Here is a 109,524-nt window from a genome sequence, read left to right on the forward strand (position 1 = left end):
AGGGCGCCTTGAAGCAGCGCAGTCCGTTGTCGCAATAGACATAGCTGCTCTGGGCCGCGGCGAGTGCCGGCAAGGCGCAGATGGACGAGGCAATCAGAAATGCGAGGCGAAGACCGGACATGGCTCGCAACGTCGCGGAGAATTGGGGCGAAACCGCGATGCGCTATATGTCGAGAGGAAACCGCCTGCGGTAGTGATCGACCACTTCGGGGTTGCGTAGGTTGACCGGCAGTTTGCCCGCCAGCACCAGCAACGCTTCGCTTGCCGCGCCGACGCCCATGCGCATCATCGATTCCTCGGTAATGCCTGCCATATGCGGGGTGATGATGACGTTGTCGAAGCTGAAATAGGGATGATTTGACGGCAGCGGTTGCGTCGAGAAAACGTCTAGTGCTGCACCGCCGATGCGGCGTTTCTGCAAGGCCTCGATCAGCGCATCGTCATCGACGACCGGCCCGCGCGACACGTTGATCAGCAGCGCGTTGGGCTTCATGCGGGCGATGCGCTCGCGGCTGATCAGGCCGCGCGTCTCCGGCGTCAGCGGGCAGCAGAGCACGATGATGTCGCTCTGCTCGACCAGCGCGTCGATCGACAGAAAGCCGACTTTTTCGGGCGCCGGCTGCATGCTGCGCGTCGTGGCCACCACTTTGAGGTCGAAACCATGCGCCGCGATATGGCCGACGGCCTGGCCGACGGCGCCAAGGCCGACGATGCCGATGGTCTTGCCGGCAAGTTCGATGTTGGAATTGGCGTGCTCGCGTCCGGCGAGCCAGCCTTTGGCGCGCAGGTCGCGGTCGACCCTGCGGAATTGCCGCAGCAGCGCAAGTGCGGTGAACATCACATGTTCGGCGACCGAGCGGGCATTGACCGCCGGCACGTTGGCCACCAGCACGCCGGCCGCAGCGGCTGCTTCCATCGGAATCATGTCGAGCCCGGCGCCGTGGCGGATCGCTGCCCGCAGCTTCCAAGCCCCTTCGAACAGTGCAGGCGGCAGTGGCGCGCGCACGATGACGATGTCGGCGTCTTTGGCCTCTCTGGTCAAGGTGGCAGGATCGAGCGCCGATGCGATGACGAGTTGACCAGCGCCGGCCAGCTTGGCTGAAGCGCGCGGGTGCAGCGGATGGGTCGACAGAATCTTCGGCACGGTCTGGGCCACGGTCAGGCCTTTTCGAGCGCGGGGCTTGGCGGCGCAACCGCCTTGCCGCCTTCGATCAGGCCCTTCCAGTAGCTCTCCGCCCCTTGCAGATGGGCGCTCATCAGCGCCTGGGCGAGATTGCCGTCGCGGCGCAGCAGCGCCTCGTAGATCTGCACGTGCTCGGCATGCGAGCGCACGCTGCGTTCGGGATCGTTGAAGTAGATCGGCAGGCGCTGTTCGCCCATCAGATAGTAGACGCTGCAGATGTTATGGAAGACGCTGTTCTTGGTGGCGCGCACGATCTCGAGATGAAACTCGCGGTCTTCCTTGGCGAGGCCTTCGCCGGCGGCGATGCGCTCCTCGGATGCCTTGAGGATCTCGCGCAGCCGTTCGAAATTCTCCTCGGTGGCGCGCGAGCAGGCAAGCTCGGCGGCCTTGATCTCATGGATCTTGCGCAGCTCGACCGTTTCATAGATCTGCAAGGGATCAAGCGGCAGGCCGGCGCGCGCGAACAATGCCAGCGCTTCGACACTGGCCTGCTTGGTGTCGATATAGATGCCGGACTTGGCCCGGCGCTCGACGATGCGCATGGCTTCGAGGATGGCCAACGCCTCGCGGATCTGGCCGCGGCTGACGCCGAAATGCTCCGCCAGCTCACGTTCCGACGGCGTGCGGCCGGTCTCGCTGTCCGAGTGGGAGAACAGATAGGCGGCGAGTTCCGCGAGGAGGTTCTTTTCTTTCATCGTCAACTGCGTTGCGCGTGCGCCTCCAGGAATCGCTCAGAAATGGTGAATCCCAATCCGGGCTTTTCCGGGATCGCTATCATACCGTCCTTTGCTTCGACAGTCTCTTCGATCAGATCGTGGATCATCGGGTTGGCGCCGAGCGAATATTCGACGGTAAAACTAGACGGCGAGGCGGCACAGACATGCAAGCCGGCGAAGAAGCAGGGTGCGCCGGCCCACAGATGCGGCGCAAAGCGCAAATTGAAGGCGCTGGCGATGGTGCCGATCTTCATCGCCTCGCTGATGCCACCGCAGAAGGCGGGATCGGGCTGGAAGATGTCAGCCGCTTTCAGCACAGCAAGGTCGCGGAAGGCATAGCGTGTCGCCTCGCTTTCGCCGGTGGCGATCGGAACGGAGCCTGATGCCCGCACTTCAGCCATGCCCGGCTTGTCGTCGGCGATGATAGGCTCCTCGAACCAGGCGAGATCCAGATCGTTGACTAGGTGGATGAAGCGCTTGGCTTCGGCCACCGTATAGGTGCCGTGCGCATCGACCATCAACTCGACATCGGGGCCGAGCGCCTGCCGTGCGGCGCGGACGCGCGTGGCGGACACATGTGCTGCGCCGTCCATGGCGCCAACCCGCATCTTCAGGGCCTTGAAGCCGCCCTTGGCGATGTAGGACTTCAACTGCTCGCCGATGGCGTCGGCGGCCGCCCAGCCGCCCGAGGCATAGGCCGGCATGCGATCGAGCTTGCGGCCACCGAGCAGCCGCCAGACCGGAACGCCAAGCGATTTGCCGAGGATGTCCCACAACGCGATGTCGACGGCGCTGATGGCGGCGATGCTCATGCCGCGCCGCGCCAGCTGCGGCATGGCGTGGCCGGCGCGGGCGGCGCTGTCGTGGCGCACGCCATTGTAGAGCATTTCCCAGATGACGCCGATGTCGGCCGGATCGCGGCCGATCAGCTGCGGCCCGACCTCATGGTTCAGCATGTGGACAAGCGCACCGTAGCTGCCGGCGCTGCCGGCGGCGTTCTTGCCTTCGCCCCAGCCGACCAGCCCGTCATCGGTTTCGATGCGCAGGATGGCGGCGTCGAAGGTCGTCACCTGACCGAAGTCGCTGCGGTGTTGCCGAGCGGCTTCGATCGGGATGCGGACCCACCAGGCTTGGACGGTCTTGATGCGCATATTCTTCCCCAGCCCTGCCGCCGCCTGGCGGAAGGGCAAATTCCCCAACAGCAGTCGGCTACTTGATCAGCGGCAGCAACGTTTCAGCGTTGATGCGCATCTGGTCGGTGTAGAACTTTTCCGTGAGCACGCTGGAGCCGTGGTCCTGGATGAACTTCAGCTGTTCTGGCGAGATGTCGACCGGATTGCGCTCGACCATGTCGGGATAAGGTGCAGCCGGTGTCCGGTCGACGGGCGCGACGAACTCGTTGGTCAGCGCGCCATCGTAGCCGATCTCCCGCAAGGTGGCGACGATCCTCGGCCAGTCGATCTGGCCAAGGCCGGCGGCGAAACGGTTGTTGTCGGCGACGTGGAAATCGAACAGCCGCTTTCCGGCCTGCCGGATCGCGTCATAGACGTTAAATTCTTCCATGTGGATGTGGTAGGCATCGAGGCAGACGCCGCATTCAGGGCTGACCGCGTCAGCCAGCGCCAGGGCCTGGGCGCCGCGATTGAACAGATAGGTCTCGAAGCGGTTGAGCGGCTCGACCGCGATCTTGACGCCGACCTTCTTGGCATGGGTGAAGCATTCCCGGGTCGCATCGACAACCCACTTCCATTCCTCTTCCTCGGTGCCGTCGGGCACGACCTTGCCGACCGTCGCCGGAACCAGCGTGATGATCTCGCCGTCGAGTTCGCTGACCATGGTCAGCACGTCCTTGACATACTGAACGGAGCGCTCGCGCTGGCCCTGGTTTTTGGCCGCGAGGTTGCGCTCGCCCAGCATCAAGGTCACCGCGCCCCAGCAGCGGATGCCATGCTCCTTCAGCAGCGCGCGCGTCTCCTTGGTCTTGTATTGCTCGGGCTCGCCGGAAATCTCGATCGACTCATAGCCGAATTTCTTGATGCGCTTGAGCGTCGTCTCCAAGGGTTCCGCGCGCATCCAGTTGTGCGTCGAAAGATGCATGGTCTGTCCTTCCCAATTCGTCTCTATGGTTCGCCTGCGACATGCATCGCCAAAAGGCGAAGCAAGGGTTCCTCCCCAAGGCATCCCCAGCCTTTTCTCGCAAACTGGTTCGACCAATTGGGCCTGAAAGGAGATCTACAGCAAATTCTGCGGGACGGCAAGAAGCGTGGGAAGGCAACTTCCAATGCAGATTACTTCATTGATTATATTGATCTATATGCCTGGATTTCGCATGCCCAAAGAGGTTCGACGGTCCATTGCGAGGCTTGACCAAATTCCCATATTTGGTAATACCAGAATGGCGCGTACACAATGCGCTCGATCTGAAAAGACCAAAGTGGCTGGCCCTGCTTCCAATCGGCGCTATGCTCGGTCGCGAGAACAATGAGGGAGGATGCCGATGCCGACGACAATGAAGGGCCCTGGACTGTTTCTGGCGCAGTTCGCGGGCGATGCCGCGCCGTTCAACTCGCTGGCGTCGATCACCAAATGGGCGGCTGGTCTCGGTTACAAGGGCGTGCAGATCCCGACTTGGGACGCGCGGCTGTTCGATCTCAAGAGAGCGGCCTCTTCCAAGGCCTATTGCGACGAGGTGAAGGGTATCTGCGCCGACGCCGGCGTCGAGATCACCGAACTGTCGACGCATCTGCAGGGGCAATTGGTGGCGGTGCATCCGGCCTATGACGCGCAATTCGACGGCTTTGCGCCGGCTTCGGTGCACAACAATCCAAAGGCGCGGCAGAAATGGGCGGTCGAGCAGATGAAGTTCGGCGCCAAGGCCTCGAAGAACCTTGGCCTGAAGGCCTCGGTGAGCTTTTCCGGAGCCTTAGCCTTCCCTTACCTCTACCCGTGGCCACAGCGGCCGGCCGGATTGATCGAGGAAGCCTTTACCGAACTCGGCAAGCGCTGGAAGCCGATCCTCGACGTCTATGAGGACAATGGCGTCGATGTCGGCTACGAGATCCATCCCGGCGAGGACGTGTTCGATGGCGCGACCTTCGAGATGTTCCTCGACGCGGTCGGCGGCCACAAGCGCTGCAACATCAACTACGATCCGTCGCACTTCCTGTTGCAGCAGCTCGACTATCTGGAATTCATCGACATCTATCACGAGCGCATCAAGGCGTTCCACGTCAAGGACGCCGAGTTCAACCCGACCGGCCGGCAAGGCGTCTATTCCGGCTATCAGAGCTGGACCAACCGCGCCGGCCGCTTCCGTTCGCTAGGTGACGGGCAGGTGGATTTCGGCGGCATCTTTTCCAAGCTGACACAGTACAATTATGATTCCTGGGCGGTGCTGGAATGGGAGTGCTGCCTGAAGCATCCGGAAGATGGCGCGGCCGAGGGCGCGCCTTTCATCCAGCATCACATCATCCGGGTGACGGAGAAGGCATTCGACGATTTCGCCGGCGGCGCTACGGACAAGAAAGTGCTGCGCGCCATGATGGGTATCTGACGCGGTGTTACCCTCCCCCTTGAGGGGAGGGGTCGATCCGCGTAGCGGATCGGGGTGGGGTCGCCGGGGGCGTAGAGCTCGGCATGAACCGACCCCACCCGGCCCTTCGGGCCACCCTCCCCTCAAGGGGGAGGTGAGCAACAGCAAGGAGAAAAACATGGTCGGCGCATCGAAGTCGGAAGCGGGAGGCGGCCCGATCCGCTATGGTATGGTCGGCGGCGGGCAAGGCGCCTTCATCGGCGCAGTGCACCGGATCGCGGCGCGCCTGGACAATGACTTCGTGCTGGTTGCTGGTGCTTTGTCATCCGACCCAGCTCGCGCAAAGGCCTCGGCCGCTGAGCTCGGGCTCGACCCCGATCGCAGCTATGCGTCCTATGCCGAGATGGCCAAGGCCGAGGCCAAGCGGCCCGACGGCATCGAGGCGGTAGCTATCGTCACGCCCAACAATGTCCATGTACCGGCGGCAAAGGCTTTCCTGGAAGCTGGCATCCACGTCATCTGCGACAAGCCGCTGGCGACGACGCTCGCCGAAGCAAAAAAGCTGGCGGCCGTGGTCGAGAAGACCGGTAAGGTGTTCGTGCTGACGCACAACTACACCGCCTATCCGATGGTGCGGCAGGCGCGCGAGATGGTCGCCAAGGGCGTGCTCGGCGACATCCGCATCGTGCAGTCCGAATATCCGCAGGACTGGCTGACCGAGGACTTGGCCGCCACCGGCCAGAAACAGGCGGCGTGGCGCGGCGATCCGAAACAGGCAGGCGCCGGCGGCGCGCTGGGCGATATCGGTACGCATGCCTATAATCTCGCCCGCTTCGTCTCCGGGCTGGAGCTGGATTCCCTGTCGGCCGATCTCGACGCCTTCGTGCCGGGACGGCTGCTCGATGACAATGTCAACGTCATGCTGCGCTTCAAGTCTGCGGGCAAGACGCATCCGGCAAAAGGCATGATCTGGGCAAGCCAGGTGGCGCCGGGCCACGAGAACGGGCTGAAGCTGCGCATCTATGGCTCGAAGGGTGGGCTGGAATGGGTGCAGGCCGACCCGAACTATCTCTGGTACACGCCGTTCGGCCAGCCCAAGCAATTGATCACCCGCAACGGCGCCGGCGCGCTGCCGGTAGCAGGGCGTGTCAGCCGCGTGCCGTCGGGCCATCCCGAGGGCTATCTCGAAGGCTTCGCCAACATCTACCAGGAGGCCGCGAGGGCCATCCGCGCGGCGCGTCGCAAGGGCGGCAAGCCGGCAAAGGATGTCGTCTTTCCGACCATTCACGACGGCGTCGAAGGCATGGCCTTCATCGAGGCCTGCGTGAAGTCGTCGAAGAAGAATGGGGCCTGGACGAAGCTCTGACCAAGGGTGCAGATATTCAGGTGATGCCGGCCTGCAAATGGCAGCTTCCTGCGCTTCCGGTGCTCACGTACCAAAAGTACGCTCCGCTCCGGTTCTCGGAACCAGCCATTTTCGACTCGGCCTGACCTGAATCTCAACACCTTGGGGCATCAACAGGGAACTGGGAGGGGCGTCGATGAAAATCGGCATGTGCATGTTCTTGTGGACGACGGCCGTGTCGAAGAAACACGAGCCGTTGCTGCGCGATATCAAGGCGACCGGCTTCGATGGCGTCGAGATACCAATCTTCGCCGGCACGCCGGACGACTACAAAAAGCTCGGCGAGCTGCTCGACCGCATCGGGCTGGAGCGGACCGCGGTTTCGGCCATGGGCGATCCGGCGATGAACCTGATCGCGGCCGATGCGGCAATGCGCAAGGCCGGTGTCGACTACATGAAATGGGCTATCGACTGCGCCAATGCGCTCGGCGCCAGCAGGCTGAGCGGCCCGCTGCATTCGACGCTCGGCGCCTTTTCCGGCGCTGGGCCGACGGCCGTCGAGAAAAAGCGCTCGGTCGCCTCGCAACGCGCCATCGGCGATCATGCCGGAAAGAGGAACGTCACCATCGGGCTTGAGGCGCTCAACCGCTTCGAATGCTATCTCCTCAACACGATGGCGGATCTGTCGGAGCATATTGACGCCATCGACCGGCCGCACATCAAGGCGATGTACGATACCTTCCACGCCAATATCGAGGAGGCCGACCCGATCGGCGCCTACACAAAACACCGCCGGAATGTCGTGCATATCCACATCTCCGAGAATGATCGCGGCGTGCCCGGGCGCGGCAACATTCCATGGAAGGAGACATTCTCGGCCATCCGCAAGAGCGGCTATGACGACTGGCTGACGATCGAGGCGTTCGGGCGTTCGCTCAAGGATTTAGCGGCGGCGACCAAGGTGTGGCGCGATTTTTCGGAGAGCCCGGAAGCGGTTTATCGCGAGGGGTATGAGCATATCAGGAACGGGTGGAAACGAGCGGCTTAAGCGCTCACTTCGTCATCACGGGCGAAGCGGACGCGGAGACCCGTGGATGACGAAGTGAGCGGTGGGCTGCCGGCAATCATGGCGCCGAGGCGCCTACCCCTGCTCGGCCTGGATCCTGTTGTAATCGTGGATGGTCCGGCTCAGCCGGCGGCGCAGGAAATTGGAAATGTTGTCGAAAATGAAGACGACGAGCAGGATCAGCAGCACCATGTAGAAGACGTTGGCCCAGTTGGAATTGGTGCGCATCGCCTCCCACAACTTGAGGCCGATGCCGCCGGCGCCGACGGCGCCGATGATGGTGGCGCCGCGGGTGTTGGATTCCCACTGGTAGAGCGTCTGGCTGATGAATATGGGGATGACTTCCGGCATCACGCCGTAGCGCTGCACCAGCAAGCCGTTGGCACCGGTCGACTTGATGCCCTCGCGTGGCTTGTCGTCGATGTTTTCGAGGCCTTCCGAATAGACTTTGCCGAGCGTGCCGATCTCGGTGAAGAAGATGGCTGCACTGCCCGCGAGCGGGCCGGGCCCGAAGGCGCGGGTGAAGAACAGCGCCCAGATCAGCATGTCGATGGAACGCATGAAGTCGAAGAAGCGCTTGAGCACCTGGTTGACCAGCCGGCTGGGCGTGATGTTGCGGGCGGCGAAGAAGGCGAGCGGGAAGGCGACGATGCCGCCCAGCATGGTACCGAGAAAGGCCATGACGATGGTCTGCAGGAGTTTCGTCCAGACATCGCCGTGCTGCCACTGGGCATTGTTCCAGATGTTGTCGCCGGCCAGCGCCAGATTGGACGTGCCCGGTTTCAGTTCGGGTCCGGAGACGATCAGCGAGGCCACTTCGCTTGCCGATTTGCCGAAGAAAGGCGAGCGCGTGTCGAAGACGAAGTTTGCCCAGCCGAGAAAACGCTTGCGGAGCCTGACGCGGTCAACGGCGACGCGGGCCTCGCCGGCAAAGCCCATGTCGGCGACGACCTCGTCCTCATGCGCGGTGATCCAGCCGGGAACCGGTCCGGAGATCAGCGGTTTGCCTGTGCCAAGTGCGACCGCAACGGTTTCACCGTTGGCAATGATCGTCGCTTGCGTCTTGTTGAAGGTGATCGACTTGGCGGTGCCGTCGATCAGGATCGTCACCGAACCATCGGCATTGGTCTTGACCCAGTCCGGATTGGGATCCGGGCCGAGCACCGAGAAGCGCGGGTACTTGGCGGTAATCTGCGGCTCGTCGAGGCGGAAGATCGGCTGCACATCGTAGCTGATCCACTGGGTTAGAAACAGCGGCAGGCGCTCCCAGTGCGATTCCCGCATGACCTGCGGCAGGTTGAAGAACCACAGCGCGTAGAGCAGGTAGAGAAAGATGCCGCCAAGCAGCAGCAGCGGCCCGAAGCGCTTGTGGAACGGACGCTGGAACACCTGCGGGAAGCGCTCCTCGATCGACTGGATTTGATCGGCGGTCATGGTGGCCATGGTTAGGCGCTCATCATAAAGGCCTGCTCGCCGACCAGCTTGCGGCGTAGCCAGGCGGAGAACTGGTCGACGATGAAGATCGTCGTGAACAGGAGCAGCACGAGAGCTATCGTCTTGGCGCCGAAGCCGCGCGAGATGGACAGCTTCAGCTCCTCGCCGATGCCACCGCCGCCGACCGCGCCCATGATGGTGGAGACGCGCACGTTGATCTCGATCCGCAGCAGCGTGTAGGACATGAAGTTGGGCAGCACCTGCGGCAGACCGGCAAAGCGTACCCGTTCGAACCAGTTGGCGCCGACCGCCCTCAGGCCTTCCTCGGCGCGCATGTCGATGTTTTCGTTGATCTCGTAGAACAACTTGCCCAGCGCGCCGATCGAATGCAGGCCGATGGCGATGATGGCGGCGATCGGACCGATCGAGACGATGGCCGCGAACAGGCCGGCAATGACGATCTCGGGAAAGGCGCGCAGCAGTTCCATGAAGCGCTTGACGATCAGCCGCAGCACCGGATGCGGCGTCAGGTTGCGCGCCGCGATGAAGGAGAACGGCACGGCGAAGACGAAGCCGATGAAGGTCGAAACCAGCGCCACGTTGAGCGTGGTCAGCATCAATTCGAAATATTCAGGGACGTAGAAGCTGCCCCAGACATAGGCGCGGCCAAGCGGAAAGTTGAATTCCTGGGTACCGGTGTCATGCGGGGAAGCGATGTCGAACATCGCCCGCCAGACATCGTTCCAGTCCTTGGGGACGAGCCAGCTCAGGAAATCCAGCAAATGCGGCAGGCGGTCGAAGAAATGCCCGGCATTGGCCTCGTCGGCGAACCACATGGTGCTGCCGAGCGCGACAATGAGCAGGCCGACGCCGATGGCGGTGTAGAGCCGGCGCAAGGACGTCTGGCGACGCCAGGCGTCGGCCATCTGGTGAGTGGCGTCGGAAGGGGCTGTCACGGAAAGGGTCATGATCGGAGATGCAAAAAGGGCGGTGTCTTGAACACCGCCCTTCCTGATTTCGCCGTTAGCCGCCGATGGCTGCCTTACGGGCTTCAACGATGACGTTGTAGAAGTCCGGCTTCACCGGAACGTAGCCGGTAAAATCGCCGCCTTCGACGCCTTCGAAGCAGGCCTTGTCCTTCTTCGGCAGCTGCGTGAAGAAGTTGGCGAGCTTGGCGGTCATCTCGTCGCCGAGCGCGGTGCGCACGACCAGCGGGCCGTTCGGGATCAGGCCCGAGCGCCAGACTTCGACGAAGTCGTTGGGGTCGACGGCGCCCTTGGCGACTTCCTTGTGGAAAGTGCCGGAGGAGTAGCCGTCCTTGAAGTCGCCGATGCCGGAGGAATCGTCCACCGCCACGTCGACCTTGCCGTCACGCACGGCCAGAACGTTGTTCTCGTGGCCGCCGTTGAACTGGGTCGAGGCGAAGAACTTTTCGTTCGAAGCGCCGGTGTCCTTCGGGATCTGGGTCAGCGGGATCAGGTAGCCGGAGGTCGAATCCGGATCGGCGTAGCCGAGCTTCTTGCCCTTGGCCGACTTGATGTCGGTGATGCCGGAGGATTTCAGCGCCAGGCCGATCGAATAGTAGCCGGTGGCGCCGTCGGTCTGCTGGGTGGTGAGGATCGGGGTGACTGCCTTCGGGTCCTTGAGAACGACGCTGGCGTAGCCGGAAGCGCCGAGTTCGGCGAAGTCGAGCGTGCCGCCAAGCAGGCCCTGGATGACGCCGTCATAGTCGGCGGCGGGGAACAGCGAGACCTTTTCGAAGCCGAATTCGGTCTTCAAATGGTCGGCGAGGCACTGGTAGTTGCGCAACCGGTCGGTTTCGTTTTCGCCGCCGAGAATGCCGACGCGAAATTCCTTCATATCGGCAGCGTGGGCCATGCTGGTCGCCATGGCGAGCACCGAAACGGCGCTGAAAACCATCTTCCTGAACATCTGTTATCTCTCCTGTAGGTTCCGGCCCCGCGCCGGCAGCGTTATTGATTTTGACAGGTGCCCTTGACGCGGGCTGGCGATCCAGGCCGCTCTCAGTATCCCGGAAATGCGGGCTCGAGCGGTCCGGCGGATGCGGCGATCTTTCGGCTAAAGGCAACGCTGGTCGAGGTGATGGCCTCGGAGATTTCCTGGCCATTGCTATCGGCGCCATAGACGAGACGCACGGCCTCGCGATTGAGCTCTTCAGGCGGGCCATCGAAGACGACCTTGCCGGCGGCCATGCCGATGATGCGGTTGCAATAGGTGCGGGCGGTATCCAGCGTGTGCAGATTGGTGACGACGGTGATGCCTTCACGCAAATTGATGTCCTGCAGCGAATCCATCACCACCTTGGCGTTGAGCGGGTCGAGCGACGCGATCGGCTCGTCGGCGAGGATCACTCTGGGCTGCTGCATCATGGCGCGGGCAATGGCGACGCGCTGCTGCTGGCCGCCCGACAAGGTGCCTGCGGGCTGCAGCGCGGTGCGGGCGATGTCGAGCCGCTCAAGCGCCGCGACCGCCTCGGCGCATTCGGCGCGAGAGAACATGCCGAACAGGTTGGTGATGGTCGAACGGTGGTTCAGCTTGCCGAGCAGCACATTGGTCAGCACGTCGAGGCGTGGCACCAGGTTGAACTGCTGGAAGATCATGGCGCAGTCACGCTGCCAGCGCCGCAGCGGCGAGCCGCGCAACTGGGAGACCTCGGCGCCGTCAAAAAAAATCGACCCCTGGCTGGGATCGATGAGACGGTTGATCATGCGAAGAAGGGTTGATTTGCCGGCGCCGGAACGGCCGATAATGCCGACCATCTGACCCTGCGGGATCGCGATGTTAATGTCGTTGACGGCAGTGTTCTTGCCAAATCGTCGGGTGACACCGCGAATTTCGAGCGTGGCAGAGGTTGCTGGCATGGGGGCAGGTTCCAGTCCGGACCATTGATCGTCAGGCTCTCGCCTAACGCAGCCACATGAACCTGCCGTGTCGCGATGATGTCAGTTTTGTTACGCTCCACAGGTGGAGTTACGGCCGGCCCAGGACCAGCAGTTCCTCGAAGTGCTCCATGTCCCTGAAGCTGCAGAAGGCGGGCGCCTTGATTTCGATCACCGGGGCCTGCTGCTCGAAAAGTGCCAGGCAATCGTCGAACAGGTCCTGCCATGCGGCGGCCCGATCGTCCGCAAGACGCTGGATCTGATAGGCGAAGGTGATGTGGAAGACGTAAGCGTCGTGATCGGGATGCCGGTAACCGAACGGCACGGCCAGTGCGTCGCGCCATTGACGCATGATGCGCGAATCGTCGTCCGTCGCGCCGGCAACGGTGAGGCCGGTCGGCAGAACTTCGACCACCTTGATGTTGAACGGGCCGAAGCCCTGGAAACCCCTCAGGCGCTCCAGATAGAGGCGGGTCATGGCGTCGATGCTGGTGTCGAGCGGCACGTCCTGCGGCCAGTAAGGAAGCCGGCGGCGATATTCGATGATGCCCTGGAACAGCGTCATGTGCAGGCTGGAGACGGGCGTGAAGGCGAGCCGGTCGGCGTCTTGCATCGCCAGCATGCGGTCGCGCACCGCAAGCACCACAGCCTCTGACGGTGAACCGCTGACGAGATGACTGACGACCGTGTTGCCGGGCTCGATCAGGAAATTGCCTGACGTGTCGTAGCGCGTGCCAAGATGAACCGGCGGCTTCGGATTTGAGCCGGCAAAGAATGCGGCGAGCGAGGGTCTGACGGAAACGGACATTGCGATCTCCAGCGAAAGGCCGCGTCCTGCCCGGGCGATGTGTCAGGGATATGAAACAGGCTCGCCCATGACGATGATGTGATCACCTTTTCCTGGCATTGCTCTATCCGCCGTATTTCTCCAGGAAAGCCTCGGCCGACAGTTCTCGGAAATCATCGAGCGAGGCGCGCAGCCTTGCATGGTCCCAGTCCCACCAGGCAAGCGCCTGATAGCGCTCGGCCGTGCGGCGATCGAAGCGCTCGCGGATCGGTTTTGCCGGCACGCCGCCGACGATGGTGTAGGGGGCGACATCCTTCGACACGACAGCACCGGCGCCGACCGCGGCGCCATCGCCGACGGTGACGCCGGGCAGGATGGTCGAGCCGTGACCGAGCCACGTGTCATGGCCGACGGTGACCCGCCTGGCGCGGCGCTGGGCGAAGAACTCGCTCTCGTGCTCTGCGTCGTCCCAATAATCCGAGGCGCGATAGGTGAAATGGTGCAGCGTCGGCCGCCAGGTCGGATGATTGGTGGCGTTGATGCGCACGCTTGCTGCAATGTTGGAAAACTTGCCGATCGTGGCGCACCAGACGGCGCAATCCTGCATCATGTAGGAATAGTCGCCGAGCTCGCTTTCCGACACCCGGCTGCGGTCGGCGATCTCGGTCCAGCGACCGAGCGTCGAATTCTGCACGTCCGCCGTCGGATGGACCAGCGGCGTCTCAGACAATTTCCTCGTCATGCGGCGATTTTTCCGGGAGCGAAAGCGGTGACGTCGATGACGCGGTCGGCAACCGCCTTGCGCACGTCGTGGTCATGGAAGATGCCGAGCAGGGCGACATCAGCCGCCTTCTTGGCGGCGATGAGTTCGATCACGACATCGCGGTTCCTGGCGTCGAGCGAGGCGGTCGGTTCGTCAAGCAGCAGGATCGGGTGCTCGGTGATGAAGCCGCGTGCGATGTTGACGCGCTGCTGCTCGCCGCCGGAGAAGGTCGCAGGCGGCAATGCCCAGAGTTTCTCCGGCAGGTTGAGCTGCGCCAGCAAGGCGCGCGCCTTGCCTCTAGCTATTTCGCGGTCCTCGCCGCGCTCGACCAGCGGTTCGGCGACGACATCCAGCGCCGAAACGCGCGGCACGGTGCGCAGGAACTGGCTGACATAGCCGATCGTTTGCCGGCGTATGGCCAGCACGGTGCGCGGGCTGGCGGTGGCGAGGTCGATCAGCCCGTCATCGTGCATGACGATGATCTGGCCTTCGTCGACGGCGTAGTTGCCGTAGAGCATCTTCAGAATCGAGCTCTTGCCGGCACCGGAGGGGCCGCCGAGCACGGTGCATTCGCCGGCCTTGATCGAGAACGAGACACCAGCGATAACAGGCAGTTTGATGCCGTCGCGCAGATGCATGGTGAAGCTCTTGGCGACGTCGGAGACAACGAGTGGGGTTGGCATCACAAGGTTCTCCAATAGTCATTCGTTTGCGGGCTATGCGCCGGAGCAATCATCGTCAAACCTGCAGAATCGAGGAAACAAGCAATTGCGTGTAAGGCGCGCGCGGGTCGTCAAGCACGCGGTCGGTGAGACCGCTTTCGACGACGCGACCGTCCTTCATCACCATCATGCGCTGCGACAGAAGCCGCGCCACGGCAAGGTCGTGGGTGACGACGATGGCCGCGAGACCAAGATCGGTGACCAGACCGCGCAGCAGGTCGAGCAGGCGCGCCTGGACCGAGACGTCTAGGCCGCCTGTCGGCTCATCCATGAACACCAGCCGTGGGCCGGTGACGAGATTGCGGGCGATTTGCAGGCGCTGGCGCATGCCGCCGGAAAAGGCGCGCGGCTCGTCATCGATGCGGTCCTCGTCGATCTCGACGCGTGACAGCCAGTCGACGGCGGTGGCGCGGATCCTGCCGTAGTGACGGTCGCCGACCGCCATCAGCCGCTCGCCGACATTGGCGCCGGCCGAAACCGTCATGCGCAGGCCGTCGGCCGGATTCTGATGGACGAAGCCCCAGTCGGTGCGCATCAGGAAGCGGCGCTCGGCCTCGCTCATGCGGTAGAGCTCGCGGAACTGGCCGTCGCGCATGCGGTAGCCGGCGGTGCCGGAACTGGGCAGCAGCCGGGTCGACAGGCAGTTGAGCAGCGTCGTCTTGCCGGAACCGGACTCGCCGACGACAGCCAGGACTTCGCCCGGCCACAGCTCGAAGGAGACGTTGTCGCAGCCGACGCGCGAGCCGTAGAATTTGGAGAGCGCCGAGACGCGCAGCAGCGGTTCGTCGGTCATTGCGCCGGCTCCATTTTTTCCGAAGCAAGATGGGTCTCTGGTGCAAGGTGGCCGCGGTGCCCGTCCGCCCGCCGCTTCTCGCAGTGATCTGTGTCGGAGCAGACGAACATGTGGCCGCCATGGTCGTCGAGGATGACCTCGTCGAGATAGACGTTCTCGGCCGCGCACAGCGCGCAGGGCTGGTCGAAGGTCTGCACCTCGAACGGATGATCCTCGAAGTCGAGGCTGACCACTTCGGTGAAGGGCGGCACTGCATAGATGCGCTTTTCGCGGCCGGCGCCGAACAGCTGCAGCGCCGGTGAGCGGTGCATTTTTGGATTGTCGAATTTTGGCGTTGGCGACGGGTCCATCACATAGCGGCCCTCGACCTTGACCGGATAGGCGTAGGTGGTGGCGATGCGGCCGTGCTTGGCGATGTCCTCGTACAGCTTCACATGCATGAGGCCGTATTCCTCCAGCGCGTGCATCTTGCGCGTTTCGGTCTCGCGCGGTTCGAGGAAGCGCAGCGGCTCGGGGATCGGCACCTGGTAGACCAGCACCTGGCCCGCCGTCAGCGGATGCTCGGGGATGCGGTGGCGGGTCTGGATGATGGTGGCGCTGGCGGTATCGGTGGTAACAGCAACATTGGCGACCTTCTTGAAGAAGGCGCGGATCGAGACCGCATTGGTGGTGTCGTCGGCGCCTTGGTCGATGACCTTGAGCACGTCGTTCGGGCCGATGATCGAAGCTGTGACCTGGACGCCGCCGGTGCCCCAGCCATAAGGCATCGGCATTTCGCGCGAGGCAAAAGGCACTTGGTAGCCGGGAATGGCGATGCCCTTGAGGATCGCCCGGCGGATCATCCGCTTGGTCTGCTCGTCGAGATAGGCGAAATTGTAGGTGGCGATGTCGGTCATGGCGATCACATCCACATTGTGCTATTGAATTGGCGTCCAGGAAGCCGAAACAGGGGCGAATTCAGATGACCTCGACCGGATGGATGCATCTCGGAATTCTGTTGGTGGTGTTCGCCGGCGTCATTCTCTTTTTCCTTCGGCGCATGATTCTGCCCGCGCCAAAAGAAAGTGCGAGCAGTGAGACCATTGCCGGCAGCAAAGGGTTCAACGAGGCGCATAATGGCCACTACAGCGCTGGTCATGGTGGCGGCTTGGTTGATGGCGGCGGCCATTAGCATCACTCCGCAGCCTCCCGCTTCTCTTCGACCTTCGGGTTTTCACGCGCGTCGTATTCGGCGCGCATGCGGCGCACGAGGTCGAGTTCGGCCTGGAAGTCGACATAGTGCGGCAGCTTCAGATGCTCGACAAAACCCGTCGCCTGGACATTGTCGGAATGCGAGATGACGAACTCCTCGTCCTGGGCGGCGGCAACGACATCCTCGCCGAGTTCGGTTGCGCGAAGAGCACGGTCGCAGAGCGCCATCGCCATCGCCTTGCGTTCGCTCTGGCCGAAGACCAGGCCGTAGCCGCGGGTGAACTGCGGCGGTGCCTTGGCTGACCCTTTGAACTGGTTGACCATCTGGCATTCGGTGACGCGGACAGTGCCGAGCGGAACCGCGAAGGGCAGTTCCGGCACGTCAAGTTCCAGTTCGACCTCGCCGATGCGGATCTCGCCGACGAAGGGATGGTTGCGGGCATAGCCGCGCTGGGTGGAATAGCCGAGCGCCAGTAGGAAACCCTCGTCGCCGCGCGACAGCGCCTGCAGGCGGATGTCGCGCGCCATCGGGAATTCCAGCGGCTCGCGGGTGATGTCGCCTGGGACATGGTCTTGCGGCATGTCGCCGTCCGGCTCGATCAGGCCTTCGCGGGCAAGGATCGCCGAGACGCGCGGCATGGCTTGCGCCTCGGTCTCGCGCTGCAGCGGCTCGGCGACATCGCCGCCGGCAGCAAGCTCAGGATCGAGCAGCCGGTGGGTGTAGTCGAAGGTGGGCCCAAGCAACTGGCCGCCGGGCAGGTCCTTATAGGTCGCCGACACGCGCCGCTCGACCAGCATGTTGGCGGTGTCGATCGCCTTGGAGTAGCCGAAGCGCGGCAGCGTGGTGCGATAGGCGCGCACCAGGAAGATTGCCTCGATCATGTCGCCGCGTGCCTGGACGATGGCGAGTGCGGCCAGTTCACGGTCGTAGAGCGAGCCCTCGCTCATCACCCGATCGACGCCGAGCGCCAGCTGCTCGACGATCTGGTCGAGGCGAAGCGCCGGCACCGAACGGTCGCCGCGCCGGCGGTCGGCAAGCAGGCTGTGGGCATTGGCAATGGCCGCTTCGCCACCTTTTACCGCAACATACATCTTACGCCTCCATCGCCTTGATGCGCGTCGTGCGCGGCAAGCAAGCAATGCCATCAGCGGTGGCGAGGATGATGTCGACGCCGCGCGGAAAACGCTTGATATTCTGCTTCCACTGCTCGACGAAATGGCGTGGCATCTGCGCCGGCGCGATCGTGGCGCTGGTTTCGATGCCGGGACCTTCGAGCAACAGCGGCGTGCCGGAGACGAGATCGCTGATTTGCAGGATCAGCGTGGTCGAGCGGTCGGGATAGTCCTGCGTGCCCTGCGAAAAGCCGTCCAGCGACATCATCTCGGCTGGCGTGGCGATCAACGCGAAATGCGCATCGGCCGGCGTGTTGGCCAATGGCGCGCCGGTGTGGAAACCAAGCCAGGATTTGATGGCGGAGGAGGCCTGCAAAGTCGGGTCGAGCCACAGCGGCGTGTCGTTGTCGCAAAGCGCCAGCGCTATGGCGCCGGCGCTTGCCGAGAGTGGCGCCGGCGGGCGAGCGAAGGCCGGCAGCGGCTGTACACTGCCCGGCCGTGCCATCGCGTCCATGACCGCTCGGAACACGGTCTGGGCATTGAAGACCGGATCGGCGAAACCGCCTTCGATCGATTGCGCTGCAATGTCCATCAGTCTTCTCCGCGAACCATGGTGAAGAAATCCACCTTCGTTGCCGCCGTCTCGGCGCGGCGGCGTTCATGCGCTGTGGTCAGAGCCGACCGCAGAGGCGCTATCAGATTGGTCTCGACCTCATTGCGGCGGGCAGGGTCCTGCCACAGCGCGTCGGCGATGGCCGCCAGCCTTGCCTTTTGCTTGTCGCGGCCAAGCGCATAGCAATGGCCGACCTGTCCGGACGGCAGCCGGACCGTGGCGCGGGTGACGGTCGCCTCACCGACATTGAAGGGCGCGCCGCCGCCGCCGATGCGGCCGCGCAGGGTGACCAGGCCGGTCTCGGGGCCGCGCAGCAGTTCAGCGTCCGAAGGCAGTCCGGCCTCGTTCCAGAGCCGCACGATGTCATCGCCGCTGGATTGCGCCAGCGTTGCCATGGCGGCCTTGCGCTCGGCCTGGTCGCGGGCTTCCTGTCCTCGCATCAGCAACATTCCTCTTTCCTAAATTTGTCTATTGATATAGACAACTATACAAATTATACCTATTATCTAGCGCGAGTCCATGACGGGTGGATGACAGGGCTAAAAGGCTGGGGGCAATCAATGGTCGGGCGGCTGGCAGCGGACAGTATCGAGCGGCGCAGCGGCGTTTCGCTTTGGCGGCAGATCGCCGACAAGATCCTGCAGGCGATCGCCATCGGCGATTTCACGGAAAATGCCGCTCTGCCGCCGGAGGTGGCACTGGCCGAGCGCTATGGCGTCAACCGCCACACGGTGCGCAGCGCCATAGCAGCACTTGTGCAGGAAGGCGTGCTGCGGGCCGAGCAGGGACGCGGCACCTTTGTGCTGTCGCGCAAGCGGCTGTCCTATCCGATCGGCGCGCGCACGCGGTTTTCGACGGGCTTGCAGGGGCAAACGTCGGAACGGCATATCGTCCTGCTCGCCTCGTCGATCGAGCCGGCCAGCCAGCGCGTCGCCGAGGGCCTTGGCCTTGCCAGGGGAGCTGAGGTGATCCGTCTGGAAACGCGCGGCGAAGCCGATGGACGGCCGGTGTCGCGCGCTGCCGGCTGGTTCGATGCCAGGCGCTTTGCCGGCATCGATGCCGCGATGGCGGAGACCGGCTCGATCACCGCGTCGCTGGCGCGGTTCGGCATCGACGATTATCTCAGGCAATCGACCGTGCTGTCGGCGCGCCATGCCGATGCGGCGGACCTTGCCGATCTCGACCTGCAGCCGGGCGCCATCGTGCTGGTCACGGTCGCCGTCAACGTCACGCCGGACGGCCAGCCGATCCAGTTTTCCGAGTCGCGCTTCCCGGCCGAGCGGGTCGAGCTCAAGCTGTCTGCGCTCTGAGCCGGCGCCGGTAGCCTATCCGACCTCGATCACAGCCTTGATCAGGCCGGATTTTTCGTGTGCCCAGCGAGCGAGATCGGACGGCGTTTCGGCAAGCGATGTTCGGTGGGTGACGAGCTTGGCCAGCGGCACGGCGCCGTTGCGGATCGAGGCGGCGACGTGGTCGAAGTCGGCGCGCAAGGCGTTGCGGCTGCCGATCAGCGTCATCTCGCGTTTGTGGAATTCCGGATCGGAAAAGCTGATGTCGTCCTTGACGACGGAGACCAGCACCAGCGTTCCGCCATGCGCGACATGGGCAAAGGCCGACTGTACCGACTGGGTGTTGCCGGTGGCGTCGAAGACCACATCGAAGCCCTCGCCTGATGTCGCCTCCCTGATCAGATCGGGCGCCGCGCCGCGCGAGCCGTCGAGGGTCTGGAAACCAAGCTCGTTCGCGGCGAAGGCAAGCCTTTCACTACTCATGTCGAGCAGCGTCACGTCGAGCCTGGCGATGCGGGCGAAGATGGCGGTGCCGAGTCCGATCGGGCCGGCGCCGATGACCAGCGTGCGGGCGCCGGGCTCGGCACATGAGCGCCGCACGGCATGCGCACCAATCGCCAGGAACTCGACGGCGGCGGCGTCGGCCAGAGACAGGCCGTTTGCCGGATAGAGATTTTGCGCCGGCACCAGGATGCGTTCGCACATGGCGCCGTCGCGATGCACGCCAAGCACCTCGATCCTGACGCAGCAATTCGGCTTGCCGTGCCGGCAGGCGATGCATTTTCCGCAGGAAAGATAGGGGTTGATGACGACCGGCTCGCCAACGGCCAGTTCGACACCTTCGCCGGTCTCCACCACGGTACCCGATACTTCATGGCCCATGATGCGGGGATAGGCGAGGAACGGGTGCTTGCCCTCGAAGATGTGGTAGTCGGTGCCGCAGATCCCGACATGGCTGACCGCCACCAGTGCCCAGCTGGCAGGCGGTGCAGCGGGCGCGGGGTGGTCTTCCAGGACAAGGTCGCCGGGCGAGCGGCAGACGACGGCTTTCATGCGCGATTCCAGTGTTCAAAAAGGGCGCCGGCCTGTTGTTTGAGCGGACCGGCGCATCGGTTCAGGGACGATTCACTTGCCGCGGCGGCGCAGCCCGTCGAAGTAGACGATGATGATGATCAGCGCGCCGGTGATGATGCGCTGCCAGAACGAGTTGACGTTGAGCAGATTGGCGCCGTTATTGATGGTGGCCAGGATGAAGGCGCCAAGCAACGGTCCGTGCACCGAGCCGACGGCGCCGAACAGCGAGGTGCCGCCGATGACCGACGAGGCGATCGCCTGCAACTCCCAGCCCTCGGCCTGGGTCGGATTGCCGATGCCGATGCGAGCGGCCAGCAACACGCCGACGAAGGCCGCGCACAGGCCCGACAGCGTGTAGGCCATGTAGATGGTGCGCTGGACGTTGACGCCGGACAGGCGCGACGCCTCGGCGTTGGAGCCGACCGAAAACAGATACCGGCCCCAGCGGCTGTGATGCAGGAAGACATAGGCCGGAATGCCGACCAGGATCACCATCCAGAACAAATTGGGGATGCCGATAAAGGAATTGCGCGAGAACGCGGTGAAGGTGTCGCTGTTGATGTTGATCGAATTGCCGTTGGTCATCAAAAGGCCGATACCGCGCAGCGAGGTCAGCGTCGCCAGCGTGATGATGAAGGGCGGCAGGCCCATCTTGACGATGCCGAAGCCGTGGAACATGCCGATGGCAACACCGACCAGCAGCGTCACCAGAATGGCAAGCCAGATGGGGAAACCGGCATTGATCATCATGGCGACAACGACGGTGGCGAAGCCGACCACGGCGCCGACCGAGAGATCGATGCCGCCAGTGATGATGACGAAGGTCTGGCCGACCGCCATGATGGCGATCATGGAGCCCTGGCGCAAAAGATTGGCTATGTTGTTGGCCGAGGCGAAGCTTGTTGTCGCCACGGAGAGGAGGATCCAGAGCAGAACCAGCAGCGCCAAAAGCGTCAGCCCAAACAGGACGTTGTAGTTGCGCTTCGGTTTTTCGACAGCAATCGCCTCGGTGCTCATATCTGTCCTCCCAGCTTTTCTTGTTTCTCGGCGAGCGCCTGCGTGAGAATGTCCTCGTGGCTGGCGGCGCGGAAACCGTGCGTCGCCACCAGTTTGCCGCGCCGGAACACATGCAGCGTGTCGGCGAGTTCATAGACTTCCGGCAGATAGGACGAGATCAGGATGATGCCGGCGCCTTTTGACAACAGCGCGCCGAACAGACGGTAGATCTCGGCCTTGGTGCCGACATCGACACCGACCGTCGGCTCGTCGAAGATGAACAGCTTGGCACCATGCGCCAGCCATTTGCCGATGACGATCTTCTGCTGGTTGCCGCCAGACAGGCTGGACGCCAGCGCGCCGCGCGTCGGCGTCTTGATGCGCAGATCGGCAATCTGGCGATCGGCCTGCGTCTTCTCCTGCGCGCTCGAAATCAGCAGATTTTTCGAAATCCGCTTGTAGATCGGCAGGTTGAGGTTGAGGCCGACCGGCAGGTTGAGGCAAAGGCCCTGGTCGCGGCGGCTTTCCGGCGCCAGCGCCATGCCGAGCTTGATCGCGTCATGCTCTGAATTGACCTGGACATCCTTGCCTTCCCAGAGGATCTGGCCGGCGGACTTGCGGTGGCGGCCGTAAAGCGTGGTGACGAACTCACTGCGCCCGGCGCCGATCAGGCCATAGAGGCCGACGATCTCGCCGGCGCGAACCGTCATCGAGACATTTTCGAAGCCCTTGCCAGACAGGTTTCTTGCCTCGATGATCGCGGCACCCGGCGTGAAATGCTCCTTGTGGTAGACCTGCTCGATCGAGCGGTTGATCATCATCTTGACCAGCTCGGCATCGTTGGTCTCGGCGATGTTGCGGGTGCCGACCAGCGTGCCGTCGCGCAGCACGGAAACACGGTCGGCCAGTTCGAACACCTCCTCCATGCGGTGACTGATGTAGATGATCGTCACGCCTTCGCCCTTCAGCCGGCGGATCAGGGTGAAGAGCTGGTCGGCCTCCTTGCGGGTGAGGTAGGCGGTCGGCTCGTCGAAGATCAGGAACTTGGTGCCGCGCACGGTGGCGCGGGCCGCTGCAATCAACTGCTGCTGGCCGATGGTGAGGTCGCCCAGCGTGACATGCGCCGGCAGGTCGAAGCCGAGATCGTCGATGATCTTCTGGGCTTCCTTGACCATGGCGCGCTGCTGCAGGATGCCGAAGCGCGAATTCTCCTCGCCGAGGAACATGTTGGCGGCGACCGTCAGGTGACGGCACAGCACGACCTCCTGGTGCACGGCGTTGATGCCGAGCGCCATCGCCTCATGCGGCGTCGCGAGCGCTGCCGGCTGGCCTTCCCAGATGACCTCTCCGGAGGTGCGCGGCATGACGCCGGTCAAAAGCTTGATGAGGGTGGATTTGCCGGCGCCGTTCTCGCCGACGATGGCGTGGATTTCGCCGGATTTGAAAGCAAGATTGACCGGCTTCAGCGCGTGGGTGCCGGGATAGCGCTTCTCCAGCCCGCGCAATTCGAGGATGGTCCGCCCCGGTTCCAGCACGGGTGCCGGATGCAGGTCCTGCGCTGTCGACGTCATGACAATCCTCCCAGATTGGTCTCACGGTTGGCAGGCGGCGGGGCTGTGACACACCTCATTTGCAGCCTAGCCCAAGGCAGCGGATTGCCAAGCCGTTTGTGCCGAAGCTGATGTTTCCGGGGCGCGAGGCCCCGGAAACAGTTTTCGTGCCGATGCTTACTTGAGCTTCGGGTTGAGCAGCGCGTCGATCTTGGGGTCTTTCATGTTGGCCTTAGTCACCAGATTGGCGCCGGTGTCGACATTGGCCTCGACCTTCTCGCCCTTCGAGGCGGCGAGCGCCGTCTTGATGCCGTCATAGCCCATCCGGTACGGATCCTGGACAACGAGGGCGGAAATGACGCCGTCATTGAGGAACTTGATCAGCTTCTCGTCGCTGTCGAAACCGACCAGCGCCAGCTTGCCGCCAAGGTTGTTTTCGGCGACAGCCTGACCGACGCCCTGCGCCATGATCAGGTTGGAGGCGAAGATGCCCTTGAGGTTCGGGTTGGCGGTGATCAGGTCGGTGGCGATGTTGAGGCCGGTGGTGGCCTGGCCGTCGGCATATTTGTCGGCGACCAGCTTGAGGCCCGGATATTTGGCCTTGAGCTGTTCGGTGAAGCCCTGCTTGCGCTGTTCGAGCGAGCCGGCGCCCGGTGCGTTGGTGATCAGGGCGACGTCGCCCTCGATCTTGCCGCCGTTGGCGGCGCCGATGGCGGCTGCGAGGCCGTCGGCGGCGACGCGGCCGCCCTGCACATTGTCGGTGGTCAGGAACGAGGTGAAGGCCTTGGAGTCGGCGCCGGAGTCGATGCCGATAACCTTGACCTTGGCAGCGGCTTCATCGATCGGCTTGCCAAGCGCCTTGAACTCGGTGGGCGCAATGACGATCGCCGCCGGGTTGCTGGCAACGGCGTTCTCGAGGATCGAGACCTGGCCGTTGACGTCGGTCTCGGCCTGGGCACCGAGTTCCGGCACGTTGACGCCGAGATCCTTGCCGGCCTTGCGGGCACCGGCCAGAACGATCTGCCAGTAGAAGGATGTGGTGTCCTTGACGATGATCGGAATGGTCACGTCCGCCGCCGAAACCGGTGCTGAGTGCATGACGCCGGCGAGCATTGAAGCTGCTGCCAGCGCCATGACGGCGCGGCGGTTGAGAATGCTGGTCACGAATTTCATGAGGTTCCTCCCTAAGTCGCCCGGTGAACGTTACGGAAGCTCCGTCCGGATAGGCGTGGCCCAAACAGAACTTTATCAATAAAAAACAGTTGCCATGTTTTGATAGTGCATCGATCCAGCCGATGCAAGCGATGTTTGACCAGTCCTCGCGAGGCCTGGCAGAGGCAGATCCACCGCGCTGCTCCTCCCTTGCCGCTGTCAAACACTCCCGTTTCCGTTTCGCGAATATATGGAATATTAATTCCACATATTCGTCAATATGGAATGTTCATTCTTTTATGGGATCGCAAGAATGTGAAGCCCGGGTCACCGTTCACTGCGGGTGGATACGCGTTTCACGCCAGCTCCTGCACCAGCGTATAGGGGCGATATTTGGCGTATTCCGTCTCCGGCACGTCGATGTCGAGCAGTTCGAGGTTGCGCGTCAGGTTTGCCAGCTTGGCGGTGCCGGTCAGCACGGTGGCGACCGCGGGTTCATGCAAGGGGAACTGGAACGCAGCCGCGGCCAGCGGATAGCCGCCCTCGGCGGCGATCCGTTCCATCGCACCGACGCGGTCGAGCACGTCATGGCTGGCAGGGCGGTAATCGAAATGCGCGCCTTGCACGGGCCCGGTCGCCAGGATGCCGGAGTTGAAGACGCCGCCGATGACCAAGGACGTCTGTTGCGCCCGGCAGAGCGGCAGCAACTCCGCTTCGGCGCTGCGGTCGAGCAGGGAATAGCGGCTGGCGAGCAGAATGCAGTCGAGCGGCGCCTGGCGCATCACGTCGAGACAGATCTGCACCTCGTTGACGCCGAGCCCATAAGCGGAAATGACGCCGGACCGTTTCAACTCTTCGAGCGCCTTGAGGCCGCCATCCATCAGCTCGCGAAAGTGCAGCTTGGTCTTCTCGACACCATGTGTGTAGACGCCAATGTCGTGGACAAACAGGATGTCGATCTTGTTTAGACCAAGCCGCGCATAGCTGAACTCGACCGATCGCATGATGCCGTCATAGGAGTAGTCGTAGTCGAGCGCGAAGGGCAGCGGATCGACATAGGAGTGATCGGGAACCTGATCTTCCGGCACCGGGCGGAACAGGCGGCCGACCTTGGTGGACAGCACGTAGGAATCGCGCGGTTTGTAGCGCAGGAAGTCGCCGAAGCGGCGCTCCGACAGACCGAAACCGTAGAAGGGTGCGGTGTCGAAATAGCGCAGGCCGGCTTCCCAGGCGCCCTGCAGCGCCTCCATCGCCGCTTCACGCGAACAAGCGCGGTAGAGACCGCCGATCGCGGCACCGCCGAAGCTGACCTCGGTGACCTCGAGCGCCGTCCTGCCAATGCGGCGTTTTTCCATGCAAAGCCTCCCCGTTGCCGTCCGCTGTTCGGCTCGGCAGTCTACTCGATATCAGTACAATCTTCAGTATGATCTAGAGCGTTGCGCCAAGATGCCAGGGCACGAACTCGTTGTCGCCGTAGCCGAAATCCTCGCTCTTGGTCTTGCGGCCGGAAGCCGTCTCGACGATCAGTTCGAAAATCTCGCGGCCCATGCCGGCGATGGTCTTTTCACCGGAGGCGATGACGCCGCAGTTGACGTCCATGTCCTCTTCCATCTGGTAATACATGGTCGAATTGGTGGCGACCTTGATCGACGGCGTCGGACGGCAGCCGAAGCAGGAGCCGCGGCCGGTGGTGAAGACGATGACGTTGGCGCCGCCCGCCACCTGGCCGGTGGCCGAGACCGGGTCGTAGCCGGGTGTGTCCATGAACACCAGGCCGCTGCCGGTGACCTTTTCGGCGTAGCCGAAGACACCGTTGAGCGGCGTCTGCCCGCCCTTGGCGACCGCGCCGAGCGACTTCTCCAGGATGGTGGTGAGGCCGCCGCGCTTGTTGCCGGGCGAGGGGTTGTTGTCGATCGAAGCGCCATGCTTGGCGACGTGATCCTCCCACCACTTCACGAAGCCGTCGAGCTTCTGTGCGATCTCCGGCGTTGCCGCGCGGTAGGCAAGCAGATGTTCGGCACCATAGATTTCCGTCGTCTCGGAGAGGATGCCGATGCCGCCGACGCCGGCCAGGATATCGACGGCCGCGCCCAGCGCCGGATTGGCCGTAATGCCCGACATGCCGTCGGAGCCGCCGCATTGCAGGCCGACGACAATCTCGCTGACCGGGATCGGCTCACGCTTCAGCTGACCGACTTCCTCGGCAATCTCGGCCAGCACGCCCATTGCCTTTTCCACCGATTTGCGCGAACCGCCGGCGTCCTGGATGTTGAAATGACGTTTGCCTGCAGCGACGCCCTTCTGGCCGTAGAGGGTTAGCTGGTTGACCTCGCAGCCAAGCCCGACCATCAGCACGCCGCCGAAATTCGGGTGGCGGGCGTAGCCGGCAAGCGTGCGGTGCAGCACCATCATGCCGTCGCCGGTGCCGCTCATGCCGCAGCCCTGGCCGTGGACGATCGGCACGAAGCCGTCGATGCCGGGATATTTCGGCAGCAGCGTCCGGTTGGCGGTGTCGGCGATGGAATGGCAGACGGTGGCCGAGCAATTGACGCTGGCGACGATGCCGATGAAATTACGCGTGCCGGCGCGGCCGTCGGCGCGGCGATAGCCCATGAAGGTGCGGGCGCGGTCGGCCTCCGTCGCGTGCTCGGCCTCGCTCGGCGGCACGACCGGCAAGCGGCCGGATTCGAAAACCAGATTGTGCGAATGAACGTGCTCGCCCGCTGCAATATCCTGTGTGGCGCGACCGATCGCCTGGGCGTATTTCACCACGGCCTCGCCGGCGGCGATCGGCTTGATCGCCACCTTGTGACCGGGCTCGATCAACACACTGGCGACGGCACCGTTCGGCAACGCGGTGCCGATCTCGATGCGGCCGTTGGCGACTGCCACATTGTCGGCGGGGGACAGAAGAATGCAGTTGGAGGCGTTCACGGGCGGTTTCCTGGGTGATCCTGGGATGCGCGGGCGGATTGACACGCGCCTGTTTAAAGATAATGTCTTTTATCGTGAAAAAACAGTTTTGCGTCAATTGTTTTTTCGCTGGGGAGTTCCGCATGTCCTTGGTGTTCCGGAAAGCGATTTCGCTTTTCAGGGTCATGGGAACGTCATATTGCGCTTCAAACCGGCCGCCGCAAGCGACGGCGTGCAACGGGTCAGGAATGTCGAAGAGCAACAACGTCTACAAGGATGCCTATAACCGCTGCCTGCGGCTGCTCGACGAAACGCGCAGCCTACCTTCGGAGCCGGAACTGGGCACCTTGCTTGGCGTCAGCCGCACCACGGTGCGCACCATTCTTGCGCGCATGGAAGAGACAGGGCTGATTGCCTGGAACAAGCGCGCCAAGACGGTGCTGCGCGAACCGCGTCCGGATGATTTCTTCCCCGAGGAGGAAACAGACACGCTGGCCGAGATCATCGAGCGGTCGTTCATGCGCAGGCTGCTTGCCGGCGGCGCCGAAGCCGGCATGCAGATCAACGAGCTCGAACTGGCGCGCGAGATCGGTGTCGGCACCACCAGCGTGCGCGAGTTCCTGATCCGCTTCTCCCGCTTCGGCCTGATCGAGAAGCGCCGCAACAGCCATTGGGTGCTGAAGGGCTTTACGCGCGCCTTCGCGCTGGAGCTGACCGAAATCCGCGAAATGTTCGAACTGCGCTCGGCAGCCGCCTTTGCCGCACTGCCGCAGGACAGCGCGGTCTGGGCCGATCTCGACCGTCTGGAAGACGAGCATCGCCAGCTGGCAAGCGAGATCGCCAAGCGCTTCAACGAATTCTCCGAGCTGGACGAGCGCCTCCACCGGCTCATCCACCGGGCATCGCACAACCGCTTCATCGTCGATTTCTACGACGTGATCGCCATGATCTTCCACTACCACTACCAGTGGAACAAGGCGCAGGAACGCGAGCGCAACGAAGTCGCGATAGGTGAGCATCTGGTTTATATCGAGGCGCTGAAATCGCGCGACCTCGGCAAGGTCGACGCTGCCTGCCGCAAGCACCTGAAGTCGGCGCGCCAGACCTTGCTGACCTCGATCCCGGAGAGCCGGTCGCCACAAAAATCCTGAGCCACGTCGCGGCTCAGAGTCTTGTTTCATGCATGTCGTTGTCCCAAAACCGCTGCACACTTTTGGGCGACATGCATTGATATGCCGCGTTGCCGCAGCATCGAATTGGCGATTTTCCAGCTGCTGGCCGCGTGCTAGGTATGCTGGGTTGCTGCGAAGAGGCAGGGCTTTGACCATACCGAGGAGACGATGGAGCATGCCGGTCGCGCTGGTCGCGGCCTATCTGCTGCTGCTTCAGTCGACGCTTGGTGCCTTCGCCTTCGGCACCGGGCCAAATGCGTCGCAACTGGATGCCTTCGGCAACGTCATCTGTACCCATGAGGGCGCAATCCAGCTTCCCGGCGGCAACCAGCCGCCATCCCATCTGCCCGTATGCTGCGTGCTCGGCTGCAGCATGTTTTCGCCGGCCTTTGCGCCGCCGCCCGATGCCGGCCTGGCGCTGGGCAGTCTTTCCTTTGAAGCGGTCGCCTTTGTCTTCCGTGCAGCCGTCCATCTCGACTTTGCGCGTGAGCGCTCGCCGTCGAACCCGCGCGCGCCGCCGCTGACGGCCTGAGCCTGTTTGCCCGGCGGAACCTTTCGTGGGCGTACCCATCCAAAGATCAAACTGCTCGCGACCGGCAACGGCGCGACCACCACTTCATGGAGCAACCATGTCCTATTTTTTCAGTGACGCCGCGCGTCCTCTGCTCGGCAGCATTCTGCGCAGCATCGAAGAGCGTGTCGGCATTGCCGTGCTGGCTCTTGCACTGCTGTTCGTCGGCGCACCGACTGTCTCTGCGCATGAATTCAAGGTTGGCGATCTCGAGATCGGCCATCCCTGGTCGCGTGCCACGCCGGCCGGTGCCAAGGTGGCCGGCGGCTATTTCACCATCACCAATAACGGCAGTGCGCCGGACCGGCTGGTGTCGATTTCCTCCGATGTTTCTGAAAAGGCCGAGCTGCATGAGATGGGCGTCAAGGACGGCGTCATGACCATGCGGCCGGTTACCGGCGGCTTGGAGATTCCGGCCGGCGGCAAGGTCGCGCTTGCACCCGGCGGCTATCATCTGATGTTCATCGGTCTGAAGCGCCAACCCAAGCAGGGCGAGAAGTTTTCCGCCACGCTGACCTTCGAAAAGGCTGGCGCCGTCAGCGTCGATTTTGCCGTCGAAGGCATGGGTGGTGGTGCCATGGACGACCACGCCAATTGATCGCGCCAGTTAGACAAATTTTGAAGATCTGAGGGACCATCATGAACAAGTATTCTCTGGCGGCCGCAGCACTTTTCGTGCTCGGGACGAGTGCCGCCTTCGCGCATATCACGCTCGAAACCCAGGAAGCGGCCGTCGGCTCGACCTACAAGGCGGTCCTGCGCGTGCCGCATGGTTGCGACGGCAAGGCGACGACCGCCGTGCGTGTGCAGATCCCGGAAGGCGTGATCGCGGTGAAGCCGATGCCGAAGCCGGGTTGGACGCTGCAGACCAAGAAGGGCAAGTACGACAAATCCTACCAGCTCTACGGTCAGGCGGTGACCGATGGAGTCAAGGAGGTCGATTGGAGCGGCGGCAGCCTGCCGGATGAATTCTACGACGAGTTCGTTTTCCGCGCGACACTGGCGGCGGATCTCCCGGTGGGCCAAAAACTTTACTTCCCGGTGGTGCAGGAATGCGATGGCGCTGCCGATCGCTGGATCGAGATCCCGGCAGCCGGCCAGGATGAAGACGCGCTGGAAAACCCGGCGCCCGGCATCAAGCTGTTGCCGAAGAAATGATCGTTCGGGCGGCGCGCTCGCAAAAGCGCGCCGCTATTCTCCGTGGCGGTGACATGAGCACGACGTCCTTCCTGCAAACGGCTTCCATGGCCGGCCAACGCGCTGGCCGGCTTGTCGTCGGCCTGTTGGCCTTGATCGTGCTTCTTGCCATCATGGCCGGGCCAGATCAGGCCTTTGCCCATGCCGCGCTGATCAAGACCGATCCGGCCGACGGCGCGGTGCTGGAACAGGGGCCGGCACAATTCTCGCTGACCTTCAGCGAACCGGTCTCGCCGCTGGTGCTGACCCTGGTGAAGCCCGACGGAACGCCGGTCCCGTTGACCGCCTTCCGCCTCAGCGACCAGACGGTCGAGATCGACAATCCGCAGAAGCTTGCGTCCGGTACGCATGTGCTGAGCTGGCGCGTCATTTCCGCCGACGGTCATCCCGTCGGCGGATCGCTGCTGTTTTCAATCGGCGCGCCAAGCGAACCGCCGGCCGTATCCGAAGCCGTCGACTGGCCGTTGCGGTCGGCGATCTGGGTCGGCAAGGTCTTCCTCTACATCGGCCTCTTCCTCGGCGTCGGCGGCGCCTTCGCGCTTGCCTGGCTGACCCGAGGCGACCGCGCCGGACAGCGCTTCGTTGCAGCCGCAATCCTGGGCGGGCTGATCGCAGCGCCGCTGTCGCTTGGCTTACAGGGGCTTGATGCGCTCGGGGCGCCGCTCTCGCATCTGGCGCAGCCGGTCATTTGGCGGACCGGACTCGGCACCAGTTTCGGTTGGACAGTGCTGGTCGCCCTGATCGCGCAGGGGCTTGGCCTGCTGTCGCTGGCCGGCCCCCGCGTTATCGCCAAACCATTGGCGCTGGCCGGCCTGGCCGGGGTGGGGATTGCCCTTGCCGCCAGCGGCCATGCCAGTGCCGCCGAGCCGCAATGGCTGACACGGCCGATGGTGTTCCTGCACGGCGTCGGCATCGCCTTCTGGGCCGGCGCGCTGATGCCTCTTGGCCTGGTGCTGAAGGGGCAATCGGCGGAGGCCACGCCATTCCTGCGCCGGTTTTCTCGCCTGATCCTGCCCGTGGTGGCCGTGCTTGCCGCTGCCGGCATCGTGCTTGCCGTCATCCAGGTGCGGACACCGGCGGCGCTGGTCAACACCGCCTATGGCCGGCTGCTGCTGATCAAGCTCGGGTTGCTGGTCTTTCTGTTCACGCTCGCCGCCGTCAATCGCTGGAAACTCACCGCATCGGCGGAGGCAGGATCGACGGAGGTGCAACGCAGGCTGGTCCGCTCGATCAGCGTCGAGTTGCTGATCGTGTTGGCCATCTTCGGCGTTGCCGCGGGCTGGCGCTTTACGCCGCCGCCACGGGCGCTGGCGATCGCGGCGGCGCAACCGATGTCGGTTCACATCCACGCACTAAAGGCGATGGCCGATCTCAGCATCACGCCCGGCCATGCCGGGCCAGTCGTCGCCTCTATGGTCATCATGAGCGGCGATTTCGGCCCCCTCGACGCCAAGGAAGTGACGCTGGTGCTGTCAAAACCCGAGTCCGGCATCGAGCCGCTGAAGCGCGCGGCGACCAAGCCCGGCGACGGCAGTTGGCGTGTCGACAACCTCATCATCCCGGTTCCCGGCCGCTGGACGGTGCGCATCGACATCCTGGTCTCGGACTTCGAGATGGTGAAGATAGAGGCGCCCGTCGACATCAGGCCGTAACCGCCGGGTGCTTCAAGGCCGAACTCATCATGGTCTGCCGCAACACAATTCGGCGAGGCGGTTGACGCGGCCCGAAAGGCCCGTCAATCATCCCCGCCAAATCGCGGGCTCCAACCAACAAGATCCGAAAGCAGGGAAGAAACGATGGAAAAAGCCGAAATCGGCCTGATCGGCCTTGGCACAATGGGCTCCAACCTGGCGCTCAACATCGCCGAGCATGGGCATCGCATCGCCGTCTTCAACCGCACCAGGGCGCGCACCGACGCCTTCGTCGAGAATGCCGGCGCGCTCAGGGATATGGTGGTGCCCTGCTACAGCCTGGAAGAGCTCGCCGCAGCGATCCGGCCGCCACGTCCGATCATCATCATGGTGCTGGCCGGCAAGCCGGTTGACGAACAGATCGCTGCTCTGCGCGGCGTGCTGTCGGCCAATGACATCGTCATCGATGCCGGCAACGCCAATTTCCGCGACACGATGCGGCGCTTCTCCGAGCTTTCCGGCTCGGGTCTCACCTTCATCGGCATGGGCGTGTCCGGTGGCGAGGAGGGCGCGCGCCACGGGCCGTCGATCATGGTCGGCGGCACGGAGGACTCGTGGAAGCGTGTCGAGAAAGTGCTGACCGCGATCTCCGCCAAGTTCAAGGACGAACCCTGCGCGGCATGGCTCGGCACCGACGGCGCCGGCCATTTCGTCAAGACCATCCACAACGGCATCGAATATGCCGACATGCAGATGATCGCCGAGATCTACGGCATCCTGCGCGACGGGCTCGGCATGGGACCGAAAGAGATCGGCACGGTGTTTGCCAACTGGAACAAGGGCCGGCTGAACTCCTACCTGATCGAGATCTCTGCCAAGGTGCTGGCTGCTGACGATCCGAAGACCGGCAAGCCGGTGGTCGACATCATCCTCGACCGCGCCGGCCAGAAAGGCACCGGCAAATGGTCGGTCATCGAGGCGCAGCAGCTTGGCATTCCGGCGACGGCGATCGAGGCGGCAGTGGCGGCACGCGTTCTGTCGTCGATCAAGGACGAGCGGCTGGCGGCGGAAAAGGCCTATGGCAACGCCGGCGTGACAAAGATTTCCGGTGATAAGGACGCCTTGCTGAAAGATCTGGAGCTGGCGCTGTTCGCCGGCAAGATCGCCGCCTACGCCCAGGGTTTTGCGGTGATGAGCGGCGCCTCCAAGGAATTCAACTGGAACCTGCCGATGCCGACCATCGCCAGGATCTGGCGCGCCGGCTGTATCATCCGTTCGCAGATGCTCGACACCATGGCGGAGGCCTTCAGCAAGGGCGGCGCCTCGACCAATCTTCTGATGGCGCCGGCCTTTATCGCGTCGATGCAGGAGGCGCACCCCTCGCTGCGGCGTGTCGTGGCGAGGGCGTCGGAAGCCGGCTCGCCGGTGCCGGCGCTGTCTTCCGCGCTTGCCTATTTCGACAGCTACCGCCAGGGCCGCGGCACTTCGAACCTGATCCAGGCGCAACGTGACTTCTTCGGCGCGCACGGTTTCGAGCGCATCGACGAGCAGGGGGCTTTCCACGGGCCGTGGGGCAGTGGTGCGGCTGGCTAGACAGGATTGCGCGGGCAGCCCGGTGCCATGTTCTAAACGAGTACTGCCTGGCTGAGTGACAGAACATGACTGGCTGCGCTCAGGCCCTGCAAGGAGCCGGGCGCGGCACCGCCGATCCAGCCGAGCACCGAGCGCGCAAGCTCGGAGCCGGCCAGCCGGAAGTTTTCGTTGACGACCAGCAATTGCGGCCGGAACAGGTGCAGCAGGTCCGACGACTGCTTGGACACGACATCGACGTCGTGGCCGAGCCTGAGGCCGGCATCCTCGATGCCGGCGACGAGCGCCAGCGTCGCGGCGGCGCCGCTACTGACAAAGCCGTCTGGACGGTTTTCGCGGCGCATCAGCTGGGCCGTCCTCGTCCTGATCTGCTCGATCGACTGGTCGATCGAAACGGTGTTGAACGGAATCTCGCTGGCGCCGACCTCGCTCAGCGCATCGGCAAAGCCGTTCAGCGTATGGCCGTAATAGGTCAGCCCGGGCGGTGGCGACAGAAGCGCCAGCCTGCGCCGGCCCATGCTCGCCAGCCGGCGCACGGCTTCCATCGCGAAAGCATGGTTGTCGAAGTCATGGTAGGGGTGAACGAGACCCATGTCGGTGCGGCCGTGCGTGGCAAAGGGCATGCCGTGCTCCAGCATGTAGCGGGCACGCGGGTCGTTGGGCTGGGTGCGCGAGATGATGACGCCGTCGGCCGAGCCGGTCTCGACGAGATAGCGGATCGGCTCCATCGGATCCTGCGAGCGGGAATAGGGCGTGACAATCAGGTGATAGGGCGTTTCGGCGAGCACTTCCGAAACGCCGTAGATGATGTCCGAGACGAAGCTCATGATCTCGCGATCGGTGTTGAGCACCAAGCTGATGACATTGGTCCTGCCGGTGCGCAGGCGTACGCCGGCGCGGTTCGGCCGGTAGCCGATCTGCTTGGCCACCAGTTGCACCCGACGCCTGGTTTCGGCGCCGATTTCCGGGGCATCCTTCAAGGCGCGCGACACGGTGGTGACGCCGAGCCCGGTCATGAAGGCGAGCGTCTTCAACGTCGGCCGCCCTTGTGCCGATGTCTCCTCGTTCTTGTCCGTACGCTGTCTGTCCATTCGTCCCGCCCGTCAGGCGCATAGCAGCCGCAGGCCGGGCCGGCAATCGCCGCCATTGCAATACGATATGCGCTCCAGCCCCGGCAAAGTCTCAATATACTGAAACGTTACAGATTGCCATATTGAGATACCGGCCCCCTCGGGCCGGGTGGGTGGCTCTTTTGCGAAACCCATTGGGATTCCAGAAGGAATCGCCCCTGCCGTCGTCTTTTGTCGGCTTTCGGGCGCCATTTCCGTGTTTTGCAATGCAGCGGACTGATATTGCACTGCACATAAAGTGACTATCCATGTGAATTTGTTCGCGGCCCGAAAAAATGTCGAACCCTCGTTGTTCATGGGGTTGCGCAGTCCGCGCAATTCCCGTATCGAAAATCTGTAACGTTTCAGATTCTGGGAGGAACCGAAATGCGATACCAATTCATCACTGCTGCGCTGGCAGCGACGGCCGCGCTGCAATTTGCCGGTCCGGCCGCCGCGACGGACCTGGAAGTCACCCATTGGTGGACTTCGGGCGGCGAGGCAGCGGCGGTCGCCGAGTTCGCCAAGGCTTTCGATGCCACCGGCAATCACTGGGTCGACGGCGCTATCGCCGGCTCGGGCGACACGGCGCGGCCAATCATGATCAGCCGCATCACCGGCGGCGATCCGATGGGTGCCACCCAGTTCAATCACGGCCGCCAGGCCGAGGAACTGGTGAAGGCCGGCCTGATGCGCGACCTGACAGATCTCGCGACGAAGGAGCATTGGAAGGACGTCATCCGTCCAGCCAGCCTGCTCAACGAGTGCACGGTCGACGGCAAGGTCTATTGCATCCCGGTGAATATCCACTCCTGGCAGTGGCTGTGGCTCTCCAACAAGGCGTTCGCGGATGCCGGCGTGCCGGTGCCGAAGAACTGGGATGAATTTGTCGCGGCAGCGCCCGCGCTCGAAAAAGCCGGCAAGATCCCGCTCGCCGTCGGCCAGCAGGCCTGGCAGACCTCTGGCGCCTTCCAGGTGCTGATGGTGGCGATCGGCGGCCCCGACATCTTCAAGAAGGTCTATGGCGACAAGGATGCGGCGGTTGCCGGCGGACCGGAAGTCGCCAAGGTGTTCAAGGCGGCTGACGACGCCCGCAAGATGCAGGCCAAGTCCAAGGTGCAGGACTGGAACCAGGCGACCAATCTGGTCATCACCGGCCAGGCCGGCGGCCAGATCATGGGCGACTGGGCGCAAGGCGAATTCCAGGTTGCCGGCCAGACGGCGGGCAAGGACTACACCTGCCTGCCCGGCCTCGGCGTCAATGCCGTCATCCAGACCGGCGGCGATTCCTTCTACTTCCCGCTGCTGAAGGACGCAGACAAGTCGAAGGCACAGGAAGTGCTGGCCTCGACCATGCTGTCGCCGGCGACGCAGGTTGCCTTCAATCTGAAGAAAGGCTCGCTGCCGGTGCGCGGTGACGTCGATCTCAATGCCGCCAACGACTGCATGAAGAAAGGCCTCGACATCCTGGCCAAGGGCAACACCATTCCCGACACCAACCAGCTGATGACCGAGGATTCGCTGACCCAGGTCAACGACCTGTTCGCCGAGTTCTTCGCCACGCCGACGATGACGCCCGAAGATGCGCAGAAGCGCTTCGCCGACATCGTCTCCAAGGCCGATTGAGCTGATGTCATGCATCGGTCTCTGGCCCCTGGTCGGGCCGGAGACTGTTGCCCAACGCGATCCGATCCGGCGAGGCGCGTCCCATGACTGAACAGACAGCGAGACGGCCCAGCCGATTGTTTCGCAATCTCAACGCGAAGATCGCGTCGATCCCGATGATCCTCAATGCGCTGGTCATCTTCCTCGGCGGCACGATCTGGACGATCGTTTATTCCTTCACCGATTCCAGGCTGTTGCCGCGGCTGAATTTCGTCGGTCTCGACCAGTATCGCCGGCTGTGGGTGACGCCGCGCTGGCTGGTCGCGGTCGAGAACCTGGCCATCTACGGCGCCTGCATGCTGGTCTTCTCGCTGATCATCGGGTTCCTGCTGGCGGCACTGCTCGATCAGAAGATCCGCTTCGAGGATACGTTCCGCACCATCTTCCTCTACCCCTTCGCGCTGTCCTTCATCGTCACCGGGCTGGTCTGGCAGTGGATCCTCAACCCGAATTTCGGTGTCCAGCATGTCGTGCGGTCGCTCGGCTGGACGGACTTCGCCTTCGACCCGCTCTATGATTCCTCCATCGTCATCTACGGCATCCTGATCGCCGCGCTCTGGCAAGGCACGGGGCTGGTCATGTGCCTGATGCTGGCCGGTCTGCGCGGCATTGACGAGGACATCTGGAAGGCGGCGCGGGTGGATGGGATACCCACCTGGAAAACTTACCTCTTCATCATCATCCCGATGATGCGACCGGTGCTGATCACCACGCTGGTGATCATCGCCGCCGGCATCGTCAAGGTCTACGACCTGGTCGTCGCCCAGACCAGCGGCGGGCCAGGCATCTCGTCGGAAGTGCCGGCGAAATATGTCTATGAATACATGTTCCATGCCCAGAATCTCGGCCAGGGCTTTGCCGCCTCGACCATGATGCTGCTTACGGTGATCATCGTCATCGTACCGTGGGCCTATCTCGAATTCGGACGGCGCAAATGAGCATGGCAAACATTGCTGCTCCGACAATCGCTGTCTCCGGTCGGGATAGCACCGGGCCTTACGGCCCGAAACCGCGCCGCATGTTTTCGCGCCGCAACATCTTCCTTTACGGCACGCTGTTTGTCGTGGCGGCATACTATCTCCTGCCGCTCTATGTGATGGTCGTCACCTCGCTCAAGGGCATGCCGGAGATCCGGCTCGGCAACATCTTCTCGCCGCCGCTCGAGATCACCTTCGAACCATGGGTCAAGGCGTGGTCGACCGCCTGCACCGGCCTCAACTGCGATGGGCTTTCGCGCGGTTTCTGGAATTCGGTGCGCATCACCGTGCCGTCGGTGATCCTGTCGATCGCCATTGCGTCGGTCAACGGCTACGCGCTGGCAAACTGGCGCTTCAAGGGGGCCGACTTGTTCTTCACCATCCTGATCGTCGGCGCCTTCATTCCCTATCAGGTGATGATCTATCCGATCGTCATCGTGCTGCGCGAGATCGGCCTCTACGGCACCATCTGGGGCCTGGTGCTGGTGCATTCGATCTTCGGCATGCCGATCCTGACGCTTTTGTTCCGCAACTATTTCTCGTCGATGCCGGAGGAGCTGTTCCGGGCGGCACGCGTCGACGGCGCCGGCTTCTGGGGCATCTATTTGCGCATCATGCTGCCGATGTCGCTGCCGATCTTCGTCGTCGCCATCATCCTGCAGGTGACCGGCATCTGGAACGACTTCCTGTTCGGCGTCATCTACACCAAGCCCGACACCTATCCGATGACGGTGCAGCTCAACAACATCGTCAATTCGGTGCAGGGCGTGAAGGAATACAACGTCAATATGGCGGCGACGCTGATCACCGGCCTGGTGCCGCTGATCGTCTATTTCATCTCCGGAAAATTGTTCGTGCGCGGCATCGCCGCCGGCGCGGTGAAGGGATAACCGCGATGGCTCAGAATGGTACCAGCGTTTCGATCCAGGACCTGTCGCTGAATTTCGGCTCGGTGACCGTCCTGGAGACGCTCAATCTCGATGTCGCCGAGGGCGAGTTCATCGTGCTGCTCGGCCCATCCGGCTGCGGCAAGTCGACCTTGCTCAATTGCATTGCCGGCCTGCTCGACGTCTCCGAAGGCCGCATCTTCATCAAGGGCATGAACGTCACCTGGGAAGAGCCCAAGGACCGCGGCATCGGCATGGTGTTCCAGTCCTATGCGCTCTACCCGCAAATGACGGTGGAGAAGAACCTGTCCTTCGGCCTGCGTGTCGCCGGCACGCCAAGGGACGAGATCGCCAAGCGGATCGCGCGGGCGGCCGAAATCCTGCAGATCGAGCCGCTGCTGCAGCGCAAGCCGGCAGCACTTTCCGGCGGCCAGCGCCAGCGCGTGGCGATCGGACGGGCGCTGGTGCGCGATGTCGACGTGTTCCTGTTCGACGAGCCGCTGTCCAATCTCGATGCCAAGCTGCGCGCCGAGCTGCGTGTCGAGATCAAGCTGCTGCATCGCAAGCTGCAGAACACCATGATCTACGTCACCCACGACCAGATCGAGGCGATGACGCTGGCCGATCGCATCGCGGTGATGAAGGGTGGCGTCATCCAGCAGCTCGATGCGCCGCAGACCATCTATAACAGGCCGGTCAACCGCTTCGTCGCCGGCTTCCTCGGTTCGCCCGCGATGAACTTCCTTGACGGACAAGTGGAGGCCGGCGCTGCTTTCAAGACCGGCAATGTCTCCATACCGCTCGACCGCTATGCTTTCGATGCAGGGGGCAACAGCAGCGGACCTTGCGTGTTCGGCATCCGGCCAGAGCACATTGCCTTTGGCGAGGCGGCAAACACCATGCCCTTTGCCATCGATGCCGCCGTCGAGATCGTCGAGCCGATGGGCTCCGACACGCTGGTGTGGACGAAGCTCGGCGGCCACAATTTTTCCTTCCGTGTCGAGGCGGAAAAAACGCTGCGCAATGGCGAGCCGATCCGGATCGGTTTTGATCCTGCCCGCGCCTCGCTTTTCGACACCCAATCCGGCAACCGCATCTAGCCCCTGAGAATTCCATCCCCAAAAGACAATCCCCCAAGCAAAACGGACAGAGACGATGAACTGGTCATTCCAACTTTACAGCGCCCGCAATTTCCTGCCCTGGGAAGGCGTGCTCGCCACGCTCGGCAAGCTCGGCTACACCCAGGTCGAGGGCTTCGGCGGCGTCTACGATGATCCCAAGGCCTTCCGCAGCGAGCTCGACAAGAACGGCCTTGCCATGCCGACCGGGCATTTCTCGATCGACGCGCTCGAGAACGATTTCGACGGCGTGCGCAAAACCGCCGACGCGCTCGGCATAACCCTGCTGATCTGTCCTTTTCTGATGCCCGACCAGCGGCCATCCGATGCCGCCGGCTGGCGTGGTTTTGGCGAGCGCCTGGCCAAGGTCGGCGAGACCGCGAAGAAGGCCGGCCACGGCTTTGCCTGGCACAACCATGATTTCGAGTTCAAGAAGCTCGCCGACGGCTCGGTGCCGCAGGATCACATCCTGTCGTCCGCGCCCGACATCAGCTGGGAGATGGACGTCGCCTGGGTGGTGCGCGGCGGCGATGATCCGCTGCCCTGGATCGAGAAATACGGCAAGCGCATCAGCGCCGTCCACGTCAAGGACATGGCCAAACCGGGCGAGGGGCTGGACGAGGACGGCTGGTCGGATGTCGGCCACGGCACCATCGACTGGGCCGGCCTTATCAAGGCGCTGCGCGCCAAGAGTGCCGCCCAATACTACGTCATGGAACAGGACAACCCCAACGACATCGAGCGCTTCGCCCGCCGCTCGATCGCAGCCGTCAAGACCTACTAGGAGCAATCAGCATGGCAAAGAAACTTGGCATCGGCGTCATAGGCTGCGGTAACATCTCGAAGGCGTATTTCTCGCTGGCGCCGCTGTTCCGCGGCATCGAGATGCGTGCCTGCGCCGACATCAATATGGAAGCGGCCAAGGCGCGGGCGAAGGAGTTCAAGCTGCGCGCCGAAACCGTCGAAGACCTGCTTAAGGCCGACGATATCGACATCATCGTCAACCTGACCATCCCGGCTGTGCACTACGAGGTCTCGAAGCAGATCCTCGACGCCGGCAAGCACGTCTATTCGGAAAAGCCGTTCGTGCTGTCGGTCAAGGAAGGGCTCGATCTGAAGAAGCGGGCGGAGAAAAAGGGCCTGCGCATCGGCTCGGCGCCAGACACCTTCCTCGGCGGCGCGCACCAACTGGTGCGCAACCTGATCGACACCGGCAAGCTCGGCAAGATCACCAGCGGCACCTGCCACGTGATGGGTCACGGCATGGAGCATTGGCATCCCAACCCGGACTTCTTCTTCCAGCCAGGCGCTGGCCCCGTGCTCGATATCGGGCCTTATTACATCACCAACCTGATCCAGTTGATCGGGCCGATAAAGCAGGTCGCGGCCTTTGTTTCGACGCCGGCCAAGGAGCGCACCATCAGCTCGAAGCCTCGCGCGGGCGAAAAGATTCCGGTCAACACGCCGACGACCATCCACGGTGTGCTGGAGTTCGAAAACGGCGCCGTGGTAACGCTCAACACCAGCTGGGACGTCTGGGCCCACGGCCACGCGCCGATGGAGCTCTATGGCGAGGCGGGTACGGTGTTCGTGCAGGATCCGAATTTCTTCGGCGGCGACGTGCGCTTCACGAACTCTGCCAAGCCGGTCAAGAAGCTGCCGAACTGGCCGCACCCGTTCGGTGTCCCCAATGAAATGCATGGACAAGGCATGATGGCCAACTACCGCACATCAGGCCTCGCCGACATGGCGCTTGCTATCGCCGAAGGCCGGCCACACCGCTGCTCGATGGAACTGGCGCTGCATGCGGTCGACGTGATGACCGGCCTGTTGCGCTCCGGCGAAACCGGCAAGTTCGTCGCCATGCAGACCACCTGCGAACGGCCGGCCGCACTGGGCGTCAAGGAAGCCAAAGAGCTTTTGGCAAAGAAGAAGTAGGCAGCACGCCTAACCCTCTCCCCGTTCCGACGGGGAGAGGGTAAGGGTGAGGGGCAGAGCCGACTCGCCGCGTTGCCGCGATGCGTGGCTCGCTTCCATTTGAGGATTTTCCTATGCCCTACACGCCCGCCGAAAACCGCTACGAGAAAATGATCTACAACCGCTGTGGCCGCTCCGGCCTGAAGCTGCCGGCGATCTCGCTGGGCCTATGGCATAATTTCGGCAACGACACGCCGCACAAGACCAAGCAGGCGATCGCGCGCAAGGCCTTTGATCTCGGCATCACGCATTTCGACCTCGCCAACAATTACGGTCCGCCGCCCGGCTCGGCCGAGACCGCTTTTGGCGAGATCCTGCGCACCGACTTCGCCGCCTACCGCGACGAGCTGATCATCTCGACCAAGGCCGGCTACGAGATGTGGGCCGGGCCCTACGGCGAATGGGGTGGGCGCAAATACATGCTTGCCAGCCTCGATCAGAGCCTGAAGCGGATGGGTCTCGACTATGTCGACATCTTCTATTCGCACCGTTTCGATCCCGACACGCCGCTGGAAGAGACCATGGGCGCGCTCGACCATGCCGTGCGCTCGGGCAAGGCGCTCTATGCCGGCATCTCGTCCTACAATTCGCAGCGCACGCGCGAGGCCGCCGATATCTTGAAGCAGCTTGGCACGCCTTGCGTCATCCACCAGCCGAGCTATTCGATGCTGAATCGCTGGGTGGAGGAAGACGGCCTACTCGACACGCTCGAAGGGCTCGGCGTCGGCTCGATTGTGTTCTCGCCGCTGGCGCAAGGCATGTTGACCGACAAGTATCTCGGCGGCATTCCCGACGGCAGCCGTGCTTCCCAGGGCAAGTCGCTGAAGACAGCGTTCATCAACGACAAGACCATCGCCAACATCAAGGCGCTTGACGCCATCGCCGGCAAGCGCGGGCAGACGCTGGCGCAGATGGCGCTGGCCTGGGTGCTGCGCAAGGGCAGGGTGACCTCGGCGCTGATCGGCGCCAGCCGGCCGGAGCAGGTCGAGGACTGCGTTGGCGCGCTCAAGGTGCTCGACTTCAGCGATGCCGAACTCGCCGAGATCGATACCTATGCGCGCGAATCCGACATCAATCTGTGGGCGGCTTCGGCCGAGCGCAAAGGCCCGCCAAGGAAATAAGCCCGCTCGATAAGCCGGCAAAATAAAAACGGCGGGACCTCCCGCCGTTTTTCATGTGAAGGCAAAGTGGCCATGGTTCAGGGCGTATTCGGCTTCTGCGCCGTGCCCAGTCCCGGCTTGGGTTTGGCAGGCGCCGGGCCAGAGGTTTTGATCTTCGTCTCGATCCAGCCGGTGTAGTTGGCGAGCCGCGTGTAGATGCCGTAGGCGTCCTTGTGGCCGCAGGCCGCACTGCCGTCCGCCGGGCCTTCGCCCCAGCTGACGACGCCGACCTGGACCGGGCCTTCGGCACCGGTCATGAACAGTGGGCCGCCGCTGTCGCCGTTGCAGGCATCGCGCACGCCGCTGGTGGTGCCAGCGCAGATCATGTTGCCAGTCAGCGGGTCGGTCATGTCGGCTGCGATCGCATTGGCGGCCGCGTCGATGCCTTTTTCCGAATAGCGCATACGGCGGGACAGATCGCCAAGTGCGGCCTTCAGATCATGCGCATAGATGGCCTTGATGCCGCTGTTGCAGGCGGTGTTCGGCTGGAGATCAAGGTCGGCAACCATCAGCGTGGTTGGAAAGGTGCCATCCTGCATCTTGCCCCAGCCGGTGACCGTCGTCTTGCCGGTGTCGGGCGTTGCGTCATGGGTGACCTTGATGGTCGGCGCATCGGCCGGCTCGGCAAGTCGGAGCAGGCCGAGATCATTGTCGAGCGTCTGCTCGCTGTAGCCTTCATTGACGATGACTTCCACCACCTTGTGGCGCTTGCCCTCGCTGAGCTCGGTGGCGCCGGTCAGCACGGTGACGGAGTCTGGTGAAATCGGCTGGCCATTGTCGTTGAGGCAGTGTGCTGCCGTCAGCACCCATTGCGGGGCGATCAGGCTGCCGCCGCAGAATTGGGCATTGGCCTGCGAGGCCGGGTTCTCGTCCAGCCTGTCGGTGGTGAGCAGCGCGACCTGGAACGGATAGGCACCCTTTTCGGCCTGGTTGCCGCCATAGACGCGATCGGCGCCGTCGGGATTCTCCGCCGCGGCCTTCGCCCTGGCTTCCGTCACGCGTTTCATTGGCGAGACCGCTGCCTCCGGTCGGGCGGCGCCTTCGCCCGCCTGGGCAGTGTTGGCGGCCACAAGAGCCGCAGCGATGCCGAGCAAAGACGCGGCGGCGATCGGCCTGAACCGATGGATGATGTGCACCTGAAATCCTCCTGAGACACGTTCCCGAACGAGCCAGCCCTGGCGCATGATCAACGAAACAGTCGCCGGCAAGCAGGCGTTGCTTCGCGGATCGCGTTCCGTTGCGGAACCCACTCAAAACCCTATAGCCCCCCACGGGCTACGTGGAAGCGATTTGTCATTCCAATGTTGTATTAATTTAGGCAATATATCCGCGCGGGTGTCTTTGGCGGGGGCCTTCGACAGACCGCATGGGGTGATGATCAGGTTCAGGCGCCGGTAACCAAATTCATTTTTCGACTTCACCACGATCTCGACAATATTTCTGTATTTTGATCCAGTCCTTGCTGACTTTTGGGAGAGTCTCACCATGACAAAACTGACAAACGCACTCATTGCGTCCGCATTGCTTTCCACCGCAATGTGGGCCGTCCCGGTTTTCGCCGCCGATCCTGGCTCCGCCAGTGCCGGCAATGGCGAAAGCATGCGGGACGCGACTTCAGGCGATTACAAGCCCGGGCGGGCAAAGCCAATCGCACCACCGCAGCTGACTGACGAAGACAATCGCGCCGCGCCGATTACCGACGAGGCAGCGGCTGTCAAATCCTATGGCATCGTCGGACGGTCCGCCGATGGCAAGGAAATCAAGATCGAGCCGAGCGAAGCGCTGCGGGACCTCATCATCAAGGAACTGAACGCGCCGGCCAATGGAACCGAAGGTGGTCCGCGCAAGACAGAAGATCCTGACCTTGGTGAAGGCGAAGCCGGCCGCCAGGTTTTCGGCGCCGACGATCGCGAGCAGGTCAAGAATACCAAGACCTATCCGTTCTCGGCAATCGGCTATCTCGAAGCCAAATCGCCGAAGACGGGCAGCTACGGCAGCTGCTCGGCAACACTGATCGGCCCGCGCACGGTGCTGACCGCAGCGCACTGCCTCTACAGCCATGAGGACAAGGACTGGCTCTCCGAATATCTGTTCGTGCCTGGCCTCAACGGCAGCACTGCCGATGACGCACCGTTCGGCGCCTTCACCTTTGAAAGCGCCTATGTGCTGCAAGGCTTCATCGACAACTACCAGGGCTATTATGGCTCGGTGATCCCGTGGGATCTGGGCATCATCACGCTGAAGCAGGATGTCGGCACCAACCTCGGCTGGCTGGGCTATGCCAACTATGACGATCTCGGCGACTTCACCGCCAACCTCGTCGGCTATCCCGGCGACAAGCCGATGGGCACGATGTGGAAGGCAAGCTGCGAAGTGCATGCCGAGAACATCGCCCCGGAATATTTCCAGTACGACTGCGACACGTTCCCGGGGTCGAGCGGCAGCTCGGTCTACGCCTATGACAACAACTCCAAGCAGCGCATCATCACCGGCGTCAACGTGGCGGAAAGCCCCGACGCGAACACCGCCGTGCGCCTGAATGCTGCCAACATCCAGTGGATCAACAGCCTGTATAAATAGTCGCCGCGCATTCGCGGCGGAGACAAAGGCGGCGGAGCAATCCCGCCGCCTTTTTTCGTGCCGATGCTTCCTGCGCTGCTTCTCTTGCACGAGGCCGGCTCGCCGACTACGCTTGAGGGGCCAAGGGGTTGGCATCCAAAGGGGTTTTTGGGATGGCGCGGGCAAAAGCAGTGTTCGGGATCGCGGCCGCATCGATGCTGGTCGCGTTGGTGCTTTCGCCGGCCTTTGCCGATCCCATACCCGCCCCTGCCAGCGGTGCCTGGGCGGAACGGGTGCAGATCCTCTACCAGGCAGACACGCGCTCGGTGCTGCGCCGGACCGTGCGGGTGTGGGACTTCCACCCGGAAAAGAACCTCGACTTCGTCTGGGAGCCGGCGGCGGGCCAGTCGCCTGACCGGACGATTGCCGAAGACGGCACCATCAATGGCAAGGGCAGGCTGGTGTGGCGAGTGCGCGGCTCGGCGAGCTATGATCCCAAAACCATCTATTTCAGCTATTTCGGTGACATCAGGAATGGCCGGCCCGACGGGCAAGGCCGGCTCGAGCTGCGCTCCGGCGAGGTTTTCGACGGGCATTGGCTTGCCGGGAAACTCAACGGAAAAGGCGTCCATGTCGATGCCGACGGCAATCGCTATGAAGGACAGTTCGTCGCCGGCGTGCCGAATGGCGAGGGGCGGTTGTTGTCAAGGACCGGAGAGATTTTTGTCGGCTCATTCGTCGACGGCTTGAAGAACGGCAAGGGCCGCACACGGCTGGCCGGCGGCACGGTCTACGACTCGCAATGGGCAAGGGGCAAGGAGGTTGGCGGCTCGCGTCCCGACATGCTGGCCGATGCCAGGGTCGGCGGGCTCATCAAGGCGCAGACCGGTGGCGGCGATGCCGACAAGGTCGAGATCGGCGTGGCGGTCGACCAGCGCATGACCCAGCAATCCGACATGCAGTACCAGCATCTGGTGCGTGACGAAGACATCGCGATCTATCCGCAGTCCGACCAGTACAACGACAGCTGGAGCGGCACCGGCCAGGTCGCCACCGGCAATGTCTATGAAGGCTCGGATTGGGGGGATGCGCCGGCCTTTGCCGAAGTCGATCTCAAGACCACTGACCAGTCCAAGGTCAAGCTCGACAGCTTGGAGATGAAGGTCGCCGCCAGCGATGCGTATCGCAAGCCGATGCTGTCGATATCGGAGCATTTCGGCTGCGTCGGCTTCCGGCCGGATTTCTCCATCATCAACAACGGCTGGGGTGACGCCAAGGACATGAAGATGTCTATCCAGTTCACCGCGGTTGACGACGAGGGCAATCCGACCGGCAAGCCAAGCCGCATGTACAGCAAGGACATCGGCAGTTTCGGCGACGGTGTCGACGTGTCGGTCAAGAGCGTGCTCACCGAGGCCGGCGTCGACACGGCCGGCCTGGAGACGGGGCGTTTTCCCTGTCCCTCGGTGGACAGTCTCAATGTCTGCCGCAGCCAGTTGACCAATAAGGTTAAGTTCGGCGAGGTCGCCGATTATCTCGGCAATATGCAACAGGCGATGACGCTGAATGCGATCGGCAAGTTCGACTATTCCTGGTCGGATGACGAAGGTCATGTCTACCAGCAGAGTGAACCGTTCCGCGCCTCCATCACCATGGCGGTCTTCGAGACGCCGGAATCGATGGCCGAATGCGGCGACGGCGGCGGCGGCACGCCGGAAGCGATGCGCTACCAGAACATCGAGTTTCCGATCGGCAAGCATGACTACACCATCCCCATGCCGGTGCGCGGCAACAAGAAGATCAGCGCCTATACGGCGCGGCTGAAGATGTGGTCGTCAATGTCGTCGATCCACCGCTTCAGCATTGCCGCGCATTTTGCCGATGGCAGCGTGCGCGAGAGCAAGCCGGTCACCTTCTTCTATTTCCGGCCGAAGCAGTCGCTGTTCGAGACCAAGACCGAGCCGGCAGCCTGCTATTTGCCGCGCGACATGGTCGGCTGCGGTTAGGGTATGTCGAGATTCAGGTGATGCCGGCCTGCGAATGGCTGATACCTGCGCTTCCGGTGCTCACGTACCCAAAAGTACGCTCCGCTCCGGTTCTCGAAGGTCACCATTCTCGGCTCGGCCTGACCTGAATCTCAACACACCTTGGGAGCGTTTATTTTCTGCCCATCTCGAAATAGTTGGGAAGCGGAATGAGCCTGGTGAAGATCGTGCCCTGGGCGAAGACGCGCAGTTCCAGCATCGATCCGGACGACCGTTCGGCGCTCTGGTCGAACAGGAAATTGCCGAGCGAATAGACCTCCGCCACGTCGCCGCCGGCCAGCGGGACGATCGCCTCGCTCGATACATGTGGGTGGCTGCCAACGATGACTGAAGCGCCGCGCAGCCGCATCTGGTCGGCAAGCATGTCTTCACGTTCCGACGGCCCGGTCTTGTACTCGCGGCCCCAATGGACGAAGGCAACGACCGGCCGCTCGGCATCCTCGTGCAGCAGTCGGTCGAGCAGGGCAGGGGTGATAAGGTCGGTGTTCTTGGAGCCGTTGGTGTCGATGTCGGTCAGGCCGACAAGATCGATATCGGCGAGCGCTAGCGTCTCACCCTGGCCGAAATGGGGAATGCCGGCTTCATCCAGTGCACGCAGGGTCTCCATATAGCCGGATGGTCCGAGATCATAGGCGTGATTGTTGGCGAGCCCGACGCCGGCGACATGCAGCCGCTTCAGCATGTAGCCAGCCAGGTCTTGCGGCATCGCCAGTGTCATGTCGTCGATCGCTTCCGGCACGTTGGGCAAGATGACGCCTTCGAGGTTGACGATCAGCGGCCGCGATCCGGTCAGGGCCAGAACGCTGTCGACGATCCGGTCGGCAACACCGTCGCGGACCAGTATCTTCTTCATGGCGCGACCGAAATTCATGTCACCGGCGAGGTAGTAGATTCTGTCCTTTGGCCGCGCCGGGTTGTTGAAGCCGGGGCCGAAGGCGCCGAACAGCGCTACCACATAGCTGGTGGTCCGCTCGACATAGTCGGACGTATGCTCCTGCGAGTTCTCATTGGCGACGACCAGCGGCTGGGCGCCGAACAGCTCGCGCTGCAGCCTGGTCTGGATGTAGAGCGCGCCGACGGAATCGGCATGATCGGGCTGGCGAAGTGCTGCTATGCCGTCGAGCGAACCGGCGGCCAGCATGTTCAGTGACTGCTGGTCGAAGCGCCTGGAGTCATGCTGCGGCAGATAGTGCGAGAAGTCGGTGGATTCGACGATCAGTGTGTCCTTGTCGACAATCGGCTTCAAAGCCTCGGCCAGCCTGTCCCAGTCGCCGCGGCGCGTCTTGACCGACATTGCCACGGGCACGATTTTCGCCTCGGGGAAATAGTGATGCAGGAAAGGCAGCATGGCGCGCACGCCGTGCTCCTTGTCGAACAGGCAGGACTCCTCGACCATGTCGCTGTTCGTCTCGAGCCGCCGCACGGCATCGGTGTCGGCCGCCACTGGGCCAAGCACGGTGTCGAAGCTGCGCAATGAGGTGGCGTAGAGTTTGTGCGTCTTGTGGAAATGGTCCGGCGACAGGATAACGATGCGCTTGTAGCGGAAGCCGGACGCCGCCCGGAAACCGAGCGCCACCAGATCGGCGGCCAGCAGATGGTGCGGCACGGTGATGCCGGTCAGCCGCTGGTTGGATGGCTCGACATCGGCGACGCTGGCGATGGCATCCTTGAACAAAGTGGCGTCGTCGTAGAAGGGCGGAAAGTTATCGGTGCCCGGTGGGCAGACGACAGGCGCGGCGTGTACCGCGCCGCTGACAATCAACGAAAAGGCGATAGTCGTCAGCAGGCGGGCAATCATGGCTCGGCGAGCACAATGTTCTCTACGCCGCCGACATAGTAGAACGGCTTTTGCTTCGACGACGTCAGCCGCACCACTTCGCGCGAAATATAGTCGGCAAGGCCGAACAGCGTGACGCCGCCGTCCGAAGTCCTGGCCTTGCCGCGCAAGCCTTCAAGGATCGAATAGGTGAAGACGCCGTGGCCGAGTTCCGGCAGTTCGGCGGCAGTGTTGTTGGCGGCGGTCGCCGAAAACACCACGATGCGTGCGTCCTGCGCGTCTTTTTCCAGGCGTGGATTGAAGGCGTTGGCGGCATGGCAGGTGTCGAGCAGCATGAAGCGCATGCCTTTTGCCCGCTCGACCGATTTCTGGATATCCGACCAGTCGACAAGCGACGAACGCTTCCAGCGCTCGGCATCCTGTTTGCGGCCGTCGGTCGGGATGAAATAATAGTCCTCGTCGATGTTGATGCCGTGGCCGGCGACGAAGATGATGGTGGTGTCGTGCTCGCCCGGCCTGTCGAGGAAATCGGCGAGCTGGTCGTCGATGGTGTCGGAGTCGGGCTCCATGATGTTGTCGGCACTGGCGACGGCGTAGGTCTGCTTGGCCTTGTCGGGGCTCTCGTCGAGCGCCTCGCGGTTGACCAGAACCAGCGTTTCCATCGACGAGAACAGCGGCGCCGATTTCTGCGAGATCACCTTGAGGAACTCGGTGGCGTCATCGACGGGGTAGCGCAGGTCGCAGGCGCGGCCCGAACAGGCATCGGTCAGGAACGGATATTTGTCGACGCCGATGACCGCGACATAGAGCTTGCCCTTGGCCTCGGCCTTCTCGGTCTTTCTCGCCAGTGCCGTCACGCTGCGTTCGGTCAGATAGCCAAATTCGTTGGTGCCGGTGATGCGGATGGTGTTCTCGCCGTTCTCGACCGGTATCTCGACAATGGTGCTGTTGCCATCCACCGAGCGGGCGGTGACATCGCCGACATTGCGGCTGTTCGACAGGATCGAGAAGCCTGCGACATCCGTTCCAGCCTCTTTGGCGCCTGATATCTCGACGGCGACATAACCGTCGCGGACCTTGCTCTGGTCGTCTGCCACGCGGATGGCGAACTCCGGCGGCTTGCGCTGCAGCAGCTTCTGCAATTCGTTGTCGACGCCCGGCCGCATCTCCTTGACCGCCTGTTTGGCGCTGCGCAGGATGATCGCCCGGCGCACCATTTCCGGGCTCCACAGGTATTTCTTCAACTGGCCCGCGCGGATGAAGCGGCCTTCATGGTCGCGGCCCTGGTTGACCTGCCAGCCGATCAGCTTGTCGCCCTCGTCGGAGGAATAGTAGTAACCCTGCGGCATCCAGACGATCCATTGCGAGCCGGCAAAGAACATCGACACGATCAGCTCATGCGTCTTCAGGTTCCACAGTCTGAGCGTCTGGTCGGCGCTGCCGGTGACCAGCAGGCCGGTCTTCTGCGAGGCGACCATGGCGTTGATCTCACCGGTGTGGCCGGTGAACTCGCCCGACACTTTCGCGGTCGCCGTTCTGTACTCGATCAGCGTGCCGTCATTGCCGCCGGTGATCAGGCCGAGGCCCTTGTCGATCAGCGTATAGGCCGAATGGACAAAGCCATTGGTGGCGTCGTTCTCGATGCCGCGCACCATTTTGCCGCCATTGACGATCTCCAGCACGGCATTTTCCAGCGCGTCCTTACCGCCCGCCGTGACGCGGAGCGACCACTGGCCGTCGGCCAGCGTGGCACGCGCAAATGAGGCTGGCTCCGTCAACGGCTGCGGATCCTCGAAGAACCGTTCGGTGGTCGGCAGCGCCAGTGTGTTGTCCAGCACGCCCTGCTGTTCGGGGCAGGCCACGCGATCGGGACAAGGGTTGGCGTTGCCCCAGGCGATGACGTCGTTCGCCGCATCGATGCCGACCGCGGTCACCGGTTCGCCCATTCCCTGCAACAGGGCCTTACGCTCACCGGTCGCGGGGTCCCAGACCTGGATGGCGTTGCGCGTGCCGCCAGCCGTCGCCACCAGCGAGCCATCGGCATTGGCGGCGCTGGCATAGACCGTGCCGTCATGGCCGGTGTAGTCGAGCACCTTCTCGCCGGTGTCGGTGTTCCAGACGATGGAACGGTGCTTGTCGGCACAGCGATAGCCACAGGAGGCGACCAACCGCGACCCCTTGGCAAAGGTCAGCGAGCCGATGAGGAAATCCTGCGTCGGCATGGCGCGCACCAGCGTGCCGTCAGCAGCCCGCCAGAGCTGTACCAGCCCATCCTTACTACCGGTGGCAAACAGGCTGCCGTCCTGCGAAACGGCCAGCGCCATCACGCTGATGTCCCGCAACGGCTCGACTTCGTCAGGCAGTGCGATCTCTTCGCCCTTCACGACGTCCCAGAGCCGGATGCCGTTGTCGGTGGTGGTCGCTGCCAGCCGGGTTCCCGCGGCGGCGAAAGCGAGCTTGTCGATGTGCCAGGAATCGGCGTCGAGCTTCTTGTCCAGCGTCCAGCCGCTCGCGGATTTCTCGTCTGGTCGCCAGAGATAGACGACGCCGTCGGCGCCACCGGCAGCCAGCGTCTTGCCATCGGGAGAAAAAGCGAGATCGTAGGTCGCGTAGTCGGCGGCCCTGAGCACCGCCTTCATCTTGCCTGTGGCGAAGTCGAACAATCTGATGTCGCCATAGGGCGGCTTGTCACCAAGGCTGGCGCCGAAATAGCCGCCGGCGGCGATCGTTTTGCCGTCGGGCGAGATCGCGACCGCGAAGATCTTGCCGTCGCTGCCATTGCCGAGATAGCCGCGAATGGTGCGTAGAGTCACTCCGCTCTGCCAGTCCCAGACACGGATGGTCTTGTCATTGGATGCCGAGACGATGTCCTCGCCATCAGGCGTAAAGGCGAGGTCGGTGACCTGCGCACTGTGCCCACCGGTGTCGAGATCGAGGTGGAAATCCGGTGCGTCCTCTGCACGGGCCGCCGAGCTCGCAATCAAAGCCCCGGCCATGGCCAGCCAGCGACAGGTGCGCATCAGGCGGAGGCCGGGTTTTCTCATCGCTATTTGGCTTCGGCCGTGGGCGGCCCATTGCGCACATAGACCTCGATTGCCGAGGCGAAAGTGGGGGAACCCGCCTTGCGCTGCTTGTCGATGTAGCCGGCAAAATAGCTCCAGAAGGAGACGGCATAGTCGCGGAAATAGGCGTCGGTCACCTTGCGCGAACACAGGTCGCCGTCGACGCAGAAGGACAGGCGGTTGAGAAAATAGACGATGCGGTCGAAATTCTCGCTGAAATCGGCGAGCGGCATGTCGCCCCCGGAGGCGGTCATCGCCTCGATGCCGATCCGTTGCCGGAACACCTGCTCCTCGGTCGGCGAGGGGTTGGCGCTGAGCAGATTGTCATATTTGGCGTTGAGGGCCGTCAGACGATCCTTCAGGGCACGCTGCGCCTGCTGGTAGTCCTTGTTTTCCCAGAGTTCGACCAGTGACATGGTCTGCTCGACGCGCTTCTGCTCCTGGTTGGCCAGGAACTGATAGATCGAGAACATCAAGGTGAAGATGATGGCGAGACGAACTGCCAGGCCCGACCAGGCATAGATCAGCATGCGCCAGTCGCGGTCGGTGAAGGGATTGCTCTCCTTCTTGATCTCGTGGCTGCTCGGCCACGGAAAGCCTTCGGTGGTTTCCGGCAGCGCCGGTTTGCCGGCCGGCGCCTTTGCGGGCGCGGCTGCTGCTGTTTGCCTGGTGTTGCCCGCCGGTTTCTTCATCCGCAGGTGTCCAGTTCAATGGTGGCGGAGGGATCAAGCACGATGCCTGGCGCCTCCAGCTTCTTTTTCAGGCATTGCAACTGCAGGCGCGAAATCATGAACTGTACGTCGGGCTCCGCCGCCCCCTTGTTCGGTGACGGCAAGGCTTCGACGACGCCGCGCGAGGCGCAGTTGCTGAGATCGACGACAACGGCGCCGCTGCCGCTTTTGGCGATCTGGTCGTACTGATCGAGAAAACACGTCGCCAGTTCCGAGTTGGTGACGATCTGCTTGACGCACAGGCCGCAGGCCTCGTCAGCCGAAGCGTTGGCGATCAGCAACAGGCTGCCGGCAAGGCCGGTCACCGTTCCACGCCAGGAAAACACAGAATTCTTCACAATCGATCCTATCCGTTTCATCCGACCGTCATGCGCCAAGGCTGCGGCCGGGAATGTTCTCATATCGCACCGATCGCGCAAGAGCCGGCGCAACATGGCCGTGAGGCTTTGGCGCCGGCATCCGCTCAGACGCGTGGTACCGTTTCCATCGGGAAGATCATCACCGCGCCTTTCGGCCCACTCTTGTCGGCAAGTCGCATCACCGAGCGGGTTGCCGGCGCCATACCGAGATCGGTCAGCATGTCGGAGAAGCCGGAGGAGCCTGTTCCGCGTGTCGCCGAGGCGACGCCGTCCTGCGCCAGGAAGCCCAGATCCTCCTTCTCGCTCTCCGGCGGCGCCTCGGTCAAAACCGCGATCATCCGTTCCATGCCGAAGCTGGTGTCGGTGAAGGCCAGCAGCCCCTCCTCGAGCGTGGCCTGCGGGGCGAGGCGTTCGGCAACGATATGAGTGATCGAATAGTCGCTGCCGACATAGAGCACGTTGATGTCGACCAGAAGGTCCGAGCTGTTCTTGGCCAGCACATGCACTTCGTCGCCCGGCCAGACGCGCGGCACCACCGAAGCCTGCAGCGGTTCGAGGCCATCCTTGTCGCGACGTTTGACCTGGAACTGGACGTCGACGTCCTCGGGCTTGTAGTCGGAGGCCGCCGCCAGCCGCGAAAGCCCGGTGGCGCGGAAGATAGTGCGCAGGTTCCTGGTTGTTGCCTCGACCAGCTTCTGACGGTCATCCATGTGGATGATGATCAGCGGCGGCTTGCTGCCGTCCTTCAGGGTCACGTCGCCCGACGCCGGCAGGAACCACAGCGCCGGCTTGTCGGTCGCATCCTTGGCGGCGCCGGGAACAGCATTCTCGCGCATCACCGCAAAGCGAAGCTCGGCACTTTTGCCGGGCTCGACCAGCTCGATGTTGAAGCCTGTCTCCTTGGCCGTGGCCAGTTCGTCGAGAACCGAATTGACCAGCGCGGTTTCCTTCTCAAGTCCCTTGGTGGCAGCCGGACGCGCCACGACGAGCTTGTAGTCGACGGCGATCTCCGCCACCCGCGCATAGGCATTGGCGGGAATGTCGGCGACTTTGAGCGCCGGCTTCTTGTCGAACTCGACCGGCTTGACGCGGCTTTCCAGGTTCTTGGCTGACTGCACTTCGAGATAACCGACCGCGTCGGAAAGCGGCGACAGCGCCGAAGGCAGTATGGCGAGCTTGCTGCCGGGGGTGAGGCGGTGCAGCAGCCCGGCGCCGATCGTCGCCTCGCCATCTTTGATGACGACAGGCCACTGCATGACCCCGTCGGTCTTGTCGGTGCCGAACACCCGTGCGTCCAGTTCGCCTTCGAACAGCGGCGTCGGCCGGGTGCGGCTGTCGGCCGAATATTGCTGGAGCACGGCCTGGCCGAGCTGGCGATAAGTGACGTTGGGATTCTCGGCCAGTTTCGACAGAATGGTGAAGGTGAATAGGCCGAACCGGGGCGCATCCGCCGTGCCCTTGGGCAGCGGCATTTCCGGCGTCGTCTCCACCGTCTGCGCGGCATAGAAGGCGACCAGCTTGCCCTTGGTGATCGGTTCGCCGCCGGTCGGGGTCAGGTTGAAGGCGGGCTTGCGCGTGCCGTTGTCGTCGACGCCGCGCGAGCCGGCTGCCGAGGTCACCTCGTCATAGGCCTTGATTGCAGCGGCCCGCTCCGCCTCGTTGCCGCCGACCAGGTCGGCGAACTCGACCTTGCGCTCCAGCTCGTCATCGACTTCGACGGCGCGGGTCGCAGTGCCGGAATGGCAGCAGTCGAACACGGCCCAGACGAAGGCGCCCTTGTTGCGGATGGCGTCGAGCGCGTCGCCGATTTCGTTGTCGACCAGCGCGTTCGGCACGCCGGCATCACGGTTGATCCACTTTTCGATGTCGACGGGCAGGAAGATCTCGTCGAGCCCGTCTGTCTCATCGCCCTTGGCCCTCTGCGGTTGCTGGGCGCCATGACCGGACAGATGCAGGTAGACGAAATCGTCGCGCTGCACCTTGGCTGCGAGGTCGGCGAGTGCCGCCTTGATTGCCGCATGGGTCGGCAAGCCTTTGGCGCCGGGCACATCTTTGGCGAGCAGCGTAACGTTTTCCGGCGCGAACCGCACCGGGTCGGGCACGTTCTTCAGGAGATACTCGTGCACCAGGCCGGCATCGTTCTTCGGCCCGATAAGCCAGTTCCTCTGCGGCAGGGCAGGATATTCGGTACAGGCCACCAGCAGGGCATGGTAAGTGCGCGATGCGGCCATGGCCCGGAACGACACCATGCCGGCCATCGTCACCGCGGACGTGCCGACAAGCAGCGTCCGGCGTGTCAATTTGATCATATTGCTTCCCCAAGCCCGATCGAATTTCCCAAGCGAAACTATCCTCGTCGAGGATTTTGTCAGTATTTTGAATATCGCTCCGCCATTAAATGTGCCCGCACGTGATCGATTGGCCCGGGACAACAACAGAAGAGTAGCAAAGACAACGGTTCGTCGCTATCTGAATGGGATCAGGCCGTTTGCGTGCGGAAATGGCTTGCAATTGACGCAAGACGAGTTGGAAACAGGATCATGGCGGCAAGGGATGTGCTGACGAAGAACCAGTTGTGCGTGCTCGAGAAACTCGAGACCGCCAGCGGGCCGCTTAGCGCCTATACCTTGCTCGACCAGTTGCGCGAGCGGGGCTTTCGTGCGCCGCTGCAGGTCTATCGCGCGCTCGACACGCTGGTGAAGTCCGGCTTTGTGCATCGGCTGGAGAGCATCAACTCCTTCGTCGCTTGTGCCGAGCCGCACGACCACAGCCACTCGATGACCGCTTTCGCCATCTGCGATACTTGCGGGCAAGTCACCGAAATGTCCGACCACGATGTCGGCCACCAGTTGGACGAATGGGTGCGCTCCACCGGCTTCGCCGCCAAGAAGGCGGTGATCGAGTTTCGCGGGACGTGTGCCAAGTGCCTGGCCGAAGCTGCCTAAGGTGCGTTGATATTCAGGTGATGCCGGCCTGCAAACGGCGGTGTCCTGCGCTTCCCCGTTCTACCGCGTCGCGGTAGAACTGCGCTCACGTACCCAAAAGTACGCTCCGCTCCGGTTCTCGGGAGCCATCATTTTCGGCCCGGCCTGACCTGAATCTCAACACACCTTGAGGTGGCGCTAGACTAATGCGCCTCGTCCCAGTTGTTGGCGGCGCGCGCGTCGACATGTAGCGGCACCGACATCGATACCGCAGGCATCGCCGCGTTTTCCATGACATGACGCACGACCGGGATCGTCGCCTCGACTTCGGCCTCGACGGTCTCGAAGATCAGTTCGTCATGCACCTGCAGCAGCATGCGTGCCGAAAGGTCTGCTTTTTCCAGCGCCTCCTCCATGCGGATCATGGCTCGGCGGATGATGTCGGCGGCAGTGCCTTGCAGGCGGGCGTTGATAGAGGCGCGCTCGTTGAAAGCGCGCAGCGACGGGTTCGACGAGCGGATGTCCGGGTAATGGATGCGGCGCCCGAAGATGGTTTCGACGAAGCCGTGCTCGCGAGCGTAGGCCTTGGTCTCCTCGATGTAGTCGCGGATGCCGGGGAAGCGCTCGAAGTATTTCTTGATGTAGTTGCTCGCTTCCTCGCGCGGGATCGACAGCTGGTTGGCGAGACCGAAGGCCGAAATGCCGTAGATGATGCCGAAATTGATCGCCTTGGCGCGGCGGCGGACTTCCGAAGGCATGCCCTCGACCGGCACATTGAACATTTCCGACGCAGTGATAGCGTGGATGTCGGCGCCGTCGGCAAAGGCCTGCCGCAGTTGCGGAATCTCGGCGACATGGGCGAGGACGCGCAACTCGATCTGGCTGTAGTCGGCCGAGACCAGCCGATGGCTCTTGTCGGTGATGAAGGCGGTCCTGATCTTGCGACCTTCGGCGGTGCGCACCGGAATGTTCTGCAAGTTCGGGTCGGAGGATGACAAGCGTCCCGTCGTCGTCGCGGCCAGCGCGTAGGAGGTGTGGACGCGCTTGGTGTCGGGGTGGATGAAGCCTGGCAGCGCATCGGTATAGGTCGACTTGAGCTTGGTCAGCTGGCGCCAGTCGACGATCTTGCGCGGCAGTTCATGGCCCTCGGCGGCGAGGTCTTCGAGAAGTTGCGCCGAGGTCGACCACTGGCCGGTCTTGGTTTTAGAGCCACCGGGCAGACCCATGCGACCGAACAGGATGTCGCCGAGCTGTTTTGGCGAGCCGATGTTGATGCGCTCGCCGATGAGCTGATAGATTTCTTCTTCCAGCCGGGCGGCGCCCTGCGCCAGTTCGCCTGACAGCCGCGACAGGATCTGCCGGTCGACAGAGATGCCGCGCTGTTCCATGCGCGCCAGCACCGGCACCAGCGGCCGTTCCAGCCGCTCATAGACCGACACCAGCCCCTTGGCGGCGAGCCGCGGTTTCAGCACCAGCCAGAGCCGCAGCGTCATATCGGCGTCTTCGCCGGCATGAGCGGTCGCCTTGTCGATGTCGACCTGATCGAAACCGACGGAGCTTTTGCCGGAGCCGGTGACGTCCTTGAGCAGGAGAGGGGTATGACCCAGCCATTTCTCGGCAAGCGAGTCCAGGCCGTGACCATGGGGCGTGCCGGCATCGAGCACGTAGGAGATCAGCATGGTGTCGTCGAACGGCGCAACATCGATGCCATAGCGGCTCATGACGACAAGATCGTATTTCAGGTTCTGCGCGATCTTGAGAACCGACCTGTCTTCCAGCAGCGGTTTCAGCAGGGCCAGCGCCTCGCGGAGAGGAATCTGGTTTTCGACCACGCCGCCGCCGAGCAGGTCGCCGTTGCCGCTCTTGTGGGTGAAAGGAATGTAGGCGACGCGGCCGGGCGCCGTGGCGATGGATATGCCGATCAACTCGGCTTGCATCGGATCGGCCGACGTCGCCCTGACGTCGAAAGCGGCAAGGCCAGTCCCGGTTGCCTCCGCGACCCAAGCTTTCAAGGTCGCGACATCGCGGATGCAGTGATAGGCCGATGTATCGATCTTGCGGGTGGCCGCACGCTCCAGACGCAGCGCGGCGAGCAGGGAAGGGGTGTCGCCGCTGATGGGTTTCTCGGTGCCCGGCGCCCCGTCTGCCGCGCCGTCTTGGCCGGTCCCGGCAGGTCGCGCCTCGCTGGAAGCTCCAGCACCGACATCGGGGCCATGCGCGTTATCGGCGCGCTCGACGGTCACCGCGACGGCCTGGACGTCACCGACCTCGGTGCTGGTCGCCTCCGCCACGCGGCGGGTCAGCGAGGTGAATTCCATCGTCTTGAGGAAGCCGATCAGCTTCGGTCCGTCCGGCGCATGCAGGACGAAATCGTCCAGCCCCTCGGCCACCGGCACGTCGTTCATCAGCGTCACCAACTGACGCGAAATACGCGCCTTGTCGGCGTTGGCGATGATGGATTCGCGCCTCTTGTCCTGCTTGATCTCGCCGGCGCGGGCCAGCAGCGTGTCGAGGTCGCCGAACTGCTCGAGCAGTTGTGCCGCCGTCTTCGGCCCGATGCCGGGCACACCAGGCACATTGTCGACGGAATCGCCGGTCAGCGCCTGCAGGTCGACCATTTTCTCCGGCGGCACGCCCCATTTCTCGATGACCTCCGGAATGCCGATCTGGCGGTCCTTCATCGGGTCGTACATGCCGACCGTGTCGCCGACCAGCTGCATCAGGTCCTTGTCGGAGGAGATGATGGTGGTGTCGCCGCCTGCTTCACGGGCAAGCCTGGCATAGGTGGCGATCAGATCGTCGGCCTCGTAGCCTTCGATCTCGATGCAAGGCAGGTTGAACGCCCTGGTCGCCTGGCGGATCAGGCCGAATTGCGGGATCAGGTCTTCCGGCGGGGCCGAGCGGTTGGCCTTGTATTCGGGGTAGAGGTCGTTGCGGAAGGTTTTCGACGAATAGTCGAAAATGACGGCGAAATGCGTCGGCACAATGCCTACATCGGTGTTGCGGGCGTCGAGCATCAGCTTCCACAGCATGTTGCAGAAGCCGGAAACGGCCCCAACCGGCAGACCGTCGGATTTGCGGGTCAGTGGCGGCAGCGCGTGATAGGCACGGAAGATGTAGCCGGAGCCGTCGATAAGGAAGAGATGATCGCCTTTTTTCATGTCGGCAGGGATAGCGCGGCGCGGCGGCTTGGTCCATGCCAAAGGCGGCTTCAAATATCGGTTCCGGCAACACCCTGACAGACCGCTGACAGGCCACCCCGCTCACGGCCATGTTACAAAAGTGTAATTTTCGTGCCCTTGAATCGCCACGTTCAAAGACACAAATAAAGGTCATCGGCAGTTTTCGCCGAGTCCGGAGCAAGGCCCGTCCCCCGCCTATCCCGGACACCTGCGGCAGCCTATCCCCCCTCTCCGGGCTGCCGCATCGTTTCGAGTAGAAGGCCGCCGTGGTTCCCCCTCCACCACGGCGGTCTTTTTTTACCTCAGACAGACGTTTGCAGCCCGTGGTCCAACGATCGCGGACTTTTCGTTTTCCTGTCCTGCCTTTACGGTTCCGGTTCTGAATCGAAAGGCTTCACACATGTCCGCAGTTTCCCCCGTCCTCGACCGTCTCGACAAGAATCTCGACCAGAGCCTCGAACGCCTGTTCGGCCTGCTCAGGATCAAGTCGATCTCAACCGATCCGGCCTATGCCGCCGACTGCCGCAAGGCGGCGGAATGGCTGGTGGCCGAACTCAAGCTGATCGGCTTCGACGCCAGCGTGCGTGATACGCCGGGACACCCGATGGTAGTCGCCCATCACGACGGGCCGGCGGGTGCGCCGCATGTGCTGTTCTATGGTCATTACGACGTACAGCCGGTCGACCCGATCGAATTGTGGGAAAGCGATCCGTTCGCGCCCGCGGTCAAGGAGGTCGGACCGGACCACAAGGTGATCACGGGACGCGGCTCGGCCGACGACAAGGGCCAGTTGATGACCTTCGTCGAGGCTTGCCGCGCCTGGAAGCAGGTGCACGGCAATCTGCCCTGCCGCATCACCATCCTGTTCGAGGGCGAGGAGGAATCCGGCTCGCCGTCGCTGAAGCCGTTCCTCGAGGCCAATGCCGACGAACTCAAGGCCGATTTCGCGCTGGTCTGCGATACCGGCATGTGGGACCGCGATACGCCGTCGATCTGCGTCGGATTGCGCGGGCTGGTCGGCGAGGAGATCACGATCAAGGCCGCCGACCGTGACCTGCATTCCGGCCTCTATGGCGGTGCTGCCGCCAACCCGATCCGCATCCTGGTCAAGGTTTTGGCCGATATCCACGACAAGGACGGCCACATCACCATTCCCGGTTTCTATGACGGGGTCGAGGAAACGCCGTCGCAGATCCTGAAATCCTGGGAGACGCTTGGCGAGACGGCCGAGACGTTCCTCGGACCAGTCGGCCTGTCGATCCCGTCGGGCGAAAAGGGGCGCTCGGTGCTGGAACTCACCTGGGCGCGGCCGACGGCCGAGTTCAACGGCATCATCGGCGGCTACACCGGCAAGGGCTTCAAGACGGTGATCGCGGCGGAAGCCTCGGCAAAAGTCTCCTTCCGCCTCGTCCACAAGCAGGATCCCAAGAAAATCCGAGCGGCGTTCCAGAAATTCGTCAAGGAACGGATTCCGGCCGACTGCTCGGTCGAATTCCACCCGCATGGCGGCTCGCCGGCAATCCAGCTTTCCTACGATTCGCCGTTCCTGGCCAAGGCCAAGGATGCGCTGTCCGACGAATGGCCGAAGCCGGCGGTGACGACGGGCAGCGGCGGGTCGATTCCGGTGGTCGGCGACTTCCAGACCTATCTCGGCATGGAATCGCTCCTGGTCGGGTTCGGCCTCGACGACGACCGCATCCACTCGCCCAACGAGAAATACGAGCTCAGCTCCTTCCACAAGGGCCAGCGCTCCTGGGCGCGGATTCTCGATGCCTTGACGCGCTGAGCGGCGGGACCCTCGTTTTCCTGTTGATTTTTCAGCGGATCGCGGCGAGGACGGGCCACAAGACAGAAGCGCTATAGCGTCCCTTGCGGGTCAAGGGACGCGCAAGGCTCGACCGGAGAAGACAATGGCCGACATCCGTTTCCACAAGCATGATCTGCCCGACCTCTCGCACTACAATGTCGGGGCAGTGGCCATCGACACCGAGACGCTGGGGCTCAACCCACATCGCGATCGGCTGTGCGTGGTGCAGATTTCGCCTGGTGACGGCAGCGCCGATGTCATCCAGATCGCGCCCGGCCAGAAGAAGGCGCCGAACCTCGTCAGCCTGCTGAGGAACCGCGGCATAACCAAGCTGTTCCACTACGGACGCTTCGACCTTGCCGTGCTCTACAATGCGTTCGGCGTGATGCCCGAGCCGGTGTTCTGCACCAAGATCGCCTCGCGGCTGACCCGCACCTACACCGACCGCCACGGGCTGAAGGATATCTGCTTCGAGCTTCTCGGCGTCGGCCTGTCCAAGGCGCAGCAATCGTCAGACTGGGCGGCCGAAACGCTGTCGCCCGAACAGCTCGAATATGCCGCTTCCGACGTGCTCTATCTGCACCGGTTGCGCGATGTGCTGGCCGGACGGTTGGCGCGCGATGGGCGGACCAAGGAGGCCGATGCCTGCTTCCGCTTCCTGCCGACGCGTGCCAAACTCGATCTGATGGGCTGGGACGAAGAGGATATCTTCGCCCATAGCTGACGGTCGTCTCCGCGAGCTGCTGCCGATGGCCGGTTGGAACCAGATGCAGGCTGCCGCGTTTTGTCGGCTCAAATGGGGGATGACATGACGGACAGAAAGTCCATAGCGACCGCGCCGACCGACGGCTCCAAGGTCTCTGTCACGTGGAAGGACAGCGACGGCGTGATCAACGAATCCATCGCGCAATATCGCGACGACGGCTGGTGGGTCTACACCGACAGTCACACGCAAAAGAAGGTCGAGCCGACCAGTTGGCGGCCTGCCGCAAGCGACGGTGACGATTAGAGCAGTTCACCGTTTCACGGAAACGGCGAGCTGCTCTAACTCTTTGTTTTGACGCAATCCTCTAGGGAAAGCGCTACGCGCTTTTCCCGGGAAAACCGCTTTATACTTTTCCTGGAATTACTCTAGTGAGCGCGCCGCTGGCGAGGCCGGCCGCTTTCGAATAGCTTGAAGCTGTTGATATCGAGGCCGATTCGGAGCTTTCCGTTCCGCCGTCGCCCTCTTGCTCGGAGGAAATCGCTATGGGTGTCGAAAGCCTGCTCGTCTTCATCATCATCGGTGCCATCGCCGGTTGGCTCGCCGGTCTTATCGTTTCCGGCTTCGGCTTCGGTCTGATCGGCAACATTATCGTCGGCATCGTCGGCGCGTTCATTGCCGGCTGGCTGTTTCCACGGATCGGCTTCTCCATCGGCGGCGGCATTCTCGCCTCGATCATCCATGCTACCATCGGCGCCATCATCCTGCTGGTGCTGGTCAAGGTCCTGAAACGAGCCTGAGGCTCGACAACGCAAAGAGCGCGCCATGAAACAGAATACGCTCTATCTCGTCATTGGCGCGCTCGTCGTCGTGGTTATCGCGCTCGGTATCTATGTCTATCGCGAGCAGACCAAACCCAAGGGCGTCGAGCTCAAGATCGACGACAAGGGCATATCGATCCAGCAGAACTGAACCGTCGATCGGTGGATGCGGGAGCGCGACATGGTGGCTTCTGACGCTCCGGGAGACGTCGATCAGCCCAGGATTACCGTTGCGGAATGGGAGAGGCTGAACAGGCCGCCAAGGCGCGAGGCACTGTTACGCTATCATTGGCGGGTATTTTGCTTCCTGAGGACATCCGCGCCGGTCAGCGAATTGCAGGGGCGAGAGCAGGCTTTCCGCGATGCGATCATCGCTAGCGTGGCCTTCAACCGGCCCGACGTGATCGAATGGCAGATCCACCTCGTGCGCCGATACCTGGCCGAGCATGACAGCTACATCGTCTTCGACAACAGCAAGAAGGACGAGGCAAGGGAGGCCATCCGCGACCTTTGTCGCCGCCAGCATGTCCCCTATGTCGCGTTGCCGAGGAACAGGCTGGTTGTCAGCAGGTCGCACGGTCAAGCGCTCAACTGGATCGTGCGGAATTTCTTGCCCAGGTTCGGGCCGAGGCTTTTCGGCTTCATCGATCATGACATCTTTCCGACTGAACCATTTTCGATCCGCGCCCGGATGGAGGGCAAAAGCCTCTACGGCAGCGCGCGGCGCGATACGCCAACGCCGGGCGGCTGGTTCCTGTGGCCCGGGTTCTGTTTTTTCGATGGAAGCCTGTTGCGGCGGCGGCTGGATTTCGCCCCGAGCTACAAGTTTCATATGGATTCCGGTGGCGGCAACTGGCCGGTGCTCTACAGGTCGATCGATCCGGCGCTGGTTCGGTTCGCCGAAAACAAATCGCTTCGCTTCGGCGCGGGCCATGATCAATCCGAGGATTTTTTCATGGTGGTCGATGGCTGGCTGCATGTGACGAACGCCTCGAACTGGAGACGACAGCAGGTTGACAGGGGCGAAGACATTCTCGCGCTGTTGCGGCAAGCCGGCGGTCCCGACCAGCCGGATGTGAAGTTCGAGCCTATCTGAACGAGACATCAAAGCCGGGCAGGGGTTTGGCAAGGGCCAGGCCGATGAGACAGATTTTCGGCCTTCAATGCCAACGAGAGGCGCATGACGATACACCAGATCGATTTCAAGGCAGGCGATGCCGTGCGGGCCGCGCTTGCGGAAATCGGGCGCACCGAGGACCTGCGTTTTTCGCCTGATAACCGGCTGCTGGCAATTGCCGGATATGCGCGCAAGCGCTGCCTGATCCTGCGCATCGACGTCGAGACGGGACCTGATGGGCCAGGCGTCACACTTCACAATTTCATGGAGTTGACGTCGGACGACATGGGTGAAGTCCATGGCCTCGATTTCATCGATGACCGAACCTTGGCAGTCGCCAATCGCGATGGGCTGGTTGCGCTATTTGCTCTGCCGCGTGAAGAACCGGCTGGCCAGTGTCGTGAGATCGCGGCCATTCGCCAGATCCGAGGCAGGCGGCCCTACAAACTGAATTCGCCGGGCTCCGTCGCCGTCAGGCAGGAGTTGCACGGCCGCGTCAGTCTGCTGGTCTGCAACAATTACGCGCATCTGGTCACCCGGCATGTGGTCACCCGGTGGTTTGGCTATCGCGCTACAAGCAATCAGCTGCTTCTAAAGCGTGGTCTCGATATCCCTGACGGCATTGCGCTCAGCCATGATGGAAAGTGGATCGCTGTCAGCAGCCACGGCACAAAGGATGTGAAGATCTACAGCATGTGGGCGTCGCTTGGACCGGACAGTGAACCGGCCGGTATCCTGCAGAATGCCGGCTATCCGCACGGTGTGCGCTTTACGGGCGATGATCGGCACATCGTGGTTGCCGACGCCGGCAGCCCGATGCTGCATGTCTATGATCGCGGCACTGGTTGGGACGGCCGTCGCACGCCCGAGCGCTCTATTGCCGTGCTCGATGAAGAAACCTTCCTGCGGGGCAGGGCCAGTTTTGACGAGGGCGGGCCGAAAGGCCTCGATATCGACCGGTCCAACAGCGTCGTCGCGGTGACTTGCGAAGAGCAGCCGATGGCTTTTTTCGCGCTGGCGTCGCTGGTTGGCCCCTCGATGATCGAACTCGGCGAGACTTAACCCGCCCTTAAAAGCAAGTGCTTGATTTCGTTGAGACCCGTTACCGCTGCAGGCGGAATAGCAGTCCAAACGCTTGCGGATGAAAAAGGAACGTGCTCCTAATCGGTCCGTTGCGGCGATCCCTTGAAACGGAGCGCCAGAATGGAACTCACCGAAATTGTCATCGACAAGCCCTACTATGCCATCAGGTTCGAGGATATCGCCGAATGGTGGATCCTGGGCGTCCGCTGCGGGCTATGCCGCCACGAGGCTCCTGTCGATCGAGACAGGCTGAAGAAGCGGTCTGGCGAGCAATACCTTCGCTTCGCCACCAAGTTTTGTCGCTGCACCCAATGTGGGAATATGGATCATCATCGGGTCTATGTGGCTGGAAAGCTGCCGCGGTGACTATTTCGTGGGCCGCCGCTTCCAGCATTTCGCCTTCACCCAGCTCGATGACGGACCGCTGCGATATTTGCTGTCCGCACGCTTCGAGACGACGCCCTCAAGCCCGGCCTGCCCGACGAGATAGAAGATCGAGGCGGCATCACCCGGAAGCGCCTCGCTGAACTGGATCCTGCTGCCCGGCCGGATCAGGCCGAAGAGCATCTCCCGGCGCGCCTTGCAGCCGATATCGCGGAGGTCGTGGCCGTTGAGGTGTAAGAGATCGAAGGCGCAAAAGATCATCGCATAGGGGTCGGCGTGGATGACGCGCTGGAGTGCGTGGAAGTCCGGTAGACCGGCGGCATTGGTGGCGACGACTTCACCATCGATGATGGCGTTTTCCACCCCGAGATCGCGGGCGGCATCGACGATGCCGGTGTATTTCCGCGTCCAGTCAGCACCACTGCTGCTGAAGACCTGGATGTCGTCAGGCGCGCTGACCACGATCTGGGTGCGGTAGCCGTCGAGCTTGATCTCATGGAGCCAGCCGTCACCGGCGGGTGGCTTGTCTACAAGTTTCGGCTTCATCGGCGGAATGAATTTCAAACGCATGAGATGTCCAGATCCCGGCGGATTCAATTAGCATCCGCTGAATTGGTTCCCAAAACGCAAAAAGCCCCGCCGGCCGGAGCCAAGCGGGGCTGTGGTGGTTATCGCCGTTGCGGCGGTCGTCGTTGAGGATGGCGCCTTGGACCCGATTCCTCCTGTTCTTCGCGGCGGTCAAGTCGATCGAGCAGCGTCTTGTGCATCTCCTCCATCTCATCGGTGCGCTTGTCGGCCAGCGCCTCGAGCGCTCTGGCACAGCGGTCAAGCACAGCGATCACCCGCTCGGTCTGTTCCTTGTCGCCAAAGCCGAAGCCGACGCCTGCGACGACGGCATCGAGTCCACGCGGTCTCTCCCGCAGCGTTCTCAGATAATTGCCAATAGCCCCGACAACGACGACAGCCCCGACAGCGGCGGTGCCAAGCAGCTCAGGCGTCAATTCCATTTCCAGCCACCCGCTTATGGTTAGCGTCTGATCTGCCCGCTTCGCCAAAGGCGCGGATGACATTGTAGCAATCGAGGAGGAAAAGGACGGGATAGACGGCAAGGCCTACCCCAAGAGAACCGCCCTGGAGGATGCCGATGGTGATCTCGAACCAGAACAGGGCGCTGATGAAGGCAGATAGCCCGCGAGCATGCGGAGAGCGTCGCCACGCCCCATTGATGGCCAAGACAATAAGCCGGCCGCCGCCAACGACAAGGCACAGCGCCGCCCATGTCGACTGCGGCATGATGTTGGCCAGCGCTGTATAAGTGGGAGGGCCACTTTGGAACAGGTCAGGGCTGGCATGCAGGATCACCGACCAGCCGAACAGCATGGTTGCCAGCGCCCACTCCGAGGCTCTGGCCGGGAACGTGTCGCGCAGCGATCGGGAGATATGGGCGAAGATCATTTCGTCAGCGCCTTGATGATCAGGATTTTCGCATGGTTGAGGCGCCGGCAATCGCCTGAGATGACGCGGTCTTCAGCATGCAAGTCCGTCTGCTCTTTGCTCGGCACGAAGCGATGCGGGATGTCGACGACCTTGGCGCACTCCTGCATCGCACTCGGATCAACATGGATGGTCGGCTTCGGCAGCAAACTATCGACCGATGGCGTCGAGCCGTGTTGACACCCCTGCAGAGATGCCAGCAGGGCGGCAAACAGCAGGCTTCGTGGGATCAGGCGGAACATTGTCTTCATCCTTCTGGGCGTGCTGCAGTTCTGCGATACGGTCGGCATCGCTATGCAGTTTGTCGATGTAGGCTTGAGCTGCGGCATCGATGTCCTGCTGGCGGGTCTTGGTGTCGGCCGCTTGGGCAACCGCCGCGAGCTTGATCTTTTCCTGCCACAGCGCCGCCTCGGCCTTGCCGCCGGCGGCGTATTCCCGATCGACACGGCCGTCGACCAGCGAGGCGAGCTTCGGCCCGGCCCACGGGATATCGCGCAGCGGGCCGATCGGGAGGCCTTCGTAGAAGAAGATGACGCCGCCGGCGACGACGAGCGGGAGGCCGAAGCGCGATGTCGCGAAGGCGAGGAATGGGCCAACATAGGGGATTGCGTAGAGCGCCGCGATCATTTGAGCACCCAGATGAGCCAGCCGGCGCCGGCGATGATGGCGTAGGGTGCCGCCTCGCGGAGGAATATGGCGATGGCTACACGACCCCAGAAGTCGGTATTGTTGCCGCCGCCGCCCATCACGCGGCTGCCCCGAGAGACACCAACAACGCCGCCCATTGGTCGGCCGACAGCCGGACCGCGGCGGTCTTGCCTTCATAAGTCTGTGAGCACGACGCCGGATGATCGACCATCGGACCTTTTTCCGGCGCCAGATTGCAGTAGTTGTTGCAGAAATCATCACCCGGCGTGCAGCGGCCGGGCTTGCCCTTGTCGACGGCGTGGCCGCAGATGTAGGCGCTCTCCGCGCGCACCTCCGGATCGCCGCGGACATAGACGGTGACCGAACGATCATCGTTCCGGCTCACGTTGACGAACCCAGGATAGATCGGGGCCAGCGTTGTGAGAGCTGCCATCAATTTTGCCATGTTATGGAGCCTCCGTTCCCATCGCCTGGGCGAGATGCTTGGCCTTGCGGCGGGCGTACCAGCCGTAGGCGAAGCCGCCAGCAGCCAGCAGCGCGCTGACGATGGCCAGCACGACCACAATCTTGGTGATCCACTCGCTGGCATAGGAGAACGGCACGAGCTGATCCTGAAGCCCGGCCAGCGTGCCCGAGACACCAAGACCGCCCATGCCGGCACCCGTTGCCGCATCGGCTGGAGCCGTCATCGGCGCCGCGTCGGCATCCTCGGCAAAGGCCTTCGCCTGCGCGCCGTCGTAGAAATTGGCGACCTGCGGGCTGCCGTTCGTGGCCCATGCCTGGCCGATCGAGCGCACCTCGGCGACACGCGCCGACCAGCCGCGCCCGAAGACCGGCCAGGTGCTGAGATGCCGCATGAAGTTGAGACGCTGATCGCAGATGCGGCCGACCAGCGCATCGAGGTCGTTCACCGAATTGACAGCGGCAACGGTGGTGAGACCCATGGTGCCGTCGACGCGGCCCTTGTAGACGGGGCCGAGCGCGCGTTGCAGCCAGATGATCGACTGCTTCGGACCGGAATTCACCGCACCATCGAACAGCACGTAGTCGATGCCGTCTGGGAGATCGTCGCCCTTGACGGCATCCCAGTACTGGCGATCGTAGATTTCGGCGACCTCCCTCATGGAGATCTGCTGGACGGACTGCGCGCCAAGACCCTTGCCGCGCCGGTAGGCATCATAAACGCGCTGGGTGACACCCTTGTTGGTCGGGCCGCCGGGATCCCTCGGGTGGTTGACGTAGCCACCCTCATGCGCGAGCACGCGGGACAGCGCTTCCTTTTCACGGGAAGAGGCCATGGGAGTTCCTTTCCGCCCTCGCGGGCAGGTTGAAATAACGGGATATATCGATGGTGAGAGGTGGCTCGGCTTGGGGCGCAATGGCGGCGCGCCCCGTTCACCGGTTGTTGACCTTGCAAGCTCATAAACTTCACGGGCAACAGGAGAACAATGGCTTTGGAACAGATCTCAGGTACGCAAATCGCGTTCGCGGTGGTTGCGGCTCTTCTGGCCTATGTCGGGATCGAGACGGCCGCCTCGGCCTATGCTTCCCCGCAACCAGTCGTGGTGGAGCAGCCGGCGATGGTGCCTGTCTACGAATTGAGGCGGCAGCAGGAAGAACAGTGGCTCAAGTCCGGTTTCTGGCACAGGATCGTCTGAATTAACCGTTCGTGAACCATCGCCTTGCAGGGCTCCCCGCCGAGTGGTTCAATGGTCGACTGCTATCCGGGGGAGACTGCGGTGGACCTTGTTAGCCTCAAAATACTTTTGCTCTGCGTTCTGATCTTCGTGCCGCTTGAGCGCGTTCTTGCCCTGCGCCCGACGCAGAAGGTCTTCCGGAAGGGGATCGTCAACGACGCGATCTATGCAATTTCTAACGGCCCCCTGGTCAACCTGGTGGGCGGCGTGTTGTTCGTGCCGGCTATCAGCGCGGCGATGCTGCTTGTGCCGGCAAGCGTAGCGCAGGCTGTCAGCGGGCAAGTCACCTGGCTGCAGGTCATCGAGATCATCGTGCTGACCGACCTTGGCGTCTATGCCGCGCACCGGGCTTTTCATGCCGTCCCGGCGCTGTGGCGCTTTCATTCGATCCACCACGGCGTCGAGGAGATGGACTGGCTGGCCGCGTTCCATAGCCATCCCGTCGACCAGATCATCACCAAGACCGTGTCTCTGCTACCGGTGTTCCTGCTGGGATTTTCGACCGAGGCCTTCGCGATCTATTCCATAATCTATCTCGGACATGGGCTGCTGATCCACGCCAACATCAAGATGAGTTTTGGGCCGCTCAAATATGTAATCGCTAGCCCGCAATTCCATCATTGGCATCACGCTAACGAGCGGATTGCCTATGACAAGAACTTCGCCGGCCAGTTGGCGATCATCGACGCGATCTTCGGCACGTTTCAGGTTCCGCCAGGGGCCGAGACACCGGTCAAATACGGTGTCGACGACCCGATCCCGGCGAATTATTTTGGCCAGATCGGCTATCCGTTTTTGCCGCGAAAAGCTGAAATTGAGACAGATCAGCCCCATGCGCTAAAGCCAGATGGCGGCGTCTGATTGAAGGCGCTGGCACCCAAGTTAACCGTGCCTTGATCGCCCGCTCCCGACAACGACAGGCCCGCGAAGAAACTTCCTGACGTCATTCCTGTCGGCAGGGCAATGCCGCCAACTCCGGTAGCCGGATCAGCTGATCCATTGTTGTTCCAGTTGCCGGCGCCTTTGCGGCACCAGAACAAATTGGCTCCCCGGTCGATCGCGATCGGAACGATGTTCCCTATCGTCAGTGCCCCAATCGACCCGGCTGAGGACCCGTTTTTATAGACGTTCCCGTCGTTATAGATCGCAATCCCGTTGGCATCGATGCCGAGAAGTGACGCCAACACGGCCGAGGAATTTCCAAACCCGGCACCAAAGAAGGAGCCAGAGCTATTCACGGTCCACTCAAAGTAGAGCTTCTCGCTGCCGCTATATGAGTTGGTCGTTTTGACAGTGCTGCTGCCTGCGCTCAGAGCCGTTGCGGTTAAGTTGATGTTCGACAGCGATATCGGGCCTGCCTTGTCAGCAGGGTTTAACATTCCGCCGACATGCACGAAGAACGAAGCCGCCAGGCCCCAGACCGCGTTGCTCAAAGCCAGCGTGGCCGCGACGTCGTTGGTGTCCGCGTTTTCCGTTGTCAGGAATGACTTTGATAGAACCTTCAGGAAACCCGATGTCGTGAGGTCATCCTGTGTCGGCGTGTCGATGCCGGAATAGGTGAGACCCAGCGTATCCGTTGCGCCAGCACGCGCATGAGCGAGAACGAAGCCGCCAGCGGCCACGGCAAGGTCACTCAAGGCCATTGACGTCGTGCCGCTGTCGAAGTTGGCAAGGACATCCAACAGGACCATGTTGGCCGTGGTCGTCTCATAGGCCGAGCCTACGCATGTCGTGCAGGCAGCGCTCGTGGTGATGACAAAGGTTGCAGCCACGCCGGCCGGGACGTCGGAGTAGTAGAGACCCTGGCGACCTGCAGTGGAACCAGGGCCGTCAGTGATACGCGTGGCCCCAACGCTGTTGTTGACCACGGACGTAATGTTGGTCGATGCACCGCCAACGGCGAAACCGAGAAAAACACGCCTAGCATAGCCGACTGTGCCGAACGACAGGATAAACGTCGTGGATGCCGCTGCGGTGTCGACCTGTGTCGAGAGGAATTCATAAATCACAGGCCCGCCGCCGCCTCCAGATGGGCGCCGGCCGCCAAATCCGATTAGGTTGTTGACCTTAAGCATCGTTGGCGGCATTCGTCGTGTAGAAGAGCTTGATACCGATCAGACGCATGTCCTCGCTCATGTCGTCATTGCCATCCGAAACAACACGCTGTACCCGGAAAAGGCATAGATCCCCCTCCACAGGCGAACCGGCGATTGTCACCGCCGAGCTCTCGGCCGTCACCAGCAACTCAAGCGCGCCAGACTGCGCATCGTCAGTCACGACAACGGGTGTTCCAACCGCCGTGTCGAGCGCTTCATTGTCGGACATAGCCACGCCCGCCAGCGAGATCGCCACGCCGTCGGTGTCTGTTGCCGACGTCGTCCACCATGCCTGGAAGGTGACGGTACCTTCATCCCAGCCCTTCGGCATGGCGATATCGAACCACGCCTGCTCGGCCGTCGTGGCATCGAAGTCGAGGACGGAGAAGTTGACCTTATTCGAAGACGTCTCGACCTGCCCCGTAGACGGCCCGTTTGTCGTGGCGGCGAGCATCGCCGAGGCTGGCACCCAAATGGTCTGCTTGCCCGTCGCCGCACCGGAGACGACAGCTGTGCCATCGGCGCGGGTGTAGTAAAGGCAGATGACATTGTCGCTGGCATCCTGAGCGAAGCAGGCGCGATCCCCTGCGGCCGTGGTGATGTTTGCCCCACCTGGCAGCTTCAGCGTCGTCGCGTTGTGGGTAAGCGTCAGGATGCCATCAAAGATCACCCATGCTACTCGCCCATCCTTCGCCGTCGCCCAATCGATATCGGTGATCGTGGTCGTACCGGTGATGTGGAAGAAGCCGCCTTCGCCCAACGCGGTGGTTGTCGCGCTTGCGACGTCGGCGCCCTTCTCCCATAGGGCGGCGAGGGCATCGGCGGTGACACCCTTTGAAGTGTCGGTGCCAGTCAGGACTTCAGTTGTCGAGGCGGCGGTGAAGCCGCCAATGCCTGCCTGGGCGAAGGCCAGCGAGGTCGATCCGACCGTGATCGGGGCGTTGGTCGTGCACGTCCATTGCGTGTCGGCCAGCGTCGTGCCTTCGCTGACATAGACTGATGCATTGACCAACTCGGCTCCGGCATCCGCGTCGGTCGCGCGCGTCGGTGCACCGCTGGCATTGACCGTGTAGATGCCGTTTTCAGAGGCGCTGGACTGGTTCTTGATGAGGATGCGATCGCCGGTGGCGAGGGTGACGCCATCGATCGCGTCACCATTCTCGAACGAGCTCGCCAGCGTGCCGGCGACCGTGGTGGCGGCGCGCACCGCCTGTTTCCAGGACAGACCGGTGACCTTGCCGTCGACATAGGTCTTTATGCCTTTTTCGGTGGTAACCTTGGCGTCCGACGCGGAGGCCATCGTGCCGTCGGTCGAGATCGCGACGCCGCCATCCTGAATGGTCTGGCCGTCGGTACCGTTGAACGTCGCGATGTTGCCGCTGACCGAACTCCCTGGACCGGTGACGTTGCCCAAGCCGCCGCTTGAGCCGACGAGCACCCATGTGCCGCCGACGTCATAGTAGTAGAATGCATCCTCGTCGGCGGCATAGGCCTGTGCGCCTGGAAGCGCCGGGATGAACTGCCACGCGCCATTGAAGAAATTGGCGATCGCCTCACCATGGCCCGACCATGCTCCCGTCGGTGATCCGCCGAGCACATACTGATCGCCCTCTGCGGGAGATCCCGGCGGACTGGTGTCGCCGACGGACACACAGCCGTACAGGGCGGCGCCGGCCTCGAGCTTGGCGACCGCCTCATTGACCGTGGTGTGTCGATTGTTCTGCGTCTCGGCAAGTTCGGTGATGCCGAGCCGATTGGAAGTCGTCATGCCGCTTCTCTCAGTTCGATGCCGTCGCCATAGACCGCGGAGACCTGGGCGAGACCGAATTCAAGGGTTGTCTGGGGTGAGCCGAAATCGGTCGTCTGATCGGCGGCGGTATAGGTATAGGTTTCGGTGGCGGCGTCGTAGCTGTTCAGCAGGACGCCCATGCCGTCGTAGATGTTGATGGCATAGGCCTCCGATGCCTCGCTCATCGGCGGTGTCTCCGGCCCGCTCTCCGGCCATGCCTGGCCGAGCCGATCGCGACGGTTGAAGACGAAGGTCCAGTCACCGGTGCCAGCGTCTCTGGTCGCGCTCACGAGCTGCGGCGACCATGGCCGCAGACCCTTGCCGTTGTTGGTGAAGGTGACGGCTCCTGTGGAATCGAACACCGTCGAGGTCGGCACCGCGACATAGATGCGCGCCAGCGTGCGGTCTCCCTCCAGGCTTCGCGTCATCGCCTGGTCATCGAGGTGATAGACCGTGGCGCCGGCGGCGTGCCCAGCCATGGCGAATTCGGTACCCTTCAAGCCGCGCAGCAGCGTCGACAGCGTCCAGGTGCCGTCCATGTTGTCGACGACGGAAGCGGCGCGGATATACTCCCAATCGCCAACGCTGGCGTTCCAGACGGCGAAGCCGTTGGTGGTCTCGCTGGCGAGCAGCGCGTCCTCGCTGACGCTGGCGGGCGGGCTGCCAATCGGAACCGCGATGTTGAAGGCCGTTGCGCGATCCCATGCGGCGGGATGCGCGCGATCCGGCAGCGCGTCGAGCGCGATGCCACGGATCATGCCGTTGACGAAGCCCGCCCACGGCAAGTACGTGGAACCGCCATCCTCTGACCGATAGATCGAGGCTGAGCGGAACGTGCCGGCCGAGGTCACCGCGACGCCGGTGTAAAAGCCGTCATTGTTGTCGGCGCCGCGCAGCAGGTGGCCGTCGATCAGCACCGGGGTGGCATCAGCGATCCCGAGCAGCGAATCGATGACGTAAGGTGTCTGGCCGCCGACGGCCTCCGATGTGAAGCTGTCGCCGCGCTTGCGGAACTCCATCTCGACGACGGTGTCGCCGCTCATCTTGGTCAGCACCGCCTTAGCGGTCCTTCCCTCATCCAATGGCAAGGTGACGACCTGACCGGGATGCAGATCCATGTGCTTCGGGCCGACATTGGTCTTGTAGACCGTGGCGGCGTCGAGCAACGAGTTGAACATCACATCCGCCACCTGGGCGGCGTCGTCATCCTTGAGGACCTGAGATGTCGAAAACGCAAGGCCTCGCTTGCGTCTCACCTTGATCGGCGCACCGGTTTCGTCGGCCTGCGAGGGTTCGTCGTTGAACTTCTCGTCTTCCTTCGTCGTTCCCGCCTGCGCACCGATGCGGTAGGCGGCGTCATAACTCGGATAGGTGATGATAACCTGTTCCGGCATGTCGAGCGCCGAGGGATATTCTTCGCTGATCGAGACAGGATCCGGTTCCGCATTGAGCGCGACGCCGACATCATCGATCGACAGCGTGCGAAACGATGCGGTCTGGCGCGGAAAAAAGGTCTGGATGCCATCGATCTGCGCCCAATCGACGAAGTTGACGCGGGTGAGATCCTCGATGACACCGCGCGGTGGTGTTCCGGCGCGATCGCCATAGCCATAGATGCCCGATGTCACCGCGGAGGCATCACCGATCAGACCCGCATAGTCGCATTCCGCCTCGAGCACTTCCGACAACAGGACGGGTGTGCGAGCGAGGCGAGGGACGAACATCAGGTAGCCTTCAAGCGGCTGCCAGATCACCCCGAATCCGGCCGATACCCCGGAGAGGTAGCCAGGGGCATCGAAGCCCCATGTGCCAGCCGTTGACGTCGTCGCATAATCAGCCAACTTGGTGAGATCGGAAATGCGGTACTCGACGATCCGGTGATCTTCCGGCGCCGAAAATACCAGCGTGTTTGAGGCGCCAAGAGCGCGACGCGACAGCAGTTGATCCGGTATACCTGACGCGTTCCAGCCGCCATTCGAGATCGATCGAAGCAGCGTCCCCATATCGGCCGAATAGACGTAAATATTTCCCTTCGCGCCGAACACGACGACGCTGTCGGATTCATCGTCGTAGAAGATGGCGCGGATACCCTGAACTGTGCCGAGCACGGGCAGCGTGAAACTGGCGTCGACGATGGAGAGAGAATTGGTATCCCATGAGGAATGATGCAGGACCGTCGAATTGCCGGTGCTCCAATAGATACGATCAGGCCCGCAGCTCAGGATTTGCGGTTTGCCGGCAAGATCGAGAGACCAGCCCAGGTTCCAGCCGGTACCGATGTTGCTGAGCAGCGAAAGCTTGTCCTCACGCGCCATCAAAATGTAGGAGACGCCGCCGATCGAGGTCTCGCAGGAGCAATTGATGTTGTCCTTTGGCAGGGATTGCAGCACACCGGTCACGACCTGCTTCTGAGCGCCGGTGGCGAGGTCGTACACATGGACTTCATCGGCATTTATATTGCCGACAAGCACATCGTTGCGCGATGAAATGATGACGCCGGTCGGCGGGAAACCGAGATCGATGGCCTTGCGCACCGTGCCCGAAGGCAGCGAATAGATGGTCAGTATCCCGCCCAATCCATCATTGGCTGCCATCGCAAAGGCGTCACCGTTGATATCGGTGAGGTGGCTTGAGACGGTGGAACCAACATCGATGCTGAGATACGCGCTCGCGCTTTGCTTGAGCAGTTCACCTTCCATGTTGGGGATACGAAGGCCGAACTCGTCGAGCGGCAGGTTTTTCACCACCACATAGACGATGCCGGGCCATGCGGGAACGTTGCCGGCACCGCGGTCGGCCTCGATATCAGGATCCGGCTCCTGGTCATCGGTGCCGAGGTAGACCTTGATCGAGGCGCCCTTGGCGACGCCGATGCCCTTGCCGCCATTGGCGATGGCGTGCTGGAGCGATTCCGCCGAGATGTCGAAGATCAGCTTGTCGTCGGCCCAGATGCGCGTGACACCAGATGCCGGCCCGTTCCAGGCAAAGGCAACGGCAAAGGTTGCGGTGTAACTGTAGGTCGTCACCTCCGGACCGAGGGCTTTACCCTGGCGTTCCGTCTTGACGTGCTCGTCGATATGGTTGCCCTTGAGCCATATGACAGCTCCGGCCGTTCGGATCGCACCATGCCAGCGGGTGAGCTGGTCGCCATATTGCGAGGTCTGCGCCTTCAGGCTTTCGGCGCGCGGGCCTTTGATCTTCTGTGGGAAGAGGAAGGCGACGGCGAGCTTGAGGCCGAAGCCAACGGCGGTTTCAACGATGCCACCCAGCAAACCACCACCAACAGCGGCACCGGCGGCAGCGGCTATGAAGGCCATTTGGGCCTCCACAGCATCAGCGGCGGGAACTGCAGACCAGTATCGACGACATTGGATTTGGGGCCGAGCGCCTGGATGACACGCTTCGGCGCCAAACCGTCGACCTCGGAGACGATCGCCATGTGCAGGGTTTGCGTCGTCTTGAACAGCACGACATCGCCGATCTCGGGTGCACCGACACGATCGCAGAACACCTCGAGATATCGCCTGGCCTGCCGATAGTCCTGCATCCGGCCGTAGTCGGCCGCCAGCGGGGCGTCGATGCCGATGGCGCGCATCGACAGCACGATGAGGCCAACGCAATCCATGCCCTTGTCGGTGCGGCCCTGGTGCACCCAGGGGACGCCGAGAAAGCCGCGTGCCGCGGCGACGAAGGCTTCAGCGCTCATGTCAGCCCTTCGGTGCGGTTGCGGTGATGTTTTCGCCGGCGAGGAAGTCGAAGCCGCCGTAGCGAAGCGTCAAGGTGCGCGAGTTGTGCGCGTTGTCGTGTTTGCCGACGCAGTCCTCGAGGCGCCGATGCCGGCAGCCGACAAGCGCCTCGAAGGTGTCGCCGATCTGGATGTCATCGTAGGCGCCGAGGTGCAGCACCAGCGTTCCGGTGCCGTTGTCGGAGCGGACACGGCGCTTGTCGCCGGCGTTGTCGCCGGTCAGGAAGGTGATGAAGCCCTCGCCGAAATAGTCGCCGACGACCGTTATCCCGGTCGCAACGATGGTGCGGCGATCGACCAACGCCGTCACCGTGCCGATTAGGCGGCGGGCGCGGACCGCGGTCCAGGTCACGGTGCCATCGACCACGGTGCCGCCGAGTGTGGTCGGCCATGTCGGTTCGGCGACATCGCTGGTGCCCGCGACCGTCGCCTTGAACCAGTAGATCCCGGCGCCGGTCAGCCGCTTGACGAGACCATGGAGCGCATAGTCCGTCGTGTCAGCCCAGGCATCGGCTCGGGTCGGGATACCGCAATCGAGATCGCCGTAGGATTTATAGCAGTTCGCCGACAGCGTGACGCCGACAGGCTGCTCGAGGCGCTTCTCCGGCCCCATCATCTCCAGCCGCGAGACCATTCCCTTGATGTCGGATTGACCGAAATCATAGGTGCAGTAGAGCCAGGGGTGCGCCAGATCGGTCGGCACCACATAGCCGATGATGGCCATGGCGTTGTCGAAGCGGCCGCGGCGGACGTCGCTCGCCGTCATTGTCGTGGCGCCGAGGATGATCGTGAAATCGCGGTCGTCGATCGGTGCGTTGATCTGCGCGGAAAACGCGGACAACTGCTGGAACTGGAACGGTGAGAACGTCTCGACGCCTTCACCATCGAGATCGACGTCGAGCGGTTCGTCCCATTCGGTGAGCGCTATCCTGGTGCCGTTGGCGAGGATGATCAGCACGATCGCGGGCAGCGCGAAGGAATCGGAATTGATCGCTGCCAGGACGCTCGCCGGTACTGTCCTAGGCATCGAACGGCACCTCGACCAGCGGGATCGACGGCACCGATCCGACGCGGAAGAACTCCATGACGTGACCGAGATCGTTGGTGTCGAAGCGGACCTTCTCGTTGAAGGCGAAGCCGGCGGTCACAGCCTTCGTATCGGCGGGCTCGTGCCCAGCAATGAAGGTCAGGGCGCCGGTCGCATAGTCGATGATGTAGTCGACCGCTTCGGTCTTCAGCACGCCATCGACGGCAACCAGAACGGTCCCCAATACCGGCAGATAGATGGTGCGATCGACAGCGATGACCGAGGCGTCAACCTTGGTGACCTTGTATTGCTTCTTCAACTGGAAGGCGAGATTGACGCCGTCGCCTATGCCGATCGCTGCATCGAGCGCCGTGACGGTGCCGGACGGCTTGCAGGTCTTGTAGTCGATCAGGTTCTGGATGGCGAACGAGTGCGCCGGACCGTCCATCACCTCGAAGAACGACAGGATGTCGTAGACGTCGTCGACGGTGCGGATGTTCTTGCCGATGTTGCAGCGCCGCAGCCTGCGGGAACGCCTCGAACGGCGCTGGTCGTGGCCGGTGGGACCTCTGGCGATATCGACCAGGCTGACCGGTGCGAATTCGCTGCCCTGCGAGATCGAGCCCGGCAGCTTGGCATTGTAGAACGTCATGCCGTCCTCTGCGCGCGGGACACCCCATCCAAGGCGCGCGCCGCGATCTGCGACTGGCTTCTCGGTGCCTCCGGCTGGCCGGAAAGGACAAAGGTCTGATTGACGTTCATGGGCCGCTCGTTGTTGTCGCGAGAGCGGCCAGAGGTGGCGCCAGACGGACTATCGCTGTGCCGGCCTTCGTAGCGCATGCGTGGCCGCACGACGCCGCCGTCGGCATACCCGGCGTAACCACGGCGCATGCCTTCGACGACGTGGACGCCGCCGGCGCGCGCGACGTCATCCTGGCTCCAGACGACTTCGCCACGATGCACGATGCCGGCCGGATCCTTGCGGCCGCCGGCCCCGGTAAAGCCGCCGTCGTCGAACAGGCCCCACGATCCGGAGAGGATATCTGAGGTCGCAGCCGGCGAGATCGAGTTCATGAAGCCGAGAGCACCGGAGGAGCCACCGAACATGCCGGAGAGACCCTGGAACCAGCTTGAGCTGCTCGTCGCCGACGTCAGCTGCGACATGAGGCTCTGCCCCATCTTGCTGAACTGCGCGATCAGGCCTTCCGAGGCGCCGCCGAGGCTGCTGATAGATCCGGTGGCCTGCTGCGCGGTCCCGGTGACCTTCTGCAAGGCAGTGTTGAACTTGTCGACATATTGCGAGCCGGTGGTACCGAGGACGTCGGATTTACCGGCGCCCTTCGAAAGCGGGCCGCCGGTGAACCATGCCGACGCCGCATCGTTTGAGTTGCCATATTTTGAGAGAAGCTTGCCGAACTGCTGCTGGAAGATGGCATCCTGCGCCGCAGGATCCGACATGAACTGGCTTTTCGACATCGGGCTGCCGAAGGCTTGCGTCGACCACGACGGCAAATTGCTGTTCATGACCTGGTAGGCGCCGAGCGCCTGGTCGCCGTTCCTCAGCACCGGGCCGAGCGCCGAGTAACCGCCGCTGCCGGCGCTCTCAATCATCTTGATCGCGCTCGCGTAGGACGACATGCTGCCGGACAGCCCACCGCTGCCCCCGCCGAGCACGCTGGCGAACCCGCCAGACGGGGAGAAGATACCGCCCAGGCCGCCAGAGGTGGTTCCGAATGCTTGATCGATCCGGCTCTGGATCAGGGATTGCGCGGAGCCTCCGGTCCCAAATGCTTGATCGATACGCGACTGGATCATGCTCTGGTTGTCGTTCGCCGCACCACCACCAAAGCCGAGGATGTCGGACAGCGTGGTATCAGCCTTGAAGCTCGGGCTGCCAAGCTTTGAGAGGATATCGCTGAGGCCACCGCCAACACCACCGACACCGCCATTCACATTGACGACGGCCGCCTGGACCTGCATGGAGGCGACGGACTGCCCGCCTGTCCCGAACAGCTTGCTGAGGAATGACCCGCCGGAGGTGCCCTGCTGCTGCCCATTCTGAGATGATGAAGAGCCGTTGCCGCCGAACAGGCTGCCCAGCAACCCGCCGCCGCCGTTGGCCTGATCGCCGCCGAAAAGCGAATTGAAGATGCCGTCGAGGCCGCGATCGATCAACTTGTCGGCGATCTTTGCCAGTGCGTTCTTCGCGGCATCACCGAAGCTTTCCCAGAGCGATTTGCCCTGCTGCAGGCTCGACAGCATGTCGGTGGCAAAACCCTTGAAGGTATCCTTGGTCTCCTGCAGCGCCATGTTGTAGCGCATCATGTTGGCTTCGGCAGAGTTGAGATCGATCGGGAGACCAGCGCTTTGCAGGCGGGAGGCGATGGCTTGGTCGTCGGAGTTGCGCAGGATCTGCGAGCGCTCGAACAGCAGATCGGCCTGCAGCGAGGCCTTCGCTAGCGCAGCAGCCTGGTCGGACAGCGCCGCCGTGTTGGCGCGCATCGCGTTGGCTTCCTGGCCGTAGAGCGGAATGCCGAGTTTGCGGATGTCCTGTTCGGTCTTCAGTGCCGCGGCGGAACGCTGGCGGGCCAGCGTGTTCTCACCAACGGTGGCGACTTCGGCGCGCTGGGTCTCGAGGTCGATCTCCTGGCCGTGGATGGTGTCACGGGCTTCCTGCAGGGCCTTGAGCTTGCCGTATTCCTCGGCCTTCTGCTTGATGCGCGCGATCTCGGCTTCGTCGACCTTCGTGTTGCTCTGCGCCGCCGCCTCCCTGACCTCCTGCTCGAGCTGGAAGGCCATGCGCAGACCTTCGGTGGCAGCTGTGGTCTTGCCGATCAGGTCGACGTCGAGCTTCGCAGAAGCCAAGGTGTTGTCGAGCGAGCGTTTCCGCTGATCCTGTGCCTCGGTTAGCGCTATTTCCTTCTGGCGCTGCTGCTCGCGCTGCGCCGCGAAGGGATCATCACCAAACCGCTGGCTCATCACGGATTGGTCGCGGCCGGCCTGCTGGGTCCGATCGAAGTTGCCGATCGAGCCGCGATTGATGTCCTTGATCGCTTCCCCGGTGTTATGGAGCTGCGCGGCCGCCGCGGTCGCCGCCGCGACGATGGCAAGGATCTTGTCGGCTGTGGTCTGAAGTCCAGGGTTCTGAGCAACAACGCCAGAGATCGATTTTTCGAACGCGGCGTAATCGGGACGTCCCGCCTTGATCTGGCCATTCAGGATGCTGATGGCTTCGCCGAATTGGGCGAACTCCGGCTTCACGCCATAGAAGGTCTCACGGCCGCGACCAATCGTGAACGGTGAGCCAAGTTCGTTCTGGACCGACTTATCAGCGGCCGCCGCAGCCTTCTGCAGATCGTCGGTCTTGCGGCGCGCATCGGATTCAGACGCGATGACCGACTTTTTGTAAAAATCGTCGGCCTTCAAACTGGCGTTGCCGTAGGCGGAAGCGAGATCGTCGACGGATTTGCGCTGGGCGTCGGTTGCATCCTTCAACGATTTCGTCTGGGGAAGAAGCTTCGAGCCGAACTGGATGCCGGCGGCGACGACGGCGGTCAGGCCTATAGCAACCAGGTTGATGGGGCTGAACAGGCCGGTCAGACCGGCGAGCAGCGCTTTTGCACCACCGGCGGCGCCTTGCTCGCCGAGCGACATCTGCAACGCCATGCCGAGCTGCGTGCCCTGCTGCAACGCAATCGTCGGGATCGACTGCCCCATCATCGATGTGATCGCGATGTCCTGGAACTGGCTGGTCGCGTTCATGCCGGCGAATTTATTGGCGCCGCCCTGGCTATTCTGATTGGCGGCAAGCCTGCCGCGCGCCATCGCCTGAGCCTGGGCAAGTTCATCGGCAGAGATCGCGCCTTTGGCCGCCAGTGCCGAGTATTCCGCCAGTTCCGCATTGACGCGGTCTTGTACCGCCGCCAGCGGGTTGAGCTCAGCGCGCAGTGCGGCGACGCGCGACGCCATCTGGTCGGCCTCACGGCCGGCCTCTTCGAAGACTGAGGCGGATGCACGGGCTGAATTACCCCCGGAGCCGATCCCGAACGATGCGTTGAGATCGCTCTGGAACGTCGAGCCGATCTGTTCAGCCTTCAGTTTGGCGATGGTATCGAGGCGGTCCATTTCGGCCGTGAAGACCGATGCGGCATCTCGTGCCGATTTCGCGATCCCAGCGACGAGGCTGGCATCCAACTCGGTACCAAAAGCCTGCCCGGCTTGTTGAGCCTTGAGGCCTGCGATTTCTTCGATCTGTGCGAAATCGGCGGAAAAGACGGCCGCTGCGTCACGCGCGGATTTCGCGGTGCCGGCTACAAGGGAGGCTTCGAGGTCGGCACCGAACGCTTGGCCAGCCTGCTGCGCCTTCTGGCGGGCAACCTCTTCCATTTGGGCGAAGTCGGCTTCAAAGACCGATGCCGAGGCTCGCGCTCCGGATGATGGCGCCGAGACGCCAAGCACCGAATTGAAGCTGCCCTGGTTCGCCGCCGCGATCTGCCTGCTGTTTTCGGCGGCCTGATCGGAGCGGGCGGCGGCGAGAAACTGCTTGTGCGCATTTGCGGCCGTGGCGGCCGCCGCAGCGGTCTGATCATACTTGAGCACAAGATTTTCGAGCGCGGTTGCGTATCCGCCGGTGATCTGGGTACCGCTACGCTCCAGTTCGGCCAGATCGGCCAGTTCTGAATTCATCCGCTGACCAGCCGCATAGGTCTGGTCATATTTCTGCCGGATGGTCTCAAGGCGCTCCGCCTGCGCCGCCGCAGTTGCCGCCGCTTGCGCCATGGAGGCGGCCTGCCCCTCGATCTGGGCGTTCGCCTTGCCCACAGCGGCGGCCAGATGAACCTGCCCTTTCGCGGCGAGCTCTGAAACATCGGCGGTGAGACCGAGCTTCTGGTTCATGCCGACGAGCAGGCGGGTGGCGCCCTCGATGTCAGTCTTGCCACTGTCGAGCTGCCGCCCGATCTGGCGCAGACCTTGCTCGAAGCGCTCCTGGTTCTTGAACCCGTCGATGTATTGGCGCGACAACTTGGCGAGAGTGTCGCCAGCTGAACTGATCTTGGTGTCGGTCTGCGAGATCGCGGCGCCAACCGCCTGGGCCGACGCCGTCATCTCGCGGTCGGATACGATCTTCTGGTCAGCGCCGGTCTTGTATTTCGAGGCATCGATCTCGGCGGCGACGCGGAGGCTGCTCAACGCGATGTCGTTCATGTCGCAGCCTCCTTCCTTTTTTCAGCGAGATGGATCAGCCATTCGTCGTCTATTGCGGAAACGAAGGCGACGAAGCGATCGAAGGCTTCACCCTCGATGCAGTAGCGGCGGGCGTAGGCGTCGAAGGCGAGGAAGCTGATCGGGGTTTCGCCGCCGCCTTCGGTGTATTGCCGGTCGTAGCGAAGGGTCTGCCAGGCGCGACGGTAGAAATCGTGCCAGGTCTCGTATCTGGCTTCATCCGGCCTGGTCGGAAGCGATTCCGTTGGTACCTCGTCCGGGTACTCCCGGTTGAGGTCAGCCAGCCATTCGTGATGGCCTCTCCGCTCCAGGTCGTAGCGGAAGGCCGCCTTCAGTTTCCCGAGGCGGTTTCCTCGAACTGGACCTGACGCTTGCCGACGACGCCGGCGCACCAACGCACCATGGCGCGGACTGCGCGATGTTCTTCCGCCATGAGGACGGAACCGACGATCTCAGGAGAATAGGGGACGTCGAGGCCACGCCAGCCCAGCAGCAGATGCTCGACGGCAAGCTTGCCTTCGGCTTTGGCCTGCGCATCGGCGGGGATGGTGCCGCTCGGGAACGCCTGGCGAAGCTTCTCCAGCTCCACCTGGTAGGCGGCGGCGTACGGCGGGTAATTGATGGAGCGCGTCAGGAACGCGAGGCCGGGCAACGGGACCTGCTCGTAGGGCTTGTCCGGGTTGAGACCGGGCCATTCCTTCGGCTCGATCCAGTCGCCTTCCCGTTCCTTGACGAGGTCGGCGGCCAAGCTGGCCAGTTTGATGATGCTCATGTCGGTATCCTTTGTCGGGAGGTGTGGCGGCGGGCCCGACAAAAACCCGCCGCCTTTGCGCGCAAGCTATGTCCCGTTGTCGGACGGGATTCAGTCTCAGGCCTCAAAATATTCCAGGCGATCGAGCAGAATTGTCGCGTTCGTCAACGTGTCGATCGACGCCATGCTTGTGAGAGGCAATTTCGTATCGGTGTTCTTCGCCGTCGCGTTGGCCTGCCCGTCGGTGTAGGTGAGACGCGGCGCCGCAAACACCATCGCCTGGCTGTTCTTGGCGGTGCGGATGTTGATGTTGGTTGCCGTCCCGGCGAAGAGCTTCGCCAGCAATGCGTTGGAGCCGAAATAGGTGCCCATGGTGACGGTGACGTCGACGGAGCCCTTTCCGATGTCCTCGGCGCCGACAAGACCGTCGGACCGGATGCCACCGATCATGCGCAAATTGTTCTTGATGGTGATGACGGACGATTCGATGAAGTTCGGACCACCGACCGGCGTCCCGTTCTCCGCGATGCGGCCGACATTGACCGCCGCCGACATGATCGCATTGGTTGTCGCCGCATCGGGGGAGGCATCCAGCGAGGTGGTATCCTGGGTGCCGGTCATGCCGGCGAAGGTCATCGTCCAGGTGGTGACCTGCTCCTTGACGAAGTTGAAGACGCCCTGATCGACCACCATGCCGCGCTGCGCGATGTAGGTTGGAACCGTCTGGTCCATGAAACCGCGTTCCAGCGTGTTACCCAGCGTGAGAAGACCGTTCTTCAGCTGGTCGCCGAACCAGACCTTGATCGTCTTCGAGGTGCCCGCATCGGTCGTCCAGCCCGTCGGCAGATTGTCGAGGGTGATCGCATGCGCGGCGATCGCCGTGATGCGAGCCCAACCATTGCAGACCGCTGTGGCGAACTTGTCGATCGTTGCGGTGCCGCCAAGCTTCAGCCATCCGCCGACGTTGAGGCCGAGCGTGGTGAAGTCGAGCGATGCCGACGTCAGGCTGCTGGCGGCCGCGGCGATATCGCCAGAGGCGCCCTGGAAGCCAACCACCTTCATGCGTGCTGCCGCTGGCGGGGCGGCTTCATCGGTGATGCCCGAGCCGACAAATGCGGGAACCGTCGCGGACCCGGTCGTGCACTTGAAGACGCCATTGTTGCCGGCGACGCCAAAATCGCTGAACCGCACCAGTTGGCCGGCAACGAAGGCATCGCCAGTCGTGACGGTGGCCACGGTGCCCGAAGTGGCGAGCCCGGTGATGACACTATCAGCGGTGCCGTCGTTGTCACGGAACGGCGTGTTGTCCCAGGTGCTGCAGAACAACGATTCCAGCCAGTCCGAGAACGGCGAGCCATTCGGTGGCCAGGAAAGCTCACCGTTGATCGGACCGTCGTTCATCTCGTTGACCTTGATCGGATCCGAATTCATGCGGTCCGACCGGATCTCCTCAGAATTGACGAAGGCCGGCGCGAAGCGAAGCGTCTCGCCCTTGAGGCGCACGGTGCGCATCCGGGGTGTATTTGGTGTCGTTCCGAGCGTGACCTCGCGGACCGAGGACACGCGAACTCTGTTTGCGTCCGACATGACATTTCTCCATGGCAAAGAGCGCCGCGGTCAGGCCGGGCGGTGGTTGATCGGTTGCGTGGATGGTCGAGACGCGGCAGCGTTTCTCGGCTATATTGCCGATCCAGAGACCGACAATTCAGGACTAAGACGATGTGCTACGGGTGCTATAAAGAAGCGGGCGAGCCGAAGATTTTCTCTGGCTTAGTCATGGTCGCCGCTGCCATGGCCAAAGAGATCGACAACTACGGCGCTTTTCACATCGTGGTCGACGACATGAACATCGAAGATCATCATCTCGAATATTGTATCGAGCACGCCGAAGCGACCGAAGCCGAGATCGAGTTTGGCCGGCTAATGCTGACCATGGACGAAGATGCCAGAATGTCGGCGCTGGCTTTGGCGGATGGTATGTGGTCGATGAGCCTGAAGGTTTAGGCTTGCTCGGCTGGCATTTCGGCCTGCTTGGATTTCGCAGACTTCGGCGCTGACGGCGCCTGCAGGAAGCCGCGTTCGGTGAGACCGCCCACGGGATGCGGCGAGAGATCGGTGTCGTCGGGGATCTCGTCGCCGGCCTTGAAGCGCTGGACCCGCGTGTTGAACGCTTTCAGAACCTTGAGCATGGTCATTCGTCCCTTTGCCAGTTGATGGTTGCGGTCATGGCGTAGTAGTTCGCCTTGTATTTTCCGGCTTCACCGGCACCGAGCGAAGCCTCACGGAAGATCACCGTTCCGATCTCCATGCCCCGGAAGAGATCGATCAGCTGTCCGGCGAGCTCACGCGCCTTCCGGGTGCCGATGTTGTTCCTGGTCATGACGTTCAGGTAGAGCTGGCCAACCTCGCGCCATAGGTTTGCGGAACGCGTCTCCGCACCGATCGACGCCTGATCGAAGAAATCGCCGAAGATCTCGACGAAGACGAAATGGGCGGGATCGTCGGGGAGATCGTCGGGCATGTTCTCGAAGATCAGCGGCGTCGTCGTCCATTGAGCGGTGAGATACTGCTCGATGGTGTCGTAGGTGGTGAGGCTGGACATCAGAGCGCGTTGATCACGAGGGCTGGATAGGTCAGCGCGGTACCAGCGGCACGGCGTTTGGTCGTCCGCTTGAGGCGGTACGGCGCCAGCGGAGATATGCCGCCGGGCACCTCCACATACTTCATCTCGATCTTGAATGCGGCGCCGAAACGCGCGCTGAGAGCGTTCTTGGCGGCATCGAAATGACGTCTCCCCGGGCCGTTGTAGCCGGTTTCGATCTTGCGAGTGGATGGGTAGGGGTTGAAGATGATGACCTCCGCATCCGGCCGCAGCTTCGAAAAATCCGTCGCCACTGTGCGCCCGCCGACGATGACCATGAATGACCCCGCATACCTTCCGGTCCGACGCGGGCTGCGCTTCACCAACTCGGCCTTGGCCGCGTTGATCACCAGAGGCCAGTTCGAAAACACGTAGAGGATGGAGCCCGGGACCTGGACCGTCTCTTCGGCCGCTCCTTCAACGCTGTTGACGAAGCGCGTGTACTGCGGCGATGCACCCGCTGCAATGGCTTTGGCGAGCTCGGCGCGCGCAAACTTGGCCAGCGCCGCACTGATCGCGGCTGGCTCCATGCCGGCCGTGGCAAGCTTCAGGTCGCGTTCGAAGGTGTCGAAGCGGGCCATCAGCGGGCGCCCAGAAAGGTTCGCAAGGAGCCGGCCAGCAAGTTCGCCAAAACCTCGCTGCAGCCGGTCGTGCCCATTATGCACGCGCTCTCGGGCAGCACGCCGGTATAATCGGGGAACTCCACTTCGAACATCTTGCCGTCTTTCGAGGAGATGGTCACAGTGAATGGCCCCTCGGGCGCCTCGATGCGCTCCATCTCGATGCCTTCGAGGAAAGCCACCTTGAGCGGGCGCCGCGCCGAAAGATCGACAACGTCCGCCATCACCCACCAACCATCAGTTCGATGCGGACCACGACGTTCTGCACCCGGATATGCTTCGGGAACTCGACGTTGCGTACCTTGCCGGCCTGCACGATCTTATCATCCTTGCGAATTGGCAGCCTGAACTGCGCCAGGTTGACATCGGTCGGGCTCAGGATGACGCGCGACCATGTCTGATCGATCTGACCGACCAGTTCTTCCGCCTTCAGCGGCCGGATCGAAGCGCGGACATCGGCATCGAACGGGATCTGGGTCGAGTTCGGGCCCAGTGTCAGTCGACGCAGCACAACATCCTCGCCGGCATCGAGCAGCGCGGCGTCGAGGTCGGCGATGAGCGAGTCCGGATCGGTCACCGCGCCACCATTCTCGCGGAAAGCACCGTGCTGCCCGCATAGGTGCCTGTCGACACCACCTTGAGCCGCATGCGGTCGGTGATGAGGCCGTCGACGGCGGTGTCGTCGGCCAGTGCGCCGTCGGTTGGCGTCACCTGTGTCGTCTTCGGTGTCAGCGCGGAGAGGTTGAGCAGCGCGACCTCGGATGCGGTGCCGAACAGGACGCAGGCGACGTCGTACCAGGTCGTGGCCTGATCGGCGGAACATTGCACATAGGCGCGGATCGTGCTGCCACCGGAGCCATAGGCGAGCCGCAGCTGCAGCAACGCGGACTGCATGCCGTCGAGTTCGATGATGGCATCACCGATCAAGGTCTGCGCCGTGGTGATCGTGAGATCGCCAAGGTTGAACGTACCCGGGTTATCCATCATGCCCCCATCGTGTTGCGGAAACGGGTGAGCTGGCCGGCGACGACGTCGGGGACCGGCCCCTCGGTCGATTGCCCGGGCACGGAACCCACCCAATAGGTTTGCTCGACGCGCCGGACATCCGGAATGAGAACGACCTCGGATTTCAGAGAGGGATCACGTTTCCGCTCGAACCAGAGCAGTCGCATGAAGTCCGTCGCGGCCTGCTTCAGATCCTCGGGGATCGTGGCGAAGCCGGCGGCGTAGGTGACCACGATCTTCCTGGCGATCCACACCGTCGGCTGGTCGATGCGCAGTCTGGATACCAGCCCCGATTCCGGATCGACGAGATAATCGGTGTCGACCACGGTTTCGGTATCTTCGACAAGGCTCGCGATCTCGACGTCATGCCGGCGCGCCAGGATCAGCGCGTCGGGGAAGTCGTAGAACCCGAAATCCTGCCGGAAGGTCTGCGTCACGGTTTCGCGATGCAACGTTGGTGGCGATCCCGCGCCGATGGCGATGCCACACTCCGACATGATCGCGGCGGCGACGCGCCTTTCCATAGAGCGAAGCGTGGCGTCCTGACCGTTGCCGGTGACATTGGTGGCGGCGCGCATCTCGTCGAGCGTCAGCAGCGTCAGATCCGTCGCCGGCGTCGTGATGGTCAGGAGGGATTTCATCAGTCGCTCGGGCTGGTTGAGGCGTTGGTGAGAGAGCCGGTCGGCGTGAAAGCGCCGCCTGTTCCTTTGTTGGTCGCGAAACTGCTGGCATCCCCCGAAAAGAAGATCGCCGGTGCTGTTCCAGTCGGTATAGAACCATCGCTGCCAAGAAAGACCGGCTTGCCGTCAGCCTCCACAAATTTGGCGATTTTCGCCGGGTCGGTAAGGTCCAGGTACTGCCCCGGTGCGAAATAGAAATCCACGACGTCACCCTTCGGGATGTACCCGTCAGCGGCGTTTCCGAACGCCGTGAATATGCCGCTATAGTCGACATCGAAAGCGTCGTGGGCGTCGTTCACGGTCAGGACTGAATGGTCTATCAGCGCGCCATTAACCGCACATTCGAATAGCTTTTGCCCGGCTGGAAAATTCGTATCCCATGCGATAAGCAGATTCATCCACCCAGAGAGCGGGTACAAGAATGATGTGTTCGGGAAGAAACTGAACTGGTTGGTGAAGTCGGCGTCATTGAGGTTCAGGATCATGTCCTGCGCCACGAGATTGGGGTCGAAGGGCCAATCCAGTTCGAAGTTGTATCCGGCATTCGTCGCCAGAAAACGGAAATCACTCCCGGTCTCAGCCGTCTTCCACCAAACAGATAATATGCCTCTGCTTGGCGTCGAAATTCCAGCCAAGGGAGCGCTGCTGACCAGTTGGGCCGAGCCATCGAAATGCACAGCCTGCGCCACATATGGCGCACCACCCCCGCCCGCACCGATATTCGCCGCGCTGGCGATGGCGCCGGGACCGCGCATTTAGGCGGCGACCTGGTAGCCGGAACAATGCCAATGGTTGGCACCGACGCGGACGAGATACAGCACCGCGAATTGCTTCGCGGTCACCAAAGTTTCAGCCGTATCGACGGTGACCCCGGCGGCAAACAGGATGGTCACCGCCCCGGCACCGGCCTGCTCGACCTCGAATGCATTCGGAGCGCCGTCCTCGAAACTGCCATCTGCATCCGTCGGGATGACGACCGAACTGGCGCCGTCGTTCATCATGCGGATGCGGGCACCTCCATCGGAGATCCGCACCTTCCGCGAGGTACCCTCATGCTCGATGATGCGGACACGGTTGGAGAGGTCGCGCAGCTGGACGAGGATCTTCACGCCGTTCTTGATCACCTCGACCAGTTCGGAGCCATCAAGACCGGCCATCGTTACCTCCAATGCTCCGAAATCCATGGCTCATCGAGTTCATCCATCTTTGGCCGGCCGTGGAAGTAAACGATCCGGGTGGCGCCGAGTCCGTGATCACGGACGCAGCCCTTGTATGACTCGGCCTGGCCCGGAAAGACGTCGTCGATGAAGACGTGCGGCTGTTTCCGCATGTGCTCCATGTCGTCGCCGCCTTGATAGGACCACCAGACGCCGTCGTTGCCAGCCGGGACCAACTGGACCCCGGTGCAGGCGCGGTGAGGCGCATAGGGGTCGCGCGGCAGCGCAATGGTGTCCGAGGTCAGCGCGTACTCCGCCATGGCATCACAGTTGCCGGTGACCACGGTATCGAGGCCGACCAGGATCATCGGTTCGCCGAGGAGGTAAGGATCGATCAGGGTGCCGTAATCAGGGATTCTCTCCCCTGTCAGCTCCTGCTCGATGCCGGCCGAGAACTCGCGCTGCCGTTCGGTGAAGCAGACGAAGCGAAACGGCACCGTCAGATTGCGGGTGAAACCGCGATGGAGCCGCTCCACCCACTCCTCGGTGTAGCACCGGCTGAATTCGAACGACGCCTCGTTGGCGTCCCAGAAGACACAGGCGACGGTCAGCATGTGGCTTACATGCCCCTCAGTATCTCGTTGAAAGCGACACGTGCCGACGAGATCACAACTGCTTGCCGATTGGCCGCAACCTGTGCCGCTATTTCGCTGTCGACGACACCGCCGGCATCCCACCAAACCTGTTCTGCATAGGCCTCCGAGACGAAGCCACCGCAAGATTTCCGCGCGGCAAGATCCCAGCACGCTTGTCTAATCTCGGACTCACTGGCGTTGACGGGGTTCCAGTCCTTGACCCGTTTCTTCATTTACAGAGCCTCATCCGCCGCGACCGGTAGCCATCCGGGAAAGCACCGGTCCAGCCATTGCGCCGCCAGACCATGTTCGGCGGCACGTTCTTAGTCACCACCGCGCCGGCGGCGACAAAGGCGCCGGCCCCGATGATGACGCCCGGCAAGATGGTCGCATTGGCGCCGATCGAGGCCCCATCCTCGACGCGGATCGTGCAGCCGGCGGCGATCACCTCGTGATCGATCCCGTCCTTGGTGGCATCCGGCCACATGTCGTTGCAGAATACCGCGCCAGGCCCGACGAAAACACTGTCGCCGATATCGACACCATGCGGGATCGAGACACCGTTCTGGATGTGGCAGTCGTTGCCGATCGAGGCGCCATCGATCTGCGCGCTGGCGCCGATGATGCAATCCTTGCCGATGCGTGCACCGCGGATCACGCTGGCGAACTGCCAGATCTTGGTGCCTTCACCGATTTCGACTATGGAAGCATCGATATGCGCCAGCGGGTGGATCATGCCGGCATCCATTCCATGGGCCTGTAGAGCACCAGGTCGTTGCCGTCGGCGGCACCCCAGAAGCGTTCGGGCCGCCCCGTCCAGACCACGACCTTCTCGCGGTAGGGATAGTCGGTCTCGCGCGACCGGATCGGCGAGCCGTCATACGGTGCCTCACCCATCGGCCGCCAGGTCAGACAATCTTCCAGCGACCGGAACGGGAAGCATGGGATCGCGCTGCCCGGCGTCGCGTTGATGATCTCGATATCGAGCAGCAGAGCCAGGGCCTGCCAGCCAGGCATGAACTGACCTTCGAAGACAGGCAGATCATTGAGGCTGTTGTAGTCGTTGTGCCCATGGGTGCGGCCGTCGACGACGCGGCAATCGAACCCCGTCAGGATGAGCCGTGCGGCACCCATGAGCTGCAACAGGCAGGACAGGATGTGTCCGCTGGAGGCCTGCACATGATGGGAGAGCCCGCCGATGCGCGCCGTCAGATCATTGATGTCGATGCAGCGGATCCTGTCGCCGAGCCGGTTCTTGGAATGGCGGTTCGCGCAGATGACCGGACCCGGCCAGCCCTCGATCAGATCGCCATGCTGCTCGCACCAAGAGTTGTCGGTGAAGTAGAGGATATCCTTGGCCGTCGCGATCGGGCGGACCTTGCGGCACCCGCTGTTGATCGCGGCGAAGCGGTGGCCCTTGAGCAGCGCGAGATCGATTTCCGCGTGAGAGGGACCGCCACCGATGAGAACGACGGTCTGCCCTTCAAGCGAACGGTCCGGCGCCCAGTATTCCACGCTCATCAGGCTTACGAGGCGCGGCGGTTCGCTTCGATCTCGATCGCCTTGATGGCGTCATCCTTGCTTCGGATCGGCTCGTCGGTCAGCTGGACGGCTAGCGCGCGAAGGTCAACGAACGACAGTTCGGCGACATCGTCCGGGATAACGACCTCGGAGCGGGCCTTGAGCTTGTCGGCTTCGGCCTGCAGCCTGGCGGCCTCAGCGGCCGCAGCGGCGGCGGCTTCGTCAGCTTCGGTCGATTGCACCTCCGTAACGGATACCGGCGGAGTGATATCCTCGGCCCAGCCGCGATCGATGTATTTGCGGCCATAGGCCTCGTCGCGGCCGTGGAACTCGAGCTCCTGGCCGATCTTGAATTCCGGCCGGCCGAGCGGCTTGGCGGTGAACTTGATCTTCATCTTGCGCTCCATTGGGGGAAGTACGGCCCCGGCTCATCGCCGGGGCGCATTGCGGTGGATGTCAGATCAATCGACGATCGCCGATTCCAGGGTCTCTTTCTGGTTCTTCGGGTCGTAGAGCATGTAGAGCACGCAGCCGAGCTGCGCGTTGGTGCCGACATCGCCGACCGAGGCGCGGATGCAGTCATAGCCGCCATTGGCGTCGAGCATCTCGGCCTTGACGTCGATCAGCACGATGGCGGCCTGTTCCGCGAGATCGCTGTTGGTCCAGGTGTTGGTCGAGAAGGTGTCATGCGTCGCCGGCACGTCCGACGTCGATTTCGTGTAGGTGCCGACCGCCAGCAGGTTCGTGGCGGCCTGCTTCTTGTCGACGCGGGTGATGTTCAGCGCCTTGTTGGTGCCGAAGGCGACGTCGGTGCCCTGCAGGAGGGTAACGGTGGGATCGTCGCCGGCGGTGCCGACAGCCTTGTAGAGGATGATGAGGCAGCCGCCGTAGCCCTTCAGGCTGACGACGTCGGCGGTGTTGGCGGCAGTGTTCATCGCCACGGGCAGGAAGCCCTGGGCGAAATTGAACTGCTCCGCAGCGTGCTGGTTGAACATGTGCTTGGCTTTCTCAGAGTTGTGCGCCGTGGCGGCGCCGTGTTGCGGGGAAAACCGGCCGGATCATTCCGGCCGGCGTTCTGGCGCTATCAGCGCGCCTGCAGGGCGACGGCCCAGGAGAGGTCGTTGCCGCCGTTCTGGCGGGTGATCGTGCTCGACCATGCGGGCTGACCGTTGACGCGGAAGATGAAGCGGAACGCGGTCAACGCCTGGTCGAAATAGAGATGGATCGAGGTGTCGGACTGGATGCCGCCCGATTTGGTCAGAGCCCAATACTGGTTGAAATCGGCGAAGATGATGTCGCCGAGATCGCCGATGGCGGAACATGCCTCGATCGGAACAACGGGACGGCCCTTGAGGGTGCCATACGCCGACGCCGACAGGCCGCCCGGCGGCAGATAGGCCGGAACCGGATTGGTGCCAGGCAGCAGCGAGGTTGCCCCGCTGGCCTGGAATGCCATGCCGGCGAGCTGCGGTTCCAAATCCTGGTTGATCAGCCAGACACCATTGCGGCGCCACGGCGCGTACATGCGGGCATGCATGGCCTCGATATTGGCCATCCAGATGGTATCGGCCGGCTGCGAAGTCGCCTTCGAAACCTGGATGACCGAAGCGCCGACTGCCGAATAGCCGGGGATGATGCCAAGCGGCTGGCCGACACCGGTGCCGGCGATGATCGCTGTGTTGAGCTTCGCCGCCATCTTGCCAGGCGCCTTGGCGCGCAGCCAGGATTCCAGACCGGAGGCGTCGGACAGCAGTTCGTCGCTGATCGGCACCAATGCCATTAGCTTGGAGAGACGCAGGGCACCCATTTCGAAGGCAGGCTTGGAAGCCGACGGCGCCTGGGCTTCACCTTCCCAGTAGACCTGGACGCCACCGGAGGTCTGCCAGGGGGTGGTCTCGTCCTTCGGGATCATCATCGAGTTGCCATCGGTGACGAGCGGGGTGCAGCGGTTCAGCAGGTTTTCTTCCGCCTGCACCTTCTGCCAGATCTCGGTCGAGAACGATGGAGGCACCAGGAAGCCGCCATCGGTACCGACGCCTTCACCGCCATAGGTCGTGGCGACGTTGCGCAGCTTGGTGACGCTGTCGTTGTCGATCTGCTTGTAGTGCTGCATGACCGTCTGGGCGAAGGCGCCGAACGACTGGAAGCCGTGTTTCGCGTTGTCTAGGCGCGGCTGCGCCGGGATGACGGTGCGACCGCCATTGCCGCCGCCGGCACCACGGTTCTGTGGTTCTGCGGTGGAACGACGCCCGGCACCCTGCGGCGCCAGCGCCTTGCGGGCGTTTATCTGTTTGTCGAGCTTCTCGATTTCGACACGGTTGGTCTCGATCGTGGCGAGATCCTCGTCGGAAAGATCGACCTCGTCGGTGTCGGCTGCATCGATCAGCGCCTGGGAGGCGTTGAACATCTCGAGACGACGATCCTCGAGCGCGGCGAGCGCCGAGGCGGCATCCATCAGGATCGGGCCGAAGTAGGCGGCGCCGACAAACGCGGCGCCGAGGGCGAGCAAGCCACTGCTGGCCCGCACAATGTGCTTGGTCATTACATTCTCCTATCGTTTGGGGAACAGCGGCTGCGCCGCATTGAAACGCTTGCCCAAGGCGCAATGCGGGCACCACCGGCTTTCGCCGAGGATCTACTTGGCCAGCGCTGCCAGTGCTGCCACCGCGGCGTTGCGGCGGGGGCGCAGGGCGACGGGAAGATTCTTGAACATGGCGGGCCGCTTCACGGAGGCGGCGACCTTGAGATTGCCGACCATGCGGTCAGCGAACTTGTTGGCGACAGCATCCTTGCCGCTCATCCAGGTTTCATCCTTCATCCACTTCTTCACCGTCGCGGCGTCATTGCCGGTGCGGGAGACGTAGACGTCGACGACTGAGCCGTTGGCGGCGTCGAGCAGGCTGGCATAGGACCGCATGTCCTCGGCGCGGCCGTAGCAGCCGCCGGTGCAGTCATGGATCATGATGAAGGCGCCCTCGGCGATCTCGATTTCGTCGCCGGCCATCGCGATGAACGACGCCGCAGAAGCCGCCAGCCCATCGACATGCACGATGATCTTGGCGGCATGGCCGTTCAGCAGCGTGTACATCGCCTTGCCATCGAAGACGTCGCCACCTTCGGAGTTGATCCGGACGTCGATCGTGGTGACGGCGCCAAGCGCCTTCAGATCGTCGGCGAAGATCTTGGCCGAGATGCCGTCGCCCCAGAAGTCCTGGCCGATCGGGCCGTAGAGGAAGATTTCGCCGCGGCCGCCGCCCCTGTTGATCATGCGGTAGCCCTCCGGCGTCTTCACGCCGGCGCGATTCTTGACAGGCATGGTGGCTCCCTCAGTCGATGGTGAGAAGGCGGTGCTCGACGCCGGCGGCGTCGACGACGGAGATAAAGCGGAGATTTCCGATATCCTTGGCGGTGAGGCCCGCCGGTTCGGATCCGTCGAACGCGATTGCCGGACCAGCCGGGCCTGGCTCGCCGGCCTCACCGCGGTCGCCTTTCAGACCGCGAGCGCCGGCGAGGCCTTGAGGTCCTGGTGGGCCGATATCGCCGCGCTCACCAGCTTGGCCGGCCTCGCCAGGCATACCCTGCGGACCTTGCCGACCTTCGGGTCCAACAACGGTGCCGACGATTTCCTTGCTGCCATCCGTGTAGGTGAGAACGAGGCGGCTTTCGTCGTCGATCAGGCTCGATACGATGGAACGGCCAGCGATGCCGTCGCGACCGTCACGGCCAGCGTCACCGCGTTCACCGGTGGCGCCGCGCGGACCTTCTGGACCGATCTCACCGGCGGGGCCGATGGCGCCGGGCTCGCCGCGGGCACCCTCGACACCCTGGGGGCCGGCGTCACCACGCTCGCCACGCGGGCCTATCTCGCCGGGCTCACCACGCGGGCCAATGGCGCCATCAATACCGGGGGCGCCCTGTTCGCCGCGAGGACCGGGTTCGCCGCGCTCGCCGACAGGGCCAATCTGGCCATGCTCGCCGGAGGGACCGGGCAGCCCATCGTTGCCAGCGGCGCCTTGTGGACCTGCCGGGCCGATATCGCCCTTTGGTCCGGGTAGACCCTGGTCGCCTTGGCGGCCGTCGATTCCTTGCGGTCCAGCTTCGCCGCGCGGTCCGGGCTCGCCCTGGGCCCCGATTGGACCCACGGCACCCTGTGGACCAGCATCACCACGATCGCCGGGGAGACCACGCTCACCCTGCGGACCGACGGCGCCGGCGATACCGGGCAGGCCGTCGCGACCGTCGCGCGGAAGCCGCTGTTCGAGCGCGACGAGGCGGCCGGCGAGACCCTTCATTCCCGTCCAGATATCGGCGAACGGGTTCGTTTGCGGCTTCTCCGGCGGCGGGGTGATCGCCCGGTTCTGGATCGGCGCCTTAGACATGAGCGGGCTCCGATGCCAGGATCCGGTTGAAATCGGCCATGGCATCCGCAGCGGCCTGGTCGGGGACCGGCTGATCGAGCGGCGGTCCGCCGTTGTGACCGATCGGCGGAGGAGGGGTCTCACCGATCTTGTCGAGTGTCGTGAACTGCGACTGCATCACATGGATATCGCCGTCGGGACCAAGCGTGTTCTCGTCCTCGAGCTCCAGGATCTTGTTCGGCGAGTAGGCCCCGACGTACTGCATGCCCTTGTAGAATTCCATGCGGGACTTCATGTCGCCGCGCAGCAGGGCATTGACGTTCATCTTGGTGTAGAGCCCCTGGCGGTTCTGGCCGAACAGCTTGAAATCGGCCTCATCCTCGAAGCGCTTCGCCCATGGCGTGATGCTGTCGACGACGACCTCGATCGCCTGATGCTCGATGTTCGAGAATGTTGCCCGCAGCAGATGCATGATCTTGTGCGGCGGCACCCCGAACCAGCGGCAGATCTCCTCGACGAGGAATTGGTGCGTCTCCAGCAGCTGCGTCTGTTCCGCGTTCAGCCCGATCGTCGAGATATCGGCGTCGTTGTCGAGAAACGCCGTCTTGTTCGCCCGGTACGGCCCCTTGTAGAGCTGCTCGAACTCGGCGCGCTGCTTCTCCAGCCCCTTCGGGGAGAGTCCCTTCTTGTTCTTGACAACCGTCGTCGGGGTCGCCCCGTTGCCAAAGAATGAGGCACCAAACATCTGCGCGGCCTTCGCCCAGCCAAGCGATTGTGCCGCGTAGTCGATGACATTGACGCCAACAACGCCTTCGCCGAAGCCGCGGAGGTGGAACATATCGGCGGCTTCGATCTCGATGCCGTCGCCGCCACCAGGCCCGTTGCTGACCTCGTAGAAGAGGATGCCGGTGTCGGGGTCACGGCAGACCTTGACGCGATCAGGATGGATCGGCCACAGCGCGAACGGGCGGCCGAGCTGGTCGCGCTCGATCTCGGCGTATCCGTTGCCCCAGCGCAGCGCCCAGTGAAGCATCGTCTCCCGGAACTGGAACGACGACCATTCCGGGTTCGGCCGCTTGTAGAGCAGCCAGTCGACCGGGTTCTTGGCCTGGATCTCGGCACCGTTACCGCCATCCTTCAGTGCATGCCAGGGCAGCACGGCAACAGTCTGGGTGAGGAACCTGAAGCAGGCCCAGACCGCTGGGATCGTCAGCGCGGAATCCGGAGTGATGAGAACGCCGGCCAGCGTCCGCGGTGTCGAGGGGACGCGCCGCTGGTTCGGCCAGCGCGGTTCCGTCGAAACGCGCTGCGCGAGGATCGAGATCCCTTGCGCCATGGCGTTGCGGAAACCTTCAAGCATACTGGTCAAAATCCTGATCTGCGTCGGCGAGCCGCTGTTCGTAGCGCTCCCGCATCTCTTGCCAGCGCGGATGCCGGTGATCGGCGAGGATCGCCGCCTCTTCGGCACGCGTTGGCTCAGTTTCGGCGTCTGTTTCGTCGTCTCGATCTGCCAGCTGATCGTAGACGGACCGTGATGACTGCGGATTGAGCCCCATCAGCACCTTCGCGTGTAGTACCGCCATCAGCGGATCGATCTTGGCGGATCCTGAGACCTGTTTGTCGATCGAGACGGCGTTGCCGTGCTGAACGGTCTTCGCGTTGCCGACAGCGAAATTCATCAGGGCGCCGCCATTGTGGACGATGACACCGCCGGCGAGATCCCGCTCGGTATCCTTGATGGCACCATTCAGCTTCCAACCCTGCGGGATGCCGATGATCCGATCCTTATCGATCGGACTGTTCTCACCGGTTTTCGGATGCTGCCCAGTCAGAGCCTTCGTGATCGCGGCAACGCCGAAGGAGTCGACGCCGATCGCGTTTTCCGATGCCAGCAACCCGGAGGCCTCGACCTCGATGACGTGGTCGGCGAGTTCGTAGACATCCTCGCCAGGCAGCTTGACGAAGGTGAGTTCTTTCAGATCGGCGAGCTCGTCGAGCTTGGACGCGATTTCGGTGCGGCGCTGTTTCACGATCTCGTGCGCCCAGGCATGCGTCCAAAGCAACAGCTTGCCGGTCCCGATCTCGCGGCCGAGGACGGCGAGGCCAAGCAAGTCGTCGAGGCCGCCACCGTCAATCCCGATCGTGATGACTTCGGATCGCCGGATCAGCTCCTGCAGCGTGAGCGTCTTGTCGACGTTTGATGCGCCGGTTTTAGGGTTGCCGAGCCAGAATTCGGCACCGGCCCAGCTGCCGGACTTCAGCCCAAGACCGGCCTCGATGTTGAAATGCTTCGAAACGAAGAGGCTGAGCGAGGCGGTCCCCTCGAGCTCCTTCTTCTTCAGTTCGGTGGTCAACCACTGAAGATCGACGGAGTAACCGAGACTCGGGTTCGGGATGTGCCAGGTCTTAGGATCGCGCCAGGCCTGCGCCTTGGCCATGGCGTCCGGATATTCATAGATCAGAGGCAGCGAGGTCGGATCGTCGATCTTCCCGTCGCGAATGCCGCGGTGGTAGAGCAATTTCTGACTGAAGACCCCGGTCGGAGGGTCATCGCTTTGCGTCGTCGCGTAGATCGTGAAGCCTTCCGGCCTTGATGCCTGCGAACCGGTGACTTCCGACAGCACGTTTGCCGATGAGGCCTTCTTGCCGAAGAGCCAGAGCTCGTCGACGAAGGAGCTGATCGCCTTCTGCCCGCCAACGACATCGGCGTCGGCTGATTTCACCGCCAGGACGGAGCCGTCGAGCCGGTTGGTGATTTCCCGGGTGGAATCGCTAGGCTTGAAGCGCTTGAAGAGCGCGTTGTCCTCGGTGATCATGCCGTGAGCCGGCAGGAAACTGTTGTCGGCGACGTCCTTCGTCGGCGCCAGGATGAGATATTCCCCCATCGCGCGGAGGTTCATGATCAGCGCGGTGACCATGATGCCGGCCGCGATCGTCGATTTCGCGTTCTTCTTGCTGATCAGCACCAGGAATTCCCGGATCAGCTGGCGGCCAGCTACACTGTCGTGGGCACCGAAGACCACCCAGACGAGATCGAATATCCACTGCGGACAGACCTCGCCCAAGGTCGGCTTGCCAATGATGTCCTTCACCTTCAACCGCTTGAAGATGCGCAGCGCCTTCTCGGCGCGCGCCACATCGATAGGCAGGCCATCCGGGATGAGGCTCCGGCCGGCGATGATGCGGGTCTCCCAGTCGAGACACGCCGTCGACCATTGCAGCATCAGTTCGGTTTCGTGCCCGGGATCGGTGCGAGATCCTCACCCCATTCCGAATTGGTGCCGGCGCTGAACGCTTCGTCCCGCTGGACTTCCTTCTTGCCCCGCTTGGTGGCGCGCGATGGAGCGACCGGCGCCTCAGTGGCACCAGGCTGCTTCGATTTCTCTTCGAACTCAACCGCGGCGCCGGCGAGCCGGGTCATCTCCTCGAGGCGCTTCTGTGCCGTCACGTTCCCGCTGCGCGCGCTCTTGTAGAGCAGCCCGATCACCTCGCGCCGGCGGTGGGAGAAACCATTGTCGAGTTCATCTGCGCAATGCTTGCGGAGGGTGTCCGCATCGATGCCGAGCGACCGCGCGATCGTGGCTTCACTCTCGCCGCAGGACCGCATCTCCTCGACCGTGCGCCTGATGGCCGTGGTCGGCTTCCATGCTGGCCTTCCTCGTTTTGCCATGCTTTTTCGGTCACTTTCGGCAAATCAGCCGGATTTTGAGGGCGGCAGAAAAAATTTCATGAACATGAGCCCCGAGCGGTTGGACCCCCGGATCGACCCAGAGATCGAGACCCCCCCCCCCCGGTCATCTCATCCTTGCGTCGCGTGCCCTGATGCCCTTGAGGGTGTTGTGGGCGACGCAGAGGCACTGACCATTGGCTGGATCGAGGGGGGCTCCACCATCCTTGCGTTCGATGATGTGGTCCGCGATGAGCCTGTCATGAGGTGCCGACTTGATGCAGCGACGACCATCCTCGATCCACTGGCATCTATAGCCGGCGCGTTGCAGGACCCCGGTCCGCCACGCCCTATGCTCAGGGGTGAGCAGTTCCGCATCGGCCTTCTTCTCGATAGGACGAGCGGTGCGCATGTCGAGCTGCCGGACCTGCGGACCGATCTGCTTCGCCATTACACGCTGACCTTTGATGACGGCTGTACCCCGCAGACGATGAGCTCGCGCAAGCGAGCGCTCTTCTCTTCTACGGTTCTTCAGATAGCACTGACCTTGAGAACGTAGAGCTCTACGATGGCGTCATCGCGCTAGCGCGCTCGCCGTAAGGTCTCGGCTTCTCAGAACTTGGCGTCTACGCGATGAGGGGGAAGACGCGAAGAGAACTCGATTCCGAGGTCGGAAGTCCAATCACGTTTTTCGAAATGTGGGCGCCGTACCCAAACGGGCTGTTTCCGTACCCGGAGATGTCCCCATTTCGACGGACACATAAGGGTTCGCGGGTCGTCAGGGACATCGCCATGTACCTGGGCGTGTACCCCTGCTGGAAGCGATTTAGCTTGACGGCATCCGGTGCGAATCAAGCAACCGATGCTGCCTTGGCCTTTCGGCGTCGCAACTTGTTCGCCTTTTCGAGGCGCCTCACCAGAGCGGCGATCTCTTCCCGGGTGGGGTAGCGAGGGCGTGCGCCTGGCTCGATAAAGCTCGATGGTGTCGACGGCGCCGGGCTGGAACCAGGGGCGAGGTATGTCGGGGTTCCATCTTTTTCGATAGTGGCAGACGTCTCGGAAGATACCGTTTGTGATGCGGGTTCTGGCTCGATTTCGGCAACGTCGTCAATGTGTTGGTCGAGCCACGCGATTTTCTGCTGGTTGTTGCGATCCGCAATGTCTTGGCAGATACGGGTTATCGTCCAGCGGAGCGTTCGGGAATTGACGCCTTCCCGTGAGGCGAAATCGTTGAGGAACCTTCCCTTGCGGGTCTTCGTCCATGCCCACGCGTAGAGGAGACGCCGATCCTTCTCGGATTGCAACGCGTTTATCCATGCCCAAGTGGCGAGCATTCTGGTGAGGGCACCGGGGGAAGGACGGATTCTGATCTTCATGGCGCGCGGGTAGTGCGGGATGTATTCCGGCCAGCCGCCACCTCCGGCGCCGCCTACGCGGGTGTCCGGTGTGAGCATCAGCGTCTCCGCGGCGTCGAGGACGCGGTATTCGACGGCTTTGGCGGTCCAGGCTGTCATTCGGGGTCGGACACCTTAGGGAGCGGCATCCAGCGGTCCACGCTCGCCTCGGGTACGGTCTGGAAGAACTGGAAACTGGCGCCCTGACTGTCGGCGGCGCCGTCCTCCATAAAGCATACGTTCCAGCCCTCGCCATCTTCCCACCATGCGATGACGACACCGATCTCGCGCCACGGCGCGTAGCCGTGGAGATCGTTGCTTTTCATCGTGTAGTCGATCAGGATTGGGGTGCCGTCGCGGGGTGCTGTCTCGATCGGTTGCCATTCCTCCGGGCTCTCCGATGGCACAACTGAGTAGCCTTCGCTGTGTAGGTGGGTGAGTAACTGCCTAGCGTGCGCACCACTGGATGCGTCGACCGTCTCCGGATCGACTACGTTGTTCAGCCAGTGAGCTATCAGTTCAAAAGGTTCTTTCATGCAGGCCGCTCCGTCTTCGGCGCGCGGCCTTCGCGCCAAGGATCATGAGAATCAATGGCACGGCTACGATGCCGCCAAAGGCCGGTATCGCGGCTCATGTCGCGTTGCTCTTCGTAGGGCGACCCGACGGAGGTGAGGTCCATCCAGCGAGCGCCTTCGATGTCGAAATCGACAGCTACCTCGGGCCCATACGCGCCGTCCTCTATCATGTAGGCGGTCGCGCCCAGCGATTCCGCGATATAGAACTTGCGGTAGCATTCGAGTGCCAATCGATCGCCAGTCCTTACGAACTCCTCCAAGAGATCATCGCGACCTTTCCCTTTCCCGTGGTGCGCAGCATTCTGGAGGTTAATTCGTGCTTGGTCGCGCAAGTGGGCAACGACCTTAGATCGTTCTTCCGCCAGCGCAGCGATTGCGCAGTCATAAATGCGCCTCGCCGACGCTTCGGTGCGGATGGCGCGATGCGCCTCCGTAACACCGATCCCGAACGCCTTGTCCATTGCCGCAACCGCGCTTGCCCGCACTTCATTTTCGCTCTTCTCGTTCACGCCGCCCTCCTGTCGTCTCGAACTATACCATCGCTCAACCGTACCGCCAGCAGCACGCGCATGACGTGCGCCAGCGGCAGCCCGACTGCGAGCCCCTTGGCTTGATGCCGGACCTCACCGAGGCTGATCCTATCGAATTGCTCGAACAGCGCGCCACCGCGAGCCTCGATCGAGGGGTTCGCCACCAGCGCGGAAACCGCCTGGATGGTCTCCGAATAGAGTTCTGCCGCGTTGCCATATGTCTCGACGATGAGGCGCAGCGTGAGGGCGAGATGGGCTTCACCATGTCGCTGCCCGATCTTCTTCAGCGTTTTCTTGGCGAAGCATTCGCGCGGCCGACGGTGCAGCGGCCGGTGATCGGCGGGGTGCAGCAAGCGGATGCCGCACTGCTCCGCAACCTTGAAGATATCGCAGCGGTGCCTCATCGCCGCCGCACCTCCACCGGGACGACGCGGCCGTCGACAACGACACCACCGAGCGCCTCGATCTGCAGGGCGGCTTCAGCGGCGGCGCGGATTTCGTGGAAGCGCCCGGCGCCAAGGATGTCCTCATCGGTGACTAGCACCGGCCGGCTGAAGTGCAGCGCCATCTCGGCCGCCTTGATGGCGGCTGTTGCAGAGGCGAAGCGCTCCGGTTTTCCTTCAGCATCATCGAGGAGGACGTCAGGGGCGCCATCACGCCGATATGCGGCGCAGTAGTAGGTGCCGAAGCCGATCGCTTCGATGCGCAAAGCGGGTACGGGCGTGGGTACATTTTCAGGCGATTTGGGTACATTGTGGGTACGGCGAGCCGATGAGGGCTCGCCGAGCATTTCCTGCACTTCCACCGCAATCCCTTGCGCTACAAGGCGTTGCGTCGAATTCGTCGAAAACTGGTTGGGTACATCGGCGGGTACGCGCTCGCTCACAGCTGGATATCTCCATCGGCGAGTTCCTGCATCGCCGCCAAGGTCTGGGCGTCCTCCTGGCGTGGTGGTTCCATCTCGGTGCTGTTCTTCGCTTTGTAGCCCGGGATCGGTCTCCCGGTGAGCCAGATGAACCGATCGGCGCGCCCGATGAACTTGCGGCCGTAGAAGGCTTCGCCGGCACGCTTCAGCGCCGACTTGATGCGCTCCCGCTGCTTCTTCTCGTCTTCGTCATCAACGAAGGACAGCTTCTCGAATTCGGAGCGCCAGTGCTTGTATTGCACCACGGACTTGATGCTGCGCGGCAGCTTGAGCAGATCGGGGGTGTCCTCGCCAAACCGCTCGAGCGCAAACATCAAAGCCTGCATCGCGATGTTCTGCTGGTCACTCAGTCGCTTGTCGTCGTTGGTCTCCGGGGTCTGCCCACCTGGTGGGGCGCATACCACCGATGTGATCAGCTTGCCGTTTGGTCGGGTGCCGAGGACGACCTGCTTGAGGATGAAATCCCAGCCGTGACCACGTTCCCCATCCTTGTTCTTCTGGATGGTGGCGCGATGGATCTGGCGGGTCAGCTGGGTTCCGTCTGCCCTGAAGGCGATATCGAGGCGTGGTGTGATCTCAAGCTCGATCGCGTTGTCGACGTTGGCGAACAGGCTGGAATGACCACGCGGGTTGTTGCCGTTCCTCGGCTTGTGATGGACCATCATCACGGTGCATCGGCATTCATCCCGGATCCGCTCCAGATTGGTGAGCACCACGGACATGTCGGTGGAGGCGTTTTCGTTGGCGCCCGGCGTCGCCGTCGCCAGCGTATCGATGACGACGAGCTCGAGTGGGACCGCAAAGGTCTCCGACCACGCCTTGATCTCGGCGATCAGCGCGTCGGTGCCCCGGCTGGTCTCGACATCCTGCTCCCCGGGCTTCGCGAAGAGATCGACACGGGCGGGCAACAAGACGAAGTCGACGCGCTCCCCGGGCTCCATGTAGGTCTGTCGGTAGGCGCGGAGGCGCTGCTTCACGCCGATGCCTCCTTCGCCGGCCTGGTAGACGACGCCGCCGCGTCTCACCTCTTTGCCGTTGAATGTGGCGCCGCGATTCACCGACATCGCCATATCGATGGCCTCGAATGACTTCCCCGAACCGGATTCACCGTAGATCACGGCGACCTCATGTCGGGTCAGGATGTCCTCGATGAGATACTCGTGTTCCTGTCCGGCTTCGTCGAGGCGATCCCAGGTGACGGCGCCGAACCGGGACTTCGGTGGCTCCTTCGTCCATGGTCGGGCGTACCTATCTTCGATGTCGAACAGATCGGCGGGATCACCACCGGCCTGAACCCAATCCCAGATATCCCCCTTGGCGGGCACCTCGGGCCAGAACAGCCTGATATCCAGCAGCAGCACCGATGCCGCGATCCCGGTCATCTGCGAGCCGACGAGCTGCATATGCATCCGGCCGGCGTCGTCGTTGTCCGGGATCAGGATGAGATGGGCGCCGCGTAGGAGCTCGGAATAATATGGCGTCCACTTCTTGGCCCCGCCGGCGTTGCAGGTCGCCGGGATGCCGGCGGCCCATAGCGCATCTGCCTTCTTTTCCCCTTCGACGAGACGGACCGCCTGTCCCATGGCGATGGCTTCCGCGACCTCCGGCCAGCGGTACAGCGGCAGCTGCTCGATGCCATCGAAGGAACGACGCTCCTTCATCCCCCATTTGTCGAAGGTCTTCGAATCGTACCGGGTCCAGTTCTGGCCTGGCCCCTTGCGCATGTATTCGCCGTCGAGGAGGCCGTTGATCCAGACGTCCTTTTCCTCGGTGAAGCGGCGGCGCTGCGCGAAGGTCTTATCGATCTTGCCGTGCTTGTTCAGCCGCCAGGTCCCGTCGGGCTGCTTGAACTGCATCCTGGCGACCTGGAAGACGAGGCCGCCCTCGGCGTCGACATAATCGTAGGTGGCGACGATCTCCTTCTTGCCGGGGCCCGCGTTCTGGTTTGAACCCGGGGCGGCTCCGCGACCGTCAGGGATGTCGAACCCGTTGTCCTTCAGCCAGTCCACGGCGCCGTCGTCGCCGCAGCCCGTCAGCTTGGCGACAAGCCAGAGGACACCGCCACCCTCGCTGTTCTCGTGATCGAAGGCGGTGTTCTTCTCGATGTCGACGGAGAGCGAGCCGTTGGTGCCGTAGCGGTGGTCGTTGCCCTTACTGTGGTGCGGGTTCGGCGCCCCCAGCAACATGCTGGCGACCTCCGGCATCAACGCTCCGAAATCAAATCCTGACATGCTAAGCGGCGACCTCCACCGGCTTCCATTTGTCGAAGTCGGCCTCGATCTGGATCCAGTTCACCGGGTGCTGCGCCTTCAGGTCTGGGGTATATCGCCCCGTGACGAACTGGCCGCGTTCGGTCCCACGCTCCAGCCAATCACGGGTCCAGCGGCTGGGATCAATCTTGACGTGCTTAAAGTCGGCCTTCGTGACGTAACCGCGGCGCTCCAAGATGATGAGCAGTTTAATGGCCTGGATCTTCCAGTTTGTGAGCGCCACCGGTGCGGAATGACCGGCGCCGACGTCGGGGATGTATTCGGGGAGGACGCATCGCGCCGCGGGGCAGCGGTCATACCAGTCGTGCTCGCGGCCGCTCCAGTACATGCGGGAATCGAGTGAGGGCAGATCAGGCCTGAATGCAGGCGGCCGCCAGCCGTAGCGCTTCTCGGTATCGTCGTCGGGGTGCATCGCTGTGATGACGGTGATGCCAAGCATGGCGCAGATCGCTGACATGTGGTTTTGGACGTGCCCCGCGGGCACCAGTGCGGCGCGGAAGTCGGGGCCCGGCGTCAGCGGGGCGTAACCCCATTCCTTCGATGCCTGGACGACGACTTCCGGGTTAAGCCTGAGTTTCGCTTCGACGCCGATCTGTAGGCCGTCGGCGCGCACCAGCAAGATGTCGAAGCCGGCTGTCTCGTTGAAGGCGGTCCAGCCCGCCGGCAACGCGGCGACGAACGCGGAGCAGAGATCCGCTTCTGTCTTGAAGAAAACTCCCTTGCTCATCGGCGCTCCACCTGCACCGTCTTGCCGCCGCCACGCAGAAGCTTGCCGAACTTCTCCTCGGCCTGGCTGAGCGCCGCCGAGGCCTTATCCCCGCTGCCGACTATCTGGCTCTGAAGATGTGCGCGGAGGGCATGCCAGGCCGCCAACTCGGCTTCACCGGCGGTGGCGAACAGGATGGGGATACCGTTCTCGTTGACGGTCTCGTAGTCGGACCTGTGGACCTTGCGGAGGAGACCATGGTGGCCGCCGGCGACTGGCCGCGACTTGGCGTTGACCTCGTTCATGCCACCGCCGTCGAGACGATGTGGAATGGCGCGCGCACGCCGGCACTGAGGCGTTCAGCCGCTTCTAGAGCCAGCGTGAGCCGATCGTTAGGCTTTGCCGCAGGAGTGGCAAAAAGTGCGCCGAGGGCGATCTCAGCACCGCACCCACAAGCGTCGAACCCGTCGAGCGCCTCGCCAACCTGGTAGTCGCTGTCGATTAGAAACAGCCGCCCTTGATAGCCGACGAGGAAAGTTCCGCCCTTCTCTGCCTCATGGTGCTTTTCAGCATAACCGCCTGTCTTCAGGCAGTCGCGGACGGCGTTGATGAAGTCCGTGACCATGAACTTGTAGACATCGGTGTCGGGGTGCCTTTTGGGTGGCGTAAACGACTGAGCAAGCAACTGCCCCATCCGGAACGACGAAGTGAAGCCCATGATGAAATCGCCGTTGCTGAAGACCTTGCGATCTGCCCGGACTGTCAGCGAGTAGCCGGCGACACCAGCGCTATCACCGCCGATATAGACCTTGCCTGCGTCGATCACTCCTACGATGCATGTCATGGTCAGGCGGCCTCTTCTTCGTCGATCTCGTCGAAGTCGGGATCGTGCTCCGTTGGCGGAGCCTCACTCAGCACCGGGATCGCGCCGGGCCCGGTATAGGTCGGCGCCCTCAACTCTGGAGGAAGCCAGCCGGTCTGCGGGACGTTGGCGAGGGCGAAGGCGGTGAGTTCCGCCTTCTTCATCTTCTCCGCCTTGCGAGCTTCATCGTCGTTGAGGGCTTCGCGGATCGCGGTGATGACGAACGGCTTCGAGGCACCACCGAAATAGTCGGCAGCATCGAACGCCTCCAGGAGCGCGCCGGTCAACTTCACGGGGTTAATGGCGGAGGCGAGCGGTGCCCCATCAGAGTTGAACGGAGGCCTGCCGATAGATGTCCGCTCCAAGTGCACGGCTTCAGCTGCGCAGCCGGCGGCCACCGTGAACAACTCCTGATCGGTCATGTCGGACAGGCGGGCGAAGACGCCAGCGAATGTCTCCTTGTCCTCGCCATGCTTCTTCGCGAAGCCTTCATGGTAGATGCGGACCGGGCTGTCCGCATGCAAACGCCTGTGCGTGATGAAACCTGCCAGCAAGGCAACCAGACCGACGCGAGGCTCCTGCTGCAAGGCCTGACGAACCGCAAGGGTGGCCTGTCCGCTCAACCGCTGGTGCAGCGCATTGGAGATCGTCGGCGGCCCCTTCTCCTTCGGTGCGCCAGATGATGATGCCGATGACGCCTTCTTCTCCGCCGCAGGCTTCACGACGCCGCGCACAATCTCGACATCACCGTGATAGCCGATCTCGACAACGGCACCGGCCTTGGCGAATTGTTCGGACGTCCACTGCCGGCTTGCGATGTCGATCAAGAGCGCGCCGAGCTCACCTTTGGCGCCCTCCGTTCCTTTGGCCTCGGCCTTCTCCAGTTTCTTGATCCGCTTCTTTTCATCGGCTGTCGCCTTGCCGTCGCCGGGTTTCTCGCGCTTCCAGCTATGCTTCCAGTAATAGCCGAGGTCCTTGTCGGTGCTCACCCAGGACCAGCCTTCCGCCTTTAGCCCATCCAGTTTCGCCTGAATGGATTCCTGGGCGACTCGATGCATCAGCGCCTTATCGGCCACGATGTGATCGTCGCCGAAGAGATCGGTGGTGACGGCGCCACCAGCAGCCTTGTAGGCGTCGAGCCCCGCCATCTTGACCCATTTCTTGACGTCGCCATCGGCGCCACCGAAGGCCAGCATGACGGCGTGGCCGTGAAGATTGCGGTCCTTCGTCAGTTTAGTGAAGACGCGTTCCTGTTCCTCGATCGAGGGTGCCAAGGTAAAGGCTCGCACGGTCTCGATGGCACGACCGCGCTCATCGAGGGTGCCCTCGCGCCAAGCATCAAGGATCAGCGGCGACAGCCTGCCCAGAGCCAGCATGCGGCGCACCCGCTTCGGCTCAATGCCGAACCGTGCCGCGATCTGGCTCTCATCGAGACCGCGATCGGCGAGATCGCGGAAGGTCTCGTAGGTGTCGGCCTCATGCTGTGGGAGACGGATCAGGTTTTCGGCCTGGCTGATCTCTCGGGCGGTATTGTCGTCGACGTCGCCGATCAGCACGGGGACCTCAAAGCCGGGCGTCACCGGTTCATCGGCGGCGGTATCACCATCGGTGGCGAGCTCGCAGAGGACGCGGTGGCGACGGCTGCCCGCTATGATCTTGTATCTCTTGGCTGCGGCATCCCATCGAACCCGGAGCGGCTGGACGATGCCGTGCGCGCGGATTGAGGCTTTCAGCTCATCAATACCTTCATCGCTGCGGGTGCGGCGGGCATTGATGGCGTCATCGGGCTCGATGTCGGCGAGCGCGACCATTCTGATCGAGGTCATGTCGGTGTCCTTTCTGTTTTGCGGTTGCGGCGCGCCGCGACGGCGTGCTCAAGCTTCGCCACCGCCATGATGGTGGGCTTCAACTCGGCCGGGGCGCGGTCATAGTCGCGGTTGGATTTGCCGTTCAGGCGAGGGAGAAGGCCGATCGGAACCGGCTCCCAATTCGACGGGTCGGTGTTCAACCTCTCGCCAAGGCACTTCAGCACCATGCCGTCCGGCACCGGGCCGTTGGCCTGCTCCCAAAGCCAGCGATGCTTGTGGACACGCCACGTCGATGCGCCAGTCCAAGGGTTGCGTCGGTCGGTGACGATCCAGATATAGCCGTCATCACCAAGCGATTCGTGGCCAGGGCCACGCCGGTTGTGAGGCTTCAACCCCTTTTTGAATTGGGTCACCGCACTATTCGGGTTGAACGGCAGCTTCTTGCCTTTGCTCCACGGTGCGACGCCTTTGTCGAACTGGCCGGTCCTGCCTGTCTTCCATCCCTCACGCTTGCGCAGAGCATGCAGCTTCGAAGGCGTCACATCGTGCCGGCCGAACGCCACCTGGAAGGCGCGGCACCACTCGTTGATTTCCATCGTGGAGTTGTCGCGCAGCCATCCGATCTCGGCGGCTGTATATTTCAGGCGACGGCCCTTGGTCCGGCCCTTTGTCGGACCGACCTTCCAGCCTAGCCGCTTGCGGAGGCCGTGAAGGTTTATTTGCAACACATCTGGCCGGCCGAACTCGGCTTGGAAGGCGCGATGATAGTCGCTGATCACCATCATCCGGTTGGCTTCAAGCCATGCCATCTCGGCGGCGGTGTAGGAGATGCGGACGCCCCTCATGGTGCGCGCTCCCGAGCGGCATGCTCCAGCTCGGCGATCGCAAGGATCGTGGGCTTGAGGGCGGATGGTGCGTGGTCATATCCGCGACCGTAGCGACCGCCGAGGCGCGGGAGCA

General features: G+C 62.8%; 117 protein-coding genes (2 of these 117 running past the window's edge). 35 read left to right on the plus strand and 82 right to left on the minus strand.

What is annotated here, in order from left to right; all coding sequences use genetic code 11:
* The 5 genes in view from C8D77_RS00615 to C8D77_RS00635 are tightly spaced (at most 58 nt apart) and all read right to left on the minus strand, a layout consistent with a single transcriptional unit that may run on beyond the window.
* Positions 1 to 121: the start of a hypothetical protein gene (locus C8D77_RS00615; protein WP_109658681.1), read on the minus strand. Its footprint begins 263 nt before the window's first position; only the first 121 of its 384 coding nucleotides appear in the window; its start codon is at positions 119 to 121; its stop codon lies beyond the left edge, outside the window.
* A gap of 42 nt (positions 122 to 163) precedes the next feature.
* The gene (locus C8D77_RS00620; protein ID WP_425453681.1) at positions 164 to 1,156 is read right to left on the minus strand and encodes a hydroxyacid dehydrogenase; all 993 of its coding nucleotides are present in this window, start codon (positions 1,154 to 1,156) and stop codon (positions 164 to 166) included.
* A 2-nt stretch (positions 1,157 to 1,158) separates the two neighbouring features.
* On the minus strand, positions 1,159 to 1,878 hold the full coding sequence (locus tag C8D77_RS00625) for a FadR/GntR family transcriptional regulator (protein WP_027043339.1): 720 nt from the start codon (positions 1,876 to 1,878) through the stop codon (positions 1,159 to 1,161).
* A 2-nt stretch (positions 1,879 to 1,880) separates the two neighbouring features.
* Complete coding sequence (locus C8D77_RS00630) at positions 1,881 to 3,050, minus strand: mandelate racemase/muconate lactonizing enzyme family protein (RefSeq protein ID WP_109658682.1); 1,170 nt, start codon at positions 3,048 to 3,050, stop codon at positions 1,881 to 1,883.
* A 58-nt stretch (positions 3,051 to 3,108) separates the two neighbouring features.
* Positions 3,109 to 3,996: a sugar phosphate isomerase/epimerase family protein gene (locus C8D77_RS00635; RefSeq protein ID WP_109658683.1), complete on the minus strand. Its 888-nt coding sequence runs from the start codon at positions 3,994 to 3,996 to the stop codon at positions 3,109 to 3,111.
* 400 nt (positions 3,997 to 4,396) lie between these two features.
* Here C8D77_RS00635 and C8D77_RS00640 point away from each other — a divergent pair, with 400 nt between their 5' ends.
* The 3 genes from C8D77_RS00640 to C8D77_RS00650 all read left to right on the plus strand — a co-directional run bounded on the left by C8D77_RS00640 (position 4,397) and on the right by C8D77_RS00650 (position 7,824).
* Positions 4,397 to 5,452, plus strand: a complete 1,056-nt coding sequence (locus C8D77_RS00640) for a sugar phosphate isomerase/epimerase family protein (protein WP_109661111.1) — start codon at positions 4,397 to 4,399, stop codon at positions 5,450 to 5,452.
* Between the two features lie 157 nt (positions 5,453 to 5,609).
* Positions 5,610 to 6,797 (plus strand): Gfo/Idh/MocA family protein, encoded by a 1,188-nt coding sequence (locus tag C8D77_RS00645; protein WP_109661113.1) that lies wholly within the window; start codon positions 5,610 to 5,612, stop codon positions 6,795 to 6,797.
* A gap of 175 nt (positions 6,798 to 6,972) precedes the next feature.
* The gene (locus C8D77_RS00650) at positions 6,973 to 7,824 is read left to right on the plus strand and encodes a sugar phosphate isomerase/epimerase family protein (protein WP_109658684.1); all 852 of its coding nucleotides are present in this window, start codon (positions 6,973 to 6,975) and stop codon (positions 7,822 to 7,824) included.
* 93 nt (positions 7,825 to 7,917) lie between these two features.
* Here C8D77_RS00650 and phnE (C8D77_RS00655) read toward each other — a convergent pair whose 3' ends face one another.
* The 9 genes from phnE (C8D77_RS00655) to C8D77_RS00695 all read right to left on the minus strand — a co-directional run bounded on the left by phnE (C8D77_RS00655) (position 7,918) and on the right by C8D77_RS00695 (position 16,137).
* On the minus strand, positions 7,918 to 9,285 hold the full coding sequence (gene phnE / locus C8D77_RS00655) for a phosphonate ABC transporter, permease protein PhnE (RefSeq protein WP_109658685.1): 1,368 nt from the start codon (positions 9,283 to 9,285) through the stop codon (positions 7,918 to 7,920).
* Positions 9,286 to 9,287: 2 nt separating this feature from the next.
* Positions 9,288 to 10,244 carry a phosphonate ABC transporter, permease protein PhnE gene (phnE, locus tag C8D77_RS00660; protein WP_109658686.1) on the minus strand — a complete coding sequence of 319 codons (957 nt, stop codon included), beginning with the start codon at positions 10,242 to 10,244 and terminating at the stop codon, positions 9,288 to 9,290.
* Positions 10,245 to 10,299: 55 nt separating this feature from the next.
* Positions 10,300 to 11,208 carry a phosphonate ABC transporter substrate-binding protein gene (phnD, locus tag C8D77_RS00665; protein WP_109658687.1) on the minus strand — a complete coding sequence of 303 codons (909 nt, stop codon included), beginning with the start codon at positions 11,206 to 11,208 and terminating at the stop codon, positions 10,300 to 10,302.
* A gap of 92 nt (positions 11,209 to 11,300) precedes the next feature.
* Positions 11,301 to 12,158 (minus strand): phosphonate ABC transporter ATP-binding protein, encoded by an 858-nt coding sequence (phnC, locus tag C8D77_RS00670; RefSeq protein ID WP_109658688.1) that lies wholly within the window; start codon positions 12,156 to 12,158, stop codon positions 11,301 to 11,303.
* A gap of 109 nt (positions 12,159 to 12,267) precedes the next feature.
* The gene (locus C8D77_RS00675) at positions 12,268 to 12,984 is read right to left on the minus strand and encodes a DUF1868 domain-containing protein (RefSeq protein WP_109658689.1); all 717 of its coding nucleotides are present in this window, start codon (positions 12,982 to 12,984) and stop codon (positions 12,268 to 12,270) included.
* Between the two features lie 103 nt (positions 12,985 to 13,087).
* Complete coding sequence (locus C8D77_RS00680) at positions 13,088 to 13,705, minus strand: DapH/DapD/GlmU-related protein (RefSeq protein WP_109658690.1); 618 nt, start codon at positions 13,703 to 13,705, stop codon at positions 13,088 to 13,090.
* Positions 13,702 to 14,409, minus strand: a complete 708-nt coding sequence (gene phnL / locus C8D77_RS00685; RefSeq protein ID WP_109658691.1) for a phosphonate C-P lyase system protein PhnL — start codon at positions 14,407 to 14,409, stop codon at positions 13,702 to 13,704. The genes C8D77_RS00680 and phnL overlap by 4 nt, the downstream gene beginning before the upstream one ends.
* Before the next feature lie 55 nt (positions 14,410 to 14,464).
* Positions 14,465 to 15,241 carry a phosphonate C-P lyase system protein PhnK gene (gene phnK, locus C8D77_RS00690; RefSeq protein ID WP_109658692.1) on the minus strand — a complete coding sequence of 259 codons (777 nt, stop codon included), beginning with the start codon at positions 15,239 to 15,241 and terminating at the stop codon, positions 14,465 to 14,467.
* On the minus strand, positions 15,238 to 16,137 hold the full coding sequence (locus tag C8D77_RS00695) for an alpha-D-ribose 1-methylphosphonate 5-phosphate C-P-lyase PhnJ (protein WP_109661115.1): 900 nt from the start codon (positions 16,135 to 16,137) through the stop codon (positions 15,238 to 15,240). Before C8D77_RS00695 ends, phnK begins: the two co-directional genes overlap by 4 nt.
* Positions 16,138 to 16,202: 65 nt before the next feature.
* Here C8D77_RS00695 and C8D77_RS37435 point away from each other — a divergent pair, with 65 nt between their 5' ends.
* Positions 16,203 to 16,412 (plus strand): hypothetical protein, encoded by a 210-nt coding sequence (locus C8D77_RS37435; RefSeq protein ID WP_164548784.1) that lies wholly within the window; start codon positions 16,203 to 16,205, stop codon positions 16,410 to 16,412.
* 2 nt (positions 16,413 to 16,414) lie between these two features.
* Here C8D77_RS37435 and C8D77_RS00705 read toward each other — a convergent pair whose 3' ends face one another.
* The 3 genes from C8D77_RS00705 to phnG are packed head-to-tail and all read right to left on the minus strand — an operon-like array spanning position 16,415 to position 18,598.
* Positions 16,415 to 17,524 carry a carbon-phosphorus lyase complex subunit gene (locus tag C8D77_RS00705; RefSeq protein WP_109658693.1) on the minus strand — a complete coding sequence of 370 codons (1,110 nt, stop codon included), beginning with the start codon at positions 17,522 to 17,524 and terminating at the stop codon, positions 16,415 to 16,417.
* A 1-nt stretch (position 17,525) separates the two neighbouring features.
* Positions 17,526 to 18,137 (minus strand): phosphonate C-P lyase system protein PhnH, encoded by a 612-nt coding sequence (gene phnH, locus C8D77_RS00710; protein WP_109658694.1) that lies wholly within the window; start codon positions 18,135 to 18,137, stop codon positions 17,526 to 17,528.
* On the minus strand, positions 18,137 to 18,598 hold the full coding sequence (phnG, locus tag C8D77_RS00715) for a phosphonate C-P lyase system protein PhnG (protein ID WP_109661117.1): 462 nt from the start codon (positions 18,596 to 18,598) through the stop codon (positions 18,137 to 18,139). The genes phnH and phnG overlap by 1 nt, the downstream gene beginning before the upstream one ends.
* A 120-nt stretch (positions 18,599 to 18,718) precedes the next feature.
* On the opposite strand from phnG, the gene phnF reads away from it, so the two are divergent.
* Complete coding sequence (gene phnF / locus C8D77_RS00720) at positions 18,719 to 19,468, plus strand: phosphonate metabolism transcriptional regulator PhnF (RefSeq protein ID WP_109658695.1); 750 nt, start codon at positions 18,719 to 18,721, stop codon at positions 19,466 to 19,468.
* A gap of 15 nt (positions 19,469 to 19,483) precedes the next feature.
* Here phnF and C8D77_RS00725 read toward each other — a convergent pair whose 3' ends face one another.
* From C8D77_RS00725 to C8D77_RS00750, 6 genes are all read right to left on the minus strand, one after another.
* Positions 19,484 to 20,500 (minus strand): zinc-binding alcohol dehydrogenase family protein, encoded by a 1,017-nt coding sequence (locus C8D77_RS00725; RefSeq protein ID WP_109658696.1) that lies wholly within the window; start codon positions 20,498 to 20,500, stop codon positions 19,484 to 19,486.
* A 72-nt stretch (positions 20,501 to 20,572) separates the two neighbouring features.
* A complete protein-coding gene (locus C8D77_RS00730) occupies positions 20,573 to 21,538 on the minus strand; it encodes an ABC transporter permease (protein WP_109658697.1) in 966 nt (321 codons plus the stop codon).
* Positions 21,535 to 23,088, minus strand: coding sequence for a sugar ABC transporter ATP-binding protein (locus tag C8D77_RS00735; protein WP_109658698.1), 1,554 nt, complete (start codon positions 23,086 to 23,088; stop codon positions 21,535 to 21,537). The genes C8D77_RS00730 and C8D77_RS00735 overlap by 4 nt, the downstream gene beginning before the upstream one ends.
* 156 nt (positions 23,089 to 23,244) lie before the next feature.
* Positions 23,245 to 24,240, minus strand: coding sequence for an ABC transporter substrate-binding protein (locus tag C8D77_RS00740; RefSeq protein ID WP_109658699.1), 996 nt, complete (start codon positions 24,238 to 24,240; stop codon positions 23,245 to 23,247).
* Between the two features lie 335 nt (positions 24,241 to 24,575).
* Complete coding sequence (locus tag C8D77_RS00745; RefSeq protein WP_109658700.1) at positions 24,576 to 25,574, minus strand: aldo/keto reductase; 999 nt, start codon at positions 25,572 to 25,574, stop codon at positions 24,576 to 24,578.
* 73 nt (positions 25,575 to 25,647) lie between these two features.
* Positions 25,648 to 27,153, minus strand: a complete 1,506-nt coding sequence (locus C8D77_RS00750) for a UxaA family hydrolase (RefSeq protein WP_109658701.1) — start codon at positions 27,151 to 27,153, stop codon at positions 25,648 to 25,650.
* On the opposite strand from C8D77_RS00750, the gene C8D77_RS37230 reads away from it, so the two are divergent.
* The 7 genes from C8D77_RS37230 to gndA all read left to right on the plus strand — a co-directional run bounded on the left by C8D77_RS37230 (position 27,134) and on the right by gndA (position 33,296).
* Entirely contained in the window at positions 27,134 to 27,418 is a 285-nt protein-coding gene (locus C8D77_RS37230) for a hypothetical protein (RefSeq protein WP_146211740.1), read from the plus strand. The genes C8D77_RS00750 and C8D77_RS37230 overlap by 20 nt on opposite strands.
* On the plus strand, positions 27,381 to 28,283 hold the full coding sequence (locus tag C8D77_RS00755) for a GntR family transcriptional regulator (protein WP_109658702.1): 903 nt from the start codon (positions 27,381 to 27,383) through the stop codon (positions 28,281 to 28,283). Before C8D77_RS37230 ends, C8D77_RS00755 begins: the two co-directional genes overlap by 38 nt.
* 196 nt (positions 28,284 to 28,479) lie before the next feature.
* Entirely contained in the window at positions 28,480 to 28,836 is a 357-nt protein-coding gene (locus C8D77_RS00760; RefSeq protein ID WP_109658703.1) for a DUF2946 family protein, read from the plus strand.
* A gap of 97 nt (positions 28,837 to 28,933) precedes the next feature.
* Entirely contained in the window at positions 28,934 to 29,473 is a 540-nt protein-coding gene (locus C8D77_RS00765) for a copper chaperone PCu(A)C (RefSeq protein ID WP_109658704.1), read from the plus strand.
* 41 nt (positions 29,474 to 29,514) lie between these two features.
* Positions 29,515 to 30,033, plus strand: a complete 519-nt coding sequence (locus C8D77_RS00770; protein WP_109658705.1) for a YcnI family copper-binding membrane protein — start codon at positions 29,515 to 29,517, stop codon at positions 30,031 to 30,033.
* Between the two features lie 53 nt (positions 30,034 to 30,086).
* Positions 30,087 to 31,724: a copper resistance CopC/CopD family protein gene (locus C8D77_RS00775; RefSeq protein WP_109661119.1), complete on the plus strand. Its 1,638-nt coding sequence runs from the start codon at positions 30,087 to 30,089 to the stop codon at positions 31,722 to 31,724.
* Between the two features lie 144 nt (positions 31,725 to 31,868).
* Positions 31,869 to 33,296 carry an NADP-dependent phosphogluconate dehydrogenase gene (gndA, locus tag C8D77_RS00780; protein WP_109658706.1) on the plus strand — a complete coding sequence of 476 codons (1,428 nt, stop codon included), beginning with the start codon at positions 31,869 to 31,871 and terminating at the stop codon, positions 33,294 to 33,296.
* A gap of 32 nt (positions 33,297 to 33,328) precedes the next feature.
* Here gndA and C8D77_RS00785 read toward each other — a convergent pair whose 3' ends face one another.
* Positions 33,329 to 34,384 carry a LacI family transcriptional regulator gene (locus C8D77_RS00785; RefSeq protein WP_109658707.1) on the minus strand — a complete coding sequence of 352 codons (1,056 nt, stop codon included), beginning with the start codon at positions 34,382 to 34,384 and terminating at the stop codon, positions 33,329 to 33,331.
* A 405-nt stretch (positions 34,385 to 34,789) separates the two neighbouring features.
* Here C8D77_RS00785 and C8D77_RS00790 point away from each other — a divergent pair, with 405 nt between their 5' ends.
* The 7 genes from C8D77_RS00790 (at position 34,790) to mgrA (ending at position 42,147) form a co-directional block, all read left to right on the plus strand.
* Complete coding sequence (locus C8D77_RS00790) at positions 34,790 to 36,028, plus strand: ABC transporter substrate-binding protein (RefSeq protein ID WP_109658708.1); 1,239 nt, start codon at positions 34,790 to 34,792, stop codon at positions 36,026 to 36,028.
* Positions 36,029 to 36,111: 83 nt separating this feature from the next.
* A complete protein-coding gene (locus tag C8D77_RS00795) occupies positions 36,112 to 37,005 on the plus strand; it encodes a carbohydrate ABC transporter permease (protein WP_109658709.1) in 894 nt (297 codons plus the stop codon).
* On the plus strand, positions 37,002 to 37,934 hold the full coding sequence (locus C8D77_RS00800) for a carbohydrate ABC transporter permease (protein ID WP_109658710.1): 933 nt from the start codon (positions 37,002 to 37,004) through the stop codon (positions 37,932 to 37,934). The genes C8D77_RS00795 and C8D77_RS00800 overlap by 4 nt, the downstream gene beginning before the upstream one ends.
* 5 nt (positions 37,935 to 37,939) lie before the next feature.
* On the plus strand, positions 37,940 to 39,031 hold the full coding sequence (locus C8D77_RS00805; RefSeq protein ID WP_109658711.1) for an ABC transporter ATP-binding protein: 1,092 nt from the start codon (positions 37,940 to 37,942) through the stop codon (positions 39,029 to 39,031).
* A 55-nt stretch (positions 39,032 to 39,086) separates the two neighbouring features.
* Positions 39,087 to 39,833 carry a sugar phosphate isomerase/epimerase family protein gene (locus C8D77_RS00810; protein ID WP_109658712.1) on the plus strand — a complete coding sequence of 249 codons (747 nt, stop codon included), beginning with the start codon at positions 39,087 to 39,089 and terminating at the stop codon, positions 39,831 to 39,833.
* 11 nt (positions 39,834 to 39,844) lie between these two features.
* On the plus strand, positions 39,845 to 40,987 hold the full coding sequence (locus C8D77_RS00815; protein ID WP_109658713.1) for a Gfo/Idh/MocA family protein: 1,143 nt from the start codon (positions 39,845 to 39,847) through the stop codon (positions 40,985 to 40,987).
* Positions 40,988 to 41,100: 113 nt separating this feature from the next.
* Positions 41,101 to 42,147 carry an L-glyceraldehyde 3-phosphate reductase gene (gene mgrA, locus C8D77_RS00820; RefSeq protein WP_027037752.1) on the plus strand — a complete coding sequence of 349 codons (1,047 nt, stop codon included), beginning with the start codon at positions 41,101 to 41,103 and terminating at the stop codon, positions 42,145 to 42,147.
* Positions 42,148 to 42,224: 77 nt separating this feature from the next.
* Here the strand turns inward: mgrA and C8D77_RS00825 are convergent, their stop codons facing one another.
* Entirely contained in the window at positions 42,225 to 43,322 is a 1,098-nt protein-coding gene (locus tag C8D77_RS00825) for a S1 family serine peptidase (protein ID WP_109661122.1), read from the minus strand.
* 349 nt (positions 43,323 to 43,671) lie between these two features.
* Here C8D77_RS00825 and C8D77_RS00830 point away from each other — a divergent pair, with 349 nt between their 5' ends.
* A complete protein-coding gene (locus tag C8D77_RS00830) occupies positions 43,672 to 44,766 on the plus strand; it encodes a trypsin-like serine peptidase (protein WP_109658714.1) in 1,095 nt (364 codons plus the stop codon).
* A gap of 152 nt (positions 44,767 to 44,918) precedes the next feature.
* The gene (locus tag C8D77_RS00835; RefSeq protein ID WP_109658715.1) at positions 44,919 to 46,751 is read left to right on the plus strand and encodes an MORN repeat-containing protein; all 1,833 of its coding nucleotides are present in this window, start codon (positions 44,919 to 44,921) and stop codon (positions 46,749 to 46,751) included.
* Between the two features lie 151 nt (positions 46,752 to 46,902).
* On the opposite strand, the gene amrB is transcribed toward C8D77_RS00835, so the two are convergent.
* From amrB to C8D77_RS00860, 5 genes are all read right to left on the minus strand, one after another.
* The gene (gene amrB, locus C8D77_RS00840) at positions 46,903 to 48,588 is read right to left on the minus strand and encodes an AmmeMemoRadiSam system protein B (protein ID WP_109658716.1); all 1,686 of its coding nucleotides are present in this window, start codon (positions 48,586 to 48,588) and stop codon (positions 46,903 to 46,905) included.
* On the minus strand, positions 48,585 to 51,611 hold the full coding sequence (locus C8D77_RS00845; RefSeq protein ID WP_245951592.1) for a caspase family protein: 3,027 nt from the start codon (positions 51,609 to 51,611) through the stop codon (positions 48,585 to 48,587). Before C8D77_RS00845 ends, amrB begins: the two co-directional genes overlap by 4 nt.
* Before the next feature lie 2 nt (positions 51,612 to 51,613).
* Positions 51,614 to 52,321: a DUF4760 domain-containing protein gene (locus tag C8D77_RS00850; RefSeq protein WP_109658717.1), complete on the minus strand. Its 708-nt coding sequence runs from the start codon at positions 52,319 to 52,321 to the stop codon at positions 51,614 to 51,616.
* The gene (locus C8D77_RS00855; RefSeq protein WP_109661125.1) at positions 52,318 to 52,698 is read right to left on the minus strand and encodes a hypothetical protein; all 381 of its coding nucleotides are present in this window, start codon (positions 52,696 to 52,698) and stop codon (positions 52,318 to 52,320) included. The genes C8D77_RS00850 and C8D77_RS00855 overlap by 4 nt, the downstream gene beginning before the upstream one ends.
* Before the next feature lie 125 nt (positions 52,699 to 52,823).
* Positions 52,824 to 55,028: a caspase family protein gene (locus C8D77_RS00860; RefSeq protein WP_215732030.1), complete on the minus strand. Its 2,205-nt coding sequence runs from the start codon at positions 55,026 to 55,028 to the stop codon at positions 52,824 to 52,826.
* A gap of 231 nt (positions 55,029 to 55,259) precedes the next feature.
* Between C8D77_RS00860 and C8D77_RS00865 the strand changes: the two genes are divergently transcribed.
* Complete coding sequence (locus tag C8D77_RS00865) at positions 55,260 to 55,664, plus strand: Fur family transcriptional regulator (RefSeq protein ID WP_109658718.1); 405 nt, start codon at positions 55,260 to 55,262, stop codon at positions 55,662 to 55,664.
* Between the two features lie 182 nt (positions 55,665 to 55,846).
* Here the strand turns inward: C8D77_RS00865 and polA are convergent, their stop codons facing one another.
* Positions 55,847 to 58,804, minus strand: coding sequence for a DNA polymerase I (gene polA / locus C8D77_RS00870; protein WP_170136685.1), 2,958 nt, complete (start codon positions 58,802 to 58,804; stop codon positions 55,847 to 55,849).
* 421 nt (positions 58,805 to 59,225) lie between these two features.
* Between polA and C8D77_RS00875 the strand changes: the two genes are divergently transcribed.
* The 8 genes from C8D77_RS00875 (at position 59,226) to C8D77_RS00910 (ending at position 64,722) form a co-directional block, all read left to right on the plus strand.
* Positions 59,226 to 60,611, plus strand: coding sequence for a M20/M25/M40 family metallo-hydrolase (locus tag C8D77_RS00875; RefSeq protein WP_109658720.1), 1,386 nt, complete (start codon positions 59,226 to 59,228; stop codon positions 60,609 to 60,611).
* Between the two features lie 124 nt (positions 60,612 to 60,735).
* Positions 60,736 to 61,356, plus strand: coding sequence for a ribonuclease D (locus C8D77_RS00880; RefSeq protein WP_109658721.1), 621 nt, complete (start codon positions 60,736 to 60,738; stop codon positions 61,354 to 61,356).
* A gap of 84 nt (positions 61,357 to 61,440) precedes the next feature.
* Positions 61,441 to 61,641 carry a hypothetical protein gene (locus C8D77_RS00885; RefSeq protein WP_109661129.1) on the plus strand — a complete coding sequence of 67 codons (201 nt, stop codon included), beginning with the start codon at positions 61,441 to 61,443 and terminating at the stop codon, positions 61,639 to 61,641.
* A gap of 239 nt (positions 61,642 to 61,880) precedes the next feature.
* A complete protein-coding gene (locus C8D77_RS00890; protein WP_056594910.1) occupies positions 61,881 to 62,135 on the plus strand; it encodes a GlsB/YeaQ/YmgE family stress response membrane protein in 255 nt (84 codons plus the stop codon).
* A 25-nt stretch (positions 62,136 to 62,160) separates the two neighbouring features.
* Entirely contained in the window at positions 62,161 to 62,307 is a 147-nt protein-coding gene (locus C8D77_RS00895; protein WP_013529552.1) for a hypothetical protein, read from the plus strand.
* Positions 62,308 to 62,337: 30 nt separating this feature from the next.
* Positions 62,338 to 63,252 (plus strand): hypothetical protein, encoded by a 915-nt coding sequence (locus C8D77_RS00900; RefSeq protein ID WP_109661131.1) that lies wholly within the window; start codon positions 62,338 to 62,340, stop codon positions 63,250 to 63,252.
* 84 nt (positions 63,253 to 63,336) lie between these two features.
* Positions 63,337 to 64,335, plus strand: a complete 999-nt coding sequence (locus C8D77_RS00905) for an NHL repeat-containing protein (protein WP_109658722.1) — start codon at positions 63,337 to 63,339, stop codon at positions 64,333 to 64,335.
* Between the two features lie 141 nt (positions 64,336 to 64,476).
* A complete protein-coding gene (locus tag C8D77_RS00910; protein WP_109658723.1) occupies positions 64,477 to 64,722 on the plus strand; it encodes a hypothetical protein in 246 nt (81 codons plus the stop codon).
* Here C8D77_RS00910 and C8D77_RS00915 read toward each other — a convergent pair whose 3' ends face one another.
* From C8D77_RS00915 to C8D77_RS00945, 8 genes are all read right to left on the minus strand, one after another.
* Positions 64,723 to 65,310 carry an ATP-dependent DNA ligase gene (locus C8D77_RS00915; RefSeq protein WP_109658724.1) on the minus strand — a complete coding sequence of 196 codons (588 nt, stop codon included), beginning with the start codon at positions 65,308 to 65,310 and terminating at the stop codon, positions 64,723 to 64,725. It lies immediately after the preceding gene.
* 98 nt (positions 65,311 to 65,408) lie between these two features.
* A complete protein-coding gene (locus C8D77_RS00920; protein WP_109658725.1) occupies positions 65,409 to 65,747 on the minus strand; it encodes a hypothetical protein in 339 nt (112 codons plus the stop codon).
* Positions 65,731 to 66,195, minus strand: a complete 465-nt coding sequence (locus C8D77_RS00925; RefSeq protein WP_109658726.1) for a hypothetical protein — start codon at positions 66,193 to 66,195, stop codon at positions 65,731 to 65,733. The genes C8D77_RS00920 and C8D77_RS00925 overlap by 17 nt, the downstream gene beginning before the upstream one ends.
* On the minus strand, positions 66,192 to 66,476 hold the full coding sequence (locus C8D77_RS00930) for a hypothetical protein (RefSeq protein WP_146211741.1): 285 nt from the start codon (positions 66,474 to 66,476) through the stop codon (positions 66,192 to 66,194). Before C8D77_RS00930 ends, C8D77_RS00925 begins: the two co-directional genes overlap by 4 nt.
* Entirely contained in the window at positions 66,385 to 66,861 is a 477-nt protein-coding gene (locus C8D77_RS00935; RefSeq protein ID WP_109658728.1) for a hypothetical protein, read from the minus strand. The genes C8D77_RS00930 and C8D77_RS00935 overlap by 92 nt, the downstream gene beginning before the upstream one ends.
* Positions 66,858 to 66,980 carry a hypothetical protein gene (locus tag C8D77_RS38775; protein ID WP_281277001.1) on the minus strand — a complete coding sequence of 41 codons (123 nt, stop codon included), beginning with the start codon at positions 66,978 to 66,980 and terminating at the stop codon, positions 66,858 to 66,860. Before C8D77_RS38775 ends, C8D77_RS00935 begins: the two co-directional genes overlap by 4 nt.
* Positions 66,980 to 67,315: a hypothetical protein gene (locus C8D77_RS00940; protein WP_146211742.1), complete on the minus strand. Its 336-nt coding sequence runs from the start codon at positions 67,313 to 67,315 to the stop codon at positions 66,980 to 66,982. Before C8D77_RS00940 ends, C8D77_RS38775 begins: the two co-directional genes overlap by 1 nt.
* 13 nt (positions 67,316 to 67,328) lie before the next feature.
* Positions 67,329 to 68,180, minus strand: a complete 852-nt coding sequence (locus C8D77_RS00945) for a glycoside hydrolase family 108 protein (protein ID WP_109658730.1) — start codon at positions 68,178 to 68,180, stop codon at positions 67,329 to 67,331.
* Positions 68,181 to 68,330: 150 nt separating this feature from the next.
* Between C8D77_RS00945 and C8D77_RS00950 the strand changes: the two genes are divergently transcribed.
* Positions 68,331 to 68,540 carry a hypothetical protein gene (locus tag C8D77_RS00950; protein ID WP_109658731.1) on the plus strand — a complete coding sequence of 70 codons (210 nt, stop codon included), beginning with the start codon at positions 68,331 to 68,333 and terminating at the stop codon, positions 68,538 to 68,540.
* 81 nt (positions 68,541 to 68,621) lie between these two features.
* A complete protein-coding gene (locus C8D77_RS00955) occupies positions 68,622 to 69,440 on the plus strand; it encodes a sterol desaturase family protein (protein WP_245951594.1) in 819 nt (272 codons plus the stop codon).
* Here C8D77_RS00955 and C8D77_RS00960 read toward each other — a convergent pair.
* The 10 genes from C8D77_RS00960 to C8D77_RS01005 all read right to left on the minus strand — a co-directional run bounded on the left by C8D77_RS00960 (position 69,404) and on the right by C8D77_RS01005 (position 84,797).
* Positions 69,404 to 70,654, minus strand: coding sequence for an SPRY domain-containing protein (locus C8D77_RS00960; RefSeq protein WP_146211743.1), 1,251 nt, complete (start codon positions 70,652 to 70,654; stop codon positions 69,404 to 69,406). The genes C8D77_RS00955 and C8D77_RS00960 overlap by 37 nt on opposite strands.
* Complete coding sequence (locus C8D77_RS00965) at positions 70,647 to 72,443, minus strand: DUF2793 domain-containing protein (protein WP_109658734.1); 1,797 nt, start codon at positions 72,441 to 72,443, stop codon at positions 70,647 to 70,649. Before C8D77_RS00965 ends, C8D77_RS00960 begins: the two co-directional genes overlap by 8 nt.
* Entirely contained in the window at positions 72,440 to 75,781 is a 3,342-nt protein-coding gene (locus C8D77_RS00970; RefSeq protein ID WP_109658735.1) for a GTA baseplate fiber-binding domain-containing protein, read from the minus strand. The genes C8D77_RS00965 and C8D77_RS00970 overlap by 4 nt, the downstream gene beginning before the upstream one ends.
* Positions 75,769 to 76,170: a C40 family peptidase gene (locus C8D77_RS00975; RefSeq protein WP_109658736.1), complete on the minus strand. Its 402-nt coding sequence runs from the start codon at positions 76,168 to 76,170 to the stop codon at positions 75,769 to 75,771. The genes C8D77_RS00970 and C8D77_RS00975 overlap by 13 nt, the downstream gene beginning before the upstream one ends.
* A 1-nt stretch (position 76,171) precedes the next feature.
* Positions 76,172 to 77,236: a baseplate hub domain-containing protein gene (locus C8D77_RS00980; RefSeq protein WP_109658737.1), complete on the minus strand. Its 1,065-nt coding sequence runs from the start codon at positions 77,234 to 77,236 to the stop codon at positions 76,172 to 76,174.
* Positions 77,229 to 77,888 carry a phage distal tail protein, Rcc01695 family gene (locus tag C8D77_RS00985; RefSeq protein WP_109658738.1) on the minus strand — a complete coding sequence of 220 codons (660 nt, stop codon included), beginning with the start codon at positions 77,886 to 77,888 and terminating at the stop codon, positions 77,229 to 77,231. Before C8D77_RS00985 ends, C8D77_RS00980 begins: the two co-directional genes overlap by 8 nt.
* Positions 77,885 to 82,441 carry a coiled-coil domain-containing protein gene (locus C8D77_RS00990; RefSeq protein ID WP_109658739.1) on the minus strand — a complete coding sequence of 1,519 codons (4,557 nt, stop codon included), beginning with the start codon at positions 82,439 to 82,441 and terminating at the stop codon, positions 77,885 to 77,887. Before C8D77_RS00990 ends, C8D77_RS00985 begins: the two co-directional genes overlap by 4 nt.
* Positions 82,438 to 82,851 (minus strand): phage tail assembly chaperone, encoded by a 414-nt coding sequence (locus C8D77_RS00995; protein ID WP_109658740.1) that lies wholly within the window; start codon positions 82,849 to 82,851, stop codon positions 82,438 to 82,440. Before C8D77_RS00995 ends, C8D77_RS00990 begins: the two co-directional genes overlap by 4 nt.
* Complete coding sequence (locus tag C8D77_RS01000; RefSeq protein WP_146211744.1) at positions 82,791 to 83,231, minus strand: hypothetical protein; 441 nt, start codon at positions 83,229 to 83,231, stop codon at positions 82,791 to 82,793. Before C8D77_RS01000 ends, C8D77_RS00995 begins: the two co-directional genes overlap by 61 nt.
* 96 nt (positions 83,232 to 83,327) lie before the next feature.
* Entirely contained in the window at positions 83,328 to 84,797 is a 1,470-nt protein-coding gene (locus C8D77_RS01005) for a phage tail tube protein (protein WP_109658742.1), read from the minus strand.
* A 132-nt stretch (positions 84,798 to 84,929) separates the two neighbouring features.
* Between C8D77_RS01005 and C8D77_RS01010 the strand changes: the two genes are divergently transcribed.
* Positions 84,930 to 85,214: a hypothetical protein gene (locus tag C8D77_RS01010; RefSeq protein WP_146211745.1), complete on the plus strand. Its 285-nt coding sequence runs from the start codon at positions 84,930 to 84,932 to the stop codon at positions 85,212 to 85,214.
* On the opposite strand, the gene C8D77_RS01015 is transcribed toward C8D77_RS01010, so the two are convergent.
* From C8D77_RS01015 to C8D77_RS01095, 17 genes are all read right to left on the minus strand, one after another.
* On the minus strand, positions 85,211 to 85,405 hold the full coding sequence (locus tag C8D77_RS01015) for a hypothetical protein (protein ID WP_109658744.1): 195 nt from the start codon (positions 85,403 to 85,405) through the stop codon (positions 85,211 to 85,213). The genes C8D77_RS01010 and C8D77_RS01015 overlap by 4 nt on opposite strands.
* Positions 85,402 to 85,812, minus strand: a complete 411-nt coding sequence (locus C8D77_RS01020) for a hypothetical protein (protein WP_109658745.1) — start codon at positions 85,810 to 85,812, stop codon at positions 85,402 to 85,404. The genes C8D77_RS01015 and C8D77_RS01020 overlap by 4 nt, the downstream gene beginning before the upstream one ends.
* Positions 85,812 to 86,432: a hypothetical protein gene (locus tag C8D77_RS01025; RefSeq protein ID WP_109658746.1), complete on the minus strand. Its 621-nt coding sequence runs from the start codon at positions 86,430 to 86,432 to the stop codon at positions 85,812 to 85,814. The genes C8D77_RS01020 and C8D77_RS01025 overlap by 1 nt, the downstream gene beginning before the upstream one ends.
* Positions 86,432 to 86,695 carry a hypothetical protein gene (locus C8D77_RS01030; RefSeq protein ID WP_109658747.1) on the minus strand — a complete coding sequence of 88 codons (264 nt, stop codon included), beginning with the start codon at positions 86,693 to 86,695 and terminating at the stop codon, positions 86,432 to 86,434. The genes C8D77_RS01025 and C8D77_RS01030 overlap by 1 nt, the downstream gene beginning before the upstream one ends.
* Positions 86,695 to 87,048 carry a hypothetical protein gene (locus tag C8D77_RS01035; protein WP_109658748.1) on the minus strand — a complete coding sequence of 118 codons (354 nt, stop codon included), beginning with the start codon at positions 87,046 to 87,048 and terminating at the stop codon, positions 86,695 to 86,697. The genes C8D77_RS01030 and C8D77_RS01035 overlap by 1 nt, the downstream gene beginning before the upstream one ends.
* Positions 87,045 to 87,458, minus strand: coding sequence for a hypothetical protein (locus C8D77_RS01040; RefSeq protein WP_146211746.1), 414 nt, complete (start codon positions 87,456 to 87,458; stop codon positions 87,045 to 87,047). The genes C8D77_RS01035 and C8D77_RS01040 overlap by 4 nt, the downstream gene beginning before the upstream one ends.
* The gene (locus C8D77_RS01045) at positions 87,455 to 88,117 is read right to left on the minus strand and encodes a hypothetical protein (protein ID WP_109658750.1); all 663 of its coding nucleotides are present in this window, start codon (positions 88,115 to 88,117) and stop codon (positions 87,455 to 87,457) included. The genes C8D77_RS01040 and C8D77_RS01045 overlap by 4 nt, the downstream gene beginning before the upstream one ends.
* Positions 88,117 to 88,911 carry a hypothetical protein gene (locus C8D77_RS01050; RefSeq protein WP_109658751.1) on the minus strand — a complete coding sequence of 265 codons (795 nt, stop codon included), beginning with the start codon at positions 88,909 to 88,911 and terminating at the stop codon, positions 88,117 to 88,119. The genes C8D77_RS01045 and C8D77_RS01050 overlap by 1 nt, the downstream gene beginning before the upstream one ends.
* On the minus strand, positions 88,912 to 89,313 hold the full coding sequence (locus C8D77_RS01055; RefSeq protein ID WP_109658752.1) for a hypothetical protein: 402 nt from the start codon (positions 89,311 to 89,313) through the stop codon (positions 88,912 to 88,914). It lies immediately after the preceding gene.
* A 2-nt stretch (positions 89,314 to 89,315) separates the two neighbouring features.
* Complete coding sequence (locus C8D77_RS01060; protein ID WP_109658753.1) at positions 89,316 to 89,927, minus strand: hypothetical protein; 612 nt, start codon at positions 89,925 to 89,927, stop codon at positions 89,316 to 89,318.
* Positions 89,928 to 89,932: 5 nt separating this feature from the next.
* Positions 89,933 to 90,181: a hypothetical protein gene (locus C8D77_RS01065; protein WP_109658754.1), complete on the minus strand. Its 249-nt coding sequence runs from the start codon at positions 90,179 to 90,181 to the stop codon at positions 89,933 to 89,935.
* On the minus strand, positions 90,178 to 90,684 hold the full coding sequence (locus C8D77_RS38780) for a DapH/DapD/GlmU-related protein (RefSeq protein WP_109661133.1): 507 nt from the start codon (positions 90,682 to 90,684) through the stop codon (positions 90,178 to 90,180). Before C8D77_RS38780 ends, C8D77_RS01065 begins: the two co-directional genes overlap by 4 nt.
* A complete protein-coding gene (locus C8D77_RS01075) occupies positions 90,681 to 91,469 on the minus strand; it encodes a hypothetical protein (protein ID WP_109658755.1) in 789 nt (262 codons plus the stop codon). The genes C8D77_RS38780 and C8D77_RS01075 overlap by 4 nt, the downstream gene beginning before the upstream one ends.
* Positions 91,470 to 91,474: 5 nt before the next feature.
* A complete protein-coding gene (locus tag C8D77_RS01080; protein ID WP_146211747.1) occupies positions 91,475 to 91,864 on the minus strand; it encodes a hypothetical protein in 390 nt (129 codons plus the stop codon).
* A 66-nt stretch (positions 91,865 to 91,930) separates the two neighbouring features.
* Positions 91,931 to 92,464 (minus strand): hypothetical protein, encoded by a 534-nt coding sequence (locus tag C8D77_RS01085; protein ID WP_109658757.1) that lies wholly within the window; start codon positions 92,462 to 92,464, stop codon positions 91,931 to 91,933.
* A gap of 89 nt (positions 92,465 to 92,553) precedes the next feature.
* Positions 92,554 to 94,011, minus strand: coding sequence for a phage major capsid protein (locus C8D77_RS01090; RefSeq protein WP_109658758.1), 1,458 nt, complete (start codon positions 94,009 to 94,011; stop codon positions 92,554 to 92,556).
* A 93-nt stretch (positions 94,012 to 94,104) separates the two neighbouring features.
* Positions 94,105 to 94,785, minus strand: a complete 681-nt coding sequence (locus C8D77_RS01095) for a head maturation protease, ClpP-related (RefSeq protein WP_109658759.1) — start codon at positions 94,783 to 94,785, stop codon at positions 94,105 to 94,107.
* Here C8D77_RS01095 and C8D77_RS38010 point away from each other — a divergent pair.
* Both C8D77_RS38010 and C8D77_RS38015 read left to right on the plus strand, forming a co-directional pair.
* A complete protein-coding gene (locus C8D77_RS38010) occupies positions 94,775 to 95,524 on the plus strand; it encodes a hypothetical protein (protein ID WP_215732031.1) in 750 nt (249 codons plus the stop codon). The two genes, C8D77_RS01095 and C8D77_RS38010, sit on opposite strands and share 11 nt — an antisense overlap.
* 12 nt (positions 95,525 to 95,536) lie before the next feature.
* Positions 95,537 to 95,878, plus strand: a complete 342-nt coding sequence (locus C8D77_RS38015) for a hypothetical protein (protein ID WP_215732032.1) — start codon at positions 95,537 to 95,539, stop codon at positions 95,876 to 95,878.
* Here the strand turns inward: C8D77_RS38015 and C8D77_RS01105 are convergent.
* The 16 genes from C8D77_RS01105 to C8D77_RS01180 all read right to left on the minus strand — a co-directional run.
* Positions 95,841 to 97,187, minus strand: coding sequence for a phage portal protein (locus C8D77_RS01105; protein WP_109658761.1), 1,347 nt, complete (start codon positions 97,185 to 97,187; stop codon positions 95,841 to 95,843). The genes C8D77_RS38015 and C8D77_RS01105 overlap by 38 nt on opposite strands.
* Positions 97,180 to 99,051 (minus strand): terminase large subunit domain-containing protein, encoded by a 1,872-nt coding sequence (locus tag C8D77_RS01110; RefSeq protein WP_215732033.1) that lies wholly within the window; start codon positions 99,049 to 99,051, stop codon positions 97,180 to 97,182. The genes C8D77_RS01105 and C8D77_RS01110 overlap by 8 nt, the downstream gene beginning before the upstream one ends.
* The gene (locus C8D77_RS01115; RefSeq protein ID WP_109658762.1) at positions 99,051 to 99,497 is read right to left on the minus strand and encodes a hypothetical protein; all 447 of its coding nucleotides are present in this window, start codon (positions 99,495 to 99,497) and stop codon (positions 99,051 to 99,053) included. Before C8D77_RS01115 ends, C8D77_RS01110 begins: the two co-directional genes overlap by 1 nt.
* A 124-nt stretch (positions 99,498 to 99,621) precedes the next feature.
* Positions 99,622 to 99,945: an HNH endonuclease signature motif containing protein gene (locus C8D77_RS01120; protein ID WP_109658763.1), complete on the minus strand. Its 324-nt coding sequence runs from the start codon at positions 99,943 to 99,945 to the stop codon at positions 99,622 to 99,624.
* A 400-nt stretch (positions 99,946 to 100,345) separates the two neighbouring features.
* A complete protein-coding gene (locus C8D77_RS01125) occupies positions 100,346 to 101,008 on the minus strand; it encodes a hypothetical protein (RefSeq protein WP_109658764.1) in 663 nt (220 codons plus the stop codon).
* A complete protein-coding gene (locus C8D77_RS01130; RefSeq protein ID WP_146211748.1) occupies positions 101,005 to 101,424 on the minus strand; it encodes a hypothetical protein in 420 nt (139 codons plus the stop codon). Before C8D77_RS01130 ends, C8D77_RS01125 begins: the two co-directional genes overlap by 4 nt.
* Positions 101,421 to 101,972: a hypothetical protein gene (locus C8D77_RS01135; protein ID WP_109658766.1), complete on the minus strand. Its 552-nt coding sequence runs from the start codon at positions 101,970 to 101,972 to the stop codon at positions 101,421 to 101,423. Before C8D77_RS01135 ends, C8D77_RS01130 begins: the two co-directional genes overlap by 4 nt.
* A complete protein-coding gene (locus C8D77_RS01140) occupies positions 101,969 to 102,397 on the minus strand; it encodes a hypothetical protein (RefSeq protein WP_109658767.1) in 429 nt (142 codons plus the stop codon). Before C8D77_RS01140 ends, C8D77_RS01135 begins: the two co-directional genes overlap by 4 nt.
* Positions 102,394 to 102,879: a hypothetical protein gene (locus tag C8D77_RS37235; protein WP_146211749.1), complete on the minus strand. Its 486-nt coding sequence runs from the start codon at positions 102,877 to 102,879 to the stop codon at positions 102,394 to 102,396. The genes C8D77_RS01140 and C8D77_RS37235 overlap by 4 nt, the downstream gene beginning before the upstream one ends.
* A complete protein-coding gene (locus tag C8D77_RS01150; protein WP_146211750.1) occupies positions 102,876 to 105,122 on the minus strand; it encodes an AAA family ATPase in 2,247 nt (748 codons plus the stop codon). The genes C8D77_RS37235 and C8D77_RS01150 overlap by 4 nt, the downstream gene beginning before the upstream one ends.
* A gap of 28 nt (positions 105,123 to 105,150) precedes the next feature.
* Positions 105,151 to 105,915 carry a hypothetical protein gene (locus C8D77_RS01155; RefSeq protein WP_109658770.1) on the minus strand — a complete coding sequence of 255 codons (765 nt, stop codon included), beginning with the start codon at positions 105,913 to 105,915 and terminating at the stop codon, positions 105,151 to 105,153.
* The gene (locus C8D77_RS01160; protein WP_109658771.1) at positions 105,912 to 106,199 is read right to left on the minus strand and encodes a hypothetical protein; all 288 of its coding nucleotides are present in this window, start codon (positions 106,197 to 106,199) and stop codon (positions 105,912 to 105,914) included. The genes C8D77_RS01155 and C8D77_RS01160 overlap by 4 nt, the downstream gene beginning before the upstream one ends.
* The gene (locus C8D77_RS01165; protein WP_109658772.1) at positions 106,196 to 106,738 is read right to left on the minus strand and encodes a hypothetical protein; all 543 of its coding nucleotides are present in this window, start codon (positions 106,736 to 106,738) and stop codon (positions 106,196 to 106,198) included. The genes C8D77_RS01160 and C8D77_RS01165 overlap by 4 nt, the downstream gene beginning before the upstream one ends.
* Before the next feature lie 2 nt (positions 106,739 to 106,740).
* The gene (locus tag C8D77_RS01170; RefSeq protein WP_170136642.1) at positions 106,741 to 108,567 is read right to left on the minus strand and encodes a ParB/RepB/Spo0J family partition protein; all 1,827 of its coding nucleotides are present in this window, start codon (positions 108,565 to 108,567) and stop codon (positions 106,741 to 106,743) included.
* An 11-nt stretch (positions 108,568 to 108,578) separates the two neighbouring features.
* Positions 108,579 to 109,409, minus strand: a complete 831-nt coding sequence (locus C8D77_RS01175; protein WP_215732034.1) for an HNH endonuclease — start codon at positions 109,407 to 109,409, stop codon at positions 108,579 to 108,581.
* Positions 109,406 to 109,524 carry the end of an HNH endonuclease gene (locus C8D77_RS01180; protein ID WP_109658774.1) on the minus strand. It continues 508 nt past the right edge of the window, so the window shows 119 of its 627 coding nt (coding positions 509–627); its start codon lies off the right edge, out of view — the gene reads right to left on this strand; the stop codon is at positions 109,406 to 109,408. Before C8D77_RS01180 ends, C8D77_RS01175 begins: the two co-directional genes overlap by 4 nt.

Origin of the sequence: Mesorhizobium loti (genome assembly GCF_003148495.1) — a bacterium.
Taxonomy (GTDB): domain Bacteria; phylum Pseudomonadota; class Alphaproteobacteria; order Rhizobiales; family Rhizobiaceae; genus Mesorhizobium; species Mesorhizobium loti.

Bases quoted from the DNA above. Each gene is read 5' to 3' on its own strand.
- C8D77_RS00675 (WP_109658689.1), bottom strand. From the start codon at position 12,984: ATGTCCGTTTCCGTCAGACCCTCGCTCGCCGCATTCTTTGCCGGCTCA.
- C8D77_RS00970 (WP_109658735.1), bottom strand. From the start codon at position 75,781: ATGGCCTTCATAGCCGCTGCCGCCGGTGCCGCTGTTGGTGGTGGTTTG.
- C8D77_RS01030 (WP_109658747.1), bottom strand. From the start codon at position 86,695: ATGGCGGACGTTGTCGATCTTTCGGCGCGGCGCCCGCTCAAGGTGGCT.
- C8D77_RS00810 (WP_109658712.1), top strand. From the start codon at position 39,087: ATGAACTGGTCATTCCAACTTTACAGCGCCCGCAATTTCCTGCCCTGG.
- C8D77_RS00965 (WP_109658734.1), bottom strand. From the start codon at position 72,443: ATGACGACTTCCAATCGGCTCGGCATCACCGAACTTGCCGAGACGCAG.
- C8D77_RS37435 (WP_164548784.1), top strand. From the start codon at position 16,203: ATGACCTCGACCGGATGGATGCATCTCGGAATTCTGTTGGTGGTGTTC.
- C8D77_RS01140 (WP_109658767.1), bottom strand. From the start codon at position 102,397: ATGAGGCACCGCTGCGATATCTTCAAGGTTGCGGAGCAGTGCGGCATC.
- C8D77_RS37230 (WP_146211740.1), top strand. From the start codon at position 27,134: ATGCAGTTGGAGGCGTTCACGGGCGGTTTCCTGGGTGATCCTGGGATG.
- C8D77_RS01085 (WP_109658757.1), bottom strand. From the start codon at position 92,464: ATGTTCAACCAGCACGCTGCGGAGCAGTTCAATTTCGCCCAGGGCTTC.
- C8D77_RS00950 (WP_109658731.1), top strand. From the start codon at position 68,331: ATGGCTTTGGAACAGATCTCAGGTACGCAAATCGCGTTCGCGGTGGTT.
- C8D77_RS01010 (WP_146211745.1), top strand. From the start codon at position 84,930: ATGTGCTACGGGTGCTATAAAGAAGCGGGCGAGCCGAAGATTTTCTCT.
- C8D77_RS01160 (WP_109658771.1), bottom strand. From the start codon at position 106,199: ATGAACGAGGTCAACGCCAAGTCGCGGCCAGTCGCCGGCGGCCACCAT.
- phnH (WP_109658694.1), bottom strand. From the start codon at position 18,137: ATGGACATTGCAGCGCAATCGATCGAAGGCGGTTTCGCCGATCCGGTC.
- C8D77_RS00805 (WP_109658711.1), top strand. From the start codon at position 37,940: ATGGCTCAGAATGGTACCAGCGTTTCGATCCAGGACCTGTCGCTGAAT.
- phnK (WP_109658692.1), bottom strand. From the start codon at position 15,241: ATGACCGACGAACCGCTGCTGCGCGTCTCGGCGCTCTCCAAATTCTAC.
- C8D77_RS00775 (WP_109661119.1), top strand. From the start codon at position 30,087: ATGAGCACGACGTCCTTCCTGCAAACGGCTTCCATGGCCGGCCAACGC.
- C8D77_RS01115 (WP_109658762.1), bottom strand. From the start codon at position 99,497: ATGGCAAAACGAGGAAGGCCAGCATGGAAGCCGACCACGGCCATCAGG.
- C8D77_RS00910 (WP_109658723.1), top strand. From the start codon at position 64,477: ATGGAACTCACCGAAATTGTCATCGACAAGCCCTACTATGCCATCAGG.
- C8D77_RS00640 (WP_109661111.1), top strand. From the start codon at position 4,397: ATGCCGACGACAATGAAGGGCCCTGGACTGTTTCTGGCGCAGTTCGCG.
- C8D77_RS00975 (WP_109658736.1), bottom strand. From the start codon at position 76,170: ATGAGCGCTGAAGCCTTCGTCGCCGCGGCACGCGGCTTTCTCGGCGTC.
- C8D77_RS00880 (WP_109658721.1), top strand. From the start codon at position 60,736: ATGGCCGACATCCGTTTCCACAAGCATGATCTGCCCGACCTCTCGCAC.
- C8D77_RS00845 (WP_245951592.1), bottom strand. From the start codon at position 51,611: ATGAGAAAACCCGGCCTCCGCCTGATGCGCACCTGTCGCTGGCTGGCC.
- C8D77_RS00680 (WP_109658690.1), bottom strand. From the start codon at position 13,705: ATGACGAGGAAATTGTCTGAGACGCCGCTGGTCCATCCGACGGCGGAC.
- C8D77_RS00835 (WP_109658715.1), top strand. From the start codon at position 44,919: ATGGCGCGGGCAAAAGCAGTGTTCGGGATCGCGGCCGCATCGATGCTG.
- C8D77_RS00985 (WP_109658738.1), bottom strand. From the start codon at position 77,888: ATGACGTTCTACAATGCCAAGCTGCCGGGCTCGATCTCGCAGGGCAGC.
- C8D77_RS01125 (WP_109658764.1), bottom strand. From the start codon at position 101,008: ATGACAGCCTGGACCGCCAAAGCCGTCGAATACCGCGTCCTCGACGCC.
- C8D77_RS01080 (WP_146211747.1), bottom strand. From the start codon at position 91,864: ATGAAGATCAAGTTCACCGCCAAGCCGCTCGGCCGGCCGGAATTCAAG.
- C8D77_RS38780 (WP_109661133.1), bottom strand. From the start codon at position 90,684: ATGATCCACCCGCTGGCGCATATCGATGCTTCCATAGTCGAAATCGGT.
- C8D77_RS00875 (WP_109658720.1), top strand. From the start codon at position 59,226: ATGTCCGCAGTTTCCCCCGTCCTCGACCGTCTCGACAAGAATCTCGAC.
- C8D77_RS01025 (WP_109658746.1), bottom strand. From the start codon at position 86,432: ATGGCCCGCTTCGACACCTTCGAACGCGACCTGAAGCTTGCCACGGCC.
- C8D77_RS01130 (WP_146211748.1), bottom strand. From the start codon at position 101,424: ATGAAAGAACCTTTTGAACTGATAGCTCACTGGCTGAACAACGTAGTC.
- C8D77_RS01065 (WP_109658754.1), bottom strand. From the start codon at position 90,181: ATGAAGAAACGGGTCAAGGACTGGAACCCCGTCAACGCCAGTGAGTCC.
- C8D77_RS00905 (WP_109658722.1), top strand. From the start codon at position 63,337: ATGACGATACACCAGATCGATTTCAAGGCAGGCGATGCCGTGCGGGCC.
- C8D77_RS00890 (WP_056594910.1), top strand. From the start codon at position 61,881: ATGGGTGTCGAAAGCCTGCTCGTCTTCATCATCATCGGTGCCATCGCC.
- C8D77_RS00800 (WP_109658710.1), top strand. From the start codon at position 37,002: ATGAGCATGGCAAACATTGCTGCTCCGACAATCGCTGTCTCCGGTCGG.
- C8D77_RS00645 (WP_109661113.1), top strand. From the start codon at position 5,610: ATGGTCGGCGCATCGAAGTCGGAAGCGGGAGGCGGCCCGATCCGCTAT.
- C8D77_RS00935 (WP_109658728.1), bottom strand. From the start codon at position 66,861: ATGATCGCGGCGCTCTACGCAATCCCCTATGTTGGCCCATTCCTCGCC.
- C8D77_RS00790 (WP_109658708.1), top strand. From the start codon at position 34,790: ATGCGATACCAATTCATCACTGCTGCGCTGGCAGCGACGGCCGCGCTG.
- C8D77_RS00885 (WP_109661129.1), top strand. From the start codon at position 61,441: ATGACGGACAGAAAGTCCATAGCGACCGCGCCGACCGACGGCTCCAAG.
- C8D77_RS01045 (WP_109658750.1), bottom strand. From the start codon at position 88,117: ATGAAATCCCTCCTGACCATCACGACGCCGGCGACGGATCTGACGCTG.
- C8D77_RS01170 (WP_170136642.1), bottom strand. From the start codon at position 108,567: ATGGTCGCGCTCGCCGACATCGAGCCCGATGACGCCATCAATGCCCGC.
- C8D77_RS01055 (WP_109658752.1), bottom strand. From the start codon at position 89,313: ATGGCCGGTCTTGATGGCTCCGAACTGGTCGAGGTGATCAAGAACGGC.
- C8D77_RS00705 (WP_109658693.1), bottom strand. From the start codon at position 17,524: ATGTATGTTGCGGTAAAAGGTGGCGAAGCGGCCATTGCCAATGCCCAC.
- phnC (WP_109658688.1), bottom strand. From the start codon at position 12,158: ATGCCAGCAACCTCTGCCACGCTCGAAATTCGCGGTGTCACCCGACGA.
- C8D77_RS01120 (WP_109658763.1), bottom strand. From the start codon at position 99,945: ATGGCGAAGCAGATCGGTCCGCAGGTCCGGCAGCTCGACATGCGCACC.
- gndA (WP_109658706.1), top strand. From the start codon at position 31,869: ATGGAAAAAGCCGAAATCGGCCTGATCGGCCTTGGCACAATGGGCTCC.
- C8D77_RS00940 (WP_146211742.1), bottom strand. From the start codon at position 67,315: ATGGCAGCTCTCACAACGCTGGCCCCGATCTATCCTGGGTTCGTCAAC.
- C8D77_RS00745 (WP_109658700.1), bottom strand. From the start codon at position 25,574: ATGGAAAAACGCCGCATTGGCAGGACGGCGCTCGAGGTCACCGAGGTC.
- C8D77_RS01175 (WP_215732034.1), bottom strand. From the start codon at position 109,409: ATGAGGGGCGTCCGCATCTCCTACACCGCCGCCGAGATGGCATGGCTT.
- C8D77_RS00740 (WP_109658699.1), bottom strand. From the start codon at position 24,240: ATGAAATTCGTGACCAGCATTCTCAACCGCCGCGCCGTCATGGCGCTG.
- C8D77_RS01015 (WP_109658744.1), bottom strand. From the start codon at position 85,405: ATGACCATGCTCAAGGTTCTGAAAGCGTTCAACACGCGGGTCCAGCGC.
- amrB (WP_109658716.1), bottom strand. From the start codon at position 48,588: ATGATTGCCCGCCTGCTGACGACTATCGCCTTTTCGTTGATTGTCAGC.
- phnD (WP_109658687.1), bottom strand. From the start codon at position 11,208: ATGTTCAGGAAGATGGTTTTCAGCGCCGTTTCGGTGCTCGCCATGGCG.
- C8D77_RS01040 (WP_146211746.1), bottom strand. From the start codon at position 87,458: ATGATGGATAACCCGGGTACGTTCAACCTTGGCGATCTCACGATCACC.
- C8D77_RS00625 (WP_027043339.1), bottom strand. From the start codon at position 1,878: ATGAAAGAAAAGAACCTCCTCGCGGAACTCGCCGCCTATCTGTTCTCC.
- C8D77_RS00990 (WP_109658739.1), bottom strand. From the start codon at position 82,441: ATGAACGACATCGCGTTGAGCAGCCTCCGCGTCGCCGCCGAGATCGAT.
- C8D77_RS00925 (WP_109658726.1), bottom strand. From the start codon at position 66,195: ATGATCTTCGCCCATATCTCCCGATCGCTGCGCGACACGTTCCCGGCC.
- C8D77_RS00630 (WP_109658682.1), bottom strand. From the start codon at position 3,050: ATGCGCATCAAGACCGTCCAAGCCTGGTGGGTCCGCATCCCGATCGAA.
- mgrA (WP_027037752.1), top strand. From the start codon at position 41,101: ATGCCCTACACGCCCGCCGAAAACCGCTACGAGAAAATGATCTACAAC.
- C8D77_RS00755 (WP_109658702.1), top strand. From the start codon at position 27,381: ATGTCGAAGAGCAACAACGTCTACAAGGATGCCTATAACCGCTGCCTG.
- C8D77_RS00635 (WP_109658683.1), bottom strand. From the start codon at position 3,996: ATGCATCTTTCGACGCACAACTGGATGCGCGCGGAACCCTTGGAGACG.
- C8D77_RS01005 (WP_109658742.1), bottom strand. From the start codon at position 84,797: ATGTCGGACGCAAACAGAGTTCGCGTGTCCTCGGTCCGCGAGGTCACG.
- C8D77_RS00795 (WP_109658709.1), top strand. From the start codon at position 36,112: ATGACTGAACAGACAGCGAGACGGCCCAGCCGATTGTTTCGCAATCTC.
- C8D77_RS00725 (WP_109658696.1), bottom strand. From the start codon at position 20,500: ATGAAAGCCGTCGTCTGCCGCTCGCCCGGCGACCTTGTCCTGGAAGAC.
- C8D77_RS01090 (WP_109658758.1), bottom strand. From the start codon at position 94,011: ATGACCAAGCACATTGTGCGGGCCAGCAGTGGCTTGCTCGCCCTCGGC.
- C8D77_RS00945 (WP_109658730.1), bottom strand. From the start codon at position 68,180: ATGGCCTCTTCCCGTGAAAAGGAAGCGCTGTCCCGCGTGCTCGCGCAT.
- C8D77_RS00650 (WP_109658684.1), top strand. From the start codon at position 6,973: ATGAAAATCGGCATGTGCATGTTCTTGTGGACGACGGCCGTGTCGAAG.
- C8D77_RS00960 (WP_146211743.1), bottom strand. From the start codon at position 70,654: ATGCTTAAGGTCAACAACCTAATCGGATTTGGCGGCCGGCGCCCATCT.
- C8D77_RS01105 (WP_109658761.1), bottom strand. From the start codon at position 97,187: ATGCTTGAAGGTTTCCGCAACGCCATGGCGCAAGGGATCTCGATCCTC.
- C8D77_RS00770 (WP_109658705.1), top strand. From the start codon at position 29,515: ATGAACAAGTATTCTCTGGCGGCCGCAGCACTTTTCGTGCTCGGGACG.
- phnF (WP_109658695.1), top strand. From the start codon at position 18,719: ATGGTCGGGCGGCTGGCAGCGGACAGTATCGAGCGGCGCAGCGGCGTT.
- C8D77_RS00735 (WP_109658698.1), bottom strand. From the start codon at position 23,088: ATGACGTCGACAGCGCAGGACCTGCATCCGGCACCCGTGCTGGAACCG.
- polA (WP_170136685.1), bottom strand. From the start codon at position 58,804: ATGAAAAAAGGCGATCATCTCTTCCTTATCGACGGCTCCGGCTACATC.
- C8D77_RS01020 (WP_109658745.1), bottom strand. From the start codon at position 85,812: ATGTCCAGCCTCACCACCTACGACACCATCGAGCAGTATCTCACCGCT.
- C8D77_RS01060 (WP_109658753.1), bottom strand. From the start codon at position 89,927: ATGCTGACCGTCGCCTGTGTCTTCTGGGACGCCAACGAGGCGTCGTTC.
- C8D77_RS00830 (WP_109658714.1), top strand. From the start codon at position 43,672: ATGACAAAACTGACAAACGCACTCATTGCGTCCGCATTGCTTTCCACC.
- C8D77_RS00765 (WP_109658704.1), top strand. From the start codon at position 28,934: ATGTCCTATTTTTTCAGTGACGCCGCGCGTCCTCTGCTCGGCAGCATT.
- phnG (WP_109661117.1), bottom strand. From the start codon at position 18,598: ATGCGAGGACAGGAAGCCCGCGACCAGGCCGAGCGCAAGGCCGCCATG.
- C8D77_RS01095 (WP_109658759.1), bottom strand. From the start codon at position 94,785: ATGCCTGTCAAGAATCGCGCCGGCGTGAAGACGCCGGAGGGCTACCGC.
- phnL (WP_109658691.1), bottom strand. From the start codon at position 14,409: ATGCCAACCCCACTCGTTGTCTCCGACGTCGCCAAGAGCTTCACCATG.
- C8D77_RS00785 (WP_109658707.1), bottom strand. From the start codon at position 34,384: ATGGACAGACAGCGTACGGACAAGAACGAGGAGACATCGGCACAAGGG.
- C8D77_RS00980 (WP_109658737.1), bottom strand. From the start codon at position 77,236: ATGCCTAGGACAGTACCGGCGAGCGTCCTGGCAGCGATCAATTCCGAT.
- C8D77_RS01000 (WP_146211744.1), bottom strand. From the start codon at position 83,231: ATGAGCATCATCAAACTGGCCAGCTTGGCCGCCGACCTCGTCAAGGAA.
- C8D77_RS01165 (WP_109658772.1), bottom strand. From the start codon at position 106,738: ATGACATGCATCGTAGGAGTGATCGACGCAGGCAAGGTCTATATCGGC.
- C8D77_RS00920 (WP_109658725.1), bottom strand. From the start codon at position 65,747: ATGGAATTGACGCCTGAGCTGCTTGGCACCGCCGCTGTCGGGGCTGTC.
- C8D77_RS00900 (WP_109661131.1), top strand. From the start codon at position 62,338: ATGGTGGCTTCTGACGCTCCGGGAGACGTCGATCAGCCCAGGATTACC.
- C8D77_RS00760 (WP_109658703.1), top strand. From the start codon at position 28,480: ATGCCGGTCGCGCTGGTCGCGGCCTATCTGCTGCTGCTTCAGTCGACG.
- C8D77_RS00695 (WP_109661115.1), bottom strand. From the start codon at position 16,137: ATGACCGACATCGCCACCTACAATTTCGCCTATCTCGACGAGCAGACC.
- C8D77_RS00930 (WP_146211741.1), bottom strand. From the start codon at position 66,476: ATGTTCCGCCTGATCCCACGAAGCCTGCTGTTTGCCGCCCTGCTGGCA.
- C8D77_RS00730 (WP_109658697.1), bottom strand. From the start codon at position 21,538: ATGAGCACCGAGGCGATTGCTGTCGAAAAACCGAAGCGCAACTACAAC.
- C8D77_RS00850 (WP_109658717.1), bottom strand. From the start codon at position 52,321: ATGAAGAAACCGGCGGGCAACACCAGGCAAACAGCAGCAGCCGCGCCC.
- C8D77_RS01050 (WP_109658751.1), bottom strand. From the start codon at position 88,911: ATGCGCGGTCCCGGCGCCATCGCCAGCGCGGCGAATATCGGTGCGGGC.
- C8D77_RS01155 (WP_109658770.1), bottom strand. From the start codon at position 105,915: ATGAGCAAGGGAGTTTTCTTCAAGACAGAAGCGGATCTCTGCTCCGCG.
- phnE (WP_109658685.1), bottom strand. From the start codon at position 9,285: ATGGCCACCATGACCGCCGATCAAATCCAGTCGATCGAGGAGCGCTTC.
- C8D77_RS00895 (WP_013529552.1), top strand. From the start codon at position 62,161: ATGAAACAGAATACGCTCTATCTCGTCATTGGCGCGCTCGTCGTCGTG.
- C8D77_RS38775 (WP_281277001.1), bottom strand. From the start codon at position 66,980: ATGGGCGGCGGCGGCAACAATACCGACTTCTGGGGTCGTGTAGCCATC.
- C8D77_RS00865 (WP_109658718.1), top strand. From the start codon at position 55,260: ATGGCGGCAAGGGATGTGCTGACGAAGAACCAGTTGTGCGTGCTCGAG.
- C8D77_RS01075 (WP_109658755.1), bottom strand. From the start codon at position 91,469: ATGAGCGTGGAATACTGGGCGCCGGACCGTTCGCTTGAAGGGCAGACC.
- phnE (WP_109658686.1), bottom strand. From the start codon at position 10,244: ATGACCCTTTCCGTGACAGCCCCTTCCGACGCCACTCACCAGATGGCC.
- C8D77_RS00815 (WP_109658713.1), top strand. From the start codon at position 39,845: ATGGCAAAGAAACTTGGCATCGGCGTCATAGGCTGCGGTAACATCTCG.
- C8D77_RS00860 (WP_215732030.1), bottom strand. From the start codon at position 55,028: ATGATCAAATTGACACGCCGGACGCTGCTTGTCGGCACGTCCGCGGTG.
- C8D77_RS00915 (WP_109658724.1), bottom strand. From the start codon at position 65,310: ATGCGTTTGAAATTCATTCCGCCGATGAAGCCGAAACTTGTAGACAAG.
- C8D77_RS01150 (WP_146211750.1), bottom strand. From the start codon at position 105,122: ATGCCGGAGGTCGCCAGCATGTTGCTGGGGGCGCCGAACCCGCACCAC.
- C8D77_RS01110 (WP_215732033.1), bottom strand. From the start codon at position 99,051: ATGCTGCAATGGTCGACGGCGTGTCTCGACTGGGAGACCCGCATCATC.